We start from the raw sequence: 112,809 nt of genomic DNA on the forward strand, positions 1-112,809 counted from the left end.
GCAGAACATCGCCAATGTTGCAGAACCTGGTTCCTAAACCCACCTCTCTCCGTCATCCTCGGGCTTGACCCGAGGACCCATAGTTCAAAAGCGCGGAACATCCGGAATCATCTAATCTCCTTAGCCATGGGTCCTCGGGTCAAGCCCGAGGATGACGGAGAGAGGTGGGTGGGCTGTAGGCAGTCAGGTTCTGCAACATTGGCGATGTTCTGCAATCTCTGCGATTAGCGTTGCATCACCTCTCTCCCTCATGGTTGTTATGTCGAACCACGAACCACGCAACTACAGGAAATAAGTAGAATATGTCAGCTCTTGGCTGGAGCCGGAACATCCGAAGACTGTTTGCAGCCTTTTAGCCAGACATCATACACAGGGTGCTCAACGGCGTTGAGACCGGGGCTATCGGCAAACATCCAGCCGGAGAAAATCTTGCGGATCTTGCGATCAAGCGTGATTTCATCCACTTCAACAAACGTATCCGTCTTCGGCGTTTCCGTATCCGGACGCGTGTAGCAGACGCGTGGGGTCAGTTGCAGCGCACCGAACTGAACCGTTTCATCGATATAAACGTCAAACGATGTGATTCGACCGGTGATCTTGTCGAGCCCGGAGAAAACGGCGATGGGATTGGAAATCTTGTCGTCGGCGGCAAAGGCCGGAACACACAGGCTTGCGGCAAGCACACCCGTCGCCAAAAGGCGTAATTTGCTGCGGAATGGAAAGGACAAGTGGGAACGGATCATTTCAATTCCGGCTGTGTTCAGGCTGACGGGACGGTCTCATACCAACCCGTCGATAATCACCAATTGTGGCAGAAGAAAATCCGCTCAGGATCCCGGTGTCCACGCGTCGTAGTCACCCGTAACTGTCGGGCGGTTATCACCATGGGCAATGGAGCCCTTCGGACGATAGGCGGCGGCAGAACCGGTCAGATTGGGCTGATGCGCCTTTTCCCACGCATGCGGCTTGTAATCTTCACGCGATGGCGCTGTTTCAGCGCGATGATGAATCCAGCCGTGCCAGCCAGCGGGAATGGCCGAGGCTTCCGCATAACCCTTGTAGATCACCCAGCGGCGCGTGCGGCCTTCGGAGTCCTGCGTGCCTTCATAATAGACATTGCCGAACTCGTCCTCACCGACTTTCGTACCCTTGCGCCATGTAAAGACGCGCGTACCGATCGTCTGACTGTTCCACCAGGTGAAAAACTGTAAAAGGAAGGTCTTCATAGCAATCCTGCTTCGAACTCTCTCGTTCAACTCTTCGGGTTATGGCCGTATCGTCAGGCGATAGCAAGGGTCAAGTTGCCGCTGGCCCTGCATCAACAACCATTTTGAAACCGGCATGGCTCTTCTTGAAGCCAAGCCTTTCATAGAAGCGGTGCGCGTCAACGCGCTTTGCATTTGACATCAGCTGGATCAGCCCCACGCCCTGTTCCTTGCCCAGCGCAATACAATGGTTGATCAGCTTGCCACCCACGCCCTGCCCGCGCATATCGCTGCGGGTCTGCACTGCACCAATGGTCATGTTGGTCGTGCCAATGCTCGGCAAGGTTGTGGTGAATGTCACCTGCGCTGTGGCAACCACTTCACCATCCAGAACACCAACAATCAGCTGATCGCAGTTGCTGGCCTCGATCTGGTCGAAGGCACGTTCATAGCGCGGGAAAGCTTCAGGATCGGTCGTATCGCCATGGCCGCCAAGCAAATCTTCAGCAAAGATCGCAATCAAAGCGGATAAATCCGCACGCTCGGCGCGGCGAAAAACCAATGTCACGGTGCAAGCTCATATCCGGACAGGGATTTTTCCATGACCAGCACGGAAATACCGGAATTGGCCTCGCCCCAATTGTCTGTCCGTGCGCCGGTCAAATCGAATCCACGGCTTTCATAAAAGCGCCGAGCCTTTTGATTTGATTCGATAACTTCAAGCTGCAACATGAACACGCCGGGGAAAGCGCTTTCGGTTTCCGCAAGAAGCAGCGACCCAACGCCGTTGCTCTGCTTTTCCGGATGCACATAGAGCTGGTTGAGCAGCGCCAGCTTGTGATCCTTTTGCGAGGCATAGGCCATGCCAAAAAGATCAGCCCCGTCATCGGCAAGAATGAACTCCGAATAGGGTTTCGCCAGCTGCTTTTTCAATGCATCCAGCGAGTGGTAGCGATTGGTAACCGCATTGACCTTTTCGACGCCATAAACATCGTCGTAAGTCGCATGCCAGGTCTCTACGAGCAAATCACGGACTGCTGCCAGATCGTCCTTCGTCGCGCTTCGAATCCACATATTTTAATCGACAATCCCGAGTTTTGCCTTGACCAGATCGCTGACAGCCTGCGGATTTGCCTTGCCACCAGTAGACTTCATCACCTGCCCGACAAACCAGCCAGCCATGGTTGGTTTTGCCTTTGCCTGCTCGACCTTATCAGGATTCGCGGCAATGACATCATCCACGGCTTTTTCAATGGCGCCGGTGTCAGTCACCTGCTTCATGCCGCGCTCTTCAACCAGTTTGCGCGGATCGCCGCCTTCGTTCCAGACAAGCTCGAACAGGTCCTTGGCGATCTTGCCTGAGATCGTGCCTTCCTTGATCAGGTCGATAATGCCGCCGAGCTGATCCGCCGATACGGGAGATTCTTCAATCCCCTTGCCCGCCTTGTTCAGCGCGCCGAGCAGATCGTTGATCACCCAGTTTGCCGCAAGCTTGCCATCGCGCCCTGCAGCCACCGTTTCGAAATAATCGGCAATCGCCTTTTCCGTCACAAGAATAGACGCGTCATAGACCGAAAGGCCAAGCATTGACACAAGGCGCGCTTTCTTGTCATCGGGCAGCTCAGGCAAATCGGCGCGCAGTTCGTCCACATAGGACTGCTCGAATTCCAGCGGCAGGAGGTCTGGATCGGGGAAATAGCGATAGTCATGCGCCTCTTCCTTGGTGCGCATGGAGCGTGTTTCACCCTTTACGGGGTCAAACAGCCGTGTTTCCTGATCGATTGATCCACCATCTTCCAGAATGGCAATCTGGCGGCGCGCTTCGTAGTCAATGGCCTGACCGGCAAAGCGGATGGAGTTGACGTTTTTGATTTCGCAGCGTGTGCCGAATTCGCCGCCCGGCTTGCGCACGGAGACGTTGACGTCAGCGCGCATCGAGCCTTCATCCATGTTGCCATCACAGGTGCCGAGATAACGCACGATGGTGCGCATCTTGGTCAGGTACGCCTTGGCTTCATCGGCCGAACGCATATCCGGCTTCGAGACGATTTCCATCAGCGCCACGCCTGAGCGATTGAGGTCCACATAGGACATGGTCGGATTCTGGTCGTGCAGCGACTTGCCGGCATCCTGTTCCAGATGCAGGCGCTCAATACCGATCTCTACATCTTCGAACTGGCCCTTATTGTCAGGACCAACGGAAATCAGCATGGTGCCTTCGCCAACAATCGGCTGTTTGAACTGGGAAATCTGATAGCCCTGCGGCAGGTCAGGATAAAAATAGTTCTTCCGGTCGAACACGGATTTCAGGTTGATCTGTGCCTTCAAACCAAGACCGGTCCGAATCGCCTGACGCACGCACCATTCATTGATGACAGGCAACATGCCCGGCATGGCCGCATCAACAAGCGAGACGTTCTCATTGGGCTCAGCACCAAAGGTCGTCGAAGCACCGGAGAAGAGTTTCGAATTGGACGTGATCTGCGCATGGACTTCCATGCCGATGACGATTTCCCAGTCGCCTGTGGCACCGGAAACAAAACGCTTGGGTTCGGGTGTGCGGGTATCAACGAGAGTCATGCTGGACTGCAATTCCTGGCTAAATTTATCTGTCTATTGGCTAATCGAAACAGCCCCGTGAGGCAAGTGTTTCTGGACCAGCAAGCATCACGTTTGAGGAAATGCCGCGCTTCGACCTGTTTTTCCGGGCCTATGGTGATACCGTTGATTCCCGGGAGCGGTGATCGGGAGAGGATCGCCTGACATATATTCGGAGGACATCCATGCAAAATATCTACGGTCTCGCCATCCCTGAAACCCTTGCTGAAACCGTAAGCCCCGAAACAACGGCGCTTGTTGTCTACGATATGCAGGTGGGAATATTGCACCAGATGAAGGATGGCGCTGCCATACTGGACAAGGTGCTGCAAACGCTCGAAATCGCCCGCTCCGCTGGCATCCGTATCTTCTTCATGCGCCATATGTCCCTGCCGAAGAAAATGGCCGGTGTGTTTCAATACAAGCAAATGATGGCCTGGCAGCGCAAAGTTTCAGCCGAAGAGGTCGAACCATGGTTCCTGCGTGACAGCCCCGGCTTTGCGCTTGCCCCGGAACTGGCGGTGCGCGAGGATGAGGCCATTCTCGACAAGATCACCTTCTCAGCCTTTGAAGGCACACCGCTCGCCATTGCCCTGCGCGATTGCGGCCTCAAAAGCTTTATCATCTGCGGTATCGCCACGGAAATCGGCATCGACCCGACGGTGCGCCATGGCGCTGATCTCGGCTTTATTCCGGTTATTCTCACAGATGCCTGTGGCGGCGGTCATGCGGATGCGGCGGATCGGTCGATGGCCAACATGGCCTATATGGGCGACTCCATCCTGTGCACCGTCGATGAACTGGCAGCCGCGCTTAATCCACGTTAGTTCGTCGCCCGCCCCGACTGGAAAAACGATGCAACCGCAAAGCGCGTTCGCATCGGACGCAAACAGGCCAATCAAAGGCGGTGCGAACTTAACGGTCCCAATGCCGGGCTGTTAGCTTGATGCAGGAAAGCACTGTCGCAACGGAGGCACTGAAATGGCACACCGCAGATGGCTCGTTCCAGCACTGGCAATTCTGGGCCTCTTAACATTGCCCGAAGCAGCAAGTGCCGCCTGTTCCAGCATTGACACCGGCAAATGCACGATCGAACTGAAGACGGGCATTCGGATGGCCTATGTTGAGACCGGTCCTTCAGATGGAAAAGCCGTCATCCTGCTGCACGGGCTGACCGACACAGCGCGCTCCTGGTCTGCCACTATGGCAAGCCTTCACAAGCTTGATCCCTCCCTGCGCATTCTTGCGGTTGATCAACGCGGCCACGGCTCAACCTCGATGCCAGCAGGCGCAGAATGCCCCAAAGACCCGAAATCCTGTTTTGCGCCTAAACTCTTCGCCGAGGATCTCGCGGCCTTCATGGAAAGCCTGAAGATTCCAAAAGCAACGATAGCTGGTCATTCCATGGGATCAATCGTATCGCAGGAAATGGCACTTGATTATCCTGACAAGGTTGAGCGTGTGATCCTCGTTGCCACCAGCAACAAGACCAAAGACAATTCCGTTGTCCGGGATTATGTGCTCAATGAACCGGTGCTTGGCAGTTGGAAAAAAGCACTCGATGCCAAGGGGATTACCAGCCCCGAAGCGATCTGGAATGCAACGCCGCGCGATGCGGACCCCAAGGCGGAGGAATGGATTGCCAAAAACTGGGATGTTGATCCAGTGGCGGACCCATCACTGGTCAAGGCAATTGTCCCGGAAACGTCCCATGTAAAAATGGGAACGTGGATTGGCGCGACGAGCGCTCTGCTTGACTTTGACAACACCGCACGCCTCGCCAACCTCAAGACACCTATTCTTGTTTTGTGGGGATCGCAGGACAGTATTTTTTATCACGAACCCGACCAGATCGGCATCATCGACGCATTACGCAAGGCAGCATCCGCAAACGGTATCGTGGCAGTCTGGAAGCAATATGGTGTCGACCCCCTGCCAGCATCCGGTGCGCAGGAAACCGATATCGGCCATAATGTGCAATGGGATGCACCCGATCAGATCGCCACCGATATTCTGAGCTTCATCAAAACGGGCAAACCAACACCGGACCTCACGCGTGCCGTCATCACTTCGGCAGGCACGACAATCAAGACCGAACCCGGCAAAGCGACCATCATAACTTTGCCTTAAGCTGTCAACATCTCCCGCAGCACCATGCGCTTGAAACCGTCGACCAGTGCAGCGCCTTCCGTAGGGTCAACGGAAATTGCGAGATGCATCGTCGCTTGGCCCAAATGCATGATCAGGAAGCTTGAGTTTTCCAGAAAAGCCCTGTCCGCAACCGGATTGACGCGGGCGCGCGCGTCGGCCAGCACAGCACCGTTCAGGCGGCTATCAAGCAGATCGATATCGCGCAGCGCCTTATCCGCCTGTGTGCCCGACCAGATGTCGCGCATGACGGGTTCGGCAAGAAACAGCGCATAATAAATATCAATCAACTCCGCAAAAGACGCCTGTAAGCCATTCATATCATGAACATTTTTCAGCGTATCAGCAATGCATTCGCGCCCTAGTGCATTGTACCGATCGGCAAGGGTGCGGATGATTGATCCCTTGTCCGGAAAATACTGATAGAGCGACCCGATCGATATCCCCGCTTTCTCAGCCACGTCGCTCATGCGCATGGCATCGCTGCCATTGTCGGCGATCAGCGTCGAGGCGCAGGACAGAATGCGCTCCACCCGCTCCTTGCTGCGGCGCTGGGTCGGTTCCTTGCGCATGGCGGCATCTCTGTCGCCGCTCTCAGGCACGATGGGTGCAATCTCATTCATTTGCAGGTCTCCGCGCAGTAACAAATTCAGCTTGACTCGCAGAATATGAGGATTTATCACTTATTGCAAATGTGAGGATTCCTCATATTAATTGAAGGGAGATGAAAATGACCAACAGCAGCACTTCTTCAACAAAACCAATCCTGATCATCGGTGGAACCGGAAAAACTGGCCGCCGCGTTGCCGAACGCCTGACGGCACAGGGCGTGCCTGTCCGCATCGGTTCACGCAGCGGCACCCCGTCCTTTGACTGGGAAGACCGCAACACCTGGCTTCCGGCGCTTGATGGCGTGAGAGCCGCCTACATCACCTATTACCCCGATATTGCCATTCCCGGCGCGACGGAAACAGTTGAAGCACTCACCCGTCTTGCTGTTGAGAATGGCGTCAAGCGGCTGGTGCTGCTGTCAGGTCGCGGCGAACATGAAGCCCAGCGTGCCGAAAAGGCTTTTCAGGCATCAGGCGCCGACTGGACTATCGTTAGAGCCAGCTGGTTTGCCCAAAATTTCAGCGAGAACGTCATGCTGGCCTCCATTCTTGCCGGCGAACTTGCCCTGCCTGTCGGCGCCGTAGGAGAACCTTTTATCGACGCCAATGATATCGCCGATGTTGTCGTGGCTGCGCTCACCGATGACAGGCATATCGGCCAACTCTATGAAGTGACCGGCCCGCGTCTCTTGACTTTTGCCGACGCGGTGGCCGAAATCGCCAGCGCCACCAAACGCGATATTCGCTATGTGACGATAACGCCGGAACAGTTCTCGCAAGGGTTGGCGCAGGAACAGCTTCCGCCTGAAATCGTCGGGCTGTTGAACGACCTCTTCACGCAGGTGCTCGATGGCCGCAATGAATATCTGTCCGACGGTGTGCAGCGAGCATTGGGCCGCGCTCCGCGCGACTTCTCAGACTACGTTCAGGAAACAGCAGCAACCGGCGTCTGGTCCGGTATAGTGGAGGGACAGTAACATGTGGCTACCTATTCTCACCCTTTTGGCCGCCTTGGGAAGCGGCCTGATGGCAGGTTTGTTCTTCGCCTTTTCAAGCTTCATCATGACGGCATTCGCCAAGCTTCCGCCCGAACAGGGCATCGCCGCCATGAATTCGATCAATGTGACGATCCTCAACTTCTCGTTCACGCTGGCTTTCTTCGGCACAGCAGCGATCTGCGTGGTGCTTGGTGTTGTCAGCGTTCTACGCTGGAGCGACGCCGGGTCTCTGGCTCTGCTTGCAGGCAGCGTGCTCTTTCTCGTCGGCACGATCATCGTTACAATGGTTTTCAACGTACCGCTCAATGACGCATTGGCGGCGGTTGCTCCCACAAGTACCGAGGGCGCAAGCGTCTGGGCAAATTATCTGAAGGATTGGCTTCCCTGGAATCATGTGCGGACGGTTGCAAACTTCGCCGCCCTCGCCGCCTTCATCTTCGCCTTCGCCCAGCAGTCGCAGGCGTAAAACTACCCGATGACACGAAGCGCGCGTGCAGCGCGCTTCAAAGCCTGCGGCGGCTGACCATAAAGCCTTAAAAACGCGCGCCGCATGCGTTCGGGATCAACGAACCCCACGGACACCGCAATGCTCTCAATGGGTTCACTACTCGATTCAATCCGCCCTCGTGCCGCTTCCGCCCGCAAACGCTCCACCGCCTTTGCCGGAGTCTCTCCCGTTTCAGCCCGAAATGCCCGGCCAAACTGACGCGGACTGAGACAGGCAGCCTCTGCCAGCCGTTCCACCGGCAATGCCTCATGCAAATGCTCACGGGCAAAGCTCAAAGCGCGCCGCACCCGGTCGCTATCGGGCGCCAGTTCCAGCATGGCGGAAAATTGCGACTGGCCACCCGGACGGCGATGATAGACCACCAGCTCCTGCGCCACCGCCCGCGCTGCATCACCACCAAGATCATCCTCAATCAGCGCCAGTGCCAGATCAATTCCTGCGGTGATACCAGCCGATGTCCAGACCGAACCATCCTTCACGTAGATTTTGTCGCCATCAACCGCGATATCGGGAAAGCGCTTTTGCAGATCCGCCGCGCGCCGCCAATGGGTTGTTGCCCGCCTGCCGTCAAGCAGACCCGCAGCCGCAAGCAGAAAGGCACCGGTGCACACACTGGCAACCCGCCGCGAACGCAGCGCCATATCCCGTACCAATGCGGGAAGTGTTTCCGTTTGTGATCCCGTGCGCGCGCCTCTACCGCCTGCAATCATCAGTGTATCGAAAGTCTGATCCCCGGCCCGCTTGGTCATGACTTCAAGTGCTGCGGTGCTCGCTACAAGCCCGCCATCCGCCGAGATCACGTGCAACCGATATTCCGGCCCTGCAATCTGAAAAGCCGACAATGGCCCCGTCAGGTCGAGAATCTGAAACTCGGGGAAAATGAAAAATCCGATATTGCGGGTCATGGCTGAAAATGAGGGTTCTATGTCATTTAAGACTCGATCATGCCGCTCTATTCTGATGCTGTCAACTCATGCAGAGGAACAGCCATGGCCCATCCGATCACCATCGTCATCCCCATCTACAACGGCGTCACGCATCTTGATTTCACTGGACCGCACCAGTTTCTCTCCCGTCTGCCGGAGGCAAAGGTCATTGTTGCTTCGATGGGTGGCAAGGATGTCGGTGCGGACGGCCTTGTCTTTTCCGGTCTCGCTGATCTTTCGACAATCGAACGGTGCGACGTGCTTTGCGTGCCGGGTGGCTCCGGTTGCACACGCGCCCTGCAGGATGAAGCGTTTGTCCTTGCAATTCGCCACCTTGGCCTCTCAGCACAATACATCACCTCGGTCTGTACCGGATCGCTGATCCTTGGCGCTGCCGGTCTTCTCAAGGGCAAACGGGTGGCCTGTCATTGGGCATGGCGGGACATGCTGCTGCCATTCGGTGCTATTCCCAACACTGATCGCGTGGTGCGCGACGGCAATATCCTGACTGGCGGCGGCGTCACCGCCGGTATCGATTTTGTGCTCACGCTGATTGCCGAATTGCAGGGGGATGAGGTTGCCCAGCGCATTCAACTCATGCTCGAGTATGCGCCTGCCCCGCCTTTCAACTCCGGCCGCCCCGAAACAGCATCGCAAAAGACTGTCGACGCAGTGCGCAGTTGGATGCAGCCATTTGTGCAACAGCGGCATGACGAGATCGCGCTGGCTGCTGCACGGCTTGCGGAATAATCCTGCTCCAATCAACCAGACCCGGCCAGCCATGTGGCCGGGTTTTATTTTCTTATAATCGCGCTTGCAACTCACATAAGTCTGTGCTTATGTATTGATATGTCTGAGGTCGATATATTCAAGGCACTTGCCGATCCCACCCGCCGCGCCGTGTTTGAACGGCTGGCCGATGGTGAGAAGAACGCGACGGAACTGCGCGAGGGATTTTCCCTGTCACAGCCCGCCATGTCGCAGCATCTTGCGGTGTTGCGCTCCGCCGGGCTTGTTGCCGAACAAAAGACCGGTCGCCATGTTCATTACCGGGTCAACCCGGATGGACTGGCGCAAATCCACCAATGGCTTAACCGCTACCGCGCCTTCTGGCCGCAGCGCGTCGATGAACTGAAGCAGCTTTTGAAGGAGATGGATCAATGACCAGCGACACGGCAGAAGCCGACACAGCCCTGCGTTACGAATATGATCTGGATGCCGCACCCTCAAAAGTCTGGCGCGCGCTGACCGTGCCGGAATTCGTTGCCCGCTGGCTGCTGCCCGACCCGCAGGCGCCACAGGAGCCATCGCGCATTTCGCTTGAAGTCATCGAGGCCGATACGGAGCGCTTCGTTCGCTATTCCATGCGCGAAGACGATGACGCGGTGCCTGATAGCATCGTCACCTTCCGGATCGATCCCAATGGCTCGGGCGGCACCACGTTCAGCATTGTGCATGAGCCTGTAGCCTTGGCAAAGCCGATCAGCCGCACCGCTGCCAACGGCAACGCGCCGCCGATGACCATGCGCCTCGCCGCTTAAACCACACAAAATCTCAATATCGAAGGAGTGTTCGCCATGCGCGACATGATGCAGCTCGTCCCTATGGTCGTGGAACAATCCAGCCGTGGTGAACGATCATTTGATATCTATTCGCGCCTGTTGCGCGAGCGAATTGTCTTTCTGAATGGTCAGGTGGAAGATGGAATGGCGACGCTGATCTGCGCGCAACTGCTGTTCCTTGAATCGGAAAACCCGAAAAAACCCATCTCCATGTATATCAACTCGCCCGGCGGCGTGATTACCAGTGGTCTTGCCATCTATGACACGATGCAGTTCATCACCTGCCCTGTTGCCACGCTGTGCATGGGCACGGCGCGCTCCATGGGATCATTCCTGCTGATGGCGGGTGAACCCGGCCATCGCGCCGCCCTGCCCAATGCCAGCCTGCATGTACACCAGCCACTTGGCGGTTTTCAGGGTCAGGCCTCGGATATTTTCATTCAGGCGCAGGAAATGGCCGTCGTTAAACGGCGCATGACAACGCTCTATGCCCATCATTGCGGGCGCACGGTGGAAGAGGTCGAGAAAACGCTCGACCGCGACCATTTCATGACCGCACAGGAAGGGCTCGACTGGGGGCTTGTGGATACGATCATCACCAAGCGCGACAGCGAACCCTTGCAGATTACGAAGGAGTGAGTGCCAGCCTCACCCCTTCCAGTGCGAACAGCGGATCACATCGCAGAAATTGCCGCGATGGAAATGCGGGTCCTTATCCGCAAGCACGTCAGCCTTGACGTTACCAAAAGTGGTGTCAGGCTTGTGCTTGATGCCGTCATAGAAGGCCTGAATGATATCTTCCTTGAAGTGGTCACTGCGTGGAAACGCCTTGACCACCGCCTCACGCTCCGCATCGCTATATTGCTTGTAGGTCAGCCCCAGCACATCCATCTCCACCCCGGCAGTCACCAGTGCCACAACAGGGTGCATATGTTTGGGGATTCCGGGCGTTGTATGCAGGGCAATCGCCGTCCACACCGTATCGATATCCGCCTGCGCGATGCCATGGCCGCGTAGAAAATCCAGTGCCGCATTGGCACCATCCACTTCGAAGCGCTCATCGGCGCTGCTGTGCTGATGGGTCAGGCCCATATCATGGAACATTGCGCCGGTGTAAAGCAGCTCAGGGTCGAACTTCAGCCCCTTCTGCTGTCCGGCAATCGCACCGAAATAATAAACGCGGCTTGAGTGGTTGAAGAGCAGTTCCGAAGCCGTGTCGCGCACCAGCTCGGTGACGCCTCGCGCAAGCTTCGTATCAGGAATGCAGATACCGCCAATGGATATGGACATTTTGATTTCTCCTTTGTCTTGGATACCGACCCTATCGCTCGCGCCATTTGGCAGCAATTGACTGAGTACGTCTAATTCTGCCAATATGCGATCCATAACGCCACGGAGCGAAAATGCGGACCATCAGTCTATTGGCCATGCCCGGCGTCCAGCTTCTCGATGTATCGGGACCCATGGACGTGTTTGCCGAAGCCAATGTGCAATTGGGGCGAAAGGAATATGAATTGCAGGTGATTGGCATTGAAGCCGGGCCAATCCGCAGTTCATCAGGTGTGCGGCTTTTGCCTGACCGGATCATAACGGATGAGGCAGATAGCATCGATACAATGCTGGTTGCCGGATGCCCGCATGCGCCTGATATCCGGCTAACCCCGGAGCAACATCAGTGGCTGCGCACCTCCTGCCTGCGGGCGCACCGCTTTGGTTCCGTTTGCAGTGGTGCTTTCATTCTTGCAGCGGCAGGACTGCTTGATGGCAGGCGCGTTACCACCCACTGGGCCGTCGCGGACACCCTGACTGCAACTTACCCCACCATTTACGTCGATGCGGATGCATTGCATGTGCGCGATGGTCCTGTGCGGACTGCTGCGGGCGTGACGGCCGGGCTCGACATGGCGCTTGCTCTGGTTGAGGAAGATCTTGGCCGCGACATTGCGCTCAAAGTGGCGGGTCAACTGGTGATGTTCTTCAAGCGCCCCGGCGGACAGATGCAATTCAGCCGTCATGGCGAGGCGGAACCGGGCGGGCGGTCCGCCCTGCAGGAGGTCCAGCGCTGGGTTGCCGCCAATCCCGGCGAAGACCATTCCGTCGCCAGTCTCGCCCGGCGCACCGGACTTAGCCCCCGCCATTTTGCCCGTATTTTTCAGCAGGAAGTCGGTATTACACCGGCTATATGGGTGGAGACAGCGCGGATCACCGCTGCGCGCAATCTTCTGGAAAATGGCCGCCGGCTACCAAAACAGGTCGCAGTCGAATGCGGCTTTGCCGATGCGGACACGCTGCGCCGCGCCTTTGTGCGCCATGTCGGCGTGACACCGGCGGAGTACAGACGGCGCTATTTGTGAGGGTGGACAGGGCGGCAATCTTGTCTTATACGGCTCGTCCACACCGATGGAGTATTTATGTCTAATCAGTCTGAGTCCCGCTAGAGCCCCGGCTTCTTTGAAGGTTGGGGCGTGAAAATAGGAGCACCGCGCCAAACGCTTTTGGCAGCGGATAGGTTCTTATGGGCTTTTGCCCGTTTTCCCAGGACTTGGATCAATGGACATTTCGCGCGACGAACAGCGCATACTTCACCTGCTCGCCCAGGGCGGCAAAATTTTACTCGAAAAAGATGAGCGCAAGGCCATCACGGACATCATCTGCCTCACCCGCGATGGTTCCCGCTATACGGCTTGCAATTTGCGGCTCTTCCGCAAGCTTAAGCAGAAGGGCGCCATCGCTTCATCCGGCGGCGGCCCCTACCGCGTAACCCGTCGCGGCCTGCAACTGGTAAGGTCGGAGCTGGATAATCGGTAATGGGTGACCGGCGGTGCTGAATGGTGCCGCCGGTTGCTTTACCAAGGTTCCGGCATTGATATTGAGGCCTGCACCCCCCTCTGTCCTGTCGGACATCTCCCCCACAAGGGGGGAGATCAGCTGTCACTACTGCCTTTGCACAATCTGCAACATTTCCAGTTGTGCAAAGGCGTTCATGTCAATGTGATCTCCCCCCTTGTGGGGGAGATGTCCGACAGGACAGAGGGGGGTGAGCGCTTGGCAGAGCCATTGTGCGTGGTTCGTGGTTCGTGGTTCGACAAGCTCACCATGAGGGAGAGTGGAGCACTGCAACGCTAATCACCAACTTTGCCGAACTTGGCTCCCTGCAGCCTATGCTCTCCCTCATGGTGAGCCTGTCGAACCACGCAGAATAGGCCTGCAATCATCGATGCAAGCTAACCACAAACCCTCAAAAATCCTCCGGCTCGGGTATCCGGCCAAAAGCAATTTTTGAGCCGATATAATTCCCCGGACCGGTGGTCAGCCCGAGATTGAGTGCCTTGGAACCGTGGCGCACGCGCACCTTGTCGAGCATATCTGACACGCGCTCCCACTGTCCGCGCTGTTCGGTGAGGGCGTGCGTATCAAACAGATCCTGACTTTCCTCCGTCTCGCTGGACAGATCATGCAGCACAACAGTCACGGTGCTGACGTTTCTCATTTCACCTGCCTTGACCATTTTGTCATGCAAACCATTGAGGCAATTGAGAAAACTGTGATCATCACGCGCCGGGCGAAACTGACCTTCCATGGTCACGCGGTTGTCCCGGTGGGCACCAACCGTATAGCTGAGCGCTCCTGCGCGGTAATGCGAACGGCGCAGACGTCGGGCCGCGCTGAGGCAGAGCAGCCGCGCGCATTGCAGCACCTTGTCGGGTGCCCGCCAGTCCGGCGGCAGGTTGCGGCCGTGGCCAAACATGCGTTTGACCGTCTCGGGCTTTTCCACCGCATAGCCATGCAGCGCCGTGACAAACCGCTCGCCCTCCACGCTGTTCCAGATTGCCCGGGCATGTTTGGGTGCGAGCGCCCAAAGGCCCGGCACGTCATTCACCCCGGCCTGTCCCAGCCGCTGCTCCATACCCTTGGAAATACCGGGCAGATCTTTGAGCCGCAGATCGAACAGCCGTCCCGGCAGATCCTCATGATCAAGCACGACGCAACCATCGGGCTTGTCCATTTCCGCCGCGATCTTGGCGAGGAGTTCATTCAGGGAAATGCCGATGGAACAGGTCAGCACCGCGCCCATTTCATCGTGTAGAGCCCGCTTGATGCGTGCGGCAAGCCCATGCGGGTCCTTGGCTTCCGATGCCAATAGCGTACACGCGACCTCATCAATGGAACGCACCGCAGCAATGGGCACGCACGTCTCAATGGTTGTCAGAATCTGGTTATGCAACTTCACATAGACGTCAGGCCGGGCTTCCAGAAAAACGATATCAGGACAGAGTTCTCGCGCTTCGCGTACGGACGTGCCTGTTTTGATGCCAAACGGCTTTGCCTCGCGGCTCGCGGCAATCACACTCGTATGGGGAGAATCCAGCGGCACTACCGCAATCGGACGGTTGCGCAGTGCCGGGTTCAGCTGCTGCTCGGCGCTGGCGAAGAAACTGTCAAAGTCGAGATACAGTTTTTCCAGATGGGTYGGTTTGCGCATGGATCACGGGTTCTATCATTGCCGATATGAGAACAAAAATAGAACATATGCGCGGAGAGTGCAAACTTATTCCGAAATTGCCGCGGTTTCTGCTGACAGCCGTCGTCAGGCTTTTGCCGCGTCCATGATACGAAACTGGGTGGTTGTCGACCCGTTCCAGTGGTTGAGCGCAAGATTACCCGCCACATGCATGGATTGGCCGAGATTGCCGAACAGGAAATCACCAAGCGGCGCACCCGTGGCACGAAAGGCAATGGCGTTGATGCGCTTGCCATCGGCGCCGGCTAGCGTTGCCTTGACGTGGTTGGTGCCAACAGTGCGGGCATCAACCAGCCTGTGGTGTGGCAGCACCAGCACGGGCTGCGGGTGCCCCGAACCGAAAGGCCCGGCCCTTTCCATTGTCTCATAGAGTGGCACTGTCGCACCCGAGGCGCTGAGCGCACCATCGATGGCCAAAGACTCGTTTTCGCGCAACTGGCCAACCATTTCAGCCGCGTGCTCTTCAAAAAATGCCCGCAGAGCGCCCATTTTGCCACGTTCAAGTGTGATACCCGCCGCCATCGCATGGCCGCCGCCCTTGACCAGAAGCCCGGCATCAACGGCACTGCGCACCAGTTTGCCGAGATCAAATCCGCTGATCGAGCGTCCGGAACCACTTCCCGTGCCGTTGACATTGAACGCAATGGCAAAAACCGGACGGCGGGTCCGCTCCTTCAAGCGCGCGGCAATCAGCCCGACAATTCCGGGGTGCCAGTCATCGCTTGCCGTCACCAGAACGGCGGGACCGCCGCCACTCGACATCTCAAACATGGCCTCGGCTTCCGCCTGCTCCAGCATGACGGTTTCCATGGCTTGCCGTTCCGTATTGAGCCGATCAAGCTCGGTGGCAATGCGCGCTGCTTCGTTGGGATCATCCAGTGTCAACAGGCGCGAGCCGAGCCCGGCATCGCCAATACGCCCACCGGCATTGATGCGCGGTCCGATCAGATAACCGAAATGGAAGGCGCTCAGCGGCTCGCCGATGCGTGATACCCGCGCCAGAGCAGCAAGCCCGGCATTTTGCTGCGCCCGCGCCACCAGCAGACCTTTGACCACAAAGGCGCGGTTCAGTTCTTTGAGCGGCACCACATCGMAAACGGTGGCCAGCGCCACCAGATCAAGCATCGACAACAGATCAGGCGCAAGTGTTCCCGTCGCGATGCGCTGTTCGCGCAGCGTCCGCAAAACCTGCACCAGCGTGAGGAAAACCACACCCGCCGCGCAAAGATAGCCCTGCCCTGACAAATCATCTTCGCGGTTGGGATTGACCACGGCGACGGCAGCGGCTGGCAAATCACCGCCGACCTGATGGTGATCAAGCACAACCACATCGGCGCCTGCCTCACGGGCCGCCTCAATGGCCAAAGCGCTGTTGGTGCCGCAATCCACGGTGACGATCAGCGAAGCGCCGTTTTGCGCCAGTTCGCGCATGGCCTGCGGATTTGGCCCGTAACCTTCGAAAATCCGATCCGGGATATAGATGTGGTTGGCAATGCCGTAATGGGTGAGAAATCGCGACAGAATGGCCGATGAACAGGCACCGTCCACATCGTAATCGCCGAAAATCGCCACCTTTTCGTGTTTGCCGATGGCCTGCGCAATGCGGAGAGCGGCCTTCTCCATATCGGTGAGCGAGGCTGGATCAGGCATTAGCCCCTTGATTGTCGGATCCATGAAGGCCGGCGCATCATCGACACCAACGCCGCGCCCGGCAAGAACACGGGTGACAAGATCGGGAAAACCATGGTTCTGCGCCATGGCAAGGGCAATGTTGGCCTCGCGCGGTCCCAGCCGGTCAATCCATTTGAGACCGGTTGCCGAGTTTTCAACGCCGAGGAAGAGCCGTTCTGGTGCCATGCAACGCTTCAATCATCCGGCGCACCTGAATGCAATGCTTCGAATGATGTATCCGGTGAACAAACCGGCAATTACTGGGCGGGCGCTGGCGTAACGGCCCCATTTGCAGGCGCGACCGCACCATCTGCCGGTGGTGGTGGCGGTGCACCGATGTCATGCATTGTTGTGGCAAGCGAGGTGGCAAAGTCGGAAAGGGTGCGTTCCGCCGCTTCCTTGCTGCCCTTGGCATAGTTGGCGGCGGGCTGGATCAGCAGATAGCGGCTATGCATGCCGACAACACAGACGAGAAAGGCGTGCTTTTCCTGTGCCGCGTCGGCGCTGACACAGGGCATTGCCAGCCCTGCACTGTATGGCAGTGTACTCTGCACGGCTATTTCGCCAGGTTGCGTTGAATGATACTGGGTCGCCTTCTCAAACAGATCGCGAACAACTGGATCATCCGCCCCGTCCTTGATGGGATAGGCGGCTGCCTTGTTGTTGGCCTTGACGCCCGCCATTATCACCGTTGCCTTGGCATCCACGGCTTCGTATTCCGCCGTTACACCGAAATCCTGCGGATTGACGCTGTGCTTGACCAGGGTGAATGGCCCGACAGTCTGCGGAAAGCGATCGGCGATCGAATTGGATCGATACCCTTGAATAAGATCAAGGTAGGGGTCCTGCGCAAACGCAGTGTTACCCGGCCCTGCAACTACCAGCGCCGAAACAATGCAAGCGGTTATTTTCGTTCGGATATTCATGGCTTTAACACTCATATGAACTCCCGATATGAAAATAGCTCAAAAAGCATGGCCCCAATAGGGCAATTCCTACTGAGCCACGAATGCAGTTAACAAAATGCCCTGCCACTCGGGTGAGCAGCAGGGCAAAAAGTGTTTCAATTGCCAGATCTTACTGGAATTTGCTCATATCCTGATGCTTTGCCTTGATCTCGCGCACGGTCTGCGAATGCGAGCGCATGACGATGGTATGGGTCTGGATATAGTCACGGGCGAACTTGACGCCTGACAGCATATTGCCGTCGGTAACGCCAGTTGCGGCGAAAAGAACGTCACCCTTGGCCATTTCTTCCATGGTGTAGATCTTCTTGGGATCACTGATGCCCATCTTGGCCGCACGAGCGATCTTGTCGTCGCTGTTGAGCTGCAACCGGCCCTGCATTTGCCCCCCGATGCAACGCAGCGCTGCGGCAGCCAGAACACCCTCAGGCGCGCCGCCAATACCGATATAAATGTCGATGCCCGTTTCATCCGGGTCTGTCGTATGGATCACACCGGCCACGTCGCCATCACCGATGAGGCGGATCGAAGCGCCGGTTGCACGCACTTCCTCGATCAGACGCGCATGGCGCGGGCGATCCATGATGCAGGCGGTAATCTCGTTGATTGGAACGCCTTTAGCTTTTGCAACGGCAGCAATATTCTCGGCAGCGGATGCATCAAGCTGGATGATACCGGCGGGATAGCCCGGTCCAACGGCAATCTTTTCCATGTAAACATCAGGCGCGTAAAGCAGATTGCCTTTTTCGGCGATCGCGATCACGGCGAGCGAATTGGGCAGGTTCTTGGCGCAGATGGTCGTGCCTTCGAGCGGATCAAGCGCAATATCGACTTCCGGGCCGGTGCGTGTACCGACTTCTTCACCGATATAGAGCATCGGCGCTTCATCGCGCTCACCCTCGCCGATCACCACGGTACCGCTGATTGGCAGACGATTGAGTTCCTGACGCATGGCATCCACAGCGGCCTGATCGGCAGCCATTTCGTCGCCGCGTCCGCGCAGACGCGCTGCCGCCACGGCGGCACGTTCGGTCACGCGGACAAGCTCAAGGGTCAAAATACGGTCGAGGCCCATTGAAGTCTGGTCGGAAGTTTTCGGCATAAATCTATCCTGCGTTCGTGTGGAGATACCCAGTTGCGGATCAACAGGGCTCTTCCTAGCATTGCTGTGCAAACCTTTTGTCAAAGTCATGCCGCAGCGGCAAGACCCCGCCAGCAGGAAAGTGCCCTCACCGAAAAAGCTAATCGATTAAACGGGCTAGCAGCCGTTCACGAAGCAATACAGTGCTTTTACAAAGGGTCATGTGGTTGGCTTTTGTGTGAGGGGGTGTGGTTCGTGGTTCGTGGTTCGACAAGCTCACCATGAGGGGCTTGGGTGGATGCAACGATAATCGCCAACGTTGCAGACTACCGACATTGCAGAACCTGACTCCCTGCAACCCACCCCTCTCCCTCATGGTGAGCTTGTCGAACCACGAACCACGCATCACGCACTGTGGTGATGCAAAGCAAATCTCCTTACAAAGAAACCACTGTCGTCCATTCCGAAAGCTGCATTGTTCCGGCACGCATGGGCGCTTCGATTTCGATCAGCAATGGAGCATGGGCAGCATGGATATTGAGCGTTGGAAACCACAATCGGTTTTTGTCGACGACAATCAGCAATCCATTCGTATCGCCGACCGGAGAAAATGTATCGGTCTGGGGCGGAAACGGCGGCACACCGAACCCGGCCCTCAACAGATCAACGGATGTTTTGACGTTCTCAACAGCAAAACCAATCTCGGCAATGGAAAATGGCTGCGGGCCAACAAAGGGCAGACCGCTATATTCATCATGGGCAATATATTCCAGAATAATCCCTTCGGGGCCGATGAAGTAAAGTGAACGCGAATGCCAGCCCTGCGGACCGGTAACAACATCGCTGTCACCGACGGAAATCAGTCCAATGCGCCTACCCAACCAGTCTCTGATCCGCTCGAACTTTGTCGGTGCAATGCCGAACGCCAGATGATGCACACCGCTGAATGCTGTGCCCTGCTCCATCACAAGGCGGCTGTAACCCACAGTTACAACGGCATGGCTGATATGCTCTTCAACCGGCAACTGGAGTATATCCCGATAGAAGGAAACAGCCGCGCTTAAATCCTGCACAGTGATGCGCGCAGAGAAAATCTTCATTTCACATATCCCTGAAAATCATTCGATTTGCCCAACGTAATTCCTCAAGCAAGGTTGAGGTCAATAGCCGTAAACATCTGTTTTAGATATATTTTGGTGCATAATAACAAAACGCCACCCCTTGGAATACAAAGGATGGCGTCTGAACCGGGTAAATAATCTGGCCTGTTAGCCAGCGCGCTCGATGCGGATCATTTGCGGCTTGTCGGTGGCATGTCCATCCTTGACGATGCCTTCCAGCGCCTTTTTGACGGCGGCCTCGGTCGTCTCATGCGTGACGAGAATGACAGTCTTGGTCGCATCTGGATGGCTTTCCGGCGTCTGACGTTGGACGATCGATTCCAGTGAAATGTCATTATCGGCCATACGCTTGGCAATGGCGGCAAAAACACCGGCGCGGTCATGCACCGTCAGGCGAATGAAATAGCCGCCCTCATGCGAGCGCATCTTGGCGCGTTTATAGGGTGCGAGGGCTTTTGCCGGTGTGCCAAATACCGGTCCATGCTGGAAACCTGGACGGCTTTTGGCGATATCGGCAAGATCACCAATGACCGCCGATGCCGTCGCCGCGCCGCCTGCGCCCGGTCCTGACAATAGCAATTCGCCAAGCAGATCGGTTTCAATGGCCACCGCATTGGTCACGCCATGCACCTGCGCAATCACCGATTCGACCGGAACCATGGTTGGATGCACACGCTGCTCGATACCGCTATCGGTTTTGAGGGCAACGCCAAGCAGCTTGATGCGATAGCCGAGTTCATCGGCGGCTTTGATATCGGCCAGCGAAATATTGCTGATGCCTTCAAGGTAAATATCATCGGCGGCAATCTGCGTGCCAAAGGCGAGACTGGTCAGGATCGCCAGCTTGTGCGCCGTGTCGTTACCTTCAATATCGAAAGTCGGATCGGCTTCCGCATAGCCAAGACGCTGCGCGTCGGCGAGACAATCCTCAAACGAAATGCCCTCATCCCACATCCGCGTCAGGATGTAGTTGCACGTACCATTCATGATGCCATAGACGCGCGACACGGTGTTGCCGGTGAGCGATTCACGCAAGGCCTTGATAACCGGGATACCGCCAGCAACCGCCGCTTCGAAGTTGAGCAGAACGCCCTTTTCCTCGGCAATCTTGGCAAGAGACACGCCGTGCTTGGCCAGAAGCGCCTTATTGGCGGTGACCACATGACGGCCGGACTTGAGCGCAGCTTCAACCGCAGCGCGGGCTGGCCCTTCATCGCCGCCGATCAGTTCAATAAAGACGTCGATATTATCAGACTTCGCCAAGGCAACGGGATCATCGAACCAGGTGGCAGATGAGAAATCCACGCCGCGATCCCGCTTGGCGTCACGGGCCGAAACAGCGGTGACGATGATTTGCTTGCCGCACTGACGGGTGAGCATATCGCCCTTGTCCCGCAAAATTTTCAGGACCGCAGCACCAACAGTGCCCAGTCCGGCGATTCCCACGCGCAGCGCATCACTCATCGTTCATTTCCCTGAAATATCTAGCCTGAAACGGCGCCCGAAGGCGCCGCGAGTTCCGGTTTCGGCTTACCGCTTAGCGGCGCGCGTTCAACGGAATGACGTTGTGCAGCTTTTCATCCGCCGTTGCAAGAAACCGCTTGAGGTTACGGGCTGCCTGACGAATGCGATGCTCGTTCTCGACCAGCGCAATACGGATATAGTCATCACCATGTTCGCCGAAGCCAATACCGGGCGCAACGGCCACATCCGCATGTTCGATCAGAAGCTTGGAGAATTCCAGCGAGCCGAGGCTGCGGAATTTTTCCGGGATCGGTGCCCAGGCGAACATGGTTGCCGCCGGTGATGGAATATCCCATCCGGCGCGGCCAAAACTGTCGACCAGAACATCACGGCGATGCTTGTAGATCGAACGGACCTCCGCAATGTCGGAACCATCACCGTTCAATGCAGCAGCGGCAGCAACCTGAATGGGCGTGAATGCACCATAGTCGAGATAGGATTTAACCCGGGTGAGCGCCGAAATCAGGCGTTCATTGCCAACGGCAAAGCCCATGCGCCAGCCGGGCATGGAGAACGTCTTTGACATGGAGGTGAATTCCACGGCCACATCAATAGCGCCCGGCACCTGCAAAACAGATGGAGGCGGCGCATCATCGAAGTAAATCTCCGAATAGGCCAGATCCGACAGAATGATGATTTCATTCTTGCGGGCAAAGGCAACCACATCCTTATAGAAATCCAGCGATGCCACATGGGCTGTTGGATTGGATGGGTAATTGAGGATCAGTGCCAGCGGCTTGGGGATCGAATGACGAATGCCACGCTCCAGCGCCGGAATGAACTGGTCATCGGGCATGGCCGGGATCGAACGGATCACGCCGCCGGACATGATGAAACCGAAAGCGTGGATCGGATAGGTCGGATCGGGGCAAAGCACCACATCACCGGGCGCGGTGATCGCCTGCGCCATATTGGCAAAGCCTTCTTTCGAGCCAAGCGTTGCCACAACCTGCGTGTCCGGATTGAGCTTGACGCCGAAACGGCGCTCGTAATAGGCGGCCTGAGCACGCCGGAGACCCGGAATACCCTTGGATGAAGAATAACGATGGGTGCGCGGGTCCTGAACAGCCTCGCACAGCTTGTCGACAATACCCTGCGGCGTCGGCAAATCGGGATTGCCCATACCCAGATCGATAATGTCCGCACCCGCCGCTCGCGCGCTCGCCTTCAGGCGATTGACCTGTTCAAATACGTAAGGTGGCAGGCGGCGAACTTTATGAAATTCTTCCATAGGTTTGGGTCCGGTAAAATGGGTTTAATGTGCGGGTGCGCTATACACCCAAACTGCAAAGCGGTCGAGCAATGATTGACCTTTTGTGTCTTGCACTTAAGTCAATTGCTGCGATGCCATCCAGCTTGGGATTTCTTAGGAAGACACTGTGAATGCGGTGTCTTCGTGACTATGCAAGGCAGCGTGTTATTGCGTGCCTTCGATGGCCTTCAGATCATCCTGCTGTTGCTGGACCAGCTTCTTCATTTCCGCCTGTCGCCGCGCAACGGCGGCGGGATCGGCGGTGGCATTGCCCTGCCCGCTTTTGGCAGCAACAAGCTTCTTATGCACTGCGTCCTTCTCTTGCGGCGTAAACTGCGCGGTCTCGCCCTTCGGATCGGGTGTGAACACCGGATAGGTGCCGGTATTGACCGGACCGGTCAGCGGCGAGTTGGACATTGGCTCCGGCGGCATGTTCGCACAGGCGCTCAGACCAGCAATCAGAACGGCGCCAACCGAGAAGCGGATAATGGTTTTGACCGAGATATTCATTGTTTGTCCTGACTGCCGGAATCGATATTCATCATGGTGATAAGAATTGCAGGTTAGAGGGATAGCATTAGAGCCCCGTACATTCAAATAGGTTCAATTCTGTTTCTCCAAGGGAAATACAATCTGCGGGCAAGGTGACAACACCATCATCTTTCCTGCAGAATGGCTTCAATTGAATGTCCGTTGCTCTGACTTGTGGTATCATGTCTATTATGCTGATCGGGAGGATCGGCGGGAGGAAGTGAATATATGGATAATCACGGCGACAAGACCGGAAAAACGCCGAACCTCGATCATTATGTCATCAAGGACCCTGAAGCCTTCGCGCGTAATGTCGCCCATATGATTGAGCAGGCCGGCAAGGCCGCTTCCGCCTGGGTCGAGCCGCGTGAAAAAGGTCTGAAGCGCGACACGATTGCCGATCCCGTCACCGATGTGGTGAAAACCCTCTCACGCGTTTCCGAGTACTGGTTATCGGAGCCGGGCCGTGCGCTTGAAGCCCAAACCAAGCTTTTCGCCAGCTACATGACCATCTGGTCCAACTCCATCCGCCGCATGAGTGGTGAAGAGGTTGAAGATATCGTCAAGCCCGACAAAGGCGACAAGCGCTTTTCCGATGAGGACTGGGGCAAGAATGCCTTCTTTGACTTCCTCAAACAGGCTTATCTCGTCACCGCAAACTGGGCTGGCGAGTTGGTCACCCATGCGGAAGGCCTTGACGACCACACGCGCCACAAGGCCGCGTTCTATGTCAAGCAACTGACCTCAGCCATATCGCCAAGCAATTTCCTTTTGACCAATCCCGAGCTTTACAAGGAAACGGTCGCCAGCAATGGCGAAAATCTGGTCAAAGGCATGAAGATGCTGGCGGAGGATATTGTCGCCGGTGGTGGTGATTTACGCCTGCGTCAGTCAGACCTGACGAAATTCACCCTTGGCGAGAACGTCGCGACCACGCCCGGCAAGGTCATTGCCCGCAGCGACGTCGCCGAAATCATTCAGTATGAAGCATCCACAAAGGACGTGTTGAAGCGTCCGCTGCTGATCTGCCCGCCATGGATCAACAAATTCTACATTCTTGATCTCAATGCCGAAAAATCCTTCATCAAATGGGCCATCGATCAGGGTCACACCGTTTTTGTGATTTCATGGGTCAATCCCGATCATCGTCACGCGCTGAAGGACTGGACCGCCTATATCAATGAAGGCCTCCGCTTTGGCCTCGATACAGTCGAGAAAGCCACAGGCGAAAAGGAGGTCAATGCGATTGGCTATTGCGTTGGTGGCACCCTGCTCAGCGCCGCCCTTGCCCTTTTCGCGGCAGAAGGCGAAAACCGGATCAAAAGCGCCACACTTTTCACCACCCAGGTCGATTTTACTTACGCTGGTGATCTCAAGGTCTTTGTCGACGAGGATCAGATTCGCGCGCTGGAAGCCGCGATGTCCGCCGAGGGCTATCTCGATGGCACACGTATGGCGACAGCCTTCAATATGTTGCGCTCAGGCGATCTGATCTGGCCCTATGTCGTCAACAACTACATGCGCGGCCGCGATCCGGTGCCGTTTGATCTTCTCTATTGGAATGCCGACGCGACACGGATGAGCGCCGCCAACCACTCCTATTATCTGCGCAATTGCTATCTCGATAATAATCTGGTGCGCGGGATGATGAAACTGGCAGGCGAGAACCTGTCATTGGGCAACGTCAAAATCCCCATCTACAATCTCGCAGCCAAGGAAGACCATATTGCCCCGGCTTTGTCAGTCTTCACTGGCTGCAAATATTTTGGCGGCGATGTCACCTATGTGCTTGCTGGCTCGGGTCATATCGCTGGCGTCGTCAACCCGCCTGCCAAGAACAAATACCAGTACTGGACCGGCGATTCACCCGTTGGGGCATTTGACGAATGGCTCACCAAGACCACAGAACATCCCGGCTCCTGGTGGAATCATTGGCACAAATGGATCGAATCGCAGGACGAAAACCGCGTCCCAGCCCGCATACCCGGTGAAAATGGTTCGGAAATCCTCGCCGAGGCCCCCGGAACCTATGTCCGCATCCGCGTCTGAAAACCCGCTATTTTGCTGGCTTTTAAGTTTATCGAAGCGTTGAGAACCGTGGCAGGAAAGTGGCTAATCACTTTTCTGCCTCATTCTCACTATAGCCAAACGCTTGTAGAGACGTTTAAAAACCGTTAACTTTACCAACTCTCTGCCGGTGTTTTTTGCACTTCAACGAAACTTCGCGAGCGTCCTGCTCATAAGAAAAGCGGATTGGACTGAACCTTTGCAAGCGCCGGAAAAGACGAGACGGGGGAATCGTTGAACAAACTGTCAGCCTCAGTAGCGGCCTTCCGGGCAAGCACCGTCATATGCGTTGTCACGCTTTTTGCGATGGCAACGGTGTCGTGCACGTCTACGGGCTCGTCGCCGACAGCAGGTTCAGTCCTCAGTGTCGCCCCAACAACGACCACGACATCCACGGCTACCGCCAATGCAATGCCTGTGACTGGCTCGGAAAGTGTCTCTCCGGAAGCATTGGCACTTGCTGGCGGTTCAGAAACCAATGCGCTGAAGGCTGTCAATGAGGCCGCCGCGCAGCCGGGGCAGGATAAGCTTGCCGCCGCCAACGCCACGCCGTTGCAGGCAGGGAAAGAGGCGGCTGCCACGGCTACACCGGGCAAGATACCCGGCAAAACCGCGCTTTTCGGATCAAGCACACCGACACCACAACCGGAAGCCCAGCAGCAGATTGCAGCGCTGGCACCAGCAGCGGCAAAGCCACCGGTAAAAACTTCCTTGTTTGGCAGTTCCACCAAAGCTGCGGAACCGGCAGCGGCAGAGCAACCGCAGCAGGTTGAAACGCCTGAGGCCAGCAGCAAGGGCGCAAAAGCGGCTCAAGCCGCGGAAGCACAGGCAGCCGCAGCCCAAACAAGGCCGGGCGCAGGCAAGGACAACGGGCGGCTGGTGCGGCTCTTTTCCAATAACAATGCTGCCCCGCCGTCAAAACGTCTCGTAGCCGTCATTCAACCCAAGGCACAGGCTCAGCTCAAGGCACTCAGCAGCGATAGTCAGGTGCAAATGGCCGGACTACCCTCTCCTTCTGATTACAAGCCGACCGAGCATCTTGCCTCGCTACCCGGCGTGCGCCCCAATGGCGGCATTGTCATCATGCAGCGCGACAGCCTTTATCAGGATGATGATGAGGGGTCCGCAGCGCCGGTGATTCTCGCTTCAGCGGCCGGACTCGCCCGTCTTGCTCCCAATGGCCTCAGGGTTCAGCGCGAAAGCGTCGACGTAGCCTGCCTGAAACCGCAACTGGTTGGCATACTGAAAACAATCGAACGCCGTTATGGCAAATCGGTTATCGTCACCTCCGGCTATCGCAGCCCGCCCTACAACCGGCTGGTGAACGGTGCAAAGGCCTCTTTGCACATGTCCTGTGCCGCCGCCGACATTCAGGTTCCCGGTGTTTCCAAATGGGAATTGGCAAATTTTGCCCGGTCAATGCCGGGGCGTGGCGGCGTTGGCACCTACTGCTATACCGAATCAGTACATGTCGACATCGGCCCGACTCGCGACTGGAACTGGCGTTGCGGTCGTCGTCGCAGCTAGTATAAATCGATAGTAGCGGCAATCCTTCTGCCCGGCACGCAGTATATTTGCCCACAGGCACCGCAACAATTTTCACTTTTCCCAAAAAAGAATGAAATATGGGGTTGCAGTCGAAAAACTGTTTCACTATAAGCCGCTTACCTGCAGGCGCCCATCGTCTAGCGGTTAGGACGGCGCCCTTTCACGGCGCAAACAGGGGTTCGATTCCCCTTGGGCGTACCAGGTTTTCTCCCCGGAAAATCAATGATTTATAACAGCTGGCTAACAAGCCTGCGGGTCGTATGGTCATATGAAACGGCCAGCCCTTGAAGGAGCCGGCCGTTCTGTCCTTGGTCAGTATTATCAGTTTGCAGGCGCCGGTTTTGCTGGATCCGGTGCGGGAGTTGCCGGAGCTGCATTGGGTTTTGCAGGTTCCGACGTGGTCGCAGGTGGCGTCGTACCACCCCCTGATTGCTTGTTGTCACAAGCTGCCAACGTGAACGCAGCGATCGCTAGAATCGGTACAAGAAACTTATAGTTCATCGTGTCTCCTCCTATGCGTTTCACCCGCCTTAGGCAGGCAAGACACAGGATGTGACACTCAAAGCGATGAGAACAGCCCGCGGCGTTCAAGCTTTGTCACTGACTGTTAAAGAAAGTTATGAGGTTGTATTCCTGACCTGACCTATCATGAATCACTGCTGAGATTCCGATCTTTAGCAGTAGGGTTCGGTTTAACCTCCAAACGAACCCGAATTCTCCCACCCCAGAGCAAATTTGCCTGCCCCTTAAAAGGCAGGCTTTTTTTCGCCTTTTGTTTTTACACAGTGCGGATGCAATGCCTGCGAATGAGCATAACTGAGCCACAATCCCGGCACGTTTTTTCTGTCTCTTCGGCTCATGCAGGAAAACATAATCATGAGCAAACAAACGAAAACAACGCTGACATTCTTTCTGGCTGGCCTTGCTGCTATCGCCGCAGTGCTGACCGCGGATATGTCCCTCGCAGATGTGATCCGCACAGTCCAAAATCTGTCCTGACGGCTGAAAGCCTGTCCTGACGGCTCAAAGCCTGTCCTGACGGCCCTAACGCCTGTCCTGATTACAGATTGTTCCGGGCCGCCGGTTCGGATAGATCTCGGACATGATTTTCTCCACGCCCCTCGCCACCGGCAAACTGGTCCAGCGCTATAAACGATTCCTCGCCGATATCATTCTGGACGACGGCATTCCGATTACCAGTTCCGTTCCCAATACAGGTTCCATGCTCGGGCTCACTGATCCGGGCATTCGTGTCTGGTTATCCCAGTCCGACGATACGAAACGCAAATATGCGCACACGCTGCAAATCGTCGAAGCACAGGGCACATTGGTTGGCATCAACACCGGCCTGCCCAACCGCATTGCCGAGGAAGCTATTGTGGCAGGTCTATTGCCAAGTCTCGCCGGATATCGCGAACTCAGGCGAGAGCAGAAATACGGCTTGAACTCGCGCATTGACATTCTGCTGGCCGATCCGGAACGGCCCACTGCCTACGTGGAAGTGAAGAATGTCCACTTCTCCCGAACGGCGGGGCTGGCAGAATTTCCCGATTCTCCGACCGCCCGTGGCGCAAAACATCTGGACGAGCTAGGCAACATGGTTGAGAATGGTCACCGTGGTGTCATGCTCTATGTGATCCAGCGCGATGATTGCGACCGCTTGAGAATCTGCGGCGATCTTGATCCGGTTTATGCAAGGGCATTCGAGCGGGCAATGGGTCGTGGGGTTGAAGCTTACGCAATAAAATGCCACATCACACCTTCGGGTATCGCAGCAACAGGCGCGATACCCATTATTGATTGACGCCAAGCGGAAAGCACCATGGTTACCTATCTTGATGCGCAGACTGCGCCCCTGAAGAACACCGGACAGATCAGGCTGCACGGCCCTGACGGTTTTGCGGCCATGCGCAAAGCTTGCCAACTGACCGCACGCTGCCTCGATGAGCTTGCGAGCATTGTTGCACCCGGCGTCACCACCAATACCATCGATCGCTTCGTCTTCGAATTTGGTGCCGATCATGGCGCCCTGCCCGCAACGCTGAACTATCGCGGCTACACAAAATCGTCCTGCACCTCGATCAATCATGTGGTCTGCCATGGCATTCCCGATGACAAGCCAATGCGTGAAGGCGATATCGTCAATATTGACGTCACCTATATTCTCGACGGCTGGCACGGCGACTCCAGCCGCATGTATCCGGTTGGCGAAATCAAGCGCGCTGCGGAACGGCTAATGGAAGTAACGCATGAAAGCCTGATGCGCGGCATTGCAGCCGTCCGTCCCGGCGCGCGCACCGGCGCTATCGGCGCAGCGATCCAGAATTATGCGGAAGCGGAGCGCTGCTCGGTTGTACGTGATTTCTGCGGCCACGGCGTTGGCCAGCTGTTTCATGATGCACCGAACATCCTGCACTACGGCACACCCAATGAGGGCGTCGAATTGCGGGAGGGCATGATTTTCACCATCGAGCCGATGATCAATCTTGGCCGTCCGCACGTCAAAGTGCTCGCCGATGGCTGGACCGCAGTTACGCGTGACCGCTCGCTGACGGCACAGTACGAACATACAGTCGGCGTTACCAAAGATGGCTGCGAAGTCTTCACGGTATCACCGGCAGGCCTGTTCGCCCCGGGACTGAAACTCGAATAGAATGCAGAGGCCCATGAGCGAAGACGAGCCACAAAAGACTTTCTTCCTCAATGAGCCTTCCCCAAACACCCTTCAGAAACAACCTGGTGTTGAAAAAAGCGCTGGCACGTCGAATCTTGCCAGCAAACCGGATGAGCCAGTCGAGCCTCATTACACCGGTCACCGCGAGCGCATGAAGGAGCGTTTTCTGAAAGTGGGCCATCAGGGCTTGGCTGACTATGAAATGCTGGAAGTGCTGCTTTACCGCTCGATACGGCAAGGTGACACCAAGCCGCTCGCCAAGGCGTTTTTGGCGCGCTTCGGCAGTCTTGCGGAGGTATTGGGTGCACCAGAGCATCTGCTGCTGGAGGTGAAGGGCTGTGGGCCCGTTGTGGCCTTTGATCTTAAACTCATCGCCGCCTTCACGCACCGCATCATACGCAGCGATATGAATCAGCGCACTGTGCTCGGCTCATGGGGCAAACTGATCGACTATTGCACTGCCGCCATGGCGCACGAACAGCGGGAGCAGTTGCGTATTCTATTTCTCGACAAAAGAAACACCCTGATTGCCGACGAGGTGCAACAGGTTGGAACAATCGACCATACGCCCGTTTACCCGCGTGAAGTCATCGCCCGGGCACTGCAATTGTCAGCCAGCGCCATTATCCTTGTCCACAATCATCCCTCCGGCGATCCGACACCATCGAAAGCCGATATCGAAATGACCAAGACCATCGCCAATATCGGCTCGCAAATGGGCATCGTGGTCCATGATCACCTCATTATCGGCAGGAACGGCCATGCCAGCCTCAAGGGCATGAAACTTTTTTAGCCCTGTCAAAATTGCATTCGAACCGCAATCGCGATCAAATGCCCTCTCCCGGCGGCGTGTAGTTGAATGCCGTGCATATGTGGAGAGTTTCATGAATTCGGTTGAGAAAGCGATCTGGTACGTTGAAGGGCATTTTGCCGAGGACATAACGCTCGACGATATTGCCGGCGTTGCAGGTCTTTCGCGGTTCTATATGTCGCGTGCATTCGGCATTTTTGCCGGGCGCTCGGTCAGCAGCCATATACGTGGCCGCAGATTAACGGAAGCAGCGAAATCCCTGTGCGAAGGCGCCCCGGATATTCTCAGTGTCGCGCTCGATGCCGGTTATAGCTCCCACGAGGCATTCACGCGGGCGTTCCGCGATCAGTTCGGGCTTACCCCCGAACAGGTTCGCGCACAGCGCCATGTCAGAAACATCCCATTGGTGGAGCCGATGAAAATGGATCAGCAATTTATTATCAATCTCGAAGAACCGCGCATCGAAAATGGCAGGCCGATGCTCATCGCAGGCATAGGTGAACGCTATAGCTGCGAAACAAGTTCAGCCATCCCGGCACAATGGCAACGCTTCGGCCCCTATTTCGGCCATATCAACGGCCAGATCGGTGATGTCGCCTATGGTGTCTGCTGCAACGGCGATGATGCCAGTAATTTCGACTATATTGCTGGTGCTGAAGTGAAAGATTTCTCGGATATTCCGGCGGAGTTCGCGCGGGTTCGCATACCCGCCCAGACCTATCTGGTATTCTCGCACCGGGATCATATCTCAACCATACGAAGCACAATCATGACGATCTGGGGCAAATGGATACCCGAATCCGGTCATGTGCTGGCTGATGCGCCCAATTTTGAGCGCTATGGACCGGAGTTTGATGCGCGAACTGGCAATGGCGGGATGGAAATCTGGATTCCCATCAATAGCTGAACATATCCTGACACAGTGCTGTCAGCAGCAAATCCGCTATGATGAACACATGAGAGCGGAGAAACCAGCATGTTACAGGCCTGTCTCAACGGAGGACGGACGCGGGAATTTCACCCTGCTGTTCCGTTTACAGCATCGGAAATAGCCGGGGATGCGGCGCTTGTCGTGGCAGCCGGGGCGCGTGAACTACACATCCATCCACGCGGCCCGGACGGATTGGAAACACTCGATCCGGATCATGTCGCCGAGGCGTTGCAGGCTGTTCGTGCCGCCGTGCCTCATATTCCTATCGGTCTTTCTACCCATTGGCGCATAGCACCGGGCGGAATTGCCCGACAGGAACCCATCAACCGCTGGAAGACACTCCCTGACTATGTCTCGATTAATCTGATCGAAGACGATGCAGAGGATTTGATCGCCCTTGTTCTTGGAAAAGGTATCGGCGTCGAAGCCGGCCTCTGGTCTATCGACGATGCAGAACGATTTGTCAGGCTGAGCAACGCCGGAAAATGCCTGCGTGTCCTGATTGAGATCAACGAACAGGATGTTGAGGAAGGCTTGCGCGTTGCAGACGGCATACAGGCGGTCCTGAACGCGGCGGGCAGCAAACTTCCCATCCTCATGCATGGCGATGAAGTCAGCGTCTGGCCGCTCTACAGGGCGGCTGTGGAGAGAGGTTTTGACGGCCGCATCGGTCTGGAAGACGGCAATCTCCTGCCTTCAGGGCAAATGGCAAAGGATAATGCCGATCTGCTGCGCGCTGCTTTCAGCATGCTTGCTCGCTAGATATTTTTATATCTCATCGAGAAACTCATCCAGAAACCGACGTAGCCGCTCTTGCCGCGCCTGCGCTATCTGCGCGCCTTTTGCAGTATTGAATCCAGCAGTCAGTTTGAAAAGCTTCGTCTCGAAGTGATCAATGGCGAAGTTCCTATCGTCAAACTCGCGGTTGATTGCGGTCGGATCAGCGGGATCATAGAGCCCACTTCCCATTCTACCGGCAATGTAGAAACACCGTGCCGCACCAACCATACCAATGGCATCCAACCGGTCGGCATCCTGAAGGATTTGGGCTTCCAATGTACGTGGTGGAATGTTTGCAGAAAAACTATGCGCCTCAATAGCATGTGCCGCTGCTGCGATCTTGTGAGTTTGCCAGCCGATATCTGTAAGAAGGTCAGATGCCTTTTTTGCAGCCAGTTGCGAGGCTTGCGCCCGGAGCGGCGAGTTCTTTTCCACCGCTACGCAATCGTGCAGGATTGTCGACGCAACTAGTATCTCCTTGTCGCCGCCCTCCGCCGCATGGATTGCCGATGCGTTTTTCCAGACCCGCAAGAGATGCGACACGTCGTGGGAGCCATCCGTTGAACCCTCGGTCGCATAAGGCAGCAATTTTTCGGCAAGCGCCCCGAACGGCGTAAAAGCAGCAAAGGACATTGCACGGCATCTCTTTGGAATCAGTCGGAGTGCCAGCATACCCTGTTGGAAGGCGACCGCGTACACATAACAAAAAGGCCGCTCAAAAGCGGCCTTTTCATTCAATAAATCAGAAGCTTATGCTTCGTCTTCGGTCTTCTTCTTGGCGGCCTTTTTCGGCGCTGCTTTCTTGGCAGGCTTCTTGGCTTCACCAGACTTTTCGTCCGACTCGTCTTCAGCCATCAGCTCTTCCTTCGTCACCTTCTTGTCGGTGACATTGATGGAAGTGAGAAGGTGATCGACAACCTTTTCTTCAAAAATCGGAGCGCGGAGATTGTTGATTGCTTCCGGGGTCTTGCGGAAGAATTCATAAATCTGCTGTTCCTGACCTGGGTACTGACGAACCTGATCGTAAACAGCGCGCTGCAATTCTTCTTCTGTCACTTCGATACCGGCCTTGTTGCCGATTTCGGAGAGAACGAGACCAAGACGAACGCGGCGCTCAGCCAGCTTGCGATATTCTTCGCGCGCTGCTTCTTCCGTTGTGTCTTCGTCTTCAAAGGTCTTGCCAGCCTGCTGCAGGTCCTGACCGATCTGTGCCCAGATATTGTTGAACTCGGCATTGATCAGACGTTCTGGCGATTCGAACTGGTACTCACCATCGAGCGCATCGAGAATCTGACGCTTGACCTTCTGGCGGGTGAACGAGCCGTACTGGCTTTCGATCTGTTCGCGGATAACCTGACGCAGACGGTCGGCGCTTTCGATACCGAGCTTCTTGGCGGTTTCGTCGTTGATTTCGAGTTCGCCGGGCTTGCCGATTTCCTTGACGGTGATGTCGAAGGTTGCGTCCTTGCCTGCGAGGTGCGCCGCACCATATTCAGCCGGGAACGTCACCTTGATCTGCTTTTCGTCACCAGCCTTGGTGCCAACGAGCTGATCTTCAAAGCCGGGGATGAACTGGCCCGAGCCGAGGATCAACGTTGCATCGGTATCAGCGCCGCCATCGAATGGCTCGCCGTCGATCTTGCCGAGATAATCCATGGTAACGCGGTCGCCGGTTTCGGCCTTACCCTTCTTGGGCTCAAAAGTCTGGGCAGAGCTTGCAACGCGCTTGACCTGCTCTTCAACTTCCGCATCCGTAACATCCACGACTTCGCGCGTGATGGAGATCTTGGAAGCGTCCTTGAGTTCGATCGCTGGCAGAACTTCGTAGTTCAGCGTGAATTCGAAATCGGCTTCGCCGTTCAGAACCTTGTCTGCTTCCTTCTCGTCTTCAGTCATGGCGACTTCTGGCTGGGTAGCGGACTTTTCGTTGCGGTCTGCAAGGATCGTGCGCGAGGAATCGCTGAGGATCTCGTTGACGACTTCAGCCATGAAGGACTTGCCGTACATCTTGCGCAGGTGATTGAGCGGCACTTTGCCGGGGCGGAAGCCATTGATGCGCGCTTTCGCGCTGGCACCTTGGAGGCGTTCGGAAAGCTTTGCTTCCAGATCCTTGGCCGGAACGACGACCTTGATCTCGCGCTTCAGCCCTTCATTGAGCGTTTCAGTAACCTGCATGTCCAAACCTTCACTTTTTTAACATTTGTCCCGCCGTCGCCGGCCTATTAGCCAGATTGCGGGAGAAAAACTGTCTGCCATCGTGGCTTCTGGTGCAGATGGGGCGAGCCATGCCCTGACCATCTACGTTGATTTTATTGCTTTATTTCTTTTTCGGCCTGTTATTTGTGTCAGAATTCTTATCACAGAACGTGCCACAAAGCCGCGGAAGAAATTGCACCCTTACCGATTGGTGGCTCCATTTACTTGCACTGCGTACAAAAATCAATGGCACAGCCCTATGCGATTTGAAAATCCGCGCCGGTGCGCCTGAACTCCTGCACACAAGTCCGGCGCTTTCATGATCACAAAAAGAAGTGAAATATTTGTCTGATGACAACCATGTGCAACTGTGCAAATCTTGATGTGTGGGGACCATCGATAGCCATACTGGAAATGCACCATACGGAATTTTGGAACTGCCCTTGCGCTGGTCCCTATCGAGACTAAGTATTAAATCGATACAATCTGAGAAATTGACTTGTTTATCTGCGGCACCAGCGTTCCAGCTGTTCTGGTCAGTGCTCATCTGACTCGTAGCCATAAGATGAATCACCGGCGCGGACGGAGAGGCAATCGCATCTCAACAGGCACCGAAGTCTGATCGTCATGGAGGCCTGCCCTTGTCACGGAACTCTCTTTCTACACTTACCCTCGGCTTTGCACTTGCGCTCACGACCGCCTTGCCGGTGCTGGCGCAAAATGCGCCCCCGCCTCCGACAGTCACCGTAGCAAAACCTGTCGTGCGCGACGTCATCGACAGCGATGAATTCATCGGCCGCTTTGAAGCCGTCGATCAGGTTTCTGTCCGATCGCGTGTTGATGGCTATCTCGATACTGTCCACTTCAAGGACGGTGCTCTGGTCAAAAAGGGTGATCCGCTTTTCACCATCGACCAGCGGCCATACATATCGGCGCTGGCTCAGGCACAATCCGCATTGGAAGTTGCCAAGACCACGGAAACCTATGCGGAAGCACAGTTCAAGCGGACACAATCGCTGACCGGAAGTGGCACATTGTCCGTATCGACGCTGGATGATCAGCGGCGGGCGTTTCTCGCCGGTCAGGCGAGTGTGGTTGGTGCTCAGGCCGCCGTGGATGCAGCCCAGCTCAACCTCAACTATACGCAGATCACTGCCCCGCAAGATGGCCGTATTGACCGCCGGCTTATTTCGGTCGGCAATCTGGTCAATGCCAACAATACAATCCTGACATCTATCGTTTCGCTTGATCCGATTGATTTCTATTTCGACGTGGATGAGCGCAACCTGTTGTCCTATTCGAAGACGGCCCGTGAAAACGGCGCCAATCTGCAGGAAGGCGGCGGCGGTCTTGAAGTCACCGTCAGGCTGACCGATTCGAACGAGCAGCCATTCAAAGGCAAACTCGATTTCGCCGAGAACCGCCTTGACGATGCAACCGGCACAATGCGCGTGCGTGCGCGCTTCGACAATCCCAAGTTCATTCTTCAACCCGGCCTTTTTGGCCGTGTCGAAGTGGCTGCTTCGAACACATATAAGGGCACGCTCGTGCCTGATGAAGCGGTTGGCTCCGATCAGAATGAACGCGTTGTCTATGTCGTCAATGCTGACGAAACAGTCACCACCAAGCCAGTTCGTCTCGGACCGAAGCTTTACGGCTACCGGGTTATCCGCAGTGGCCTGAAGGGCGACGAAACCATCGTGGTCAACGGCCTGATGCGCATACGCCCCGGCATCAAGGTCAAGCCTGAAATCATCCAGCTTCCGCCGGAGGTTAAGGGTGCGGAGGCAGGGCAATGAGGTTTGCGCATTTTTTCATCGACAGACCGATCTTTGCGTCGGTTCTGTCCATTGTGCTGCTGATTGTCGGCGGTATCGCCTATACTCAGCTTCCCGTTGCCCAATATCCTGAAATCGCACCACCAACCATCGTTGTCCGCACCGCCTATCCCGGTGCTGATGCCGAAACTATTGCCAATACGGTCGCCACGCCCATCGAACAGCAGATCAATGGCGTCGAGGACATGCTCTATATGTCTTCCTACTCGACAGCTGACGGCTCAATGGCGCTGACGATCACCTTCAAGCTTGGCACGGATCTCGATAAGGCGCAGGTTCTGGTGCAGAACCGCGTTGCCATCGCCGTACCGCAATTGCCGCAAGACGTGCAGCGCAACGGTATCACCACGACGAAAAGCTCGCCCGATCTGATGATGGTCGTACACGTGCTTTCGCCCGATAACCGTTATGACCAGCTCTATGCGTCCAACTATGCCAACACCCGTATCCGCGACGTTCTGTTGCGGCTCGATGGTGTCGGTGAAGTTACTATCTTTGGTGAACGCCAGTATTCGATGCGTATCTGGCTCGATCCGCAAAAACTGGCCGCCTACAGCATGACATCCGCTGATGTGGTTCAGGCGCTGCGTGACCAGAACGTGCAGGTCAATGGCGGTGCCATTGGCGGGCCGCCCACATCGGGCACGAATGCATTCCAGTACACAGTGACCATGCAGGGCCGTTTCAGCGATGCCCGGCAGTTCCGCTACGTTATCGTCAAGACAAGCGGCGATGGCCGTCTTGTACAGTTGCAGGACGTCGCCCGCATCGAGCTTGGTGCGAAAGACTATGTAACGAACAGCTATCTCGATGGCAGCCCTGCCGTTGCGCTGGGTATTTTCAGCCGCCCCGGCACCAATGCGCTCGCTGCCGCCGAAACAATCCGGTCTACAATGACGGAACTCTCCAAGGATTTCCCTCCGGGCCTGAAATACGACATCGTCTATGATCCAACGGAATTCATCTCTGAATCGATTTCCGACGTTTACAAGACGATCTTCGAAGCCGTCATCCTTGTGGCACTGGTTGTGCTTGTCTTCCTGCAATCCTGGCGGACGGCAATCATCCCCATCGTTGCAATTCCAGTCTCGTTGATCGGCACCTTTGCCATACTCTCGGCATTCGGCTTCTCGCTGAATATGCTGACCTTGTTTGGTCTGGTGCTCGCCATCGGCATTGTGGTTGATGACGCCATTGTGGTGGTCGAAAATGTCGAACGAAACCTCGCGGCGGGCATGAGTCCGAAAGAAGCCTCGCACATAACCATGGATGAGGTCGGAACTGCGGTTATCGCCATTTCGCTGGTGCTGATTGCGGTTTTTGCGCCAACGGCCTTCATCCCCGGTATCTCTGGCCAGTTCTACATCCAGTTTGCCGTGACCATCTCGGCAGCGACGGCCATTTCGGCGCTTAACTCGCTGACACTTTCGCCTGCCCTGGCAGCGATCGTGCTGCGGCGGCATGACCATGCGCTGTCCAACAATCCCGCAGCACGTTTTGGACGAATGCTCGCCAATGGTTTCAATACGGGCTTCGACAAGATGGCGAACGGCTATTCATGGATCGTTCGGCGCCTTGTCGGATCGTGGGTTGGCATAGGCGCGTCGCTGCTGGTCTTTGTTGGCTTGCTCGGCGCCACATGGTTTATGGCCAATACGATCCCGCGCGGCTTCGTGCCGCCGATGGATCAGGGTTATGCCATTGTGGTCGTCCAGCTTCCTGACGGTGCATCCCTCGCCCGCACGGATGCGGTTATTGAAAAAGCGTCGAAGATCATCCGGGGTATTCCGGGTGTCCGCAACGCGGTGGCCTTTGCCGGCTTCAACGGTGCGACGTTCACCAATGCATCAAACTCCGGTGTGGTCTTTGCTCCGTTCCAGCCCTTTGCTGACCGGATCAAGAATGGCCAGACCGGCGATTCGATCATCAAGCAGATCTATGGAAGCCTGCAAAGCATTCAGGAAGCCTTCATCATCGCCGTACCGCCGCCACCAATTCGCGGCGTCGGTAATGCCGGTGGCTTCAAGATGCAGATTCTCGACCGCGACAGCTCCGATATGCGCCGCGTTCTCGGCCTTGCCTACCAGATGATGGGGGAAGCCAACCAGACACCGGGACTAACAGGCGTCTACACCACTTTCTCCGCCAATAGCCCGCAATACTTCCTCGAGATCGACAGAGACAAGGCGCAGGCGCTCAACGTGCCTATACCAAACATCTTTGAAACGCTCTCGACCAATCTTGGCACGTCCTATGTCAATGATTTCAATGCTTTCGGCCGTGTTTATCAGGTGCGGGCGCAGGCCGACCAGCAATACCGGCTGGATCGGACTGATATCCTTGCGCTGAAAGTACGCTCGGCCACGGGCGCACTGGTGCCGCTTGGCACCCTGATTGAAATCAAGGATACAAATGGCCCCTCACTCGTGCAGCGATACAATATGTATGTATCGGTGCCGCTACAGGGTAACGCTGCACCCGGTGTTTCCTCCGGTTCAGCGCTTGACAAGATGGAGGCATTGGCAGCCAAGACCCTGCCCGCCGGAACAACCTTCCAGTGGACAGAGCTTTCGCTGCAGGAAAGACAAACGGGCAACACGGCTATCCTGATCTTCGGACTTTCCGTGGTGTTCGTCTTCCTTGCCCTCGCCGCCCAGTATGAAAGCTGGGTCCTGCCACTGGCGATCATCCTGATTGTCCCATTGGCAGTGCTGGCCGCGCTGATAGGCGTCTATTTGCGAGGTATGGATAACAACATCCTGACCCAGATCGGTCTTGTGGTTCTGATTGGTCTGGCGGCGAAAAACGCGATCCTGATCGTGGAATTCGCCCGCCAGCATCAGGCAGAAGGCTCCAGTCCGGTTGAAGCGGCCATTGAAGCCAGCCGTCAGCGTCTGCGCCCGATCCTGATGACGGCTTTCGCCTTCATCTTCGGTGTCGTGCCGCTGATGATCGCCCAAGGCCCCGGCGCAGAAATGCGTCAATCACTGGGTACGGCTGTGTTCTCCGGCATGCTTGGCGTGACATTCTTCGGCCTGTTCCTGACGCCGGTGTTCTACGTCGCACTCCGCTCCATCGGGCGCAAGAAAGCGGCTGTGGAGACGCCCACGGAAGCGCCTGCCCATTAGCACTGGCACTCCCCTCTACAAATCAGATCGCGCCGGCATCCGTGCCGGCGCGATTTTTTATTGGCATCGAAATTGATCCTTTGAGGCATTGCAAAACGCCTCACTTTCACCAGACTGCTCGGCAGATTCTCAAGGAAGTGAAGCTTATGACCGTTCACGATATCCGCCCGACTGTCGACGCCCCCGATGATGATCCGCATATCTGGCTCGAGGAAATTGAAGGGACCAAGCCGCTTGAATGGGTTGCCCGGCAATCCGCAGCCACCCTGCAACGCTTTGGTGGTCAGCAATTCGAACGGGATCGCGATGTTCTGACCGCAATTCTGAACAGGCCAGACAAGATTCCGATGGTCGCACGCCGTGGCAACTATCTCTACAATGTCTGGCAGGATGAACAGAACCCGCGCGGCCTGTGGCGCCGCACCACCATGGCATCCTATAAAACGCCGGAGCCGGAATGGGAGCTTCTCCTCGACATTGATGCGCTCGCCACATCCGAGAACGATGACTGGATATGGAGCGGCGCGCATATCGAATCGAAAAAACGGCAGCGTGCCATTATCAGACTATCGCGCGGTGGCAGCGATGCGGTCGTCCATCGCGAGTTCGATATGGACAGCTTCCGTTTCATCGAGGATGGGTTCAATCTGCCCGAAGCGAAAGGCGATCTTGACTGGCTGGACATTGATACCGTCCTGATCTCGAGCGCGCTTGGCGAAGGCATGGTCACACAATCAGGTTATGCCCGCACCGTCCGTTTATGGAAGCGTGGCAGTGATCCGCTGTCTGCGCCTGTCATCTTTGAATGCCCGCCGGAATCCATGGCTGTGGGTGCAGATATTGACCGCAGCAGCGGCAGCGAGCGCATCTGGTTTGTCGAGCAGCGCTCCTTCTTTGAAACGACGGGCTGGTTGGGCGACCGTGAAGGCGCCAAACAGCGTCTGGATGTACCGGCGACGGCCTGGTGGAACTCCTACAATAAATGGCTGACCGTAAAGCCGAGGGAGGACTGGACCGTATCCGGCATCACCTACCCTGCCGACACGCTGCTGGGCATGTCGCTCCAGGCCTTTCTAACGGGCGAGCGCAATTTCCAGATTCTGTTCGAAGCGGCGCCGCGCCGCGCCCTGCAGGGCTTTTTCTGGAACGACAAAAAGCTTGTTGTCTCGTTTCTCGATAATCTTGCGCCGCGCTTCGAGATTTTCGAACCCGGCGAAGGCAAATGGACAAAGACATCCGTCAGCGCCCTTCCCGCCGAAGGTATTGTTCATCTCTGGTCGCTGGATGTCGAACATGACGACACCACGGGCGAATTGCTGGTTGCAGCACAGGACCCGATAACGCCAGCACAGGTGCTGTTGCTCGATATTGCCAAGCCAGAGGCCATCGCCGCACCGACGCTGCTCAAACAAAGCCCTGCGGTCTTTGATGCCACCGGCCTTGTTGTCACGCGGCATGAAGCTATCTCGACAGATGGCGAAGCGATCCCTTACACGCAGATCGGGCCAAAGGGTGAGACGGGTGATGCACCTGTCCACATGACTGGCTATGGCGGCTTTGGTCTGTCGATGGAGCCTTATTACAGCGCATCCATCGGCAAGTTGTGGCTGGAACGCGGCGGCACCAGCGTGGTTGCCAATCTGCGCGGCGGAGGTGAATTCGGCAGCGCGTGGCACGAGGCGGGGCGCCGGGCAGGCAAAAAGCTCTCCCACGACGATTTTGCCGCCATTGCCGCAGATCTGGTTCGTCGCGGCGTTACGCGGCCCGAACGTATAGCGGCGGAAGGCGGCTCCAATGGCGGTCTGTTGATCTCCAATATGCTGACGCGTTACCCCGAGCGTTTCGGGGCGCTGTTCTGCACCATTCCACTGATCGACATGCGCCGCTACAACAAGCTTCTCGCCGGAGCGAGCTGGGTCGACGAATATGGTGATCCTGACAAGCCTGAGGACTGGGACTTCCTGAAAGAGCTGTCAGCCTATCACAATGCTGTACCTGGTCGTCCCTATCCGCCCACCCTCATTGCAACAACACGCCGGGATGATCGCGTTCACCCCGGGCACGCACGCAAGATGGCGGCAAAGCTGCAGGCTCTTGGCTATAATACCTATTTCTACGAGCCTGAAGCTGGCGGGCATGGCTATGGCAAGGACAATAAAGAACGGGCGAGCTTCATTGCGCTTGGCTACACTTTCCTGCGCGATGCAATCGGCTGGAAGCCAGTCTCGGAGTAAACTGTTCAAACAGCAGCTTTTTCCTTTGACCCCCGGGAAGACGGTGATATAGAGACCGGCGCTTGGGGGTCGAATACGACAACCATCTGCGGATATGGCGAAATTGGTAGACGCACCAGATTTAGGTTCTGGCGGGAGACCGTGGGGGTTCGAGTCCCTCTATCCGCACCACTCTTCAATAGATATTTCAGGATTTTAGATCGATCTGTCAAAGCCGCTTTAGTTGCGGCTTGTCAATATGCCGGCTCTTGATAAAGCAGACGTCCATTATACTTGAGCGCACTGATCTGTGCGTCGCCTGCCTTGGACACCGCGATCACAGCATCAACCGCGTGTTCGCCTTGCATCTTCTCAACAGTTTGCCCCCATCCCTCGGGAAGGTAATAGCGCTCAACGCCGTACTGAACCGCATACACGTCGTTTGTGACCGCGTAGGAATGATTGAGCGTCCGTCCGTGCAATTGAACGTCACCGGCCGCAATGTCCGTACGCTTCTGCCAGGAAGCACTGGCGAAATTCCAGCGCCCGTCCGCACCTTCCTTGACCGTAACATAGATATCGATGAGCCCTGTTGTCTCGGGCTTATTGCCCGTCACTTTGTCTGTCCCAACAGATGAAATGCCATAGCCCAGCCGCACATATTCGCCGCGCAGAAGGTCACGCGGATCAACCGGTTCCGTTGCCAAGGTGATCCTTGTACCATGGCGAAGAACCATCGCATGCTTTTCCACCATGGCGTAAAGTACACCCGATTGCAGCAGTGCAACGACAACCCCCGCCAGCAAAAAGCGATTTATTTTCATGGCGCTACACTCTTCAACAGACTCTTTTTCTGAAGGCGCCGCTCCATGCGGATGACAAAGACCGCAAGCAACAGAACCAGCACACCGACGGTGAGGAAAAAGCCGGCTGTTCCAATCATCGTGCCGATTGTTTCGAAGGCAAGATAAAGAACCTCAACACAGAAAATCGCATAGGCGCTCCACCTGATGGCAAAATTGCGGTGCCCCGACAGGGCCAAACCGGCAATCGCAAGCGCCAGAATGGCAAAGCCCGTTGTCACCTCGCGCGTCCGGCCAAACCCATGATCATCAAACTGGAAAATCATCAGCACCATGTGGGCAGCCAGAAAGCCATAGGCACCAAGACCTATACCCCATCCAGTCAGATCATCCAGAACCGGTGATCGCAATGCATCAAGCAGAAACAAGCCAAGTCCAGCGGCAAGTGACAGCCACAGGATGACACTGACATCAAGATCGAAATGAACCACACAGACAAAGACCAACAGTAAGACTGCCAGGAAATGCCGCGCCGCGTCAGCTTTCACGTACCAGATAAGGCCTGCCGCCATGACAGAAAAGACTGGTACGAGCCAGACATAGGTCAAACGTGATGCATTATCCGGCTCCACGCTTGCCGCAAGATAGATACCGGCAATGACAATGCTGGTTGAGACAAGCGTCGGTGATCGCAACAACAGGGCAGCAATAACCGTTCCGCCAGTCCACCACAGGGCAGCAGAGGCCATATCACCCGATAGATGATACATTTGACCGACAAACGCGATACCGGCGCCGAAACCTATGGCGGCGATCAGATAGAGCGCTTCGCTGAAAATCTTGTCACCCCGGCTCGCCCGCCATGCGCCGCCAAGATAACCGCACCAGAGAACAGCAAAGATCAGCCCAACGCGAACAAGCCTTGGCATGGCTTCCCAATTCGCAGCGATCAGGGACAGGAGCGCGGCGCCTAGCAGAATAGCGCCGAGGATGGCCAGAACATTGCCAAGGCCAAAGCTGACGCCCTGCCCGGCAATATCTTTGCGCAAGCGTTCTGCCGTGGCGTCATCAATCAGCCCGTCACGCTGCCACCGCGCAATATGCTTGCGCAGGGTGAAGCCGATTATCATGCCTTCTGCTCCCGATTCGAGATGTTTGACTAATAACGATAGCCGTAATGAAAACGCAATTGCAGCCGGATTCGGGCAACAAACCATGAAGATGACAATTGTGCGGCGCAGCAATTAAAATCGATTAATGATGCAATGCAGCATATGCATAGCTGGCGTGCAAACTTGGCTCTGCACATTCGGCAAGGCATCCACTATCTTCAGCTCAACGATCAAGACTGATCAACGAAACAATTTGAACCGAATGGTGAATGAAATGAACCTTATCCGCTCTTACAGCAACTGGCGCCGTTATCGTGACACGGTTTCCGAGCTGAACCGTCTGTCGACCCGCGAACTGAACGATCTGGGCATCTCCCGCTCGGACATCCCGTTCGTAGCCAAGAAGTCCGCAGTACGCTAATCGCATAACAGAATATCGCCGAGGCTCATCCTCCTCCCAGAGCCTCCGCGATCAAAGGCCGGCACTCCTCCTCCCAGTCGGTCTTTACAAAACGGCACCCACCGCACCTCCTCCCGCGGTGGGTGTTGTTGTTTCAGGCCTACCTCTGGCTGTTGAAACCCCTCTCCTCCCAATCAGCCAAACGCATAACGTCAGGTTTTCCGCCCGCTGGCTCATACCAGGAGTCGACGGCCCAGAGCGTTCCGGATTTGTCGCGCAGCACCGCTGCGAAATGCGGATAGCGGCCATCGACGAAGCTTCCGCGCGATTCCCGGCGGCTGACACTGTGATGTCGCAACAAGCCAGCATTTTGCAAATAGCGCAGGAAATGATCCGTATTGGTGGATTCATCCACGCAATCCATCTGACCCTTCTGCCGTGCTTCGCCAAATTCCATCTTTGGCCGGTCCGCCACGCCAATCACCTGTGTCGAGCGAAGCTCAAACACCTGCACGGCGCGCCGTATGGCAGCGCGCTCCGCATCGGCCGATTTGCGTCCACTTGCCATAATGGCGGCAATCCGAGTGCGATCGCCTGATGTCAACGTCACCGGTGTTTGGAAGTAACAACCATAACCATGGCAGACACGGAAGCTTTGCGCATCGGCGGAACCTGGCCAAAGTGACAGCGCCGTCAAAAGAACCAGCGACAGATAAAACCCTAAGCCTGATGTTTTCATGCGCCATTGTATCAACGGCCATAGTCAAAACCTATCACAACAGCTTGATTTGGTTACCGGCGCCATCTCTGCGGGGTAGAAACGTGCGGTGAACCTGCGTACATTCGCAGTCCCCAACCATCCTCCCCGGAGATTAAATCATGCAAAAACGCCCCCTTGGTCGCACCGGCCTTTCCATCGCGCCGCTGGTTTTTGGCGGCAATGTTTTCGGCTGGACCGCCGACAAAAAGACTTCCTTCGATCTGCTGGACCGCTTCGTCGATGCGGGCCTCAATGCAGTCGATACAGCTGATGTTTATTCACGGTGGGTTCCGGGAAACAGCGGCGGTGAATCAGAAACGATCATTGGTGAGTGGATCAAGTCCCGCAACGCACGCGATAAGGTGATCATCATCACCAAGGTCGGCGGTGATATGGGTCAGGGCAAGAAGGATCTTTCCCCTGCCTATATCGCCAAGGCAGTTGAAGCATCACTGAAACGGCTGCAGGTGGACAGCATCGATGTATATCTCTCCCATTGGCCTGATCCGGAAACGCCTTATGAAGAAACACTGTCGGCCTATGACACGCTGCTGAAGGCAGGCAAGATCAAATCCATTGGTGGCTCCAATCTCGATGCGGACCAACTGCGTGCGGCGCTTGATGTTGCCAAGGCAAACGGCCTTCCCCGTTATGACGTGCTGCAGCCGGAATATAATCTCTATGGCCGCGCCAGCTTTGACGGCAAGCTGCGCGACCTGTGCATCGCCGAAGAGATCGGCGTCATCAGCTATTTTGCACTCGCACGCGGCTTTCTCTCCGGCAAATACCGCAGCGAAGCTGATCTGGCACAGAGTCAGCGTGGCAGCGGCGTCAAGGATTATCTCAACCCGCGCGGGTATCGCATTCTTGATGCACTGGATGCGGTTGCCGCCAGGCACGGCGCCAAGCAGGCCGAGGTGGCCATCGCGTGGATCATAGCGCGCGAAGGTGTCACGGCACCCATATCGAGCGCTACATCGCTTGGCCAACTGGAAAGCCTGATCAAGGCGGCCTCGCTGAAACTTGACGCAAGCGATATTGCCGAACTTGATAACGCCAGCGCCTGACCCTTTAAAAGCCGCCACGGACAAGCTGTGGCGGCTTTTGTACCATTGAAGCGTAACGCCAAACCGTTTATTGGGGTGCTATGTCAAACACACCCGTACATATCATTGGCGGCGGTCTCGCCGGTTCCGAAGCTGCATGGCAACTGGCCGAAGCAGGTATTCCCGTCATCATCCACGAAATGCGCCCCGTTCGCGGCACAGATGCGCACAAGACGCAGGATCTGGCTGAACTTGTCTGTTCCAACTCGTTCCGCTCCGATGATGCCGAAACCAACGCCGTTGGCGTCCTGCACGCGGAAATGCGCCTTGCCAATTCACTGATCATGGCCTCGGCGGATTCCCATCAGGTTCCGGCTGGCGGCGCGCTTGCCGTTGATCGCGATGGCTTCGCTCAGGCCGTAACGGCCAAGCTTGAAGCACACCCGTTGATCACCATCGAGCGTGAAGAGATCACCGGCCTCCCGCCCGCAGAATGGGACAAGGTCATCATCGCGACCGGCCCGCTCACGGCCCCTTCTCTTGCGGAAGCCATTGGCAAGCAGACCGGTGCTGACGCCCTTGCCTTTTTTGATGCCATCGCGCCGATCGTCCATTTTGACAGCATCGACATGAATACCTGCTGGTTCCAGTCGCGCTACGACAAGGTCGGTCCCGGCGGCACCGGCAAGGACTATATCAACTGCCCCATGACCAAAGAGCAGTATGAAGCCTTTGTGCAGGCGCTGATTGGCGGGGACAAGACGGAGTTCAAGCAGTGGGAAGGTACGCCCTATTTCGATGGCTGCCTGCCAATCGAGGTCATGGCGGAACGCGGCGTCGAAACTCTGCGTCACGGCCCCATGAAGCCGATGGGCCTGACCAATGAGCATAACCCCACTGTCAAGGCCTATGCCGTCGTGCAGCTCCGGCAGGACAATGCACTTGGTACGCTCTACAATATGGTCGGCTTCCAGACGAAGCTGAAATATGGTGCACAGACTGAGATATTCCGGATGATCCCCGGCCTTGAGAATGCAGAGTTTGCGCGTTTGGGTGGTCTGCATCGCAATACCTATCTGAACTCGCCCATCCTGCTTGATCCGACATTGCAGCTGAAATCACGTCCGGGCCTGCGCTTTGCCGGTCAGATCACCGGTTGCGAAGGTTATGTCGAGTCTGCAGCCATCGGCCTGCTTGCCGGGCGTTTTGCTGCCGCCGAGCGGCTGGGGCAGAGTTTGACGCCACCGCCTGTTACAACTGCCTTCGGTGCTCTGCTTGGCCACATCACCGGTGGCCATATCGTCAGCGATGAGGAACCCGGCAAGCGCTCGTTCCAGCCGATGAACGTCAATTTCGGCCTGTTTCCACCGATTGAAGCGCCAAAGTCCGAGGGCAAGCGCCTGCGTGGCAAGGAAAAGACCAATGCCAAGAAACGCGCCATGAGCGCGCGTGCCCTTGCAGATTGCCGGGCTTGGCTGGGTTTGCCAGTGATAGCTGAGGCTGCTGAGTAACCAAAGTGTTGCAGAGCCTATGGTTCGTGGTTCGTGGTTCGTGGTTCGACAAGCTCACCATGAGGAGAGTGTGGATGAAAGGGAGTCAGGTTCTGCATTCCTTATGATCTGCAAAGTTGACGGTTATCGTTGCATCACCCCTCTCCCTCATGGTGAGCTTGTCGAACCACGAACCACGCATCACGCGCGATATCTCGCAGAACAGTACGCGATTCAAGCAAAGCGCATTGAAGCCCGGAGCATAACCCACTGGCGGCGTAGCGGCGAAACAACCGGCGTCTCATTCGCCACATCAAACCCACTCGCCTTGAGTTTCTTCAAATACATTCCTGTGAGACCAACGGGCAGATAGGCAGGGCGCAACGTTGCTGGCAGTGATTTCGCCGCGGCTTCATACTTGCCAAGGTGATCCTCAGCCAGTGCAATCATCGCATCTATCGCGCGTTTGATTGCAGCCTTATCCGTACCTTCGAGCAGCATCTCTGCGCTGCAACCGACGGCTGCCAATATATCTGCCGGAATGTAAGTCTGGCCGCGTCGCCGGTGCAGCGGCAATAGCCGCAACAATCCGGTTACGGCCTGCGCAACACCTGCATGTCCTGCAATATCCGCCTGAGCTGGTGCCTTTTCCGCATCGAGCACCAGAGATGCCAACTGGATCAATGCCGAGGCGGTCTCGCCGCAATAGCCTTCCAGATCGTTACGGCTGGGCATGGGGTCGTCATAAAGATCGAAAATGCGCGCTTCGCAGTAATTATCGAAAGCGGTGCGCGGCAGATTGTACACCTTGATCGCTTCCAGCAAAGCTGCTGCAACCGGATTACCGATAACCTCGCCATGTTCTGTCCCGTCGATCAGATCACGCCACCATTGCAATCGCACTTCGCCCGGCAAGGGATCATGAATTAGATCGCGGATACGCGCGATCTCCACGTTGAATGCGTAAAGCGCTGCCAAAGCGCCGCGCTTCTCCTCCGGTGCATAAAGCACGGAAAGATAGCGGTCCGGATCGGCATCCCGCAATAATTGCAGACAATGGGATTCATTTGCGTTCATGGGGCTGAGATACAGACAAGCGCCGGTTTAATCTACAGCAATCAACGCCGCAGCGACGGCGCGATCTTCCGCCAGCAGAACATTATAGGTGCGCACGGCGGCACCCGTGCTCATGGGATCAGAGGAAATGCGATGCTCGCGCAATACATCGCGCAGGGCCTGCGGCAGGCGGCGCAATTCCGTGCCCATACCGACAAGCAAAATCTCGATATCATCAGCCTGTTCAAGCACCAGAGCCAAATCCTCTGCGGTCAGGGCAGTTTCGATCTTCGGGGTCCAGCCGTGAATGCCGGATGGCAGACACAGGATTGATCCGCGATGCGACATATCGGCGAACCGGAACCCGCCATTGCCATAGGCATCTATCGGCGCACGGCCGGGGAAATGCGCATCCCGGATTTCAATGCCTTTGACCACAGTCCTATTCTCCGACATCGGCCCGGCGGCCATCCTCGACAACATCCCGCCCTTTTAGGCCAAACAGCATCAGCAATGGGCCTGCGACGAAGATAGACGAATAGGTCGCAACGACGATGCCAACAGCGATGGTAAGTGCAAAGGCGCGCACATCATCACCGCCATAAGCATAGAGTACGATCAGTGCCAGGAAGGTAGCCAGCGATGTCAGGATGGTACGCGACAAGGTTTGATTGATCGAGGCATCGAGCACCGCAGACAGGGAAACACCATTGCCATGCCGCCGCAGATTTTCCCGGACCCGGTCGTAAATGACAACCGTATCGTTGAGCGAATAGCCAACAATAGCCAGCAGAGCCGCAATACTCCAGAGATTGAACTCCATCTGGAAGATGATGAACATGCCGAGCAACAGCAAAACATCATGGATCGTCGCAATGATCGCGCCAAGCGCAAAATGCCATTCGAAGCGGAACCAGACATAGGCAAAGATTGCAGCAAGCGAAAGCGCAACGGCCAGCCCACCGGCCTTGGCCAGTTCGCCTGATACAGTCGGTCCTATCACATCGACGCGGCGGAATTCGTAATCCTGATCGAGTTCACCACGGATTTTAACGCCGACGGTCTGTTCGGCATTCTCGCCCTCGCCCTGACTGCCAACAGTAATGAGCGCGCGGTCATCCGATTTGAATGGTTCAATCTTCACGTCGCCAATGTTGAGGTCATCAAGCCGGCTGTACACATCATCCAGATCAATCGGGCCCTCACTGGACGCGATCTCAACCATCGTTCCGCCCTTGAAATCGATGCCGAAATTCATGCCGATAACAAAGAACAGGACGATGACTGCCACGCTTGATAATGCCGAGAAACCAAGCGTCAGCCCGCGCAGGCGCATGAACGGAATTTTCGTGTTGTAGGGAACAAGCTTCAATGCCGCGCGGGGTACTTCCTTCGGCTTTGACCACTGCACCCATGCCGAAACCATCCAGCGTGTGAGGGTGAAGGTTGTGAACAGCGTGGTAATGATGCCGACGGTGACAGTCACGGCAAAGCCATGCACGGGCCCAGTGCCCAGAATGAAAAGCACCAGAGCCGCGATCAAGGTGGTGACATTGGCATCGACAATCGTCGCCTGCGCCCGGGCAAACCCGGAATCAATCGCCTGAATGACCGAAAAGCCTGCACGTCGATCTTCGCGGATACGCTCATAGATGAGGACGTTTGAGTCAACCGCCATGCCGATGGTCAGAACAATACCAGCCACGCCCGCAAGGCTGAGGGGAACGCCAACAATGGTCAAAAACGCCAGGATCAGGATGATGTTGACGATCAGCGCTATGCTGGCGATCACGCCAAGCAGGCCATAGGTCAGCAGCATGAACAGGATGACAAGGCCAGCACCGATAAGTGCTGCAATCTTTCCAGCTGAAACAGCCGACGCGCCAAGATCCGTTCCGACCGACCGCTCTTCAATGACAGTAACAGGCGCAGGCAATGCTCCAGCGCGCATGACGATAGCAAGATTGCTGGCGCCGGACAGATCGAAATTACCGGCGATTTGCCCGGTGTTACCCGGAATGGCCTCGCTGATAACCGGTGCCGACAACACCTGATCATCGAGAACAATGGCGAACGAGTTTCCGATATTTTCCTTCGTTGCCTTGGAGAAGCGCTCAGCACCGGCACTATCAAGCTTGAATGTGATGACCGGCTGCTGCGTCGCGGTATCGACACCCGCCTGTGCACCAACGAAATTCGCATTGGTAACGATGGGTTCTTTCTTGACGAGATAGGCGACGGGCGGATCATCAAAGGAATAGACAACATCCGAGCCCGCAGGCGGCGTGCCATCAATGGCCTGCTGCACCGGCATTGATGTATCGATCATCCGGAAGCTCAATTGCCCTGTGAGGCTCAGAATGTCCTTGAGCAGCTGCGAGTCGTAAAGACCGGACACTTCAACGAGAACACGGCCACTTCTCTGGCTCTCCACATTGGGATTGGTATAGCCAAGTTCGCTGAGGCGGCGGTTCATCACTTCTATTGCCGCATCAGTCTGCGCCAGCTTGTCTTTGTCGACCTGCAGGCGGATACGCGAGCCGCCCTCCAAATCAAGCCCAAGCGCAAGCTGTTTCTTTGGAAGCCAATTTGGCAGGTTCGCCAGCTGGATGGGCGTAAACAGATTTGGCAGAGCCAGGATCACGCCTACAAGAACAACGGCCCAGATGAGAAGTGTCTTCCAGCGGCTAAAATAGAGCATGCAGTCGCGACCTCAAGAATCAACAGGGCGGCCTGATGCCGCCCCGTCACTATGACTTATTTCTTGTTATCGGCAACCGGTTCGCCTTTGACGCGTACGTCCGACACCAATGCGCGGATAACGCGAGCCTTGACGCCCTCGCCGATTTCAACTTCGAGTTCGCCGGTATCTTCGAACACTTTCGTCACCTTGGCAACAAAACCACCACCAGTGATGATGGTGTCACCGCGGCGGATGTTCTTCAGCTGCTCTTCGCGCTTTTTCATCGATGTACGCTGCGGACGGATGATCAGGAAGTACATGATCACGAAAATCAGGATGAATGGCAGGATGCTCATCAGCATTTCCGGCGCACCACCGATGCCCGTTGTCTGTGCATATGCGGGAGTTACGAACATAGAGACAGTCTCCAGAGTAATTCTTGTTTGAATGATACAGAACCTGCGGAATACAATGTTTGGAATGGGAAAAGCAACCGTGCAAAATCCCGCATCCCGCTTTTCGGTTTCCCATCAACATGATAGTGGCTTGAACGCAGAAAAACAAAGGCTTGAGAAGAATGTCCGAGGAATTACTCGCCGATAAACTTGACCGACTGATTGCCGTGCTGGAACGTATGGCACCGCCAAAAGCGCAACCCGCCAATCTCGACGGCGCTGATTGCTTCGTCTGGAACCCGGATCATCTTGCCTTTGACCCGGTTCTGAAGGTCAATCGTGTCGACATTTCCCTCATTCGCGGCGTCGATCGTGTGCGCGATATTCTCTTTGACAACACCAAGCGCTTTGCCGATGGCTTGCAGGCAAATAATGTATTGCTGTGGGGCGCGCGCGGCATGGGCAAATCATCGCTGGTCAAGGCGGTTCATGCTTCGGTGAACGCTGCGGCGCCCGGCAATGACAATACGCTGAAGCTGGTCGAGATACACCGCGAGGATATCGACAGCCTCCCCGCCCTGATGGCCGCAATCAAGGACACACAATATCGTTTCATCCTGTTTTGCGACGATCTGTCCTTTGATCATGACGATACTTCCTACAAGTCGCTCAAGGCAGCGCTTGAAGGCGGCGTCGAGGGCCGACCTGACAATGTCATCTTCTACGCCACATCGAACCGACGACATCTCTTGCCGCGTGACATGATCGAGAACGAGCGCTCAACCGCCATCAATCCCTCTGAAGCCGTCGAAGAAAAGGTTTCCCTGTCGGATCGCTTCGGCCTGTGGCTGGGTTTCCACAAATGCAGCCAGGATGATTATCTTTCGATGATCGACGGCTATGCCGCCCATTTCGACCTGCCGATGCAGAAGGAACAACTACACGCAGAAGCGCTCGAATGGTCGACCACGCGCGGCTCACGCTCCGGCCGCGTTGCATGGCAGTTCACGCAGGATCTCGCCGGGCGGCTCGGCAAAAAGCTCTGAAAAGCAAAAGGCCCGTGCATTGCTGCACGGGCCTTTTGAATTCAAGCACGAACCAATCAGGATTCGAGGAACTTCGAAGGATCAACCGGCGTCGAGTTCTTGCGAACCTCGAAGTGCAATTTTGGCGAGGTCGCATTGCCGGTCATGCCCGAGCGGCCAAGTTCTTCGCCGCGCTTCACCTTCTGGCCGCGCTGTACATTCAGCTTGCTCGCATTGCCGTAAACCGTGACCAGACCATTATCATGGCGAACGAGAACCGTATTGCCGAACTCCTTCAAACCATCACCGGAATAGATGACAACGCCGTTTTCAGCCGCCTTGATCGGGGTGCCCTCAGGAACCGAAATGTCGATACCGTCATTGCCCTTGCCGTAATTGGCAACGACACGGCCACGAACCGGCCAGCGCATCTGTGAGGCGCCGGTGGCTGATGGTGCGGATGCAACATCCTTCTCGGCATCATCGATAACCTTTTCGCTCGCCTGTGGCGGTGTGTAAGGCTTTGCCTGTCCGTCAGCCTGCGGTGCTGCCGGTGTCGTAGCCGTTGCGGCGCTCGGTGCCACGCTCGCGACGACCTTTGGCTGAACAACAGGCGGCGTTGCGGCAGTCTTGACCTGATCGACCGCGCCCTTTGCCTTCATGTTGTTGGCGACATTCTGCGCCATCGACGAGCTTGATGCCGGAATAACCAGAGCCTGCCCAAGACGAACATTACCGTCCTTCATGTTGTTGGCCTGCTTGATAGCCTCGACATTGGCACCCGTCTTGCGGGAGATGGCATGCAACGTATCGCCACTCTGAACAGTGTATGAACCGGCGTGGCTCGGTGACGTCGTATTATTGGCAGCTATCGCTGGAGCAGCAGCTGGCTTTGTCGGCATACGTGCCTCACGGCCATCCGGCGTTTTCAGCGAACCGGCTGATGATGCAAGCGGCGGAGCCTGCACATTACCCATCGGCTGCGCCGAAGCGACCTGCTGGCGAACAGGAGCAGCGCTCACTGCCGGGCGCATCGGCTGCGAGGAAACTGGCGGAAGCGCAGAAGCGCTTGCGGCACCTACTGGCGGTAGGCTGCTGCGCTGGACACCGCCCGCAGGTGGAACCGCATTGCGATTGACCGAAGCTGTGTAAGTTGAATCAACCGGCGGCGTATAACCCCGTGGGGGCGAATTCTGCCCCTGAATGATTGAACGCTGGTTGTCGCTGTAGCCGGAGCTGAAATCCGCGCTGGTGAAGCGCGACACCCCGGAACTGCAACCTGCAGCCAAAGCTGCAATCAAGAGAACGCTGGCATTCAGTGCCAGCCGCTGTGACGCTTTGTCTAGTACACTCAAACGCATCGCTTATCCCGCCCGTACTCAATACAAGAATATTGAGCCATTAAACCGCGTTAATGTTACCCGACCGTTAAAACGCATAAAAAATTTGTAAAAGATTCACCAAATCCATAAACGGTTGCGCCAACACTGCGGCGGGCGAGCCTGTCAGAGTGCTGTGGCGACACCATCCAGCAGCGGCAAAAAGCGTGCAGACATCATATCCTCACGTTCGAAACGGCTGCCGATTTTGGACAGGCGCGACACCACCTGCTTGCCATCGACAGGCCCGATCGGTGCAATCATCACCCCGTTGGACGAGAGAAGATCGACGAACTGGCGGGGCATGCTTTCAAAAGCGGCCCAGACGATAATGCGGTCAAACGGGCCGTCATGGGTCAGGCCCAGCTTGCCATCCGCATGCTTGATGAACAGGTTCTCGATCTTCAACGCCTGATGGCGTTGCTGGGCAAGTTCAATCAGCGTGCGATATCGCTCTATCGAAAGCACACGTCCCGCAAGCCGGGCCATGATTGCGGCGGTAAAACCCGTGCCGGTGCCGATTTCCAGAACCCGGTGCGTCGGCTCCAGATCAAGCGACTTGATCAAACGGGCCTGCAGATCCAGCCCTTCCATGAATTCACCGCACTCGATCGGCAGCATCCGGTCGCCATAAGCCACTGTTCCAAGATTGCCGGAAACAAAAGCCATGCGGGGCGTCGCTTCAAAAGCCCCCATAAGCCGCTGGTCCGACAACCCCAAGGACCGCATACGCAGGACGAAGGCGGCAAAGCCTTCCCGTTCAGAAAGCGCAGGCTTCATGCGAAGGCGTCCTCCAAAGTCTGGCGCATTTCGTGCGCCGTCAGATCGAGCTGAAGCGGTGTAATTGAAATATAGTTCTGGCGGATCGCCGCCACATCGCTGTCAGGCGCAGGCTCATCCTTGCCACGGCCATAACGCAGCCAGTAATAGGGCAATCCACGCCCATCCTGCCGTTCTTCAATGGTCAGCCCATGGGAAAGCTTGCCCTGCGCCGTCACGCGAACACCGGCCAACTCACCACCGCTGCAGCTCGGAAAATTCACATTCAGCAGCACACCCTTGGCAAGTTCGACGCCAAGCAATTTCTTCAGCAGAGCCGGAGCCCGCTGTTCAACAATTTCCCATGGCAGAATACGCGCGGCGCCATTCAGATTATATTCCTGCGACAAAGCGATGGAATTGATACCAAGCAAAGTGCCTTCGATAGCAGCGGCAATCGTACCGGAATAGGTCACATCATCGGCCGTGTTCGAACCGGAATTAACGCCTGACAGGATCAGATCCGGTGCTTCAGGCATCAAGTGCCGCACGCCCATGATCACGCAATCGGTTGGCGTACCACGCACGGCATAGTGACGATCATCAATCTTGCGCAGGCGTAGCGGCGTTGAAAGTGTCAGCGAATGCGCGAGACCGCTCTGGTCGGTTTCCGGCGCGATCACCCAAACATCGTCGGAAAGCTGGCGGGCAATGCGTTCCAGAACAGCAAGACCTTCCGCATGAATACCATCATCGTTGGTCAGCAGGATACGCATCGCCCTCTCCTATGCAGCTTTTTCGATTCGTTTCAGTCCACCCATGTAAGGCACAAGTACTTCAGGAACCGTAACGCTGCCGTCTTCATTCTGATAATTTTCGACAACAGCGATCAAGGCGCGGCCGACAGCCGTGCCGGAACCATTCAGTGTATGGACAAAGCGCGTCGACTTCTCGCCCTCAGGCCGGTAGCGCGCATTCATGCGGCGTGCCTGAAAATCACCGCAGACCGAGCAGCTGGAGATTTCGCGATAAGCCTTCTGGCCGGGAAGCCATACTTCCAGATCGTAAGTCTTCTGCGCGCCAAAGCCCATATCACCGGTGCAAAGCGTCATGGTGCGGAACGACAGATCAAGCCGCTTCAGCACTTCCTCGGCGCAAGCCGTCATCCGCTCATGTTCGGCAATGGAGCTTTCGGCATCGGTGACCGATACAAGCTCAACCTTCATGAACTGGTGCTGACGCAACATGCCGCGTGTATCACGACCAGCGGAGCCCGCTTCCGACCGGAAACAGGCGGTCAGCGCCGTCATGCGGATCGGCAGATCGCGAATATCGAGAATTTCTTCTCGTACCAGATTGGTCAGCGGCACTTCTGCCGTCGGGATCAGATAACGGCCTTCCGTTGTCTTGAAGAGGTCCTCTTCAAACTTTGGCAACTGCCCCGTACCATAAAGCACGTCAGCATTGACCAGCAGTGGCGGATTGACCTCCATATAGCCATGTTCCGTCGTGTGCAGATCAATCATGAACTGGCCAAGCGCCCGTTCCAGACGCGCCAACTGGCTCTTCAGGACGGTAAAACGGCTACCCGAAAGCTTCGCGGCGCGTTCAAAATCCATATAGCCGAGATTTTCACCGATCTCGAAATGCTCTTTCGGCTCGAAGGAAAAGTTCTTCAGGTGGCCAACACGGCGCGTTTCAACATTGCCGCCTTCGTCCTTGCCAACGGGAACAGTATCGAGCGGAACGTTTGGAAGCACGGCCAGCGCATTATTCAACGCCCGGTCAAGCTGACGCTCTTCTTCTTCGGCAGACTGCAAAAACACCTTGATTTCGGCCACTTCAGCCTTCAGGCGATCAGCCGTCGCCTGATCCTTGGCACCCATCGCCTTGCCGATCTCCTTGGAGGCGGCATTGCGGCGCTCCTGAGCGTCCTGCAATTTGGCAATGTGCTGACGGCGCTTTTCATCCAGCTCGATCAACCGGGACGACTGAGCTTCAACACCCCGTTTAGCCAGAGCTGCGTCAAGCGCTTGCGGATTCTCGCGGATCCATTTGATGTCGAGCATGGGAATAAAGCCGTCTTGGAGTAGTCGTTGGAATGAGGACGTGATTGTCCGGCGAAACCGATAGCCGCGTCAGGAAGAGATATCGCTATCACTGGACCCTGATTGTGCTTCAGCTTCAGCAGCTTCACGCTTTTTCTCGATCAGACGCGCCATCCAGATGGAAACCTCGTAGAGAAGGATCGTCGGGAGTGCAAGACCGATTTGGCTGAGGGGATCAGGCGGTGTGATAACAGCAGCAACGATAAAGGCGATAACAATCGCATATTTGCGTTTGGACCGTAGGCCCTCATAACCAACCAGCCCTACCCGAGCCAGCAATGTCGTGACAACCGGCAACTGGAATACGAGCCCAAAGGCAAAGATCAGCGTCATGATGAGGCTGAGATATTCTGAAACCTTCGGCAGCAGTGAAATCTGCACTTCGCCAGCGCCGCCTGTTTGCTGCATGGCAAGGAAAAACCACATGACCATGGGCGTAAAGAAGAAATAGACCAATGCGCCGCCCATGAGGAAAAGAACCGGCGATGCGATCAGAAATGGCAAAAACGCCATCCGTTCGTTCTTGTAGAGACCCGGCGCTACAAACTTGTAAATCTGCGAGGCAATAACCGGGAACGCCAGAACAATACCGCCAAACATGGCGATCTTGACCTGCGTGAAGAAAAACTCCTGCGGCGCCGTATAGATCAGCTGTGCCTTGGCCGGATCGAAACCAGCCCAGCCCACAGCCCACTGATAGGGAATGACCAACAGGTTGAACAATTGCTTGCCGAAATGGAAGCAGACCAGAAACGCCACAAAGAACGCCAGCAATGCCCAGATCAGGCGGCGGCGCAGTTCAATAAGGTGTTCGATCAGCGGGGCTGAGCTCTTGTCAATTTCGTCTTCGGCCTTGCTCAAGATTTTGTCCCCGTATCGCCAGCTTTGCCAGTGGCACGCGGCTTCGTCGTTCTTTTTGCCGGAGCCGCCTTAACAGGCGCTTCTGCTACTGTCTTGGCAGGAGGCGTGGCTTTGGCCACGGTTTTGACAGGTGCTGCCTTGGTCGCAACTTTTGCCGGAGCCGCCTTGGCTGGTACAGCTTTCTTGGTTGCCGTAGCCGCCGCCGGTGCTTTTTCAGCGGCAGCCTTCGGTTTGGCAGTCCGGCCCGACTTCGGTGTTGTGGCGGTCATCAATGGCGCAACAGGCTCCATAACCTGAGGCTGCACTTGCGTCGCACCCGGCGCAGAGGGGTCCGGAATAGCAAGATTGTCTTTGGCTGCCGTTCCCGCATCTTTCAGTGTCGAGCGGATATCTTCGCCGATCGTGCGGACGGGATCGAAGACCTTGCGAATATCATTGCGCGGATCGAGGCTCTTGGCATCGTTGATGATATCGCGCACGTCATCAAGTTCGGCCTCTTTGAGTGCCTCATCGAACTGACGCCGGAATTCACCGGCCGTGGCGCGAAACTTGGCCGTTGCCTTGCCAAAGGCGCGCAGCATTTTCGGCAAATCCTTTGGCCCGACCACCACGATCAGGACGATCACGATCACCAGGATTTCCGACCAACCAACTTCAAACATTCATCATGCTCCAGCCACGACGCGGCAACGAGGCCGCGCGCAGGACAACGCTACTATGTGCCACTCAGGACTTTGTTGTCTTTTCCTTGGTGGAATTCACCGGCTGGCTCGTCTGATTGTCGATCGTCTTGGAATTGTCAGCCGTATCGTCGTCGCTCATGCCGCTCTTGAAATTCTTGATACCCTTGGCAACGTCGCCCATCAATTCAGGAATCTTGCCGCGACCAAAAACCAGAAGCACGATCGCCAGAACGATCAACCAGTGCCAAATTGAAAAACTACCCATCTTACCCTCGCATTCGCTCAACAGTTTGAGCTCATCTATGCCTTTTCCCCGTGCTTTTCAAACACAAGTGCATAATGTTGTTTCACATTCATGTTTGTTCGGCGCAAGTGCGAAGTGAAATCTTCGTCACGAATTTTGCAAACAGGCATGTTCGCGCCACCATCGCGCATAAATGTGGCAAATAAAAACTCAATCGTTCTCAACGCGCGGCGTCAAAAGTCCAAGCTCTTCCAGATCGATATCCGTCAACGGATCTTCATCTTCGGTCAGCTCATCAGGGTCGTTGACCGGAACCGGAATGGCAAAATTGGCGGGCATGCGCGCCGAAAGAAGCCCGGCACCACGCAATTCGTCGATACCGGGAAGATCGCGCACTTCCTGCAGACCGAAATGATCAAGAAACGAGGATGTCGTGCCATAGGTAATGGGCCTGCCCGGTGTGCGTCTGCGGCCACGGAACTTAATCCAGCCCGTCTCCATCAGCACATCAAGCGTGCCCTTGGATGTTTCAACACCGCGAATGTCTTCAAGCTCGGCTCGCGTGACCGGCTGGTGATAGGCAATGACTGCCAGAACTTCCAGAGCAGCACGGGACAACTTCTTTTGCTGCACCGCCTCGCGGTTCATCAGGAAGGCAAGGTCAGCGGCGGTCCGGAATGCCCATGCGCCGCCAACCTGCAAAAGATTAATGCCGCGCTTGGAATAAACAGATTGCAACTCACCGAGCAGCGCCGGAACGTCGACGCCCGATGGCAGCCGCTCTTCCAGCGCCCTCACCGTCACCGGCTCGGCAGAAGCAAACAGAATGGCTTCCGCCATCCGCAAGGCCTCGGAGACTGGAATAGCCGATGTCCATTCCGCCTCGCGCAGATCGCTTTCATCATTGTCAGCTTGCATAAGCAAAGGACCATTGTCAGCCATTGGCCACATCCCTCATCGTTGTGAGCGGAGGTTGCCCCGTCTTTTCCGCTGGCCGCGGCGCTCTATCGCGCAGGAAAATCGGCTTGAACGCACCGGTCTGCTGAATTTCCATATGCCCTTCCCGCACCATCTCAAGGCTGGCAGCAAAGGAGCTGGCGAGCACTGTCGCGCGCTCACTGGGTGATGCAATGAATTCGAGCAGATACTGGTCCAGCGCCGTCCAGTCTTTCATCTCGCCAATGAGGCGCATCAGGATCGTGCGCGCGTCTTTCAGCGACCAGACACTGCGGCGCGCGATCTGCACATGGGAAATGGCCTGCTTCTGCCGCTGCGAGGCATAGGCGGTCAGAAGTTCGTAAAGCGTCGCCGAATAGATATTGGTCTGATCAACGATGACAGCCTCGGGCATGCCGCGCGCAAAAATATCGCGGCCAAGGCGGTTGCGGTTGACGAGTTTCGTCGCCGCGTCGCGCATGGCTTCGAGCCGTTTTAGCCGGAATTGCAGCGTTGCGGCCAGTTCCTCGCCACTCTCGCCTTCATCGCCCGGTGCCTTGGGGATCAGCAGTTTTGATTTGAGGTAGGTCAGCCATGCGGCCATCACCAGATAATCGGCTGCAAGTTCAAGCCGCAGAGCCTGCGCCTGACGGATGAAGATCAGATATTGCTCAACGAGGGCAAGCACCGAAATACGGGCAAGATCGACCCGCTGGTTGCGCGCCAGATGCAGAAGCAGATCGAGCGGGCCTTCAAAGCCCTTGATATCGATCAGCAGCGACGGCTCACTAAGGCCGCGATCCGATGTGCTTTCCCACAGCGCCTCCATGGGTGCTGCGGTCGTGCCATTGGTTTTCTGTTCCGTCGCCGTCAAATCTCTCTCGCTTCTATGCCACCGCTTCGAAGAAACGCTGGAATTCTTCCCGGATTTCAGCCTCATCGGAGGCATCCGGCTTTTTCGCATATTTGAGTGCCCGCTGCGCCCGCTCCAGTGCTTTACCGCCTAGTTCAGGCGTACAGGAGGCAACCGCCGTCATTTGTTCCATAATACCGTGGCAATGAAGCACGATATCGAGGCCCGCCGCAAAGATTGCTTTGGTCCGATCGAAATAATCCCCAGAAAGTGCATTCATCGACACGTCGTCGCTCATCAGAAGCCCGTCAAAGCCTATATGGCCCCGGATGATTTCTTCCACCACCTTGCCTGATGTCGTTGCCGGGTTCTTCGGATCAACAGCCGAGAAGATCACATGAGCGCTCATTGCCATTGGCAAATGCGCCAAAGCGCGGAACGGCGCAAAATCATGTTCCGCAAGCTCTTCAAGCGGTGTTGTCACTGTTGGCAGTTCATGATGCGTGTCGGCAAAGGCACGACCGTGCCCCGGAATGTGTTTCATGACCGGCAACATACCGCCAGCCACCAGCCCTTCCGCTGCCGCCCTGCCCATCGCCGTGACGATCTCAGGATGCTTGCCATAGGCGCGCGTACCGATAACGTCATTGGCGCCTTCAACGGGGACATCGAGAACCGGAAGACAATCCACATTGACGCCCAACTTCAACAGATCGAACGCATGAAGCCGCGACAGGAGCCATGCGGCGCGCAATCCCGCCTCTTCGTCCTGTTTGAACAGGGCACCCAATGCGGAACCTGCGGGATAGTTCGGCGCCAGTGGCGGGCGCAGGCGCTGCACGCGTCCGCCTTCCTGATCGATCAGCACCGGCGCTTCATCGCGCCGCACCAGATCACGCAAATGGGCGGTCAAGTCCTCGACCTGGGCCGCCTCGCTGACATTGCGGGCAAACAATATAAAGCCCCATGGACGCTCATCGCGAAAGAACGCGATTTCGTCAGGGGTCAATTTCAGACCGGACGTTCCGGCAATCCATGCTTTTGATTCGCTCATATCAGAAGTCTACTGCGTTGATGCAAAAAAGGAAAAGGCGGCCAATGGCCGCCTTTGTCCGATGAAGGTTGGTATAGCTTACTGCGTGACGAAACAGCTGCCACCCGCCGACTTGAACTTGGTGCACAGATTGACTGCCGCATCCTTGGTACCGGCAGGAATGCGGACCCGGTAGAACGTACCCTTACCGGCAATCTCGGCCTGCTTGATATCGACACCACGACCGGCAATCACACCCGGATAGCGCTGGGCCAGAGAAGCGTAGGTTTTCTGCGCGCCTTCAGCGGTTGGCTGCGAGGCAACCTGGATCAGGTAACTACCCGGAGCAACAGCCGATGCGACCTGCTGAGGCTGTGCTGCTGGCTGCGCGGTTGCCTTCTGCGGAGCAACCCGGTCGACAACATTCAGCGGCTGGTCGGCTGGACGATCAACGACAGGGGCATTCCGGGGCGAGACAGACGCAACGGTTTCGGACGTGATCTTCTTCGTCTCAACCGCTTTGGCCGGTAGCTTGCCGGAAGCCGGAGCCTGCGGTTTGGCAACAAGCGGCTCAACCGCGGGCTTGGGCGTTGCAGGATTGCTGGCCGCAGCGAGCGAGCCGATCTGATCATTGCCGTCAGGCATGGCATTAACAGGAGCCGGAGCGGCGGCAGCGACTGGACGCGCTGCAGGTGCAGCAGCCGGGCCGGAACTGACAGGATCAGCGGCCTGTGGAATAGCAGCAACCATCGTACCGTCAGGCTTCACGACCATGGTCTGAACCTTGCGTGGTGCAATCGCGTTGTTCGGCTGCGCCTGCTGGTCAGTGGAAGCAACATTGGCGGCGGCAGGATCAACCCGTTCCTCGGCTTTATTGCCTGCTGTGTCGTTCATTGCTGCATCTTCGTCTTCATCGGTAGCGGCAAGATCAACAGGTGCTTCCTGCGTAGTAACGAGCTGCTGCTGCTTTGGCGGCGAAGTGTCGGCCGTTGCACCCTTTTCATAGACAATCTTGTCCTGAGCAGGAGCAGTCGCATTGGCAGTGGTTTCAGGCTGAACCTTGATCGGCGTTTTGTCCGCCATGATCACAACAGGCGTTCCACCGGAACCACCCATCCACTTATAGGCTGCAGCACCGGAAACGGCGATGAGAACGGCCGCAGCCACTGCACCCGGAACCATGAAGCTGCGTTTGCGGCTTGCGGGCTGAGCATAGTTTGTTGCGGCCATCCCGACATCGTCACGCTTTGGATCGTAGCCAAAGTCCATATCGTCTTCGGGGCCATTGCTGTAATTGCTGGCAACCGGGCGTGCCTGATGGGCACTGGCTGCTGCCACACCGGCAGCTGCTGCCGCGACACCAGCTCCGGCAAGGGCGTAATTTGCCGGGGAGTGGCCAGTCTTTTCTGCCTCATTGCCAAACACATCGGCAAAAATATCAGCGTACTCATCCTTGGGGGCCGCTGTTGACTGCGGCTCCTCCTGCGGCGCGGCATAGGCGGCGCGGGGATCATCCGCTTCGATCGAGCCGAAAACTTCCGCGAATTCTGTTTCCAGTTCGCCCATACCATTATGCTGCGGCGCATCGTCTTCGTAATGCACTTCAGGCAGATCGAGAGATTCCGTATATTCAACCCGGCTCTCTGTGACAGCCATCGTATGAACATCCGGCGCCGATGCGATGGATGACGCTGCGCGATCCAGTTCATCCGCATAACCGCTCAAATCCTGCGGTTCCGGCAGATGATGGGCCTCAATCGCAGGTTCCGGAGCAGAAGCAACCGGCTGATGAACAGCCGCGTAGGACTGAACAGGGCTTTGATAATGCGGAAGTTCTGCGTCCTCAACCCGGGCTTCAGCCTGTGGCTCGGCTACAACTTCATCCTCGATATCAACAGGCACTTCGAAATCATCAAAGGCAGCCATCAGCTCTTCGGTATCAAAATCATCAAGCGGATCATCCTGAACCGGCGCAGATTCCTGTAGCTGAACCGGCTCATCGGCAATGGGAGCCTGATAAGCGGCTGGCTCCGGCACGTAGGCTGGCGCTGCTACGGGAGCAGGCTGGGCGACAGGCGCTGTATAGGACGTTGCCCGGCTGATGATGGGAGCAGCTTCAGTGCGGCCGACAACCGGCGCTTGCGAGCCATAACCCCATGATGCATTGCCAGAACGCTGGGTCACAGGTTTTGCAGAACCCGCAAGCAGCGTCTCCAGCTCATCCTCAAGGCTGAGCGATGGCGCGGCAACGACCGGGCGCTCTTCGGCATAAAGAGCAGCAGGCTCCACGCGCGGCGCAGGCGTTGGCTCTGGGGTGAAACTGACAGGTTCGTGCGCATCAGCACCCTCGCCTGCTTCACTGTCCACATAGGCTGCTTCCGGCTCATAATCACCGTAATCAGGTTCTTCGTAGATTGCCACCGGTTCGGAAATTACCTGACGGACAGGTTCAGCGACATGATGTGAATGGGAAGGTTCCTCATCCGACATCAATTCCCGCTCGACCGCATCCTGCAGATCGAAATTCGCAAAAGGATCCTGCGCAACCGCAGGACTGTGATCATGCACGGCTTCCGCAGGTTGGGCAGCTGCTGCCTGTGGGTGCTCGTCAAAGTCACCCATGAGCTCGCGCTCCAGATCCATAGCAAAATCCTCGCTGGAACCGGTCGCAGAGTTCTCCTCTTCCTCGGGCGTTCCCATAATGCGGGAAAGCTCCATCAGAGGATCGTCATTACCGATTCGCGAATCATCCTGCCGGTGAGAACGCTGAAGATAGTTGTCCGCCATGGCGTTAATCCTGTACTCTCAACTATGGACGTCAAAAAACGTCACGCATTGGCCATACCAGCGCAATGTGGGCAAAAGTTGACAGGATTTCTACGCCTTTCAGCGCATTTCGGTTGGGGCGTCCGCACCAATGATAGACAATCCGGACGTCAAAACCTTAGAAACAACCTGAACCAGCCCTAGCCTGGCTTGGGACAAGTTTGGATCGTTAACCTTAATAAAACGTAAGTCCGCGTTTTCGGTTCCTTTATTCCACTGCGCATGCAGCGAACTTGCGAGGTCATAAAGGTAAAAAGCCAGTCTGTGCGGCTCCTGATGGATGGCTGCCGTTTCAATCAAGCGAGGGTATTCGGCAAGCTTGCGAATGAGCGCAATTTCACTTTCGTCCGTCAAAAGACCGAAATGCTGCGCGCTTGCAGCAAGTGATTCTTCGCCCATGCCGAGCTGTTCAATCGCCTGGCGGAACACTGAATGGCACCGGGCAGAAGCATATTGAACGTAGAATACCGGGTTGTCCTTCGAATGCTCGGTAACCTTCGCGAAGTCGAAATCCAGTGGCGCGTCGTTCTTCCGGTACAACATCATGAACCGGACAGGGTCCCGACCCACCTCTTCCACCACATCGCGCAGGGTTACAAACTCGCCAGACCGTTTCGACATCCGCACAGGCTCGCCATTGCGGTAGAGCTTGACGAGCTGGCAGATCAGCACCGTCAGCTTGGCCGTACCGCCCGAAACCGCGCGGGCCAGCGATTCCAGCCGCTTGACGTAGCCGCCATGATCCGCGCCGAGCACATAGATCATTTCATCGAAATGCCGGTCGTACTTGTCCTTGAAGTAGGCAACATCAGCCGCAAAATAGGTGAACTGCCCGTCAGACTTCACCAATGGCCGGTCAATATCGTCGCCCACATCGGTTGAACGGAACAGGGTCTGTTCCCGATCTTCCCAATCTTCAGGCACTTGACCCTTGGGTGGCGGCAGCTTGCCCTTGTAGACGTGGCCCTTCAGCGTCAGATCATTGATTGCCGACCGGATCTGCTTGGCATTATCAGCGTGTAGCGTCCGTTCGGAGAAAAACACATCATGATGCACGTTGAGCGACGCAAGATCGTCCCGGATCATGGCCATCATGGCATCGATAGTCCGGTCCTTGATGATCGCTGTTGCTTCTTCTTCGGGCATGGCCAGAAGTTTCGTGCCGTAATCGGCAGCAAGTGCCTGCCCCACCGGCACAAGGTAATCGCCCGGATAGAGCCCCGATGGAATATCGCCGATATGTTCGCCGAGCGCTTCCCGGTAGCGCAGCATCACCGAATTGGCGAGCACATCGATCTGCGCGCCCGCATCATTGATGTAATATTCCTTGGCGACATCATAACCGGCAAAAGACAGAAGGTTGGCCAGCGCATCGCCCACAACCGCACCGCGGCAATGGCCCACATGCATCGGACCAGTCGGATTGGCCGAAACGAACTCGACATTAACCCGGTGACCATAACCGAGTTTCGACCGGCCATAATCGAGACCTGAATTCAGCATTCCGGCCAGTTGCCTGTGCCAATAGGTATCTTTGAGGCGCAGATTGATAAAACCGGGCCCAGCGACATCAACAGAGCCGACATCGGGGTCATTTTTCAGCGCATCGCCGATCTTGACTGCCAATTCGCGCGGATTTTGACCAACAGCCTTGGACAGAACCATGGCGGCATTTGTCGCGATATCACCGTGGCTCGGATCACGCGGCGGCTCCACACCAACGCGGGATAGATCCACATCAGCGCCATCAATAGTTTTCAATTCAAGCGCTTGCAGGGCTTTCTTAATCCGCGCGTCGAAATCGGCGAAGATGTTCATGACGTTATACTCGATCGGGTTTTTCAAATTGATACGGCCTTTTGACCGCGATTGGCCCTCCGCTTAAGCCAATTCGGGCGTGTGGTCAAACAAGCGGCGGTGCTCGCGCACAGCATAGGTGTCGGTCATGCCAGCCAGAAAATCGGCAACAAGCCGTGCGCGGGCCGCCAAACCGTCCTGTTTCTGCCCATCGCGCCAGCCTTCCGGCATGGTCTGCTCGTCGGCCATATAGGCATCAAACAAATCTCTCACAATTTTGTCAGCGGATTTTCGAATGCGCACAACACTCTCGTGAAAGTAAAGGTTCTTGTACAGGAATGCCTTGAGCAATTTTTCCTTCTCACGCATGGCGCCAGAAAACCCGATCAGCATACGCCCTGCATTGTGGATATCATCAACAGTTTGCGGCTGGAGCGCGTCAATATTGAATTGAGCGGTCCGGATAACGTCCTCGACCATAATTGTGATCTGCCGCCGCACAATCTCGTGCGCAGTCCGAACCTCATCCAAAACGGGATATTTCTCCCGCACCCCGCGCAAAATATCACCAGTCAAAGGCACATCCTCAAGGGCATCCAGTGACAACAGCCCGGAGCGCAGACCGTCGTCAATGTCATGCGCATTATAGGCAATATCATCGGCAATGGCCGCACACTGCGCTTCAAGGGAAGCATAGCGGCCAAGTTCGAGGTCATATTGGCTGTTATATTCGACAATGGCCGCAGGAACGGGATGTTTTAGCCCCTTGCCATCCGCATCAGTGAGCGGGCCATTGTGCTTCACCAGCCCCTCAAGCGTCTCCCATGTCAGATTGAGCCCATCAAATTCGGCATAACGCTTTTCCAGATTGGTGACGATGCGCAATGACTGGGCATTGTGGTCAAAGCCGCCGAAATCCATCATCCGCTCGTTCAGCGCATCTTCGCCCGTATGCCCGAATGGCGTATGACCAAAATCATGAACCAGAGCGATGGCCTCAGCCAGATCTTCGTCAAGCCGCATCGACCGTGCCAAAGCCCGGGCAATTTGGGCGACTTCAATCGTGTGGGTCAGACGGGTGCGGTAATGATCACCCTCATGGGCAATAAAAACCTGTGTCTTGTGCTTCAGCCGCCGGAAAGCCGTGGAATGGATAATGCGATCCCGGTCCCGCTGAAAGACCGTGCGCGTCGGACTTTCATTTTCCGGAAAGAGCCTGCCACGGCTTTGCTGTGGATCGCAGGCATAGGATGCCCTCTCCCTGTATCCGAAGCCAATTCCCTGCATCGACATGATTGAATTGAATGCCTTTCACTTTGCAACCGCTGTGGTCGTTGACTTCGCGGTCGCCAATTCTTAGCTATGGTGTATGATGAATGGCAAGGTGTGACATGACAATGTCAACTTAAGCCGGAGCGCGGCGAACTTGTTCGCATTTGGAGCGTGATGAAATGAGTGATGCAATGAATGTTTCCGTATCCGATGCCGCTGCAAAGCGCATTTCGGCAATTCTGAAATCCGATCCTGACAAGACAGCCCTGCGCATTTCCGTCGAAGGTGGCGGTTGCTCGGGCTTTTCCTATAAATATGATCTTGTTGATGCACAGGACGCCGATGACATCGTTATCGAAAAGCTGGGCGCCAAGGTTTTGATCGATTCGATCTCTCTGCCCTATATTGGCGGCTCCGAGATCGATTTTGTTGACGATCTGATGGGGCAGTCTTTCCAGATCCGCAATCCCAATGCGACCTCGTCCTGCGGCTGCGGAACCAGCTTTTCCGTATAAGCAGCCATTTCTGCCGTTCGATAAAAGCCGCCTTATGGGCGGCTTTTTGTTTTTGCGCTGTGTGTCAGGAATATGTGCAGCACGGCTCATACTTGCCACCTCGCCGCTTGACCCGCTGGCGGGCGGGCGCGTATCTTTCCGCTCACGATCAATATCGATCTCCATGCAATCAAAAACCCAGCAAAGTCGTTGTTTCCCATGAAAATTGTCACCTGGAACATCAATGGCGTGAAAGCGCGGATCGAAGTCCTGATTGCCTGGTTGCAGGAGTCCAATCCTGACATCGTCTGCCTGCAGGAAATCAAATCCGTCGACGAACTCTTTCCGCGTGCCGAGATCGAAGCGCTGGGCTATCACATCGAAACCCACGGACAGAAGGGCTTCAATGGCGTTGCCATCCTGTCAAAGAAGACGCCTGACGAGGTAACGCGCGGTCTGCCCGGTGATGATACCGATGAGCAGTCGCGCTTCATCGAGGCGGTATTCTCGACAGAAACCGGCGCTATCCGCGTCGTTTCACTGTATCTGCCCAACGGCAATCCCATTGATACGGAAAAATTCCCCTACAAGCTGCGCTGGATGGCGCGCCTTGAGCGTTGGGCCGAAAGCCGGCTCGCGCTGGAAGAGCCACTGGTGCTTGCGGGTGACTACAATGTCATCGCCGAACCAAAGGACGCCAAGCATCCCGAAGCATGGGTTAATGATGCCCTGTTTCAACCGGAAACGCGTCAGGCATTTCGCCGTCTGGAAAATCTCGGTTTCACGGATGCTATCCGTTCGGTCACCGATGAGGCTGGCATCTATACGTTCTGGGATTATCAGGCTGGCGCCTGGCAAAAGAACAATGGCATCCGTATCGATCATCTGATGCTATCGCCTGAGGCGGCCAACCGGCTCGAATCCGCAAGCATTGAAAAGCACGTCCGCGCCTGGGAAAAGCCTTCCGATCACGTCCCTGTTGCAATTTCCCTGATTTGATTGGGTCTGTTCTAAGCGAACAGAGGCAGCTCAGAAGTCGCCGGTTTTGATGATATCTTCGGCCAAAACGATGGCTGTGCGCCGGTCCGCTTCATCAGCGATGGAAAACGCTTGTTCCTGAATATCGCCGATCCAGACACGATCCTGTTTGGAAGCCCGCTCGAAAGCAGCGGTCATCATGGCCAGCCCGCGCACGGTCTTGCCAGCCTGAAACAGGAGGTTGCCGAGCATGGCCTGCGCGCCCGCATGGCCCTTCTGGGCGGAAAGACGGAACCAGCGCGCTGCCTGATTGGGGTTGGGTTGACCACCCTCGCCCTTCATTAGCATCTTGCCGAGTTCGAACTGGGCAGCGGGGTCGCCGAAATTCGATGCGGCCTGCAGATAGAGATCGCGCGCTGCGCCGGGATTGGAGCGAATTGGAGAGTTCGGAATGCCGCGCTTTACATAACCGGCAAGTGCAACGAGCGCATCCGCAACGTAGCTCTCATTCTCTGTGCCCTGATCGGCGCCTTCATGAATGACCTGCTCGAACATCTTGTAGGCTTCATAGTCGTCTTCCTTGACGCCATCACCTTCCGCATACATGCGGGCAAGCTTCCAGTTTGCGCCCTGATGACCCTTTTCCGCAGCAAACCGTAGTGCTTTAACAGCCTCGTCCTTGTGGCCATTCTTGTAGGCAGAAAATCCGAACTTGAAGAGATCGAAGGGGCTTGAATCCTCGTTCATCTCCTTACCTGCATCAAAGGCATGGCACGGCAGCGTCATGACACTCAATGCAAGGCCAATCCCAAACATGGGGGCTGCGAAACGATCAATGATGAACATGACAGTGCACTTCCCTTGTCCGGAACGCGTGCGTCGCAGCATCGCCGCGCTCAGCACATCTCGTCAGGACCTGATATATGGCGACGCCCGCTATCGTGCGGCTTGCCTTCCAATTTGTACCAGTCAGTGCTGTTCGCGCTGCCGGTGCTGTTATCGAGAAATATTGCACATCATTCCAGCGATCGTTTGACCGCATTCCGGCAATAGTACGGCCGGTTACATTTGAATCTGATGTGCATGAAACAATGGAATCGTACGGGGTGCGCGTCAGTTCCGACATCGCGTAACGGCTATCTGTATAAGCCAGAAGGATCGGTTTTGCGTCCATCATTGCCCCGTGCGGGATATCGGCACCATTGCACGATATATCTTCAACCACTTATCGGTCGCCACCCTATCGAGTTGCTCCGGGTTTGTGGCGCAAAATGGGCAAAATTGCCCCTTGCCTCCGCCTTGCAAATCATCGCTCAGAAGTGTTGCTGAATCGTCACAAAACGTAATGGAGAATTTCTTACTTTTAGGCCGACGCGCATCGCACTGCACAACAAACCAAGGGCCAAATACTAAAAAGCCCGGTACGAATACCGGGCTTTTCTGTTCAATCTCAGATTGATTAGAACTTCAACTTGCCCGAGAGCGAGACCGCGGTGACAAGGTCGTCGCCAAAGTCATAAGTAGCATCTGTACCGCATTTCTTTGCCGCATTCGGGCAAGCCGTTGGGCCGTAGGAACCTGATGTCAGCATGCCGATTGCACCACCCAAACGAATTTCAACGTTCTTGTTGGGCGAATAGGCGACACCACCGGAAAGCAGATAGGTATCGGTCTGGGTAGTCAGGCCTGTTGATGTGCCACGATCCCAGCTAACCTGCAGCTGGCCGCTCCACTGGTCGTTAAACTTGTGACCGACACCACCAGTAACTGTCCAGCCGTCCTGGAACATCAGATCAAGCGACGTCGCACGTGCTGGCGAAGCTGGTCCGCAGGCAATTTTTCCCTGCGTGGCAGTGGGGCAGAAAGCGATGACGTTGAGAACACTCCAGTCAACCCATTTGACCGAACCATAGGCCAGCCAGCCCGGTGCGAAACCGCTCTGCAGCTTGAATTCGACCGACTGTGGCATGGTTGCAGTGCCGTAAACATTGGTGATCCGGCCACCAATGCCGGGCGCCAGCGGCGACTGCGTCAGATCAAGCGTCCCGGTTACCGTACCCAGATCAACTTCTGAGTTGTAAATCAGGCTGGCGCGCAACGCGATCTCTGGAATTTCGTAGGCAGCGCCAATGCGCCAGCCAACACCGTTTCCTTCCAGATCAAGACGGCCTGTGCCATCGAAACGACCTGGGAAGCCGGGATGAACCTGACGTTCCTTGAAACCGGAAACTTCCTGATAGGAGACACCACCGATAATGCGGAAGTCGCCTTTTTCACCGACGTTGAATTTGTAGGAACATGTCAGACCCCAGTCTTCGCTCTTGACCTTGGTTTCGATGTTCTGATTGACGCCGGCCCAATTGTTGCCTGGGTTGGTGTGAACGCCCCATGGCTGGCTATAGGTGCCCAAGCAATCCAGATCGGGTGTAATGCCAACCTTCGCGCCAAACTTATAAACCGAATAGTCAGGCGTTTCGTTTGCGGACTTGCTTTTGTTATTGTTGTTGCCATCGCGCGGATCAGTATCCTTCGCATTCTTGATCTTGCGATCAGGCATAACGTAGATCACGCCACCTTCGGTTGCAAAACGCTCTTCACTGAAGAGGAGATCCCAGTTGTAACCACCGCGCTCAAGGCCCCCGGCCTGAGCAGCGGTAGCAACACTTGTCAAAAGAAGCGCGCCGCCGATGATTGTGGAAATAGTCTTAGTCATTAAGTCCTCCCCGAGACCTGAAAACTTCTGAACGCGCGATCACAGTTCAGCAAAATTGTTACCAATACGTAATAGGTAACAAAGCGCGCGAATCCTGCAACTTGTTTAAAACAGGAGGTTTTCGATGGTCGGAGGCATGAAATTCAAAAACGTGGAGCTTTCGTGTATTTTCACCCACGTTTTTTAGAATTTCGCAATGCACAACCCCGCATTGAAGCCAGAAACGGGCCGTTTTCAGCCAGAAAGCGTCAATGTTGCTCAAATGCAACGGCGCTCAAAAATGACCGAATTGGGGCGGATAACTGTCGAAAGTAGGATGCGCTCCCCACCTATTCAAGGGGAGCGCAGATTAATTCAATTAAATTGAGAATCAATTAGCCAGAAATGGCTGGTTTGCTCAACTTGCCTCGCTTACACGGCGAATGGCGACTTCGATCTTCTCAATCGATGCTTGCAATTCGATGAGGCGCTCGCGTTCGGCTTCGACAATCTCGGGCTTGGCATTGGCGACAAACTTCTCATTGCCAAGCTTCTTCTCGATCTTACCGATTTCCTCGTTGATTTTACCGGCTTCCTTGCCAAGGCGAGCAACCTCAGCTTTCACATCGATCAGGCTGCCCAGTGGCAGGCAGGCGGTCGCTTCGCCGATAACAAACTGAGCCGAACCCTTTGGCGCCTCATCAGCCAGATTGATCGTTTCGACGCGGGCGCGCCATTTGATCGATGCCTCATGGCGCACCAATCGCTCCTTGGTGGCATCACTGGTTCCAACGACAACGAGCGGCGCTGTTGCGGATGCCGGAACATTCATTTCCGCCCGCACCGAGCGGATGCCTGTCACAAGATCAATCAGCCAGTTGATATCGGCTGCGGCTTCGGCATCGAGGAAATCCGGCTCCGGCCAGCCCGCATGGCAAAGCAAGGTATCACGCACCTGCCCCTCGCCTGCGGTATGCGCCCACAACTCTTCCGTCATGAAAGGCATGAACGGATGCAGCAGCTTGTAGATTTCATCGAGAACATAGGCAGCGCAGGCCTGCGCTTCCGCCTTGGCTTCCGCATCTTCGCCGTTGAAGACTGGCTTCAGCAGTTCAATGTACCAGTCGCAGAACTGATTCCAGACGAAACGGTAGGCAGCGCCAGCCGCTTCGTTGAACCGATAGCTGGTAATACCATCGGTAACGTCGCGCACCGCATTGGTGAGTTCTGTCAAAATCCAGCGATTGACCGTCAGCTTGGCATTCTCAGGGCGAAATGCCGGATTGCGTGCCACGCCATTCATCTCGGCAAAGCGCGTGGAATTCCAGAGTTTCGTCCCGAAATTGCGGTATCCGGCAATACGGCTCGGGTCGAGCTTCACATCGCGCCCCTGTGCCGCCATGATCGCAAGCGTGAAACGCAGCGCATCCGCACCGTATTCCTCGATCAGTTCCAGCGGATCGATGATGTTGCCTTTCGACTTCGACATCTTCGCACCGTTCTTGTCGCGAACAAGCGCATGCATGTAGATCGTGTGGAATGGCTCTTCATCCATGAAGTGCAAGCCCATCATCATCATCCGGGCCACCCAGAAGAAGATGATATCAAAGCCTGTCACGACCACATCGGTCTTGTAGTACATGGCAAGCTCGGGCGTCTTATCAGGCCAGCCCAATGTGGAGAACGGCCACAGAGCCGACGAGAACCACGTATCGAGCACGTCCTCGTCACGAGTGAGGAGTTCGCCCGGCTTGAAGTCTTCAAGCAGGTTCTGCACATAGGCCTTCATCGGCCCTTCATGCGCAAGATAATGCTGAACAGCAGCGCTCAAGGCCTCTTCTTCGGTTTTTTCGACAAAAACCTGACCATCTGGACCATACCACGCCGGAATCTGGTGCCCCCACCAAAGCTGACGGGAAATGGTCCAGGGCTGGATATTCTCCATCCAGTCAAAATAGGTCTTTTCCCAATTTTTGGGCACAAAGTTTGTGCGCCCTTCGCGGACACTGGCGATAGCAGGCTTGGCGAGTTCACCGGCATTCACATACCACTGATCGGTCAGATAAGGCTCAATCGGCACGCCGCCGCGATCGCCATGCGGGACCATGTGCGTATGATCGTCGATCTTCTCGAGATAGCCGCCCTCTTCCATCATGCTGACGATCAACTTGCGCGCCGCAAAACGGTCCTTGCCATCAAGGGCATGGATCAGTTGATCGAGATGACTCGATTTCTCCAATCCTTCGAGGAAGTCGTTGTTATCCTTCAGGAAGATCGATGCATCCATGTTCAGGATGTTGATGACGCGCAGATCGTTACGCTTGCCAACCTCCGCATCATTGAAATCATGGGCAGGCGTGATCTTGACTGCACCTGATCCGGCTTCCGGATCGGCGTAATTATCAGCAACGATAGGAATCAGGCGGCCAACCAGCGGCAGAACAACATTATTGTCCAGAACCGCGTGATAGCGTTCGTCTTTTGGGTTAACCGCAACGCCCGTATCACCAAGCATGGTTTCCGGACGAGTCGTCGCAACCACAATATAGGTGTGCGGATTTTCCGGATCGAATGCGACATTCTCAAGCGGATAACGGAAATGCCACAGATGGCCTTTAAGCTCACGCTGCTCGACTTCGATGTCGGAGATCGTTGTCAGCAATTTCGGGTCCCAGTTGACCAGACGCTTGTCCTTGTAGATCAGCCCCTGCTTATAGAGGGTGACAAAGACTTCAAGAACGGCCTTCGAAAGCCCCTCATCCATGGTGAAACGTTCACGCGACCAGTCACAGGATGCGCCAAGGCGCTTCAGCTGATCGACGATAATGCCGCCGGATTCCGACTTCCATTCCCAGACCCGCTCGATGAATTTTTCGCGGCCCATGGCACGGCGGCCCGGCTGCTGGCGTTCCATCAACTGGCGCTCGACCACCATCTGTGTCGCGATACCTGCGTGATCCAAACCCGGCTGCCACAGCACATTCTTGCCGCGCATGCGTTCGAAGCGGACGAGAATATCCTGAATCGTATTGTTCAGCGCGTGGCCCATATGCAGCGAGCCGGTCACATTGGGCGGAGGAATAACGATCGAGAAAGGATCAGCGCCGGGCTTTGAACCAGCTCCAGCCTTGAATGCTCCAGCTTCATCCCAGCGTTCTGCGATCTTCGGCTCTATAGCCCCGGCGTCATAGGTCTTCTCAAGCATGCGAATAGTCCGTCATTTTTGCGGAAAAGGATTAGCTACGGTGTAAACCGAATGGCTGGACATAAGTCAATGATATCTGGCGAATGTCGTCGGAATGGCTTTGACTCGCGGGTAGAAGAACTGCGTGAGTATCATCGTATCGCACATTGGGCTTACATCAAGGCGAATGCCGTCTCGCAAGCTATAGCCACAAGCGGACGCGGAGTCTGCGGAGCGCGATTATATACGCTCTCGCGATTGTTCGGAGAATGTGATCCGGATCGATATCAGCGTTTGGCGCCACGCGCCACGCGCTCAATTTCCTCACGCACAAGACGCTCGACGAGATTTGGCAGATTGTTATCCAGCCAGTCCTGCAGCAAGGGCCGCATGATTTCCTGTGCGATCTCGTCAAAAGAACGCCGCTGCTCGTTCTGCACCGCAAAGGAAAGATCACCGAAAGCGGCACTGACCTGACGTTCCGTCGCTTCAGACAGGATCGGCTCCAATGCACGCTCCAGATCCAAGGACACTTCGTCGCCTATGGTTGCCTCTGATGCATCAGTGACGGCTTCAACGGGCTCCGGAGTAAATTTCTGCTCTTCCGCCTTAATCTGCTCCGGTTCAATGGCAGGCTCCTCGTAGGGCGCAGGCACGACTACAGGGGTTTCGATAATCGCTTCCGGTACTTCAAAGGTCTCTGCCTCATGCCCATGATAGTCCCTTGGCTCATGCAAAGACGTTTCGTGAATGATGGGTGACTCCAGAACTTCAGGCTGCACGACTGATTCCGTTACCGTAGCTTCGCGTTCAACGAGTTTCGACTGAAGCGGCGAGAATGGCCGGCTTAGCGGTGCCTCATAGGATTGCGGGGCCGGATGCGAAACGGCAATGCCTTCGCGTGGCGGCAATTCCACCTCTTCGTCGGCTAGATCATAGGACTGAGGCTGCACCTGCATTGCAGCGGTCTGAACAGGGACATCTGAATTAACAGGCGTAGGCACAACATCATCCGTGCGCGTCGTATCACTCTCTTCGATGATGCGACGGATCGAGGCGAGAATCTCTTCCATGGAAGGTTCGCGCGCCACGCTGGATGATTGTGCCATGATACTCTCGCCTACTACATCTTGTTTCGCTGCCAAGCAACGAATCTGCATTCAGTGTAGAGGCTTACATTGTCTTTGAGAATCCCTCGGGCGGACAATCCGGTCTAACCCACAGACTTTTCTGGCGAGCGCGAAAAACCTGATATCTCAATCCACAAACGCAAATGCCGCCGGGAGTTGACCGGCGGCATCTGAATAATCTCGAATGAATGGACCCAAAAGCCTAACGGCCGTCTGGCGTCCGCAGTCCGAACCACTTGTCCTTGACGGCTTCGTAATGCTCTTCCGGCTTGTATTGAGCCACTTGCAGTCCGATCCGTTCCGGCGAAAGCCGTCCAACGGCCAGAAGTACAGCATAACTTGTGACGACGCTGTCATGTTCAGCCTGCGCCAAATCGATCTGCGCTGCCAAGACCTGTGCCTGCTGTTGCAACACATCGAATGTCGTGCGCTGGCCGACCTTGCGTTCTTCGATCACACCATTCAAGGCAAGCTGTGCGGCGGAGATAACGGTCTTCTGCGCAATGATAGATGCCCTGGCGGCTTCAAGTTGCGACCAAGACTTGGCAATCGCCTGACGCACGGTGTCCCGCTGCACATCAACCTCGATCCGGCGCTGGGCTGCAGTTTCCTTGGCCTGACGAACCAGTGCCGGTGTACGACCACCGCTATAGATGGGAATAGTCAGTGTAATGCCTGCCGATGCCGTGGTGTAGTCGTCGTTTGAAGAACCTGATGTTGTGCTGCCTGAATAAAATTCATTGCGGTTAACACTACCGCTCAACCCAATTTGCGGTAGCAAAGCACCTTCATTGGATTTTACGTCATAACCAGCGGCATCAAGTGCATATTGAGTCGCCAAAATGGCCGGATGATCGTTCGCAGCAATGGCAAAAGCCGAATCCATGGACTTGGGCAAATTCTTCGACGCAATACTTGCCGACTTCAGACCGTTCGGTGCTGCACCAATAATCTGAATATACGTCGCTTCAGCAGTCTTGGCATTGGACCGTGCTACGTTGAGTGTGGCGATAGCCGAAGCTTTCGACGCATCAGCCTGCGCAACGTCTGTACGCGTGCCCTCACCAACATCGAACCGTGCCTTGGCAGCACGCAGCTGCTCATCAAGAAATTCGAGGTTCTTTTGGCGCAGCACGACAACCTGGCGTGCAAAATATACGTCCATATAAGCCTGCGCAGCGCTGAAAAGCAGGTTCTGCGTGTTGTTCCGCAGATTTTCACGCTGAGCCAATACTTGTGTCTTGGCAGAAGCTACATTGTTCTTCGTTTGAAACCCGTCAAACAATTTCTGGTTTACAGAGATGCCGTATACACCGCCTGTGGAGTTAGTGCGGCTGCTGCCATCGTTCCGGCGCGCAGTGGCGGATAACGTCGCTGTCGCCTCAATTGTCGGGCGATAACCGGATTTTGCTACGGCCACGCCTTCATCGGTCACGCGCACACCGGCACGATCAGCATTAAGCGTCGAATTGTTGCCATATGCCTTGGCCATGGCGCCAAGGATCGTTTCTGCCAGTGAAGGCGTAGATGTCAAGACCGTCGCCGACAGCAGCGCCGCGGTGAGTACTCGCTTACCCGCTATGAACACCATAAACCCCTTCATTCTCTAAAATCTGTAAACCCCAGACCGAACCGACTGGTTCGACCACATGTCGTTCATTAGCTTTCAATTTGCAAGATGGACCACAGACACATTTTTCGATATCCGAACAAAGTGGTCAACCGTTGCACTTTTGTCTCATGCGCGACAGTTAAAACTCGAACTCAGGCACTTTCTCAAAACCGGGAAGCAGCTTCACGGCAGAGTTGAAAGCAGGACGACCGGACACAACTCCATCATTCTTGACGTAGATCATGGCCTTGGCAGAATTGCCCGCGCCCTCAACGGCGACAAGACGTCCCCCATCCTTCAGCTGGTCGAATAATGGACCAGGAACATGATCAATACCACCCTCAAACAAAATCACGTCATAAGGTGCTTCCGAAGCGTAGCCATTTTGCAACGCCGCGCTAACCACAACCACATTGTCATAACCAAGCTCCGCCAGCGTCGTGGTGGCCTGCTGTGCAAGGCTCTGATCGTTTTCGAGCGCAATGACTGACCCGGCGATTCGCGAAAGCACACCAGCCGAGTAACCAGTTGCACAACCAATATCGAGCACGACATCGTCAGGCTGCACGTTTGCCAATTGTACAAGCTTGGCGAATGGCGAAGGTTGCATCAGATAACGTGGGCCTGATTCCGCAGTAGCCGCAGCAACAAGCACATCCTCGTCAATGTAAGCCAGAGGCACACGCGCGGCGGGTACAAATTTTTCGCGGGGGACATCAAGGAACGCCTGAAGCAGTGGTTTGTCGGTCACATCAGTCGTACGCAACTGATTGTCGACCATCTTGATGCGAAGATCTTCAAAGTTCAGCGTCATGGTCCACAAGCTTTCCTGGCAAGGCACTTGCAACACAGAGCGCTTGCAAGCGCGTAACAGGCCTCCGCCGGATGATTACAGCAGAAGCAATAATTTAGGACAGGATGTGGCAAAAAATTAAGCCATCGTCAATCAATGTCTGCCGTGACGAGATGACATAGCTGTCATTTTTTCACGAATATCAACCATTTCTCGCGAGCCGTAATCTTTGTGCAACTCTTGTCGCGTTTTTCAGGGGACGGAACGCCGGGGGTCATCGTCTTGCGATTGATTCTTTGGTGACCCGTAACAGCGATAAATTTTGAGATTCGAAACATCTGGTACCGCGTCTAACGTCATTGTGAATTGATATGAGCAGCGTAATTGCGCGACTAACTGAATGCGACACATCTTAAAGTATAACAAAAACAGGCGTCGAACTGGTTGAAAATCCGTGGTAAAGTAAAACGCACTGAAGCTGCTTTTATTTACCTTGCTATTGTTTTCCGCTCACGCATGTACTCAATTCTGTGATTGAACTGACAGCACGCACCTGCCATTGTCATACGCAGGCAAAAGGAATCGGTAAGCGGTAATAGGAATTAGGCGTAAATGATTGATTTCAAAGGACTGGGCGATTTTCCCGTCAGTCACGACGAACTCACCGGACTGGCCGACAGGGATGCGCTTGAAGAACATCTGGATAGTCTTTGCGCATCTTACGGCGAAAGTGACTTCGTTGACCGCATAGAATTTGCCGTTCTTTGTATCGATATTGACAGCTTCAAGACCATCAACGAACAGTATGGCCGCAGCGACGGTGATAATCTTCTGCGACTGGTCGCAGACCGGTTGCAGTCCTGTTTGCGCAAGAACGATGTGGTTTACCGTCTGGGCGGCGACGAGTTCGCCATTGTGCTCGTTCAGGTAACGGCAGAAGAGACCGCCCGCGTTGCCGACAGGATCATCGGATCGATCTCTCAGCCCTACGATCTGGGTGGAGACGCCCCCATCCGAATAACGGCGACAATCGGTGCCGCACTTGCCCCGCGTGACGGCCAGACACCGGAAAGCCTGCTTTGGTGCGGTGATGCCGCGCTCTACATTGCAAAAAACGCCGGCAGAGGTGTATATCGCCGCTATTCGGAACGCCGGTCCAGCTAATTCCGGGTCTGGTTCAGCACTGTAACGTCAGTGCCGTCGCCGTTAATGCTCCGATACGGTAAAAATGGCTGACTCGATGAATCCCACAGAACGACAGGCTTTCGATCAGGCAAATGAGGCAATTCGCCTCGGCGCCACCGGCAACCATTTGCTTGCGGTCAAGCATTGGGAAAAGGCTTCGCGCATTGCGGATGAACATTTACCGCAGACAGATATCAATTTCTGGATCAAGAGCGGATTTGGTGCGGCTCTCTTTGATGCAGATCGTTTTGACGAAAGCATCGCCATATCGCAGATGGCGCGTGACTGGTGTCTTGGCCATAAGCAGCCACTGGCATCGCTCTCCATTGCGCGCTCATACCTTGCCCTTGGTCAAACCACGGCCGCAACGACTTACTTGCGCGAAATTCACACCCTGATCGGTAACGATATATTCGCAGCGTTCAATGATTCCGACGAGGTTAAAATACGCGCGGCCCTCTCGGACAGTGAACAAAATTGAAATAAAACGAACAATACCAATATTTTAATCGATTTTACTGTGTGTTTTGCAGTCCAGTATTATTGACAGCGGAACACTTGTTTAAAATTGAAATTAAAATCTTTGCCGCCACAATGATTTTTGTAATAGACCGTCGCAATTGTTGATTTGAACTGCAGAACTCTTGCCTATTTTGATCGCTACCACGTCCGGCAGTTCAATTCGGAGTCACAGAATGACGATCAAGACCGTTCCACAGGAAGTCTACCAGCGCCATGAGCGCGAATGGCAGTTGCTTCGTGAAGCCTTGGCTAAAAACAAGTCCGCGAGCGACGCCCAGCCGGGTATCAATGTTGAACCGAGCATGCCTGCAGAAGCTATTCCGGGCGCATTCCCGCAGTAATCCGGCAGACATATAACCCGCGCGGTCAACATTATTGGCCGCGCGGGCTTTATTTTATCCGTATTAATATCAATTGAATTGACAAACAGCAGCTTCTAATTTCGTTTGAGCGACCAAATCCGGGATTAGAAACGGTAACACTATATGAGGAAAATCCTCATCATCGCATTGTCTGTCATTGCCGCTTCGAGTGTCGTGCTCGTCAGCAGCGCTGAAGCCGCGCGATTCGGGTTTAGTTTCGGTGGACCTCGTGGCCACGGGAGTAAGCCGAGTGGCAAGGCCAGCAGCATGAACCCCGGCAAGGGGAATAACATTGGCCCCGGCAAGGGAAGCGGTACTGGCCCTGGCAAGGGCAGCAGCACCGGCTCTGGCAGAGGCGGCCCTCAAGGCGGGCACAGGCGATAGTCTTGCCAGCTTTGAATACCGAAATATTCCTACCGCCCGCTCCTTAAGACACAACACCTATTTCGCAAGCCTGAATAATGTTCGGGCGATAGCCTTGGCAAAAATCCAGATAGGTTCTGACAATTGTCGATTGATGGCGATGCGGGGGATAGATCAGCATGATAGACCATTCGGGCAACGGATAACGTGGCAGCAATGGTATGAGACCTTAGTCAGCCATAGTCGCATCGAGCAATCCTTGGATTAGTTTCGAGTTTACTCCGTCCGGGTTGTGCAAGCCGTAATTATCGTACCAATCCTGAGGTGCTTCGGGATGAGGCCCGATCAGCGTTGCACTGCCTTTGCCAAAGGAATAGCGTGCGGCTGCCACATCCCCGTTCTGGTAGTGCGCAAGTGCCAGAAACCCTGAATTCGCATCATTTTTTGGAAGATATGGGCCATCCTGGTAGTATGTCCATAACTGAGAACCTTTCCATTTAATGGGCACCACGTAATCACCGATATCGGATACTGGAAACCCCGGTCTTCCAACCTCGGAATCGGTTTCACCTTCCACAATATGAAAACCCAGATCCGTGGCGAGATACGCACCCATGCAAATTCCCAGATACCGCCCGCCTTTGGATACAAAATCCCTGACGGACTGGATGCCAGCTTTTCCAAGGCTTTTTTTCGCCCCTTCAATATCCTGTCCACCGCCGGGTTGGACATACAATGAAGCCCCGATGAAACTGGATGGTTCCAACTTCAACTTTTCATTCGGGCCGATAAACTGAACGTCAAAATGAAAGGTACTGTTCTTTAGGGCGTCGGCGATTGCAGAAGAACAATCATCACATCCGGCAGGCCCCGCGATACACAAGAGCCAAACCGCCCTGCGATGCATTTGCAGGGCTGTTCAGCACGAGAAAACACAAGAGAAGTGCATATTTTGCTCCGCCAAACATAATCGAATTCCCAATTGATCTGATCCTGCGCGCCCTACCCTATGTCAAATTGCGGTTTAATTTTGTGAAGCAGCCAACCCATACAGAAGCTCTCCGGATGTGACGGAAGCCCCGCTTTTGTTTCACGGATGAAGTGCTAGAATGACGAACTCTGCCGTGCGGTGCCGAAATGCAATGCTTCTTACGGGAGGAATCACGATGGAAAACAACAATGACAGCCTGATACTTGATCTGGTTGAATGGGTGGCCCGGGAACCGCGACAGTATGCAGATGCGATGGACGCATGGAAAACCTCCTGCCCCCGGCTGACAATTTGGGAAGATGCGATTGATCGCGGTTTCATCGACCGCTCCCCGTCACATTCAAGGACAACGCAAATCGTAGTGACCGCATCTGGAAAACAATTTCTCGCAGCCAATCATAGGCTGCAAGCCCACTAACCCGCCCTGATACACCTGGCAGGCCATAGACCCACAGCGGACTGAAGCCATCTGCTTAGGTTGGGTTTGACTGGCAAGTGTTTTCTGGCCGTAGGTCCGCACTGGGAATTTGTACCAGTACCCCGAGCCCAGTTGCACAAACATCCGTTATGAACGTTCATGGTACTTATGTTCGTCCTTTGAATTTGCCGTACAAAACTATGCGATAACGTTGAGGGATGTCATTTCAAATGCGAGACCCCGTTGTCCGTCAGCTATTATTCTCCTCGGAGGCAACGAATCCCAGCACTTGTATAACCAGTCTTGCTGCTTCATGGCCCACTGCCCTGACATACATATTGTATAAAACAACTGCCTCACGAGGGGCGAACATTTCGCCACCAAATTCTTTGGCGAGACTTTCAAGACTGCGGTAAGCCCTCAACCTACCCGCGCCGACAGTTCGGTCGATGTAAAGTATCTCACCAAATGGGCCGCGGTATGCATAGATCGCATGCGCTCCTGCGGTTTTTCCTTCTCTGATCAGATTGACACCTATCATGACGACACTGCCGTCGCGGGGAACCAACTGCTCCAATTCCTTAACACTTGAAATGTTTTTCCAAGGGCTGACCTTGACGCCAAGTTGGGTGAGAAAGCTAACACCCACCTTCAGATCGGCGATGGCTGGCAGGTGCCCCATCTTCAATCCCAGGGCGGCAGCAATATCATCAACACTGGCAAAAAGTCGCCCCTCAAATTTATGACCTAATTGCGCGAGTGCCTTGGCGGAGGCGACCCAGAAACACCCGCCCGTCGCCGCCTGGGCCGGGATATCAGCAATGAGACGCACGCGAATGGCGCCTTTTACGGCCTGCAGAGCTTCAGCTGCTTTACCTACCGGGAAAATAGCGACAACGCGCAGTGCATCTTTGCCAACGCCGCCAAGTGTGCCTTCCTTGACACCATCACCCAATCTGAGAATGTCCACAAAGCCTTGACCAAAGGTCATCACAGCGGATGCGCCCGCACCGACAATCATCGCGCTTTGACTGTAGTGCGAGTCTTCCACCCATTTGTCGATTATTCCTTGGGATTCGTTCTTTTGGCCATCCCACCAGTCAGCGATCTCAGTGAATTTCCACATGCGCGCGCCCCCAAGCAAACTCAATTAGATGTCAACGAATATCCGTTAAAACGTCGATACTCGACGGTGACGAATTACTGCGCGGCAGTCAAACGCAATCTATTGCATTGGGGGTGCTGCTTTTGGAATGGGAGGGCTGCATGTGAAATAATGGGAATTCTGTGCGGGTAAACGACCCTCACTAAACGCAGCGACGAAAGCGTGTAATGTGGCATTTAATTGCCTCGGTATATTTAGTTCGTATAATTCTGACCTATCTTAAACGGCGCCGCCGTTGGACACCAAAACCGACGGCACCCAATGCCAGACCCAAGACAAGACCACCTGTGTGTGCCCAGTTTGCCACCGGTCCAAGAACATTTGTCCAGCACAAGATAAACCAACCAAACATGATGATAACGTTGTTATGCGTGATAAAATAAGCGCTTGATCCCTCCGCCCGGACACGAATGAATACGTAGCCAAAGAGGCCATAGACCACTCCGGACATCCCGCCAAAAGAGGGGTTCTGCAGTAAATATTGCGTAATGTTGGACACAAGCGCGAGCATCATAACTAATATGATAAACCGGATATATCCAATGCGTTGCTCAATCTGGCCGCCCAAATCATAAAGCCAGAACATATTGAAAATCAGGTGCATCGGACTGAAATGTAGAAAGATGGGTGTGAACAGACGCCACACTTCGCCATTCATAATATCATGAAACCTATAGTCAGACTGGCTGGCTATCATAAGTTCAGACGTGACTTCTGGATTGTCTCCCAAACGGGTAACGATCGCAATGACAACACAAACCAGAATGAGGATCAACGTCGGCGTGGGCGATTTAATAACAGGCAAGGTAAAATCCCAACTGTATCCGAATGGCATCCATTATCGATGAGACAGAGATACCGGTTGCTACATCCATGAAAATACAAGCAATAACAAATAGATAACTAATTGTGGAAAGAATTGGAGGCCTCGCCCGGAATCGAACCGGGGTGCAAGGATTTGCAGTCCTCTGCGTAACCACTCCGCCACGAGGCCTCATTGACTGGGGACAGGACACAAGTCCATGAATCTCCGGTGCCGTTCTCTAGGAGACCAATCTGGCGCCGTCAAGTCATTCCCGACAAAATCCTGTCGCTATGGCAAACAGAATTTTCCGAGGCAAAAAGTATGGATGCTGGGCATGACATTGCTTTTTTCGAGATTGATTGACTGCTGAATGACAGCTTGCTCGCCTATGCGGATCAATTATGATTCAAACTATGGAAGTGACCCCATCCCCACACAATGACAACGGGCCCTCGGCGTCAGCCCTGCGATTTCCGCTCAAGCGCATTGCGCGTGTCAGTCTTTTCTTTGCGGGACTTCTGATCGCATCCTATGTCGCCAGCGCCCTGTTCTATCTGTGTCTTGCCGGTTGGGATTCTTTCAGCAAACCAGAATCCATCGCCAAGCTCTCAGATGTCAGCCAATGGTCCAACATCGCACCGCTCATAGCAATCATCGCGTTCCTGCCTGCCCTGCTGGCAGTGACCATTGATCAAGCCAGGCAACGAAGCTCCGCGCTGTTCTTCATGGTCTGTGGTGCGCTCCTTGGTGTTATTCTCGCCGCTGCTATCCGAAACATCACAGCCATAGTGATGATCGGGAGTATAGGCGCCGTAGCTGCGCTCATCTTCTGGCTTATTGCTGTTCGCTCCGCCCGCAGGTTTCTCTAGACGGGTGAAATCTCATCACCCTGCCCCAGCGCTCTTTGCATCAGCACCGTATCCACCCACTGCCCAAATTTGAAACCAACAGAACGCAATGTTCCCACCGGCTCAAAGCCAAGCCGCTCGTGCAGTCTCAACGAACCTGCATTGCCGCTATTGCCGATTATGGCCACCATCTGCCGCCAATCGCCTGCCTCGCATCGCCTGATCAATTCACCCAGCAATAACGACCCTATACCGCAGCCGGACATTCCATTGGCGATGTAAACTGAATCCTCCACCGTATAACGATAGGCAGGGCGTGGCCTATAGAGTGTAGCGTAGCTATATCCGACGATATGCCCGCCCGCCTCGGCCACCAGATAGGGCAATCCGGCAGTGAGAACGCCTGCCTTGCGCGCCATCATGTCATCCAGCGATGGAACCTCGACTTCAAAAGAAGCGATACCATTGAGCACATGATAGGCATAAATGGATTGAACTGCTGCCATGTCGCGATCATCAGCGTCACGTATATGCAAGGCAGCGGAATCAAACTGCGAGGCCTTTGATTCAAACAATTGATTATTCAACAGATTATCCTTCGGGGTTCCGCGCAGGACATCGGCTGGCGTCAGGCCGATATCATCAAGCAAGTCTGGTTCGAGCCCGCGCAACGCAGCAAGTTGATGGATTCGTGATTGGGGTGCAGCTGTCAGATACCAGTTCATCTGCTGCAACAACGCGCGGATTCTGCCCACCTGTACCGCCATTTTACCGCATCCTGCCCATCCTTTTCGCCGACCATCGGTCAAAAAGCTGATGACACTGTGATCCCATTCACAATATAAAAGAAGCTTTGGTAGACTATACGGATTATAAGGAAATCTTTGTGTCGTCCCTTAGCCTTGATCAACTTGCAACCTTCGTGGAGGTTATCGAACTCGGCAGTTTTTCAGCCGCTGCTGACCGATTGAACATCAGCCAACCGGCCGTGAGCCTGCAGGTGCGCCAACTCGAAAAGCGGCTCGGCGTTCTCCTGATCGAGCGAATCGGTCGCAAAGCCACCCCAACAGCTGCCGGTACTGAACTTCTCGCCCATGCCGGGCGCATTAACCGGGAAGTCTCAGGCGCTTTGGATGCCATGGCCCGATATACGACAGACACAATCGGGCGTGTGAGGCTCGGCACTGGCGCGACCGCCTGCATCTACCTGCTGCCGCCGCTCCTGCGCAGTCTGCGCCAGGGCTTTCCCTCGCTGTATATTACCGTCAGTACTGGCAACACCATAGATTTGGTCAAGGCGGTGGAAGACAATGTGCTCGACGTAGCACTTGTGACCATGCCCGCATCGGGTCGTATGCTCGAAATTAAATCAATCCTGCGAGAGGAATTCGTCGCAATCGCACCGGCTGGTGTAGTCATGCCGCCGCAGGTTACAGCTGCGGAACTGGCCAAGAATCCGCTCATTCTCTTTGAATCTTCCGGTAACACGCGCCGGGTCATTGACCGATGGTTTGAGCAGAGTGGCGTAACCTTGCAACCTGTCATGTCACTGGGAAGCGTGGAAGCAATCAAGGAGTTGGTCCGGGCCGGACTTGGTTGGGCTATCGTTCCCGCAGTGGCTGTGCGGGAACCGGAACAAAGGCGGGCCTTTACGGTGCGCCCGCTCATCCCCAATCTGCACCGCGAGCTGGCACTCATTATCCGACAGGACAAGATCGTAACCCGCGGCCTGCGCGCATTGATCGCTGCGATCTCCGAAAGCGGCACACGCAGACAGATATGAGATTCAAAACCCGTACTGAATTACAGCCATTGCCTGCCATCGCCGCCCGCGCAGCCATAGGGTGGCAGATTATTGCCAAAATTCTTCTTCAGCTGGGCGCAACCCCACTGCCTGATCGGGACGGGCATATAATTATTGAGGCTGATTCCAACCTCATCATAGGGGCTCGTGGTGTTTGTTATGTACTGGTACCAGCGCCCGCCGATAACAACGACCAGCGCAATCACAGCGACAAGCAATATCCGCACGAATCTCATCATCCCACCCCTCCCTCAGGCAAAGAACCAATAGGAACAGGGGTAGCAGCGCAAAAGAACTGCGCCAAGATGGAACGAATCAAATTTTTGAATCAGAAATCGCGCGGCTCATGAAGACGGCCAAACAGTCTGAAATCAGGCCTTGCTGTTGCCAGCAGAGGATCGATTCCCCTTCCAGCGCCGTCCAAGCTTCACTTCGAGCTGGCGTCGCTTGCGCCGGACAATCGTGGAATCATGCGAAAGCACGACAAGACCGAGCGGAATCATCCAGAAACCGAGAATCGGCAGGAAACCGAGTATTCCGCCAACAATAAGCGTACCACCCAGTGTGCGACGCATTGCCACCGATTGCGGTATTGGCACATGACGGCCAAAGATACGCATATGGCGGCGTTTTGGCGTCGTGGAATGCTCTCCAGCACCGTTTGACGCATGATTACCGGTGTTTTCGGGGCGTTCGGTCACTCAGCAGCTCTTTCGTATTTCGTGTTCAACAGACCCCGATGTAGGGACGCCGGACGGGCATTTCATCCTTTCCTGTGAACATTATATGAAAAAAAGCGAAATGGTCCTTTGCAAAAGCGAAACCCTTTTGCTATAGGCCACTTCGCTGATGACTGAGTAGCTATTCCCCGGTAGCTCAGTGGTAGAGCAACCGGCTGTTAACCGGTTGGTCGCTGGTTCGAATCCGGCCCGGGGAGCCAGTCACCTCAAAGGCTTAGCAGCTCACGCTGCTGAGCCTTTTGCTTTTACAGATATTTTCTAACATTTACCGCGCTATAACCACTCACCAATTATACGCGAGCCCCTTACCGTTCACGGGTAATCGATGCTATAGATCGCGACAACAACACCGATCCCCCGGAGACGATATGTTCCTGCTCACTGTTGCAACAATCTGGACTATTGCAGCGCTGACACCGGGGCCGAATTTCTTCATGGTTGTACGTTGCACCCTCACCGGCTCGCGCAAGATCGCGATCTCTGCCGTCGCAGGCACCATAACGGGAACACTGTGCTGGGGGCTTGCCGGGTGGCTGGGCGTCGGTTCATTGTTCATGGCCGCGCCGATTGCCTATATGGGTTTGAAAATTGCTGGCGGTATCTATCTTCTCTGGCTTGGTCTTCGGCTGCTCTGGCAGGTACGCCAGCCAAAGGGCGACATGATTATTCCTGCAAACAAGGTCAAGCTGACACCCATGGGTGCATGGCGTCTCGGCCTTGCCACCAACCTCGCCAATCCAAAATCCGCGCTGTTCGTCGCCAGTCTGTTCGCAGCAACCATGGCACCGGGTACACCTTGGACCCACGGCGCCGCAGCGGTGGTCGTCATGGTCACCATATCAACCATCTGGTATGCCGGTCTTGTCGCCGCCCTCAGCCATCGTACGGTTGCTGACGCCTATCAGCGGGCGCGGCGCGCCATCGATGCCCTCGCTGGCACAATCTTTATTGGTTTTGGCTTGAAACTGGCATTGTCTGATCGGTAGTCAGAGCCGGGCCAAGAACTATCATAGCTCACTTTTTCAACACGAACTTTTGTACTTATGTATAATTGAAAGTGCCCAATCTCCATGTTAGCCCTAGTGCTTGGAGATGATTTGATGTCCGTTTTAGCAATTACGATTCTTTGCATTGTTGCCACATGGGTGGCCTGCTTTCTTTTTCCGCATCTTGACTGATGAGCCGGGTCTGATGGCCTGTGTTTCCCGCTCAGCGAAGCAGCGGCAATTCTGACCACATGCGCCGCGATATCAACGCACCCATGTGGTGTTCTCGACATAAATATCGGCTTCCATAGTCGCCTGAACAAAAATCGATCGTACCATGGCGGGCGAAGCATGGCCCTCCATTGCCTCGGTGCAGGCCATTTGGGCGAGAAGGTAAATCCTCCCCCGCTCACCCGGCCAATCACTCGATAAAAACTCGGCGGCCTCAGCCACGGAACCGATGTTCCGCAGCTTGAACGAATGAAGTGACTCCACGGTCACCGGTTTGAACTGAGCGTTTTTCATGGCTTAGAAACGCGGATCGTTAAAACTGGTTCCAATCTGAAAAGCGCCTGTGGCAAAATTGCGATGCTTGCGCTTATCGCAAAGCCGTTCCCATCACATGCACGTTATCAGCTAAGTCGCAGATTTGCGTATTCAGCAGAGCTGCGCATGTCTGTCGTCATGAAACACTCGAAGCAATAGCCTCTTATATCCTCTATTAAGTCCATTCTCCCAACTCGCAAAAATATCTGACAAATCGCAAAAATTATTTGCCCCGGCATTCTTCACAAATACCGGGGCATGCAGCCATTCTCACAATGGGTAGCGTCTAGAACGGTTGACGGAAATCCAGCCAGCGTCGATCACTATCCGGGAATTTCAGGCAGGAGCGCATGCTCGGGCTCAGATTGATATCGCAAAGCAGGTGGCCATTGAGGTCAGACAGACTGCCCACAGGTCCATTGCTATGCTTTGCCGCCGCAGGAATCATCCACGACAGATTCAGGCCAAAATATCGAACTTCAGTCATTTCAGACTCCTAAAGTCATCAAGCTCTTTTCTATGTCTGGAGAAATAGTTCTTTATTTCTGGGATCACCAACGTAAAATGATGCATGAGCCATCAAGCCATTTAATGGGTAAATCATGTCATCCCTGCCGCTTCCAGCCATCCGCGTGTTCGAATCCGTTGCTCGCCTGCAGAACTTCACCAAAGCGGCTGAAGAACTGAACATGACCCAATCAGCGGTAAGCTATCAGGTGAAGCTGCTGGAGGAATTTGCCGGGGCACCGTTGTTTCACCGGCTTGCCCGCGGCGTCTCCTTGACTGATAAGGGCGACCTCGTAGCGCCGGTGATCCGCCGTGCGCTGGCCGAACTCAGTGAAACCTTTCGCGCTATCCGCGAGGAGCAGAATTCGGTTCTGCTGGTTTCGGTCATACACACTTTCGCCAGCAATTGGCTGACGCCGCGCATTGTGGATTTTCAAACCCGGTTCCCGGATATATCGGTACGCTTCGATATTGCGTCGCGGATGGTGGACTTTGTGGCCGAAGGTATCGATTGCGGCGTCAGGATGGGTAAGGGAAGCTGGCCGGGACTAAAAGCGCACCGGTTGCTTTCCGGGGGCTTTACCCCCCTTGCCAGCCCCGCTTATCTCGAAAAATACGGCCGGCCACAAACACCTGTGGACCTGCTCAACTATCATCTGATCACCCCTAATGATGATTGGTGGCCCATCTGGTTTCGTCAGGCAGGCGTGGAAGGACCACTTGTTATGGCCAAGCCGGGTGTTGGCATCGACACCCAACAGATCATCGCCAACCTCGCCCTATCAGGTGGCGGCGTCGCGCTCGTTTCAGAAGGCATATTCAAAGACGAAATTGATTCCGGCAGGCTCGTTCAGCTGTTTGATGTCTGCGCCTCAACCGGCTCGGACTTTTACCTTGTTTATCCTGAAGGCAGGCAGTTGCAGCCGAAAACGCGGCTCTTCCGGGACTGGATATTGGAACAGGCGGGCGTCCTCTGATTATTTCCTGCCGTAGGCTGCCATAAACACGCTTACGCCTTGCTCGGCATGTCGGCGCAACGCGTCAAGTTTCGGAATGGCCCCATCACCCAACAGCATAACCTGATTGACGGGCTCGGCCATGACGAGCCAGTTGAAATGGGATGCGGCAATTGCCGGGTCTTCAATCTCAAGCAAGTCACGTTCGGCGAACACAGCAAAATTTGCCGCCAGAGCCATCATCGCGCGCTTCGGGCCGCGCTCATAAAGCACCTTGGCCAGTTCTGGGAAACGGCTGACCTCCCCGATCACAAGGCGGCGCAGCTGCATGAGTCTCGGCGTCAGCACGACTATCAGCTGTTGATATGCATAATTCGAAAGATACTCCGCAAGATCTTCGCTGCCTTGAAACTCCGGAATTTGACTGTGGACCCTGTCACCGGCAACGCTGACCATGCTGGTCACAATCTCAACAAACAGCGCTTCCTTGCTCTCGAAATGCTTGTAGACCGTTTGCTTCGAAACAGCCGACCGCGCAGCGATATCGTCCATATTGGTGCCAAGATAGCCGTTCTGCAGAAATACCTCTGTCGCCGCATCAAGGATCGCCTTGTGCTTGCGCTCGGAACGGTTTGGTTCCGCTGTGCCCGATGGATGAATTGAAGTCACTTTCGTCATAAAACCGCTTACCCGCAATTGCTGCACCCTAGCATGATTCCCGATGGGATCGAGTGTGTACCGTTGACACACAGTACTAGACAGTCTAGTTTGATTCAAGGAGATCAATACACATACAGGTTTGCTCAGTTCACGAAGACTGTTGGCCGGATGCGTGCCAACGGCTTATCAACAGGAGTTGCACAATGACGTTTCCTACCAAGACAGGTACATTGAAAGTGCCGGGCGCCAAAATTTACTATGAAGCCCAAGGCTCTGGGCCTCTCCTGCTGCTCATTGCCGGAGGCCCCACGGATGCAGGGGTTTTTGCCGGACTTTCACATTATCTCGCTGACCGCTACACGGTGGTGGCTTACGATCCTCGCGGGAATTCACGCAGTCCCTTCGATGGCAAGCCTGAAGCATTGCAGCTTGATGTTCACGGCGACGATGCCGCCCGGTTGATTGAAGCATTGGGCGATGGGCCTGCCTTTGTGATGGGTAATAGCGGCGGCGCGCAAATCGGGCTCAATCTGGCCGCGCGGCATCCGGAAAAGGTGCGCGCACTGGTAGCGCATGAACCGCCATGCCTGATGCTGCTTCCCGATCCCAGCGAAGCCTTGGCCGGTAACAAGGAAATTCACGACACCTATCAGCGCGAGGGCGTGGAAGCGGCGATGCAAAAGTTCATGGCCATGGCTGGATTGGACGAGCACGGTGAGGAGGAAGCGCCGCAAGCGCCTCCCCCGCCCGAAGCTCTGGAGACATTCGAGCGGATCAACGGAAACATGGAGTATTTTCTCGCCCATGGCCTCATGCCGCTTTCGCTGTACCAACCGGAGATTGATACGCTGCGTACGGGTAAACCCGGTGTAATCGTTGGCGTTGGCGAGCAAACCGTCGGAGAAATTGCCAATCGTACGGGCGTAGCACTGGCTGAAAAGCTTGGCACGCAACCCGTGCAATTTCCCGGCGATCATGGCGGCTATGGCCCTCACGCCGAAGCTTTCGCAAAAACGCTTCACTCAGCATTCGCACAAGCATGAACAGCTTAGAGCGTCGCGCCTTACCCGCGGCACGACGCTCTGACAGCCGTCAAAGACAATCTGGAGAACGAACCCATGCATATACAGTTTGCCGAGCTTCCTGTGTTCAATCAGGACCGTGCGAAGAATTTCTACATTGATCATTTCGGCTGCACAGTTGCAGCCGACGTTCCCATGGGCCCGGATGGATGGCGATGGATAGAGCTTAAATTTGCGGGTTCGGAAACAAACCTGCATTTTATCAAAAGAGCGGACGATGAAGCGGCCAGCCAACCTGTGATGGTTCTTGTGGACGACAACGTTGCCGGCACCGCTGGAACCCTCAAATCAAAGGGTGTCGAGATCATTACCGAACCGCAGGCTGCGCCCTACGATCCCGGACGCACCGTCGCTGAATTCAGGGACAGCGAAGGCAACCGCATGGTGATCAGCAGCCGCTGATTAGAAAGGAAACCGGCGCGCCAGTATATGCCCCCGCGCCCTCACCGCATCCAATCCCTGCAACGTTCCTTCGCGGGCGAATACGGATAGTCACTGCCAACTCCCGTCAGCGATAGGCTTCGGTTACGGCTTGGGCTGCGCTCGCAATGATCATTGCACGCAGGGTCGGCGTTTCGCGGGAATCAGCCACAAAAACGCTGATTGCAACTTTGCCACCATCGGGTGCGGTCAAGATACCCACATCGTTTGTCGCCACGTTGACACCCTTCCAGGTGGGGCTGGTTCCTGTCTTGTGCGCAACGCTCCAGTCCTTGCCGACGCCAGCACGCAGCCTGTCCGGAAATGTCGACGTCTCGTTCATGATGGCAAGCAGCCGATTGGTTGAACTTGTAGAGATGAGCTTGCCATTCATGAGCGCGGCGAGAAATTCTGTCATCGCGCGCGGCGTAGCCGTATCGCGCGGATCTTTCTGATAAGCGTCAAAGGCAGTATCGCGCTCTACCTCCGGTACAGCCTTGATTGCCCGTTGCAGCACCTTCGCATCCACATATTCCTGCTTCCATTGCAGCCCAACAATATCCGTTTGCAAATGCCTTTCATCACGATCAATCCGAATACCACTGATCGCTTTGCCTGCGAGAAATGAATTGATCTTCCCGGTTCCGCCCAACCGGTCAATCAGTATATCCACGGCAGCCGAATCGCTGTCGACAATGGCGCGGCGCACAAGATCACCGGCGTTGGTGCGAAAGAAACCGTTCCGTTCGACAATCTTCGCGAGAGGCTGCTTCATAACGCTGAGATTTTCAGATCTGATGATAATCGGGTCTTCGATATTCATAGCGCCATGATCGGCAGCATCGAGCGTTGCTGCACCCGCAATCAGCTTCACAACACTCTGCAACGAAAACCGCTCGTCCCCCCGCACGCAGACGGACGTTCCTGCTTGGTCCAGAGCGCAGATACCTATGCGCGCATCCTTGCCCGTAGCCAATTTTTCGAGACGTTGTTGAAGCGCTGCAGGGTCTGCGATTCCTCCTGCATAACTCACATGGGATATACCCAAAGCAGACACAGCGGCAATCGCAAGTGCAAATGGCTTCATGGCTCGGCATGCCTTTCCGGTCAGTTCAATTCCCGATCTTTTATAAAACCAAGATTACGGCAGCCTTACTGGCATCTGATCTTCGGAAGGCAGTTGCAAGGATCGCGCTTGCTCCAGACCCGGTACAGCGCGTAATCTTTGACCAGATGGCTTGGGGAAAAGCATGCGGGCAACGCTCGGATACATATTGGTGATTTTAGGCGCCTGCCTCGTCGCAGCGGCCATGTGGATATGGGTGGGCCACGATTATCTGTTGATCGATCCATTCTGGATCAGTTGGGCCATCTTCACGTTTTTCAGGCCAGCAAGCATCCCCCAGACATTCTATGACGTGCTGGTCGGCGTAACCGCTTCACTTGGAATTGCCGCATACAGCCAGGGAAAATACCTGCTTCGCCCGAAACAACCGGCAATGGGTGAGACTGGCCCCGAACAGCCATAGCGGAACCTTATATTTTCTTGAGATTCAGCGAAGATACCCGGAATCGAATCCTTACATCGCGTGGAATATGCTTGGTTGAAGAAAAACAACGGTTCCGACCATGCACGACCTTACGCTTTTACTGGCTGTTATAGCGGCTGTCCTGCTCGCCTTTCAGGCAAATCCGCGCCGCGAGCACAGTTCAACAAATACCAGCGGCACGCGCTACAACGACGCTGACATTGCAGTGTCTGTGTTTGCATTCGCTCTGGTGATGGTCATTACGATGATGGTCTGGTCTCGCTAACCTCTTGATGCCGACATGGCATTCTGTCACGCTGTGCCAGAACGGTTATCCCCGAAGGTCATCAATGAAACTCCCAAAGCTGCCATTCACCGTGACGGACTGGAACACAGTGCCGGTCACAGAATATTCGGGTGAACAGGGAAAAGCACTCTGGCGCAGCTTCACGACTGATGATTTGCGTGTACGAATTGTCGAATATACGCCGGGATATCTGGCCGATCACTGGTGTGACCGGGGACATGTTCTCTATGTTCTTGAAGGCGAGCTTGATACCGAACTGCGCGATGGGCGCACGTTCAAACTGACAACTGGAATGAGCTATCAGGTTTCAGATTTTGGCGATGAAGCACACCGGTCTTCAACGAAAACAGGTGTGAAACTCTTCATCGTTGATTAGGTCACGAAGCCGTAATCCGCTATTTGTCTGATGCTTCTTCCTCGAACATCACGGCTACATCAGCATTGGCCGACAGCCGGACCTTGTTGCCCTCGACCTCTGCGACAAGCGACGTCGAAATATAGTGATGATGGCCCTTGTGCGAGCCCTCGCCGCTATCTTTCTTGGTCAGCTTGATGCGGGCGCCTTCCACGTGATCCACCGTACCAACATGGACACCATCGGCTCCAATGACTTCCATATGTTCTTTGATCTGTGTTGCAGGCATGATTTTTCTCCAAAAAGGTTACGAAGCAGAACGCGCAAGACGCGCTTTGGATGCATTGCCCCGGCGAAATTGTTTACAGCGCCAGATGGCTTATTCCAATGGACGGCAATAGATGCTTGTATCCCGCTTGATCGCCTCCTACCATTCCTGACAACGGGCATAGTGTCAGGAAAGCATTGATTCAAAAATGGCTGACGAGATTCTCACACCAGCACAGATGGGCGAAGCCGACCGGCTAACCATCGCCGCTGGACCGATTGACGGATATGGATTGATGTTGCGGGCGGGCTATGCGGTTGCCCGCCACATCCTCACCAATTATGGCAGCGCGACCGCCTTTCACATTCTTTGCGGCCCCGGCAATAATGGCGGTGATGGCTATGTTGTTGCCAGCCTTCTTAACGAGAGCGGCGTCAAGGTGCATCTATGGAGCGATGACAAGCCGAAAGCTGGTTCCGATGCAGCCTTTGCCCGGCGCGATTGCAGTGTCAAAGCCGCGCCTCTTGCCGGCTTCAAGCCAGAACCCGGCAGCGTCGTCATCGACGCCTTGTTCGGTGCCGGTTTGAACAAGCCTCTTACAGGAAAAGCAGCCGTTGTAATCGAACGCAGCAACGAAGCCAGTGTCACCCGCATTGCCATCGATGTGCCATCCGGCCTTGATGGCACAACCGGCGTGCCGCTTGGTCCAGTGCTGAAGGCCGATTGCACCATTACCTTCTTTCGCAAGAAACCGGCACATCTGCTCTATCCCGGACGAAGTTTATGCGGCGAAGTCGTGGTTGCAGATATCGGCATCCATGAAGACGTGCTTTCCACAATCCATCCGCTGTGTTTTGAGAACCTGCCACAACATTGGCGACTGCCCGCTCCCGGCGTGGACACGCATAAGTACAAACGCGGCCATGTCGCCGTGTTTTCAGGCGGGGCGACATCGACAGGAGCGGCGCGACTTTCGGCATTGGCGGCCGCGCGCAGCGGTGCAGGTGCGGTCACCCTGCTTTCCCCGGCGGAATCTCTGGCTGTCAACGCCGCACATCTGACCTCAATCATGCTCAACCGCTGTGAAACCGACCACGAACTTCGGTCATTCCTGGACAGGCGCAAACCTTCCGCAATGGTGCTGGGTCCCGGTTTTGGTATAGGCGCGCGTACCCGCTCAATTGCGCTCGCCTTGCTCAAGGAACAGCTGCATCTGGTTTTCGATGCCGACGCGATCACCTCGTTTCAGGACCACCGCGACGAGTTGTTCAATGCCACACGCCGTGCATCCGAGGTCCGGCTGGTGCTGACGCCGCATGAGGGCGAGTTCACGCGGCTGTTCCCCGATATTGACGAAGACAATACGCCTTCAAAGCTAGAGCGCGCCCGTGCCGCAGCCCGGCAGGCCAATGCGATTATCATCTATAAAGGGCCTGACACAGTCATTGCTTCGCCCGATGGCCGCGCTGCGATCAACAGCAATGGTACCCCGCTTTTAGCCACTGCGGGCTCCGGCGACGTTCTATCGGGCATCACCGCTGGTCTGATGGCGCAGGGAATGGCACCGTTTGAAGCCGCCTGCGCAGCGGTGCACATCCATGCGCAGGCGGCGCTTGATCTTGGTTTTGGCCTGATAGCCGAAGATCTGCCCATTGCCGCGGCGAAGGTGATCGCACGGCTACATCATCGCTGAGTCACGCAAGCGCGGGAACAGCTCGCGCTCCAGCAACGATTTTCTGCCGCCAGCCTAAAAACAACCCCAGCGCTATAATGGCGACCCCGCCATGAACGTAATAGGCCAGACTATAACCACCACGCTGGACCAGCCAACCGGCGACAACATTACTGAACGAGGCACCAATACCCTGCACTGTCATCACGGCTGCAAGGCCCACATTGAACCGTCCGCTGCCCGAGAGCAGCCGTTCAGCGGCAACGGGGGTGACGATGCCAAGAAATCCAGCACCAAGGCCATCCAATATCTGGACAGGATAAACTGACCAGAAGTCTGCGACAGAGCCCGCAATCGCGCCACGCACCGGCAAGGCAATCAGTGCAATAAAAAACACGAAGGATAATCCGAAACGCCGGATCAGAAACGGAGCAATGGCGGCGGCGGCAATCATGGTGAGCTGTGATATGCCGGTAATCAGTGCAGTTGTGCGGAACGGTGTGCCAAGTTCGATGGAAAAGGCCTGAGCGATCAGGCGGCTCATCGGTGCATTGCCAAAATGGAAAACCATAAGGATAAGAGCGAGCAGGATCAGTCCCGGCGTCTCGATCAATACGGAATAACCAGATGGCCCCGGCTTGCCATCATCCTTTGCCAGCCCACGCGCCACCTTGTGGTCAATTTCAGCCGGATCAATCATCAGGGTTGCCGCAATGGCACCCGCGGCAGTGACAATCATCATGCCGATGATGCCGTACTGCCCCCACAAAACTGTCGTAATGTATACACCAACCAGTGAGGCGACATTACCCGCATGATTCCAGAATTCGTTGCCCGATACCTGATCGGAGAATTTTGCCTCGCCAACCAGACCGAGCGTGAGACCCATCAGGGCGGGCCCCACCACAGCGCCAACAATCGCCGTCATTGCCTGCCCGCCAACCACCACAGAAACGTTCGGCACATTAAGGGTTAGAAGTGCGGCAATCGTAACCAGCAATACAGGAATGACAATCAGCGCCCGTTTATACGGCGTGCCGTCGACCAATGCCCCGAATAGCGGCGTTGCGACCATTCCAAGAATACCGCCGCCTGTCGCAATGATTCCCAATGACATCGATGTCCAACCATGGGTAGCCAGATAGGCATCAAGAAAAGGTCCAAGCCCATCCCTGGCATCGGCGAGAAAGAAATTAAGTGCAGCAAGTGCAATGAGTGACGGAGTTAACCGATCGCCAAAACGCTCAGATGTTTGCACGCAGTTGTCTCCGAACAAGAGAAAGATGTGTTATCAACGGACAAAAATGGTTCAGGAGCCGCATTGTTCCCGTTCTGTTATGCCTGTTGGGATATTCGCCTCCCAACTTTTTAAAATTACCCGTTTGAATTAACTCTGTCTTTACCTTGATCGGGCACTTTCAATTCAAGCGCGATTTGTACTGCGTACGCGCTTCCTTAATTTTGTGAGCGTCATTATTCTGTCGTAATATCAGGGTATTCATTCTCACGTAGCGAACAGCTTGTTTCCATTTTTGACCACGGATGTACTGGCACTGGTGTTGAGGCAAGTTCAGGAAGGTCGGGTAGCTCCCGGCCTTTTGCTTTTTTAAGCCATCTCCTTTTCGCTACCAAGATCAATACTTTATGTTAGCATTCCTGCTGATACTGATTGCCTTGGCTGAGGGGCACTATCGGCAATGATTGCACTCAATATCCTGTTGCTTATGATCGAGGCGCTTGTCTATTTCGCCGTGATGACAGCTCTGCTGCATTGGCGAAAACGCTACGGCCTCGGGGTTTTCCTGTGCGCCCTCGGTGTGATGCACTTCCTTGAGACCTATCTGGCCGCTTTTTTCTACATTCAGTTGCCGTTTGGCATCATCTCCCCCGGCTCTACTGTCCTGTTCAGTGGCAAGCTGATGATGATCCTTCTCCTTTACATCAAGGAGGATGCGCTCACGGTCCGCCAGCCTATCTATGGCCTTCTTATCGGCAATTTTCTGCTGATCGGGCTCCTTTTCATCGCGCGCAATCACGAAACGGTTCAGCTGGTGACCAGCCGTCAGCCTGATCTCGATTTTGTCGATGAAATGGGCATGCTGATGGTTCTGGGCACCGCTCTCCTCTTTATTGACTCCATCGCCATTATCCTGTTTTACGAAAAGCTTGGCCGCTTCTTTGCGCGACATCAGGCATTACGTATTTTCATCGTTTCGGCTGTCATCCTGAGCTTCGACCAGATCGGCTTCTTCGTGGCACTGCACTATGTCGCCGGTACGCCAGTATCCGCACTATGGGGCGGCTGGGTGGCAAAGCTTGGTGCGGCGCTGGTCTATAGCCTGATGGTGACGGCCTATCTGCGCTGGTTCAAGGATGAGCCGCAAAATGAACGGCGAGCGAGCCTGCGCGGTGTATTCGAAACCCTGACTTACCGGGAAAAATACGAACGGCTTCTGGAAGAAACCGGGCGTGACAGCCTGACCGGCGCGCGCGACCGGCGCAGCCTGACGAGTGAAGGTCCACGCCTTTTTGCCGAAGCGCGTAAAGAAGGGTCGACATTCAGCCTGATCGCCATTGATCTCGACGATTTCAAAAGCATCAATGATACCTATGGCCACCAGACCGGCGACATGGTGTTGCAGCAAACGGCGCGCAAAATGCTGGCCAATACCCGCAAGACCGATCATTTCTATCGCTATGGCGGTGAGGAATTCATCGGAATCTGTCAGGGACTTTCAAGTCAGGGATCATCCGCCCTCGCCGAGCGGCTACGCACGGCAGTCGAGGCGTCACCTTATCAGAACGTGAAAAACGTCACGATCAGCATCGGCGTGGCTAATTTTCCGGGAGATGGCGAGAATTTCGATCAGCTCTTTGCCAAGGCTGATGAGCGGCTCTACCGCGCCAAGCGCACGGGCAAGAACAAGGTCATAACGCTTTAGTAGGTTACCGTGACAATGATTGTGTCATTGTAACTACCCGGCGCCGGTGTTGTCTGCGGTGGAACGCGCCCATAGACAATGATGGGTTGTGATGTGCCAGTGCCAGTGCCCGCAACAGTATTTGTTCCTATCGTATTTCCCCAAGGCAACGTGCGGTTCGTGTCCCGGTAGAGGCCATAGGTGACGACACCGCCAGTCCCGGTCATTTTACGCGCCGTCGGGCTTGTTCCGGTCCCACCGAGACTGAGCGAAACCGTATATGGCACGGTCGGTGTGCAGGTTACGTTCACCTGACCGGTCTGATCAATATTGGCATTGAGCAGCCCCCTGTTGCCGAAATCAATATTCTGCGCCGTGACAAGGCAATCATTGGCGAGCGTGATCTGTGCGGTGAACGCGGGCGGCGAACCCGTCAACCCCGAGGCGGCCGTACAGCCTGCACCATCATCATAACGGAAATGAAAAGTGGCATTGGCCCCCGTAAACGTCGAGATATAGGTCCCGGCAGGCGCGGCTTGCTGGCTGGCAAGAATTTGGCCGTAAAGAGTGATCGTGGTCGAGCCACTACCGAGCAACGGACCCAAGATTGTCGTAAATTCCACCAGAAATCCGGGGGCGCGACCGGCGTAAGGCCATGTTGCCGAACCCCACACGATGGAGCGCGCGGCATCCTGAAACAGCTGATAATTCAGCACATTGGCACCACTCAACATCTTGCGCGCGCTGGCGGTTGCTCCGCCGCTGCCTTCGTTCAAATCAGGGCAAACCAGCACTTTGCGGCCAAGACCGAGCAAACCGGAGCAATCCGCTTTCACCGTCGTCATGCTGTTGATGACATTGCCCGGAATCGTACTCCCGGAGAACACGATACCGGGAACTGTAAAGGTGCAGGATTGCGCCCAGACAACAGCGGGCAGCAGCAGGACGCCGACGAAAAAGACAAACCGGAACAGCCAGTTCCTCATGAGCACACCACATTGCTGATTTTGACCTGCGTGCCCGGCTGGGCGCGATAGGTGAACTGCGCTTTGCAACTGCTGCCATCCAGACGCTCGATGATAATTATATTCTGGGCACGCAGCTTCTCGATGAAGGCTTCACCGTCATAGCCGACGACAAATTCGTCCGTTGAACCGTCAATATGTCCGCGCAAACCAGCCTCCAGCGGTTTGCCGGCCCCATCCACCAGGCTGACAATGGCCGAGGCAGACGTCTGGCTCACATGGAAATCGACGACGACGCCGCTGCGGTCCGCCGGCACAACGATATTGCGTGTTGATCCTATGCTTGCGTCAACGGGAAGATTCTTTGGATCGATGGCCACTGTGTTTGGCTCATATGAATTCAGGTCAGGCACAAGTATTTTGCCGCTGCGGTTGGTTCTGCCAACCGGGCGATTTTCCGAGAGAACCTCAACATCAGGCGCGCCGACATCCACGACCGCAAAGGCATCATTGATGCGGTTTGTGGCAAATACACCACCGGCGGCCACCGCAAGCGCGCCATCAATCTGCGCGCTCGCGCGGGTATTCCCGTCAAACTGCTCGACATCACCCTGTACGCGCGCATAGCGCCCGCGATAACTCGCCGAGGCCAGCCGGTCTGGATTGTCACCTTCACGGGTGCGTAGACGCCAGCCATAACTGCCCTCTTCCAGACGCTCGGACTTGGCGATATCGACGACGCCGGAGGCACCGCTTGCCGTCTGTTCGTAGCCGGTTGTAACAGTGATGTTGTTGTCAAACGGAATGGTGAGGCCAGCAAAAACACCAAAGCTGTCGCTATTTTCGAGATCGGTGAAAGCAGTTGCATAGAACGAACTGTTCTTGAACACCGTCTGACTGAAGGAAGCACCGATGATACGGTTCTTCTCTCCGTTTGCCGCTTCAATCTGCGTGAAAGACAAATTGAGATTGGAGCGTTCAAATGGCCCCGGCGCGGACACGGTCACCTGTGCCAACGAGCGCGGCACGCGTGGACTGAAGATGGCAACCCCCGCTGGATCAAAGACCGAAAGCCGGCTTGTATCGGCGGAAACCGACGCAACGTCATCATAATTGCCGAATGCCTGCTGCATGCGGGCAAAGACGGTATAATTGCGATAGCTGAGCTCCACCGAACCATTGACGAGAAAACCTGTATCGCCGTCATGACTGCTTCCCGCCACCGCCAGAGAACTGACACCATAGCCGCCAATCGGAAACGCAACACCGACACCGCCATTGAGCAGATCAACGCCGCCCTCAAAGTGTCCTTCCAATGTCAGCAAATCGCTGACGCCATAGCGGACAGTGGCGATCCCCATCGCGTCACCGGCATAATCGCTCGATTCAGTACCGAAATCACGCCGGGGAAAACCAACCTCACCGGAGAAGTCCAGAAGACCTTTGCGCAGCAAAAGACTGGACGAGTAGAAAGGCAGCATGGTTTTGGTTTCGCGGCCAAGCGTATCACGCAGCACCACTTGCGCCTGCCCAGATCCGGTGAACACAGGGAAATTAGTCACCTGAAAAGGGCCGGATGGTACCGTGCCGCTATAGGTCTTGACGTTCTGCGTATAGACTTCAAGCGTCGACGGTACGGCGGCAGAGCCAGAGATAACGGGTATCGGAATGGTGACCAGATCAGAGCGCAGGTGAAAATTGCGCTGGACCTGCAGGCCGCCAAGATAAACGGGGCGGGTCCACTGCAAACCACCGGAAATGAAATCACCAGCCCGATAGGTAATCAGCCTCTCCGTGTCCGAATAGGTATACGTTGTATTGAGGCGCTTGAACCCCTGCAAATCCGTATCGCTGGCGCTTGATGTGAAAGACTGAGTGAGCGTGCCGAAGGGACTGAAGAACCGGGCATCAAAACCGCCGGATATTCCCTGAAACGGCTTGGCATTGCCCGAGAACAGGTTGTCACTGCTGGCAAAGAGCGAGTAATTCAGTACCGCACCGTAACTTGATTGCGGTTTTGGATGGTCGTCATCCGGCTTTGGATTGATATCGATCTGTTTGGCTGCCCGTGCATCGTCATTGGTGGTCACGTAAAGGCGCTGGTTTTCCATATCCACGCGGTATTGGACGTCAGGCAGGCGATCAACCCGGATCGAGCCATCCTTGTCCCGGGCGCTTGACACCGGCTTCAGTCCAACTTCCTTCAATTCCTCAGCACGTGCTGACAGCCCGCCATCCGCCAGCTGCCGAAAAGCGCCTGCCAATCCGGTCGGTTCATCATTGATGAAGACCTCTAAATAGAGGTCCTGTGCGATGCCGGGCTGCGGCACGGTCTGCTCCGCTTCTACAGCATTGGTATCTTGAGCCCGTCCAGAGGTAAGAATGCACGGGCTTATGCAGAGTGCCACAACAAGACTAGCGGCCGCTGACCGCAACGCTGACATCAAGCGGTCCAGAATCGCTCTGCGCCTTCAGGGCAATGGAACCGGCAGACACCGCTTTACCGCCACCCACTGGCCATTGCATCGAAGCGCCACCAAGGACGTAGCCGACCAACCCCTTTCGTGTACCGATTTCACGCCCGCCCTGCATCAACTGCACATCGGAAAGGCGCAGCCGTGAGTCGCCATCGTTGCGCGCAGCAAGCACAAGCCCGCCGCCAGAGCGTTTGATCGTCCAGGCTACCTTCGGTGCCGACGCATCAGCGTCCTTGAAGAACACCGGAATGGAATAACGCATGACCAGCGTGACGGTGCCGCCCTTGCGACGCGACGGATCAGGCAATTCGTCAACGATCACCCGGTAGCTTTCCTCACCCGCCACCGGCTTTTTGCTAACCCTGATCACCCGTACCAGATAATCCTTATTGCCAGTCAGAACGGTTGATGGAGGACTTGCCACCACATCACTTGTTGGTTCGAGTTGCTCGACACCATTGACCTGAGTCCAGCGGAAAACGCGCACCTGCACGTTAATTGGTCGCTTCGCCTGATTTGTCAGCGTCAGTACAGCAGCGCTTCCCGGTGCAGTCAGATCAAGGCTGGTGGGTGCTACACGCAGTGAAGCCGCATTGGCTGTGCTGCAAAACAGCATAAAGAGCCCCATCGCTCCGATGCGTTTAAGCATGGATCGCATCTCGTTCTCCTTTTTGTCTAAAACTTTAGTAGGTAACGGTCACCGTTATCGTATCGTTATAGGTGCCGATTGCCGGAGTGGTCTGAGCCGGAACAAGCCCATAAACCGTGAGTGGTTGTGCAGCACCATTGCCTGTACCGCCCACCGTGTCGGTACCCACCGTATTTCCCCAGACAGTTGCATGGGTTACTTCCGTATACAGCGAGTAATTAATGGTTGCAGAAGCCGGGCCAGTCATTTTGCGAACCGCTACCGTTGCACCCGCTCCGGTTCCGGCATTCAATCCAACATTGTAAGGCGTTGCATTGGTGCACTGGACCGACAGTGCGCTTGTGGACGGAACATCCGCTGCAATAACGCCAGTATTAGGAAAGGTCATGTCAGTCGCACTGACCAGAATACAGGACGACTGGATGGTGATGTGAACACCAAAGCTACCGGTCGCCGTGGCGGCAAGCGCCGGACTGGAAAAGCCAAAGATAGCTGCCAATCCCACTGCGGCGAATCTACGTGTTGAATATCCGAAACTCATTCATCCTCCTCAAGGTATACGTGCCAGCGGCAACTACCTCTGATTCATTACAAATGACCCAGTAGTTATTCTGTATACAATACTTATGCCTTATATCTTTAAAATAACTTATCGAACAGTCAAAAATCTTATGTAATTGAAACGATGTCGTGTCGCTATGTGTTTGTTTGTACAAATAACGTCACCTACGCACTCGTTATCATCATAAATATTGATATTCTAAAATTTTACGCACTCTTTGAATTATTTGGATATTTTCGTATATCTTGATTTATTCTACTATCAAAAAAATTCTATTGTTCTTTAAGTTGATCAAATGTTCGCATAATCATTCGTCAAAGCAACGGCAATATCATCAACGTTTTATAATTCACTATTGTATATCGGCAACTAATCCACGTGTTTATTCGCACATGGCGTAAAATCGAATCAAAAGTATTATTGAATTTACTTTTGTTGCTCTTGGAAGAACCATAAAGATGACAGCCTTCCCCTCGCGAGCCGTGGCCATCCGCCTGTCCTCTTATTGTCATCTTGTCATCGGAACAGAGCGTTGTTTCGCCAGCTAATCCAAGTGTCACGCAGCAACCCGATGAATTGCTCTTGAACATTTGCTTTTTGACGGCGAAGATTGCTTCATAAGCATGGAAGATAACGCACATGGCACAGCAACGAAAAACCAACACATCCGACGCTCTGGGGCAGCTTAAATGGCTTACGCCCGAGAATGTTGGCGCTGCGCTGAAAGGCCTGCCACTAAAGGTTCAGGCGGCACTGCGCGCTGCAGCCCACTTGCCACGCGGAACGCTGACGATCACCACGCCGGACCAGCGGATATTCAAGGTGGGGGGTAAGGCTTCGGGCCCGGATGCAGCATTGGTGCTGCACAACTGGAACCTGCCGCGCCGTGCATTTTCATCCGGCACCATTGGCGTTGCAGAATCCTATATGGATGGTGACTGGGAAAGCCCTGACGTAACAACCTTTCTGGAACTCTTTGTGGTGAACAACCAGATCGGCGAAAGCATCGCGGGCGGAACAAACTGGTTCGTCAACACCGTGCAGCGATTGCGTCACTGGCTGAACGAAAACACCCGCAGCCGTTCGCGCAAGAATATCTCGGCGCACTATGATCTGGGCAATGCGTTCTACCGCGAGTGGCTCGATCCAACCATGACCTATTCCTCGGCGCTTTTTGCGGAGGGCGCCAATGACCTTGAAACAGCGCAGACAACAAAATACCGCGCCCTCGCCCGCAATATCGGTATCACCAGAGATAGTAAGGTGCTCGAAATTGGCTGCGGCTGGGGTGGTTTTGCCGAATTTGTTGCGCGTGAAATCGGTGCCCGCGTCACCGGGCTGACCATCAGCCGCGAACAGTTCGATTTTGCCACGGAAAGAATGCGCAAGGCTGGCCTGTCGGACAAGGTCGAAATCAAGTTTCAGGACTATCGCGACGAAACAGGCAAGTATGACCATATTGCCTCCATCGAAATGTTCGAGGCCGTTGGCGAAAAATACTGGCCGGTGTTTTTTGGCAAGGTAAAGGAATGCCTTGCTCCCGGCGGAAGCGCCGGCATGCAGATCATCACCATCAACGAGAACTCGTTTGAGCGTTACCGTAAGCGCCCGGATTTCATCCAGCGTTATGTATTTCCGGGCGGCATGCTGCCAACTCCGGAAAAGTTGAAAAGTCTTGGCAGAGATTTTGGCCTTGATCTCTATCGTGAAAGCATTTTTCCGCAGGACTACGCCCGTACCCTTGCCGAATGGCGCGAACGTTTCTGGGGCTCGTGGGACAAGCTGAAACATTTGGGCTTTGACAGCAGATTCAAAAAGCTTTGGGAATTTTACCTGTATTATTGCGAAGCCGGGTTCAGGTCGGAATATATCGACGTGCGGCAGGTATTTTACAGATCATGAMCGAAGTCTCGCTTAACACGGTCTTCAAGAGGATATGGGACTTGGCGGAAGCCCTGCACCTGCCGGAACTGAACCAAAGCACGACGCACGGTACGCCATCGCTGAAACTCAAGAGCGCATTCCTCGGACGTCTCAAGGATGCCGATACATTTGCAATCCATTGTCCGCTGGAGGAAAAGCCGCTTCTGATGGAAAGTGCCCCCGATATCTATTTCGAGACGGATCACTTCAAAGGCTGGCCCTATATATTGATCCATCTCGACAGGATCACGGATGCAGAGCTTTCACACCGCATCAAACTTGCATGGCTGGCAAGAGCGCCAGCCAAATTGAAGAAACTCATCGAGCCTAAAGCGTAATGCGATAACGGGCAAAACCGTTTTCGCCGTCTCCCGCTTCCTCGATCTTCAATGTTTTCACATCAGCGATGAAATTCTTGCCCTTTGGGCCGGTATCAAACAGCACGGACGCACCTTTCACCGGCGCGAACTTCCAATTGTCATCCGCCGACGGGTTGATTGTCTTCTGGTCGATAATGTAGCGCACAATGACGTCGCGGTTGGTATCAGGCGCAACGAATATAACCTTGCTCTCGTTAATCCCCGGGAAATTGCCACCGCCTCCTGCCCGGTAATTGTTTGTCACAACAACAAATTTCTGTGCAGGATCAATCGGTTTGCCATTAAAGGTCAAGTTAACAATACGATTGCTGTCGGCGTGAGTGAGTTCCCCCTTCGAACCATATTTCGCTGGCTGCGACAGATCAATTTCATAGGAAACGCCGTCGATCACATCAAAATTATAGGACGGGAAACTGGCATCAATCAGCGGTTGGTCGGCTTTGCCTGCTTCCACAGTCTTGAAAATACCCGCGGACATTTCCAGCCACTCTTTCACATCCGTCCCGGTGATGGCCACAGCCCGCACCGTATTGGGATAGAGGTAGAGATCAGAAACATTCTTGATGGCGATGTCACCTGCCGGAACGTCCGTATAGTAATCAGCACCACCGCGACCACCGGCCTTGAAAGGCGCGGCGGCGGAAAGGACAGGCAAATCTTTCCATTGCGTGTCCTTGAGCATGTCCTTGATGTACCAGGTCTGTGCATTGGACACGATCTGCACCGATGGATCATCGGCAACCAGTGAGAAATAGGAGTAGAGCGGCGCCGACGTCTTGCCTACGGGGCGGCGGACATAGGCGAGCGTCGCCTCGTGATCGGCCTTGGCTGCTTCCAGCACATCGGCACGGCTTTCGACCAGCGGCTTTACTGTCTTTTCGACACGCTCATAGATCGGCCGCGCCTCGGTCGTGAAATCAGCGACTTTCCACTTGTCACCATCACGCTCAAGCAGAAGGTCTATCAGCCCCATATGCGAACCCCAGAAACCCGCCATGACGGCTGGCTTGCCCTGCAAAGTGCCCTTCTTGACGTCGACACCTTCAATACCGGCAAAATCTTTTGGATCAGGGAAAACCAGATGCTGATGCCCCGTGACAACGGCATCAATGCCCTCAACGCCTGCCACATAGAGCGAAGCATTTTCCATGCCGTCGGTCTGCCCAGCCGCAATGCCCGAGTGCGACAGCGCGACAATAATGTCAGCGCCCTCTTGTTTCATTTTCGGCACCCACGCCTTGGCCGCCTCAACGATATCGCGGGTAACAACCTTGCCTTTGAGATTTTGCGCATCCCAAAGCGTGATCTGCGGCGGGACGAAACCGATAAAGCCAACTTTAACAGGTAGTTTCTGTCCGGCACCGTCAGCAATCTCATATTGCTTGATCAGATAGGGCTTCATGTAAAGCGGATCATCGGTTGGTTTTGCCGCCAGTTCGCCCTTGACCAGATTGGCGCAGACATAAGGGTAGCCAGCACCGGCCAGAACCTTGTCCATATAGTCGAGGCCATAATTAAATTCATGATTGCCAAGCGTCCCAACCTCATACCCGATGGTATTCATGGCCTTGATGATCGGATGAACATTGCCATCCTTCATGCCCTTCTCATAGGCGATGTAATCGCCCATGGGATTGCCCTGCAGAAAGTCTCCATTGTCGACGACAACCGAATTGGTTGATTCAGCACGAATCTTGGCAATGATTGATGCCGTGCGCGCAAGCCCCATCGTGTCGTTCGCCTTGTCGGCGTAATAATCATAGGGATAAACGTTCACATGCAGGTCAGTCGTTGCCACAATGCGCAGATGCGCCTGCGAAGCAGCAGCCAGCGCTGAAAATGGATGCAGGATTGCCGCCGCACCGGCTGCGGCCGTGCTTGCAAGAAATGAACGGCGGGTGAGAGCAGATAAGAGTTCTTGCATGACGAGGCTCCTGCTTGAATGGAATGTAAGCGGCTTTGTTAGCCGCCATAGATCACCGAATTATGATGAGTTTGTCACGGCCTATCGCAGTCAGCAATCAGCTACCGGCAATTTCGATGAGCGCGGTTTCAACACCAAGGCCGGTACGATCCGCCACCTCACGCAAAGCGAAGGAGGAGTTGATCTTCGTCACATGCGGCATGGCGGAAAGCCAGAACTTGTGAATGCGCTCGTAATCTTCCAGGTCCTTGGCAGCGATGCGCAGGAGATAATCATATTCCCCGGACATCAGATAGCAGACGAGCACGTTGGGACAACGACGCACCGCAGTCTCGAACTCACGTAATTGTTTGTCCGCCTGCCCCGACAGGGATATATTGACGATTACCGTAACGGGATGGCCGAGCATCTTATTGGAGAGGCGCGCATGATACCCCCTGATAACGCCCGTCTTCTCCAGAATATCCAGTCGGCGTGAACAGGCGGATTGTGAAAGGCCGACCTTTTCCGCCAACGTCGCATTCGACATACGGCCATCTTTTTGCAGGCTATCGAGGATAGCGATATCAATCCTGTCTAGTGTCATTGTTCGATCTTTCTTCGACAAATAGCTATTTCGACGCAAGAATATTCGAAAAAATCCTTTCCGTCGATATTGCTTAGCAAGGACATGCGAAGCGATTCATGGTGTCATACGCACCTCAAACGGGAACTTTGAAGAACACTCAAGAGGAGGCGTAAATGCGTGTAGGCTGCCCGAAAGAAATCAAAAACCATGAATATCGCGTCGGTCTCACTCCGGGGGCCGTACGCGAATATGTTGCACATGGCCACACGGTCATTATCCAGTCCGGAGCTGGAGCTGGAATAGGCGCCGATGACGGAGCCTATCAGGCGGCTGGCGCAAAGATCGTCAAGACTGCCGAAGAAGTCTTTCTGCAATCGGATATGATTGTGAAAGTGAAGGAGCCGCAGCCATCCGAATGGGCGCAACTGCGCGAAGGTCAGCTCCTCTATACCTATCTCCACCTCGCCCCCGACCCGGAACAGACCAAAGGCTTGCTCGCATCAGGGGTAACAGCCATCGCCTATGAAACGGTCACCGATGATCGTGGTGGACTGCCACTGCTTGCCCCAATGTCAGAAGTTGCCGGACGCCTTGCCATTCAGGCCGGTGCAACGGCACTTCAGAAGGCCAATGGCGGGCGCGGCGTATTGCTGGGTGGCGTGCCCGGCGTTCTGCCCGGCAAAGTCACGATCATTGGCGGCGGCGTTGTCGGCATCAATGCGGCACAGATGGCCGCTGGCCTTGGCGCAGATGTGACCATTCTCGATCGTTCGATCCCTCGCCTGCGTCAGCTCGATGATCTGTTCCATGGCCGAATCCACACACGGTACTCGACTATTGAAGCCCTTGATGAGGAAGTATTCTCCGCCGATATCGTCGTGGGTGCCGTACTGATCCCCGGGGCAGCAGCGCCGAAGCTCGTGACCCGCGAAATGCTTTCGGGCATGAAAAAGGGTGCTGTGATTGTTGACGTGGCCATCGATCAGGGGGGGTGCTTTGAAACATCCCACGCCACAACCCATTCCGAGCCGACTTACGAAGTCGACGGTGTGATCCATTATTGCGTTGCCAATATGCCCGGTGCCGTGCCTGTCACCTCTGCCCATGCGCTGAACAATGCCACCTTGCAATATGGCCTGCAGCTGGCAGACCGCGGCGTCAAGGCTCTGGTCGACAACCCGCATTTGCGCAACGGCCTCAATGTTCACAAAGGCCGCATCACCAATCAGGCCGTCGCTGAAGCACTCGGTCTGGAAATGGTGGAAGCCAAGGCAGTTCTCGCCGCCTGACATGCCATTTAATAAAAGAAAAGCCCGGGCCATACCCGGGCTTTTGTTCTATTTCAGATAGCAAAACTAAGTTCATGCAGGTCGATCCTGCACTGGAAACAATTATTCCTGGCCGAACGCATATGCACATAAGCCACCTCGTCACGTCTCAGAAGCTCCGCTGCCCGCGCTGCAATATTGTCGGTCGCAATCACGCCGCCTGTGCCATAGACAATCCGGTCCTGACGGGAATAACCGCGCAGGATGTAGTCACTGTTCTCGCGAAACATCTCGGGCATGTCTGATATTTCATCATAGCGCCCGCATTCTTCCGCATGCAGGAAAATCGGACCAGTTTCCGCATAGGGTTGCGGTGCCGGGAACGGGCGGTGCGAAAGAACAAGATATTTATCACCAGCTTTCACATTCTGCAGGCAGTGACGGCAAGGTACGCCGTCACCATCTGAGATATGTGTTTCCGGCGTCTGGCCGTTGGCGTCGACACCACCGGCCTGATAGTGGCGGGCGAGTGTTGTTGTCATGGCAGTAAACTGGATCGTGCTCATGGGAACCTCCTTCGTTACATCGAAGAAAACACCCAAACACAGGAGCAAACCACCCGATTCCTGCTGATCTCGATAATCACCAGCTACCGTCAGGACCATCGGTGTTCAGCGACAACTGGCGCCAGAACTCAAGCTCGGCCTGCATCGTGGCAAGCTTGGTTGCAGCGTTGTTGACAGCCATGGCACCAGCAGCAAATCGCATTGGCGGCTTAGCTTCTTTGGACAGAAGTACCATGGCATCGGCAAGCTTCTCAGGATCGCCAGGCTGTCTGCCATTGCGGGCTTCAAAACTGGCGCGCATGCTTTCCCGCCTGACGTCATAATCAGCGATCGCATTCTCATCCCCGATGCGTAGCGAATCTCCAGTGAGGAAATCCGTGCGAAAAGGTCCGGGCTCGACAATTGTCACGAAAATCCCGAAGGGTGCGATCTCCAGAGCAAGCGATTCCGAAAAGCCCTCAAGCGCAAATTTGCTTGCACTGTAGAGCGAACCAAATTCGCCGCCGCGAAGCCCGGCAATCGAGGAGATGTTGAAGATGCGGCCTTTGCGGGCAACGCGCATGACCGGCAGTATTGCCCAGGTGACATTGAATACCCCATGCACATTTGTCGCGAACTGTGTGTTGACCGTTTCCGCCGTGTTTTCTTCGAAGAAGCCGAGCTGACCATAACCGGCATTGTTCACCAGCACGTCGATTGTACCAAAACGCGATACTGCCGCCTGCACGGCACTTTGTGCCTGATCTGCATTGGTGACATCCAGTTCAACCGCCAATAATTGCTCACTATCCGGTCCGAGCGCTTCGGTTACAGCGCTTTTCTTGCGACCTGTGGCAACTACGCGATCTCCGGCCCGGATCGCCGCCTTTGCGATCTCAACGCCCAGTCCACGCGAAGCACCTGTAATAAACCATGTTTTCTGCATTTTGGGTCTCCATGAATTGAACCTTATGGAACCATGCCAAACCGGAAAACGGATAGATCAAAGCGCGCGCATTCTTGCACAATCCTATCAACCCTGCGCGTATTGTGCGCTTCGTTCTTGCGCTCTTGCATTCATCTTGATTGAGTAGGCTATGGAACAGCTTGCCGAAATTCGATCCCTCATTGCGCGCCATATCGGAACTGACGGTCAGGCCACACCGCTTCCGGGAGTCAGACTACTGTGTTCAACCGTTCCGACAGAGCCGATCAACGGCTTTTACGAGCCTGCCTTCGGGCTCGTCGCTCAAGGCGCGAAACGGACATTGGTCGGCAACAGGCTGTTTGAATATGGTGTCGGTCAATATCTTATCGTCTCCCTCGACCTCCCGATTGCTGGCCACGTCATTGAGGCAAGCGCCGAGCAGCCCTATCTTGCATTCCGGTTAAGTCTCAACCCGTCGGTGATCGCATCACTTTTATTGGAGGCAACAACTGGCCATCAGAAAAACGGCGAGGCTATCGGGTTAGCAGTCAGTGTCGCTCCAACCGAGTTGCTTGACGCAGTAGCGCGGCTTTTACGATTGCTTGATAGGCCAGATGACCTCGCAGTCCTGTGGCCAATGCTGGAGAGGGAAATACATTGGCGTCTTCTCAATGGTGAACAGGCAAGTTCGGTACGCCAGATCGGCCTCGCGGACAGCCGTCTTTCGCAGATCAACCGCGCCATCCGCTGGATTCGTGCCCATTATGCGGAGATTTTCCGGATTGAAGATTTAGCGGATGTAGCAGGAATGAGCGTCTCCGCCTTTCACCGCCATTTCAAAGCAATCACAGCGATGAGCCCATTGCAGTATCAAAAGCAAATTCGATTGCAGCAGGCGCGCGCATGGCTGATAGCAGAATCCCGTGATGTTGCCTCTGTCGGCTTTGCGGTGGGCTACGACAGTCCATCGCAATTCAGTCGCGAATATCGGCGCCTCTTCGGCGTTCCACCCGGCAAAGATGTTACGCGGATAAGATCAATTCCTATCCCAGAACCGGCACTCGCCTAGTGGTTCGATTCTGCCATGCATGCCCCTTTTTTAGGGGCAACTCAGACACATGCCAGAACCAGAGACGGCGGCGCAGCCACCTCTCATGTCCCCAAAGCTATTTCGTTACAGTAATGTTAAACGAATAATACTCGTAATATTGGTCATAACCCGCAAAATTGCTGGAAAGCGTTACCGTGTCGGTGCCGACAAAGCCCGGTGCAGGCGTATATGTTGCAGCCACAGCGATAATACGCCGGGAATGACATTTATTGGGCGTTGGTCCCGGTCCCTTCGGCATGAGCCCTGAAACATTGCTGAAACGAATAGTTCCATGAGACGGTGCC

The 112,809-nt window shown here is 55.1% G+C and carries 112 protein-coding genes and 4 tRNA genes (1 of these 116 cut by a window edge); 50 read left to right on the forward strand and 66 right to left on the reverse strand.

The window, feature by feature from the left end; translation table 11 throughout:
• Window positions 1-305: 305 nt before the first annotated feature.
• From AB4Y96_RS08355 to gatB, 5 genes are all read right to left on the reverse strand, one after another.
• Complete coding sequence (locus AB4Y96_RS08355) at window positions 306-743, reverse strand: DUF2155 domain-containing protein (RefSeq protein WP_244518093.1); 438 nt, start codon at window positions 741-743, stop codon at window positions 306-308.
• Between the two features lie 84 nt (window positions 744-827).
• On the reverse strand, window positions 828-1,226 hold the full coding sequence (locus AB4Y96_RS08360) for an NADH:ubiquinone oxidoreductase subunit NDUFA12 (protein WP_091877114.1): 399 nt from the start codon (window positions 1,224-1,226) through the stop codon (window positions 828-830).
• Between the two features lie 70 nt (window positions 1,227-1,296).
• Window positions 1,297-1,773 (reverse strand): GNAT family N-acetyltransferase, encoded by a 477-nt coding sequence (locus AB4Y96_RS08365; protein ID WP_441916613.1) that lies wholly within the window; start codon window positions 1,771-1,773, stop codon window positions 1,297-1,299.
• Window positions 1,770-2,279, reverse strand: coding sequence for a GNAT family N-acetyltransferase (locus AB4Y96_RS08370; RefSeq protein WP_091877118.1), 510 nt, complete (start codon window positions 2,277-2,279; stop codon window positions 1,770-1,772). Before AB4Y96_RS08370 ends, AB4Y96_RS08365 begins: the two co-directional genes overlap by 4 nt.
• A gap of 3 nt (window positions 2,280-2,282) precedes the next feature.
• Window positions 2,283-3,785 carry an Asp-tRNA(Asn)/Glu-tRNA(Gln) amidotransferase subunit GatB gene (gatB, locus tag AB4Y96_RS08375; RefSeq protein ID WP_091877120.1) on the reverse strand — a complete coding sequence of 501 codons (1,503 nt, stop codon included), beginning with the start codon at window positions 3,783-3,785 and terminating at the stop codon, window positions 2,283-2,285.
• Window positions 3,786-3,988: 203 nt separating this feature from the next.
• On the opposite strand from gatB, the gene AB4Y96_RS08380 reads away from it, so the two are divergent.
• Window positions 3,989-4,630: a cysteine hydrolase family protein gene (locus AB4Y96_RS08380; RefSeq protein WP_441916616.1), complete on the forward strand. Its 642-nt coding sequence runs from the start codon at window positions 3,989-3,991 to the stop codon at window positions 4,628-4,630.
• Window positions 4,631-4,784: 154 nt separating this feature from the next.
• Complete coding sequence (locus AB4Y96_RS08385) at window positions 4,785-5,933, forward strand: alpha/beta fold hydrolase (RefSeq protein ID WP_441916617.1); 1,149 nt, start codon at window positions 4,785-4,787, stop codon at window positions 5,931-5,933.
• Here the strand turns inward: AB4Y96_RS08385 and AB4Y96_RS08390 are convergent.
• Window positions 5,930-6,574 (reverse strand): TetR family transcriptional regulator, encoded by a 645-nt coding sequence (locus AB4Y96_RS08390; protein WP_441916619.1) that lies wholly within the window; start codon window positions 6,572-6,574, stop codon window positions 5,930-5,932. The genes AB4Y96_RS08385 and AB4Y96_RS08390 overlap by 4 nt on opposite strands.
• Before the next feature lie 107 nt (window positions 6,575-6,681).
• Between AB4Y96_RS08390 and AB4Y96_RS08395 the strand changes: the two genes are divergently transcribed.
• Window positions 6,682-7,539, forward strand: a complete 858-nt coding sequence (locus AB4Y96_RS08395; protein WP_441916621.1) for an NAD(P)H-binding protein — start codon at window positions 6,682-6,684, stop codon at window positions 7,537-7,539.
• A gap of 1 nt (window position 7,540) precedes the next feature.
• Window positions 7,541-8,026, forward strand: a complete 486-nt coding sequence (locus tag AB4Y96_RS08400; protein ID WP_441916622.1) for an anthrone oxygenase family protein — start codon at window positions 7,541-7,543, stop codon at window positions 8,024-8,026.
• 2 nt (window positions 8,027-8,028) lie between these two features.
• Here the strand turns inward: AB4Y96_RS08400 and AB4Y96_RS08405 are convergent, their stop codons facing one another.
• Window positions 8,029-8,973, reverse strand: a complete 945-nt coding sequence (locus tag AB4Y96_RS08405; protein ID WP_441916623.1) for a GlxA family transcriptional regulator — start codon at window positions 8,971-8,973, stop codon at window positions 8,029-8,031.
• Between the two features lie 84 nt (window positions 8,974-9,057).
• Between AB4Y96_RS08405 and AB4Y96_RS08410 the strand changes: the two genes are divergently transcribed.
• The 4 genes from AB4Y96_RS08410 (at window position 9,058) to AB4Y96_RS08425 (ending at window position 11,195) form a co-directional block, all read left to right on the forward strand.
• On the forward strand, window positions 9,058-9,744 hold the full coding sequence (locus AB4Y96_RS08410) for a DJ-1/PfpI family protein (RefSeq protein ID WP_441916624.1): 687 nt from the start codon (window positions 9,058-9,060) through the stop codon (window positions 9,742-9,744).
• A 99-nt stretch (window positions 9,745-9,843) separates the two neighbouring features.
• The gene (locus AB4Y96_RS08415; protein WP_091877135.1) at window positions 9,844-10,158 is read left to right on the forward strand and encodes an ArsR/SmtB family transcription factor; all 315 of its coding nucleotides are present in this window, start codon (window positions 9,844-9,846) and stop codon (window positions 10,156-10,158) included.
• A complete protein-coding gene (locus tag AB4Y96_RS08420; protein WP_441916626.1) occupies window positions 10,155-10,535 on the forward strand; it encodes an SRPBCC family protein in 381 nt (126 codons plus the stop codon). The genes AB4Y96_RS08415 and AB4Y96_RS08420 overlap by 4 nt, the downstream gene beginning before the upstream one ends.
• 36 nt (window positions 10,536-10,571) lie before the next feature.
• Window positions 10,572-11,195, forward strand: coding sequence for an ATP-dependent Clp protease proteolytic subunit (locus tag AB4Y96_RS08425; RefSeq protein WP_441916628.1), 624 nt, complete (start codon window positions 10,572-10,574; stop codon window positions 11,193-11,195).
• A 9-nt stretch (window positions 11,196-11,204) separates the two neighbouring features.
• Here the strand turns inward: AB4Y96_RS08425 and AB4Y96_RS08430 are convergent, their stop codons facing one another.
• Complete coding sequence (locus AB4Y96_RS08430) at window positions 11,205-11,846, reverse strand: HD domain-containing protein (RefSeq protein WP_441916630.1); 642 nt, start codon at window positions 11,844-11,846, stop codon at window positions 11,205-11,207.
• A gap of 113 nt (window positions 11,847-11,959) precedes the next feature.
• On the opposite strand from AB4Y96_RS08430, the gene AB4Y96_RS08435 reads away from it, so the two are divergent.
• Both AB4Y96_RS08435 and AB4Y96_RS08440 read left to right on the forward strand, forming a co-directional pair.
• On the forward strand, window positions 11,960-12,910 hold the full coding sequence (locus tag AB4Y96_RS08435; RefSeq protein ID WP_441916631.1) for a GlxA family transcriptional regulator: 951 nt from the start codon (window positions 11,960-11,962) through the stop codon (window positions 12,908-12,910).
• Between the two features lie 196 nt (window positions 12,911-13,106).
• On the forward strand, window positions 13,107-13,364 hold the full coding sequence (locus AB4Y96_RS08440; RefSeq protein ID WP_112524884.1) for a YjhX family toxin: 258 nt from the start codon (window positions 13,107-13,109) through the stop codon (window positions 13,362-13,364).
• A 430-nt stretch (window positions 13,365-13,794) separates the two neighbouring features.
• On the opposite strand, the gene AB4Y96_RS08445 is transcribed toward AB4Y96_RS08440, so the two are convergent.
• From AB4Y96_RS08445 to AB4Y96_RS08480, 8 genes are all read right to left on the reverse strand, one after another.
• Window positions 13,795-15,039, reverse strand: a complete 1,245-nt coding sequence (locus AB4Y96_RS08445; protein ID WP_441916633.1) for a Y-family DNA polymerase — start codon at window positions 15,037-15,039, stop codon at window positions 13,795-13,797.
• A gap of 105 nt (window positions 15,040-15,144) precedes the next feature.
• Window positions 15,145-16,935 carry a single-stranded-DNA-specific exonuclease RecJ gene (gene recJ, locus AB4Y96_RS08450; protein ID WP_441916634.1) on the reverse strand — a complete coding sequence of 597 codons (1,791 nt, stop codon included), beginning with the start codon at window positions 16,933-16,935 and terminating at the stop codon, window positions 15,145-15,147.
• Window positions 16,936-17,006: 71 nt separating this feature from the next.
• Window positions 17,007-17,690: a hypothetical protein gene (locus AB4Y96_RS08455; RefSeq protein ID WP_441916636.1), complete on the reverse strand. Its 684-nt coding sequence runs from the start codon at window positions 17,688-17,690 to the stop codon at window positions 17,007-17,009.
• A gap of 136 nt (window positions 17,691-17,826) precedes the next feature.
• Window positions 17,827-18,816 carry a class II fructose-bisphosphatase gene (glpX, locus tag AB4Y96_RS08460; RefSeq protein WP_441916638.1) on the reverse strand — a complete coding sequence of 330 codons (990 nt, stop codon included), beginning with the start codon at window positions 18,814-18,816 and terminating at the stop codon, window positions 17,827-17,829.
• Between the two features lie 416 nt (window positions 18,817-19,232).
• Window positions 19,233-19,895, reverse strand: a complete 663-nt coding sequence (locus tag AB4Y96_RS08465) for a VOC family protein (RefSeq protein WP_441916640.1) — start codon at window positions 19,893-19,895, stop codon at window positions 19,233-19,235.
• Between the two features lie 168 nt (window positions 19,896-20,063).
• The gene (locus AB4Y96_RS08470; protein ID WP_441916642.1) at window positions 20,064-21,380 is read right to left on the reverse strand and encodes a homoserine dehydrogenase; all 1,317 of its coding nucleotides are present in this window, start codon (window positions 21,378-21,380) and stop codon (window positions 20,064-20,066) included.
• A 73-nt stretch (window positions 21,381-21,453) separates the two neighbouring features.
• Window positions 21,454-22,671, reverse strand: coding sequence for an LL-diaminopimelate aminotransferase (locus tag AB4Y96_RS08475; protein ID WP_091877160.1), 1,218 nt, complete (start codon window positions 22,669-22,671; stop codon window positions 21,454-21,456).
• A 186-nt stretch (window positions 22,672-22,857) separates the two neighbouring features.
• The gene (locus AB4Y96_RS08480) at window positions 22,858-23,202 is read right to left on the reverse strand and encodes a hypothetical protein (RefSeq protein WP_091877162.1); all 345 of its coding nucleotides are present in this window, start codon (window positions 23,200-23,202) and stop codon (window positions 22,858-22,860) included.
• 249 nt (window positions 23,203-23,451) lie between these two features.
• Here AB4Y96_RS08480 and phaC point away from each other — a divergent pair, with 249 nt between their 5' ends.
• From phaC to AB4Y96_RS08525, 9 genes are all read left to right on the forward strand, one after another.
• Entirely contained in the window at window positions 23,452-25,272 is a 1,821-nt protein-coding gene (gene phaC / locus AB4Y96_RS08485) for a class I poly(R)-hydroxyalkanoic acid synthase (RefSeq protein WP_091877164.1), read from the forward strand.
• Between the two features lie 252 nt (window positions 25,273-25,524).
• On the forward strand, window positions 25,525-26,817 hold the full coding sequence (locus AB4Y96_RS08490; protein ID WP_441916645.1) for a YcbK family protein: 1,293 nt from the start codon (window positions 25,525-25,527) through the stop codon (window positions 26,815-26,817).
• 147 nt (window positions 26,818-26,964) lie between these two features.
• Window positions 26,965-27,039: transfer RNA gene (locus tag AB4Y96_RS08495), tRNA-Glu, on the forward strand.
• A 675-nt stretch (window positions 27,040-27,714) separates the two neighbouring features.
• The gene (locus AB4Y96_RS08500) at window positions 27,715-27,837 is read left to right on the forward strand and encodes a hypothetical protein (RefSeq protein WP_280139023.1); all 123 of its coding nucleotides are present in this window, start codon (window positions 27,715-27,717) and stop codon (window positions 27,835-27,837) included.
• Between the two features lie 103 nt (window positions 27,838-27,940).
• On the forward strand, window positions 27,941-28,642 hold the full coding sequence (sfsA, locus tag AB4Y96_RS08505; RefSeq protein WP_441916647.1) for a DNA/RNA nuclease SfsA: 702 nt from the start codon (window positions 27,941-27,943) through the stop codon (window positions 28,640-28,642).
• Window positions 28,643-28,660: 18 nt separating this feature from the next.
• A complete protein-coding gene (gene map, locus AB4Y96_RS08510; RefSeq protein ID WP_091877168.1) occupies window positions 28,661-29,491 on the forward strand; it encodes a type I methionyl aminopeptidase in 831 nt (276 codons plus the stop codon).
• 13 nt (window positions 29,492-29,504) lie between these two features.
• Entirely contained in the window at window positions 29,505-30,305 is an 801-nt protein-coding gene (radC, locus tag AB4Y96_RS08515) for a RadC family protein (protein ID WP_441916649.1), read from the forward strand.
• Window positions 30,306-30,396: 91 nt separating this feature from the next.
• On the forward strand, window positions 30,397-31,230 hold the full coding sequence (locus AB4Y96_RS08520) for an AraC family transcriptional regulator (RefSeq protein WP_441916651.1): 834 nt from the start codon (window positions 30,397-30,399) through the stop codon (window positions 31,228-31,230).
• Window positions 31,231-31,299: 69 nt separating this feature from the next.
• Window positions 31,300-32,016 (forward strand): 3-keto-5-aminohexanoate cleavage protein, encoded by a 717-nt coding sequence (locus AB4Y96_RS08525; RefSeq protein ID WP_441916653.1) that lies wholly within the window; start codon window positions 31,300-31,302, stop codon window positions 32,014-32,016.
• A gap of 6 nt (window positions 32,017-32,022) precedes the next feature.
• Here the strand turns inward: AB4Y96_RS08525 and AB4Y96_RS08530 are convergent, their stop codons facing one another.
• Window positions 32,023-32,667 carry an HD domain-containing protein gene (locus AB4Y96_RS08530; protein WP_441916655.1) on the reverse strand — a complete coding sequence of 215 codons (645 nt, stop codon included), beginning with the start codon at window positions 32,665-32,667 and terminating at the stop codon, window positions 32,023-32,025.
• 117 nt (window positions 32,668-32,784) lie between these two features.
• A complete protein-coding gene (gene tig / locus AB4Y96_RS08535; protein WP_441916657.1) occupies window positions 32,785-34,209 on the reverse strand; it encodes a trigger factor in 1,425 nt (474 codons plus the stop codon).
• Window positions 34,210-34,865: 656 nt separating this feature from the next.
• Here tig and AB4Y96_RS08540 point away from each other — a divergent pair.
• From AB4Y96_RS08540 to AB4Y96_RS08555, 4 genes are all read left to right on the forward strand, one after another.
• A complete protein-coding gene (locus AB4Y96_RS08540; protein WP_441916745.1) occupies window positions 34,866-36,029 on the forward strand; it encodes an efflux RND transporter periplasmic adaptor subunit in 1,164 nt (387 codons plus the stop codon).
• Complete coding sequence (locus AB4Y96_RS08545; RefSeq protein ID WP_441916658.1) at window positions 36,026-39,196, forward strand: efflux RND transporter permease subunit; 3,171 nt, start codon at window positions 36,026-36,028, stop codon at window positions 39,194-39,196. The genes AB4Y96_RS08540 and AB4Y96_RS08545 overlap by 4 nt, the downstream gene beginning before the upstream one ends.
• A 146-nt stretch (window positions 39,197-39,342) precedes the next feature.
• Window positions 39,343-41,430: a prolyl oligopeptidase family serine peptidase gene (locus tag AB4Y96_RS08550; RefSeq protein ID WP_441916660.1), complete on the forward strand. Its 2,088-nt coding sequence runs from the start codon at window positions 39,343-39,345 to the stop codon at window positions 41,428-41,430.
• Window positions 41,431-41,518: 88 nt separating this feature from the next.
• Window positions 41,519-41,601, forward strand: a tRNA-Leu gene (locus AB4Y96_RS08555).
• A gap of 62 nt (window positions 41,602-41,663) precedes the next feature.
• Here AB4Y96_RS08555 and AB4Y96_RS08560 read toward each other — a convergent pair.
• Both AB4Y96_RS08560 and AB4Y96_RS08565 read right to left on the reverse strand, forming a co-directional pair.
• Window positions 41,664-42,233 (reverse strand): GDYXXLXY domain-containing protein, encoded by a 570-nt coding sequence (locus tag AB4Y96_RS08560; protein ID WP_441916662.1) that lies wholly within the window; start codon window positions 42,231-42,233, stop codon window positions 41,664-41,666.
• Window positions 42,230-43,342, reverse strand: coding sequence for a DUF2157 domain-containing protein (locus tag AB4Y96_RS08565; protein WP_441916664.1), 1,113 nt, complete (start codon window positions 43,340-43,342; stop codon window positions 42,230-42,232). Before AB4Y96_RS08565 ends, AB4Y96_RS08560 begins: the two co-directional genes overlap by 4 nt.
• 256 nt (window positions 43,343-43,598) lie before the next feature.
• Here AB4Y96_RS08565 and AB4Y96_RS08570 point away from each other — a divergent pair, with 256 nt between their 5' ends.
• Window positions 43,599-43,745, forward strand: coding sequence for a DUF1127 domain-containing protein (locus tag AB4Y96_RS08570; RefSeq protein ID WP_091878374.1), 147 nt, complete (start codon window positions 43,599-43,601; stop codon window positions 43,743-43,745).
• 139 nt (window positions 43,746-43,884) lie between these two features.
• On the opposite strand, the gene AB4Y96_RS08575 is transcribed toward AB4Y96_RS08570, so the two are convergent.
• On the reverse strand, window positions 43,885-44,463 hold the full coding sequence (locus AB4Y96_RS08575) for a hypothetical protein (protein ID WP_441916666.1): 579 nt from the start codon (window positions 44,461-44,463) through the stop codon (window positions 43,885-43,887).
• Window positions 44,464-44,603: 140 nt separating this feature from the next.
• Here AB4Y96_RS08575 and AB4Y96_RS08580 point away from each other — a divergent pair, with 140 nt between their 5' ends.
• Both AB4Y96_RS08580 and trmFO read left to right on the forward strand, forming a co-directional pair.
• Window positions 44,604-45,551 (forward strand): aldo/keto reductase, encoded by a 948-nt coding sequence (locus AB4Y96_RS08580; protein ID WP_441916667.1) that lies wholly within the window; start codon window positions 44,604-44,606, stop codon window positions 45,549-45,551.
• An 80-nt stretch (window positions 45,552-45,631) separates the two neighbouring features.
• Window positions 45,632-47,041 carry a methylenetetrahydrofolate--tRNA-(uracil(54)-C(5))-methyltransferase (FADH(2)-oxidizing) TrmFO gene (gene trmFO / locus AB4Y96_RS08585; RefSeq protein ID WP_091877194.1) on the forward strand — a complete coding sequence of 470 codons (1,410 nt, stop codon included), beginning with the start codon at window positions 45,632-45,634 and terminating at the stop codon, window positions 47,039-47,041.
• Window positions 47,042-47,254: 213 nt separating this feature from the next.
• Here trmFO and AB4Y96_RS08590 read toward each other — a convergent pair whose 3' ends face one another.
• From AB4Y96_RS08590 to yajC, 4 genes are read right to left on the reverse strand one after another with little or no spacing between them, the layout of a single operon-like run.
• Window positions 47,255-48,097: a phytoene/squalene synthase family protein gene (locus tag AB4Y96_RS08590; RefSeq protein ID WP_441916669.1), complete on the reverse strand. Its 843-nt coding sequence runs from the start codon at window positions 48,095-48,097 to the stop codon at window positions 47,255-47,257.
• A 27-nt stretch (window positions 48,098-48,124) separates the two neighbouring features.
• Entirely contained in the window at window positions 48,125-48,514 is a 390-nt protein-coding gene (locus tag AB4Y96_RS08595; RefSeq protein ID WP_441916747.1) for an Mth938-like domain-containing protein, read from the reverse strand.
• Between the two features lie 4 nt (window positions 48,515-48,518).
• Complete coding sequence (gene secD / locus AB4Y96_RS08600; RefSeq protein WP_091877198.1) at window positions 48,519-50,777, reverse strand: protein translocase subunit SecD; 2,259 nt, start codon at window positions 50,775-50,777, stop codon at window positions 48,519-48,521.
• A gap of 56 nt (window positions 50,778-50,833) precedes the next feature.
• On the reverse strand, window positions 50,834-51,175 hold the full coding sequence (yajC, locus tag AB4Y96_RS08605) for a preprotein translocase subunit YajC (RefSeq protein WP_091877200.1): 342 nt from the start codon (window positions 51,173-51,175) through the stop codon (window positions 50,834-50,836).
• A 161-nt stretch (window positions 51,176-51,336) separates the two neighbouring features.
• Here yajC and AB4Y96_RS08610 point away from each other — a divergent pair, with 161 nt between their 5' ends.
• Complete coding sequence (locus tag AB4Y96_RS08610; RefSeq protein ID WP_441916671.1) at window positions 51,337-52,200, forward strand: ATP-binding protein; 864 nt, start codon at window positions 51,337-51,339, stop codon at window positions 52,198-52,200.
• A 56-nt stretch (window positions 52,201-52,256) separates the two neighbouring features.
• Here the strand turns inward: AB4Y96_RS08610 and AB4Y96_RS08615 are convergent, their stop codons facing one another.
• The 13 genes from AB4Y96_RS08615 to AB4Y96_RS08675 form a co-directional block, all read right to left on the reverse strand.
• Window positions 52,257-53,540 (reverse strand): peptidoglycan DD-metalloendopeptidase family protein, encoded by a 1,284-nt coding sequence (locus tag AB4Y96_RS08615; protein WP_441916673.1) that lies wholly within the window; start codon window positions 53,538-53,540, stop codon window positions 52,257-52,259.
• A gap of 144 nt (window positions 53,541-53,684) precedes the next feature.
• The gene (locus AB4Y96_RS08620; RefSeq protein ID WP_441916675.1) at window positions 53,685-54,338 is read right to left on the reverse strand and encodes a protein-L-isoaspartate(D-aspartate) O-methyltransferase; all 654 of its coding nucleotides are present in this window, start codon (window positions 54,336-54,338) and stop codon (window positions 53,685-53,687) included.
• On the reverse strand, window positions 54,335-55,093 hold the full coding sequence (gene surE / locus AB4Y96_RS08625) for a 5'/3'-nucleotidase SurE (protein WP_441916676.1): 759 nt from the start codon (window positions 55,091-55,093) through the stop codon (window positions 54,335-54,337). Before surE ends, AB4Y96_RS08620 begins: the two co-directional genes overlap by 4 nt.
• A gap of 9 nt (window positions 55,094-55,102) precedes the next feature.
• Complete coding sequence (serS, locus tag AB4Y96_RS08630) at window positions 55,103-56,386, reverse strand: serine--tRNA ligase (RefSeq protein WP_441916678.1); 1,284 nt, start codon at window positions 56,384-56,386, stop codon at window positions 55,103-55,105.
• A gap of 69 nt (window positions 56,387-56,455) precedes the next feature.
• Window positions 56,456-57,286, reverse strand: coding sequence for a twin-arginine translocase subunit TatC (gene tatC, locus AB4Y96_RS08635; protein ID WP_091877214.1), 831 nt, complete (start codon window positions 57,284-57,286; stop codon window positions 56,456-56,458).
• Complete coding sequence (gene tatB / locus AB4Y96_RS08640) at window positions 57,283-57,948, reverse strand: Sec-independent protein translocase protein TatB (protein WP_441916680.1); 666 nt, start codon at window positions 57,946-57,948, stop codon at window positions 57,283-57,285. The genes tatC and tatB overlap by 4 nt, the downstream gene beginning before the upstream one ends.
• Window positions 57,949-58,012: 64 nt before the next feature.
• The gene (locus tag AB4Y96_RS08645) at window positions 58,013-58,234 is read right to left on the reverse strand and encodes a twin-arginine translocase TatA/TatE family subunit (protein WP_091877218.1); all 222 of its coding nucleotides are present in this window, start codon (window positions 58,232-58,234) and stop codon (window positions 58,013-58,015) included.
• Between the two features lie 189 nt (window positions 58,235-58,423).
• A complete protein-coding gene (gene scpB, locus AB4Y96_RS08650) occupies window positions 58,424-59,131 on the reverse strand; it encodes an SMC-Scp complex subunit ScpB (protein ID WP_227988139.1) in 708 nt (235 codons plus the stop codon).
• Window positions 59,132-59,147: 16 nt separating this feature from the next.
• The gene (locus tag AB4Y96_RS08655; protein ID WP_091878380.1) at window positions 59,148-59,978 is read right to left on the reverse strand and encodes a segregation and condensation protein A; all 831 of its coding nucleotides are present in this window, start codon (window positions 59,976-59,978) and stop codon (window positions 59,148-59,150) included.
• 58 nt (window positions 59,979-60,036) lie between these two features.
• Entirely contained in the window at window positions 60,037-61,056 is a 1,020-nt protein-coding gene (gene nagZ / locus AB4Y96_RS08660) for a beta-N-acetylhexosaminidase (RefSeq protein ID WP_441916681.1), read from the reverse strand.
• A 78-nt stretch (window positions 61,057-61,134) separates the two neighbouring features.
• The gene (locus tag AB4Y96_RS08665; RefSeq protein ID WP_441916683.1) at window positions 61,135-63,822 is read right to left on the reverse strand and encodes an SPOR domain-containing protein; all 2,688 of its coding nucleotides are present in this window, start codon (window positions 63,820-63,822) and stop codon (window positions 61,135-61,137) included.
• A gap of 99 nt (window positions 63,823-63,921) precedes the next feature.
• The gene (argS, locus tag AB4Y96_RS08670) at window positions 63,922-65,679 is read right to left on the reverse strand and encodes an arginine--tRNA ligase (protein WP_441916685.1); all 1,758 of its coding nucleotides are present in this window, start codon (window positions 65,677-65,679) and stop codon (window positions 63,922-63,924) included.
• 63 nt (window positions 65,680-65,742) lie between these two features.
• Window positions 65,743-66,951: a deoxyguanosinetriphosphate triphosphohydrolase gene (locus AB4Y96_RS08675; RefSeq protein WP_441916686.1), complete on the reverse strand. Its 1,209-nt coding sequence runs from the start codon at window positions 66,949-66,951 to the stop codon at window positions 65,743-65,745.
• A 158-nt stretch (window positions 66,952-67,109) separates the two neighbouring features.
• Between AB4Y96_RS08675 and erpA the strand changes: the two genes are divergently transcribed.
• Entirely contained in the window at window positions 67,110-67,445 is a 336-nt protein-coding gene (erpA, locus tag AB4Y96_RS08680) for an iron-sulfur cluster insertion protein ErpA (protein ID WP_162700314.1), read from the forward strand.
• A 198-nt stretch (window positions 67,446-67,643) separates the two neighbouring features.
• Entirely contained in the window at window positions 67,644-68,423 is a 780-nt protein-coding gene (gene xth / locus AB4Y96_RS08685; RefSeq protein WP_091877228.1) for an exodeoxyribonuclease III, read from the forward strand.
• A 30-nt stretch (window positions 68,424-68,453) separates the two neighbouring features.
• Here the strand turns inward: xth and AB4Y96_RS08690 are convergent, their stop codons facing one another.
• Window positions 68,454-69,248, reverse strand: a complete 795-nt coding sequence (locus AB4Y96_RS08690) for a tetratricopeptide repeat protein (RefSeq protein ID WP_091877230.1) — start codon at window positions 69,246-69,248, stop codon at window positions 68,454-68,456.
• A 77-nt stretch (window positions 69,249-69,325) separates the two neighbouring features.
• Between AB4Y96_RS08690 and AB4Y96_RS08695 the strand changes: the two genes are divergently transcribed.
• A complete protein-coding gene (locus AB4Y96_RS08695; RefSeq protein ID WP_441916689.1) occupies window positions 69,326-69,535 on the forward strand; it encodes a hypothetical protein in 210 nt (69 codons plus the stop codon).
• Between the two features lie 326 nt (window positions 69,536-69,861).
• Here the strand turns inward: AB4Y96_RS08695 and AB4Y96_RS08700 are convergent, their stop codons facing one another.
• The 5 genes from AB4Y96_RS08700 to AB4Y96_RS08720 form a co-directional block, all read right to left on the reverse strand.
• On the reverse strand, window positions 69,862-71,115 hold the full coding sequence (locus AB4Y96_RS08700) for an OmpP1/FadL family transporter (protein ID WP_091877234.1): 1,254 nt from the start codon (window positions 71,113-71,115) through the stop codon (window positions 69,862-69,864).
• A 397-nt stretch (window positions 71,116-71,512) separates the two neighbouring features.
• A complete protein-coding gene (locus tag AB4Y96_RS08705; RefSeq protein ID WP_441916691.1) occupies window positions 71,513-74,299 on the reverse strand; it encodes a valine--tRNA ligase in 2,787 nt (928 codons plus the stop codon).
• Window positions 74,300-74,565: 266 nt separating this feature from the next.
• A complete protein-coding gene (locus tag AB4Y96_RS08710; protein ID WP_441916692.1) occupies window positions 74,566-75,387 on the reverse strand; it encodes a DUF2497 domain-containing protein in 822 nt (273 codons plus the stop codon).
• 223 nt (window positions 75,388-75,610) lie between these two features.
• Complete coding sequence (locus AB4Y96_RS08715) at window positions 75,611-77,011, reverse strand: TolC family outer membrane protein (RefSeq protein ID WP_441916694.1); 1,401 nt, start codon at window positions 77,009-77,011, stop codon at window positions 75,611-75,613.
• Between the two features lie 148 nt (window positions 77,012-77,159).
• Window positions 77,160-77,834, reverse strand: a complete 675-nt coding sequence (locus AB4Y96_RS08720) for a protein-L-isoaspartate O-methyltransferase family protein (protein ID WP_441916696.1) — start codon at window positions 77,832-77,834, stop codon at window positions 77,160-77,162.
• A 591-nt stretch (window positions 77,835-78,425) separates the two neighbouring features.
• Between AB4Y96_RS08720 and AB4Y96_RS08725 the strand changes: the two genes are divergently transcribed.
• The 3 genes from AB4Y96_RS08725 to AB4Y96_RS08735 all read left to right on the forward strand — a co-directional run bounded on the left by AB4Y96_RS08725 (window position 78,426) and on the right by AB4Y96_RS08735 (window position 79,861).
• Window positions 78,426-78,977, forward strand: coding sequence for a GGDEF domain-containing protein (locus AB4Y96_RS08725; RefSeq protein WP_091877245.1), 552 nt, complete (start codon window positions 78,426-78,428; stop codon window positions 78,975-78,977).
• A gap of 64 nt (window positions 78,978-79,041) precedes the next feature.
• Window positions 79,042-79,479, forward strand: coding sequence for a hypothetical protein (locus tag AB4Y96_RS08730; RefSeq protein ID WP_091877247.1), 438 nt, complete (start codon window positions 79,042-79,044; stop codon window positions 79,477-79,479).
• 214 nt (window positions 79,480-79,693) lie between these two features.
• The gene (locus tag AB4Y96_RS08735) at window positions 79,694-79,861 is read left to right on the forward strand and encodes a hypothetical protein (protein WP_175540496.1); all 168 of its coding nucleotides are present in this window, start codon (window positions 79,694-79,696) and stop codon (window positions 79,859-79,861) included.
• 613 nt (window positions 79,862-80,474) lie between these two features.
• Here the strand turns inward: AB4Y96_RS08735 and AB4Y96_RS08740 are convergent.
• Window positions 80,475-81,152, reverse strand: coding sequence for a BPL-N domain-containing protein (locus AB4Y96_RS08740; protein ID WP_441916698.1), 678 nt, complete (start codon window positions 81,150-81,152; stop codon window positions 80,475-80,477).
• A gap of 259 nt (window positions 81,153-81,411) precedes the next feature.
• Here AB4Y96_RS08740 and AB4Y96_RS08745 point away from each other — a divergent pair, with 259 nt between their 5' ends.
• On the forward strand, window positions 81,412-81,654 hold the full coding sequence (locus AB4Y96_RS08745; protein ID WP_441916699.1) for a hypothetical protein: 243 nt from the start codon (window positions 81,412-81,414) through the stop codon (window positions 81,652-81,654).
• 250 nt (window positions 81,655-81,904) lie between these two features.
• On the opposite strand, the gene AB4Y96_RS08750 is transcribed toward AB4Y96_RS08745, so the two are convergent.
• The 3 genes from AB4Y96_RS08750 to AB4Y96_RS08760 all read right to left on the reverse strand — a co-directional run bounded on the left by AB4Y96_RS08750 (window position 81,905) and on the right by AB4Y96_RS08760 (window position 83,813).
• A complete protein-coding gene (locus AB4Y96_RS08750) occupies window positions 81,905-82,780 on the reverse strand; it encodes a hypothetical protein (RefSeq protein WP_091877256.1) in 876 nt (291 codons plus the stop codon).
• A 253-nt stretch (window positions 82,781-83,033) separates the two neighbouring features.
• A complete protein-coding gene (locus AB4Y96_RS08755) occupies window positions 83,034-83,624 on the reverse strand; it encodes a rhomboid family intramembrane serine protease (RefSeq protein WP_175540497.1) in 591 nt (196 codons plus the stop codon).
• Window positions 83,625-83,739: 115 nt separating this feature from the next.
• Window positions 83,740-83,813: transfer RNA gene (locus tag AB4Y96_RS08760), tRNA-Cys, on the reverse strand.
• Window positions 83,814-84,025: 212 nt separating this feature from the next.
• On the opposite strand from AB4Y96_RS08760, the gene AB4Y96_RS08765 reads away from it, so the two are divergent.
• Window positions 84,026-84,493: a hypothetical protein gene (locus AB4Y96_RS08765; protein WP_441916701.1), complete on the forward strand. Its 468-nt coding sequence runs from the start codon at window positions 84,026-84,028 to the stop codon at window positions 84,491-84,493.
• Here AB4Y96_RS08765 and AB4Y96_RS08770 read toward each other — a convergent pair.
• Window positions 84,490-85,239 carry a GNAT family N-acetyltransferase gene (locus AB4Y96_RS08770; protein ID WP_348271750.1) on the reverse strand — a complete coding sequence of 250 codons (750 nt, stop codon included), beginning with the start codon at window positions 85,237-85,239 and terminating at the stop codon, window positions 84,490-84,492. The two genes, AB4Y96_RS08765 and AB4Y96_RS08770, sit on opposite strands and share 4 nt — an antisense overlap.
• Window positions 85,240-85,358: 119 nt before the next feature.
• Between AB4Y96_RS08770 and AB4Y96_RS08775 the strand changes: the two genes are divergently transcribed.
• Window positions 85,359-86,255, forward strand: coding sequence for a LysR family transcriptional regulator (locus AB4Y96_RS08775; RefSeq protein ID WP_441916703.1), 897 nt, complete (start codon window positions 85,359-85,361; stop codon window positions 86,253-86,255).
• A gap of 20 nt (window positions 86,256-86,275) precedes the next feature.
• Here the strand turns inward: AB4Y96_RS08775 and AB4Y96_RS08780 are convergent, their stop codons facing one another.
• Window positions 86,276-86,515, reverse strand: a complete 240-nt coding sequence (locus AB4Y96_RS08780; protein ID WP_112524740.1) for a hypothetical protein — start codon at window positions 86,513-86,515, stop codon at window positions 86,276-86,278.
• A gap of 132 nt (window positions 86,516-86,647) precedes the next feature.
• Window positions 86,648-86,896 carry a hypothetical protein gene (locus AB4Y96_RS08785; protein WP_441916750.1) on the reverse strand — a complete coding sequence of 83 codons (249 nt, stop codon included), beginning with the start codon at window positions 86,894-86,896 and terminating at the stop codon, window positions 86,648-86,650.
• A gap of 245 nt (window positions 86,897-87,141) precedes the next feature.
• Here AB4Y96_RS08785 and AB4Y96_RS08790 point away from each other — a divergent pair.
• A tRNA-Asn gene (locus tag AB4Y96_RS08790) sits at window positions 87,142-87,216 on the forward strand.
• Between the two features lie 168 nt (window positions 87,217-87,384).
• Complete coding sequence (locus tag AB4Y96_RS08795; RefSeq protein WP_441916706.1) at window positions 87,385-88,002, forward strand: LysE family transporter; 618 nt, start codon at window positions 87,385-87,387, stop codon at window positions 88,000-88,002.
• Between the two features lie 264 nt (window positions 88,003-88,266).
• Here AB4Y96_RS08795 and AB4Y96_RS08800 read toward each other — a convergent pair whose 3' ends face one another.
• Both AB4Y96_RS08800 and AB4Y96_RS08805 read right to left on the reverse strand, forming a co-directional pair.
• The gene (locus AB4Y96_RS08800; RefSeq protein WP_091877268.1) at window positions 88,267-88,527 is read right to left on the reverse strand and encodes a DUF982 domain-containing protein; all 261 of its coding nucleotides are present in this window, start codon (window positions 88,525-88,527) and stop codon (window positions 88,267-88,269) included.
• A 307-nt stretch (window positions 88,528-88,834) separates the two neighbouring features.
• Window positions 88,835-89,035, reverse strand: a complete 201-nt coding sequence (locus AB4Y96_RS08805; protein WP_441916708.1) for a hypothetical protein — start codon at window positions 89,033-89,035, stop codon at window positions 88,835-88,837.
• Window positions 89,036-89,150: 115 nt separating this feature from the next.
• Here AB4Y96_RS08805 and AB4Y96_RS08810 point away from each other — a divergent pair, with 115 nt between their 5' ends.
• Window positions 89,151-90,032 (forward strand): LysR substrate-binding domain-containing protein, encoded by an 882-nt coding sequence (locus AB4Y96_RS08810; RefSeq protein ID WP_091877272.1) that lies wholly within the window; start codon window positions 89,151-89,153, stop codon window positions 90,030-90,032.
• Here AB4Y96_RS08810 and AB4Y96_RS08815 read toward each other — a convergent pair whose 3' ends face one another.
• Window positions 90,033-90,689, reverse strand: coding sequence for a TetR/AcrR family transcriptional regulator (locus AB4Y96_RS08815; protein WP_441916710.1), 657 nt, complete (start codon window positions 90,687-90,689; stop codon window positions 90,033-90,035).
• Between the two features lie 185 nt (window positions 90,690-90,874).
• On the opposite strand from AB4Y96_RS08815, the gene AB4Y96_RS08820 reads away from it, so the two are divergent.
• Together AB4Y96_RS08820 and AB4Y96_RS08825 are read left to right on the forward strand one after the other, a co-directional pair.
• Complete coding sequence (locus AB4Y96_RS08820) at window positions 90,875-91,714, forward strand: alpha/beta fold hydrolase (protein WP_441916711.1); 840 nt, start codon at window positions 90,875-90,877, stop codon at window positions 91,712-91,714.
• Between the two features lie 75 nt (window positions 91,715-91,789).
• Window positions 91,790-92,155 (forward strand): VOC family protein, encoded by a 366-nt coding sequence (locus tag AB4Y96_RS08825; RefSeq protein ID WP_091877278.1) that lies wholly within the window; start codon window positions 91,790-91,792, stop codon window positions 92,153-92,155.
• A gap of 106 nt (window positions 92,156-92,261) precedes the next feature.
• Here the strand turns inward: AB4Y96_RS08825 and bla are convergent, their stop codons facing one another.
• Window positions 92,262-93,260: a class A beta-lactamase gene (gene bla / locus AB4Y96_RS08830; RefSeq protein ID WP_441916713.1), complete on the reverse strand. Its 999-nt coding sequence runs from the start codon at window positions 93,258-93,260 to the stop codon at window positions 92,262-92,264.
• 163 nt (window positions 93,261-93,423) lie between these two features.
• On the opposite strand from bla, the gene AB4Y96_RS08835 reads away from it, so the two are divergent.
• The 3 genes from AB4Y96_RS08835 (at window position 93,424) to AB4Y96_RS08845 (ending at window position 94,385) form a co-directional block, all read left to right on the forward strand.
• A complete protein-coding gene (locus tag AB4Y96_RS08835) occupies window positions 93,424-93,702 on the forward strand; it encodes a hypothetical protein (RefSeq protein WP_441916715.1) in 279 nt (92 codons plus the stop codon).
• Between the two features lie 100 nt (window positions 93,703-93,802).
• Window positions 93,803-93,988 (forward strand): hypothetical protein, encoded by a 186-nt coding sequence (locus tag AB4Y96_RS08840; RefSeq protein WP_441916717.1) that lies wholly within the window; start codon window positions 93,803-93,805, stop codon window positions 93,986-93,988.
• 64 nt (window positions 93,989-94,052) lie between these two features.
• Window positions 94,053-94,385 (forward strand): DHCW motif cupin fold protein, encoded by a 333-nt coding sequence (locus AB4Y96_RS08845; RefSeq protein ID WP_441916719.1) that lies wholly within the window; start codon window positions 94,053-94,055, stop codon window positions 94,383-94,385.
• Between the two features lie 19 nt (window positions 94,386-94,404).
• Here the strand turns inward: AB4Y96_RS08845 and AB4Y96_RS08850 are convergent, their stop codons facing one another.
• Entirely contained in the window at window positions 94,405-94,653 is a 249-nt protein-coding gene (locus AB4Y96_RS08850) for a DUF2171 domain-containing protein (RefSeq protein WP_175540498.1), read from the reverse strand.
• Between the two features lie 187 nt (window positions 94,654-94,840).
• Between AB4Y96_RS08850 and AB4Y96_RS08855 the strand changes: the two genes are divergently transcribed.
• The gene (locus tag AB4Y96_RS08855; RefSeq protein ID WP_441916720.1) at window positions 94,841-96,325 is read left to right on the forward strand and encodes an NAD(P)H-hydrate dehydratase; all 1,485 of its coding nucleotides are present in this window, start codon (window positions 94,841-94,843) and stop codon (window positions 96,323-96,325) included.
• Window position 96,326: 1 nt separating this feature from the next.
• Here the strand turns inward: AB4Y96_RS08855 and AB4Y96_RS08860 are convergent, their stop codons facing one another.
• Complete coding sequence (locus AB4Y96_RS08860) at window positions 96,327-97,562, reverse strand: MFS transporter (RefSeq protein WP_441916722.1); 1,236 nt, start codon at window positions 97,560-97,562, stop codon at window positions 96,327-96,329.
• Between the two features lie 439 nt (window positions 97,563-98,001).
• On the opposite strand from AB4Y96_RS08860, the gene AB4Y96_RS08865 reads away from it, so the two are divergent.
• Window positions 98,002-99,246, forward strand: coding sequence for a diguanylate cyclase (locus tag AB4Y96_RS08865; RefSeq protein WP_441916724.1), 1,245 nt, complete (start codon window positions 98,002-98,004; stop codon window positions 99,244-99,246).
• Here the strand turns inward: AB4Y96_RS08865 and AB4Y96_RS08870 are convergent.
• The 4 genes from AB4Y96_RS08870 to AB4Y96_RS08885 all read right to left on the reverse strand — a co-directional run bounded on the left by AB4Y96_RS08870 (window position 99,243) and on the right by AB4Y96_RS08885 (window position 103,857).
• Entirely contained in the window at window positions 99,243-100,211 is a 969-nt protein-coding gene (locus AB4Y96_RS08870) for a Csu type fimbrial protein (protein ID WP_441916725.1), read from the reverse strand. The two genes, AB4Y96_RS08865 and AB4Y96_RS08870, sit on opposite strands and share 4 nt — an antisense overlap.
• Entirely contained in the window at window positions 100,208-102,520 is a 2,313-nt protein-coding gene (locus AB4Y96_RS08875; protein ID WP_441916726.1) for a fimbria/pilus outer membrane usher protein, read from the reverse strand. Before AB4Y96_RS08875 ends, AB4Y96_RS08870 begins: the two co-directional genes overlap by 4 nt.
• 85 nt (window positions 102,521-102,605) lie before the next feature.
• The gene (locus AB4Y96_RS08880; RefSeq protein WP_091877293.1) at window positions 102,606-103,325 is read right to left on the reverse strand and encodes a fimbrial biogenesis chaperone; all 720 of its coding nucleotides are present in this window, start codon (window positions 103,323-103,325) and stop codon (window positions 102,606-102,608) included.
• A 25-nt stretch (window positions 103,326-103,350) separates the two neighbouring features.
• On the reverse strand, window positions 103,351-103,857 hold the full coding sequence (locus tag AB4Y96_RS08885; protein WP_091877295.1) for a Csu type fimbrial protein: 507 nt from the start codon (window positions 103,855-103,857) through the stop codon (window positions 103,351-103,353).
• A gap of 660 nt (window positions 103,858-104,517) precedes the next feature.
• Here AB4Y96_RS08885 and AB4Y96_RS08890 point away from each other — a divergent pair.
• Together AB4Y96_RS08890 and AB4Y96_RS08895 are read left to right on the forward strand one after the other, a co-directional pair.
• Window positions 104,518-105,780 carry an SAM-dependent methyltransferase gene (locus AB4Y96_RS08890; RefSeq protein WP_091877297.1) on the forward strand — a complete coding sequence of 421 codons (1,263 nt, stop codon included), beginning with the start codon at window positions 104,518-104,520 and terminating at the stop codon, window positions 105,778-105,780.
• A gap of 41 nt (window positions 105,781-105,821) precedes the next feature.
• Window positions 105,822-106,139, forward strand: a complete 318-nt coding sequence (locus tag AB4Y96_RS08895; protein ID WP_441916728.1) for an MmcQ/YjbR family DNA-binding protein — start codon at window positions 105,822-105,824, stop codon at window positions 106,137-106,139.
• Here the strand turns inward: AB4Y96_RS08895 and AB4Y96_RS08900 are convergent.
• Both AB4Y96_RS08900 and AB4Y96_RS08905 read right to left on the reverse strand, forming a co-directional pair.
• The gene (locus tag AB4Y96_RS08900; protein ID WP_441916729.1) at window positions 106,129-108,105 is read right to left on the reverse strand and encodes a bifunctional 2',3'-cyclic-nucleotide 2'-phosphodiesterase/3'-nucleotidase; all 1,977 of its coding nucleotides are present in this window, start codon (window positions 108,103-108,105) and stop codon (window positions 106,129-106,131) included. The two genes, AB4Y96_RS08895 and AB4Y96_RS08900, sit on opposite strands and share 11 nt — an antisense overlap.
• 97 nt (window positions 108,106-108,202) lie before the next feature.
• Window positions 108,203-108,691, reverse strand: coding sequence for an Lrp/AsnC family transcriptional regulator (locus AB4Y96_RS08905; protein ID WP_091877301.1), 489 nt, complete (start codon window positions 108,689-108,691; stop codon window positions 108,203-108,205).
• Window positions 108,692-108,846: 155 nt separating this feature from the next.
• Here AB4Y96_RS08905 and ald point away from each other — a divergent pair, with 155 nt between their 5' ends.
• Window positions 108,847-109,962 (forward strand): alanine dehydrogenase, encoded by a 1,116-nt coding sequence (gene ald, locus AB4Y96_RS08910; protein WP_091877302.1) that lies wholly within the window; start codon window positions 108,847-108,849, stop codon window positions 109,960-109,962.
• 53 nt (window positions 109,963-110,015) lie between these two features.
• Here the strand turns inward: ald and AB4Y96_RS08915 are convergent, their stop codons facing one another.
• Window positions 110,016-110,507: a DUF1203 domain-containing protein gene (locus AB4Y96_RS08915; protein WP_441916732.1), complete on the reverse strand. Its 492-nt coding sequence runs from the start codon at window positions 110,505-110,507 to the stop codon at window positions 110,016-110,018.
• Window positions 110,508-110,583: 76 nt separating this feature from the next.
• The gene (locus AB4Y96_RS08920) at window positions 110,584-111,432 is read right to left on the reverse strand and encodes an SDR family NAD(P)-dependent oxidoreductase (protein ID WP_441916734.1); all 849 of its coding nucleotides are present in this window, start codon (window positions 111,430-111,432) and stop codon (window positions 110,584-110,586) included.
• A gap of 151 nt (window positions 111,433-111,583) precedes the next feature.
• On the opposite strand from AB4Y96_RS08920, the gene AB4Y96_RS08925 reads away from it, so the two are divergent.
• Window positions 111,584-112,483, forward strand: coding sequence for an AraC family transcriptional regulator (locus tag AB4Y96_RS08925; protein ID WP_441916736.1), 900 nt, complete (start codon window positions 111,584-111,586; stop codon window positions 112,481-112,483).
• 97 nt (window positions 112,484-112,580) lie between these two features.
• Here the strand turns inward: AB4Y96_RS08925 and AB4Y96_RS08930 are convergent, their stop codons facing one another.
• Window positions 112,581-112,809 carry the 3' portion of a hypothetical protein gene (locus AB4Y96_RS08930; RefSeq protein WP_441916738.1) on the reverse strand. It continues 215 nt past the right edge of the window, so the window shows 229 of its 444 coding nt (coding positions 216-444); its start codon lies off the right edge, out of view — the gene reads right to left on this strand; it ends in the stop codon at window positions 112,581-112,583.

Source organism: Phyllobacterium sp. TAF24, from assembly GCF_052113785.1.
Classification (GTDB): Bacteria; Pseudomonadota; Alphaproteobacteria; order Rhizobiales; family Rhizobiaceae; genus Phyllobacterium.

What these genes read in the sequence shown, in the direction of transcription:
- AB4Y96_RS08665 (WP_441916683.1), bottom strand. Translation starts at nt 63,822, where the DNA reads ATGGCGGACAACTATCTTCAGCGTTCTCACCGGCAGGATGATTCGCGA.
- AB4Y96_RS08655 (WP_091878380.1), bottom strand. Translation starts at nt 59,978, where the DNA reads ATGGAGGCGCTGTGGGAAAGCACATCGGATCGCGGCCTTAGTGAGCCG.
- AB4Y96_RS08400 (WP_441916622.1), top strand. Translation starts at nt 7,541, where the DNA reads ATGTGGCTACCTATTCTCACCCTTTTGGCCGCCTTGGGAAGCGGCCTG.
- AB4Y96_RS08580 (WP_441916667.1), top strand. Translation starts at nt 44,604, where the DNA reads ATGCAAAAACGCCCCCTTGGTCGCACCGGCCTTTCCATCGCGCCGCTG.
- tig (WP_441916657.1), bottom strand. Translation starts at nt 34,209, where the DNA reads ATGCAGGTTACTGAAACGCTCAATGAAGGGCTGAAGCGCGAGATCAAG.
- AB4Y96_RS08415 (WP_091877135.1), top strand. Translation starts at nt 9,844, where the DNA reads ATGTCTGAGGTCGATATATTCAAGGCACTTGCCGATCCCACCCGCCGC.
- trmFO (WP_091877194.1), top strand. Translation starts at nt 45,632, where the DNA reads ATGTCAAACACACCCGTACATATCATTGGCGGCGGTCTCGCCGGTTCC.
- AB4Y96_RS08715 (WP_441916694.1), bottom strand. Translation starts at nt 77,011, where the DNA reads ATGAAGGGGTTTATGGTGTTCATAGCGGGTAAGCGAGTACTCACCGCG.
- AB4Y96_RS08430 (WP_441916630.1), bottom strand. Translation starts at nt 11,846, where the DNA reads ATGTCCATATCCATTGGCGGTATCTGCATTCCTGATACGAAGCTTGCG.
- AB4Y96_RS08520 (WP_441916651.1), top strand. Translation starts at nt 30,397, where the DNA reads ATGAATTCGGTTGAGAAAGCGATCTGGTACGTTGAAGGGCATTTTGCC.
- AB4Y96_RS08405 (WP_441916623.1), bottom strand. Translation starts at nt 8,973, where the DNA reads ATGACCCGCAATATCGGATTTTTCATTTTCCCCGAGTTTCAGATTCTC.
- surE (WP_441916676.1), bottom strand. Translation starts at nt 55,093, where the DNA reads ATGCGTATCCTGCTGACCAACGATGATGGTATTCATGCGGAAGGTCTT.
- AB4Y96_RS08825 (WP_091877278.1), top strand. Translation starts at nt 91,790, where the DNA reads ATGCATATACAGTTTGCCGAGCTTCCTGTGTTCAATCAGGACCGTGCG.
- AB4Y96_RS08525 (WP_441916653.1), top strand. Translation starts at nt 31,300, where the DNA reads ATGTTACAGGCCTGTCTCAACGGAGGACGGACGCGGGAATTTCACCCT.
- AB4Y96_RS08810 (WP_091877272.1), top strand. Translation starts at nt 89,151, where the DNA reads ATGTCATCCCTGCCGCTTCCAGCCATCCGCGTGTTCGAATCCGTTGCT.
- xth (WP_091877228.1), top strand. Translation starts at nt 67,644, where the DNA reads ATGAAAATTGTCACCTGGAACATCAATGGCGTGAAAGCGCGGATCGAA.
- AB4Y96_RS08795 (WP_441916706.1), top strand. Translation starts at nt 87,385, where the DNA reads ATGTTCCTGCTCACTGTTGCAACAATCTGGACTATTGCAGCGCTGACA.
- AB4Y96_RS08815 (WP_441916710.1), bottom strand. Translation starts at nt 90,689, where the DNA reads ATGACGAAAGTGACTTCAATTCATCCATCGGGCACAGCGGAACCAAAC.
- tatB (WP_441916680.1), bottom strand. Translation starts at nt 57,948, where the DNA reads ATGTTTGAAGTTGGTTGGTCGGAAATCCTGGTGATCGTGATCGTCCTG.
- sfsA (WP_441916647.1), top strand. Translation starts at nt 27,941, where the DNA reads ATGATTTTCTCCACGCCCCTCGCCACCGGCAAACTGGTCCAGCGCTAT.
- AB4Y96_RS08455 (WP_441916636.1), bottom strand. Translation starts at nt 17,690, where the DNA reads ATGAGTGTTAAAGCCATGAATATCCGAACGAAAATAACCGCTTGCATT.
- AB4Y96_RS08780 (WP_112524740.1), bottom strand. Translation starts at nt 86,515, where the DNA reads ATGATGAGATTCGTGCGGATATTGCTTGTCGCTGTGATTGCGCTGGTC.
- AB4Y96_RS08545 (WP_441916658.1), top strand. Translation starts at nt 36,026, where the DNA reads ATGAGGTTTGCGCATTTTTTCATCGACAGACCGATCTTTGCGTCGGTT.
- AB4Y96_RS08870 (WP_441916725.1), bottom strand. Translation starts at nt 100,211, where the DNA reads ATGAGGAACTGGCTGTTCCGGTTTGTCTTTTTCGTCGGCGTCCTGCTG.
- AB4Y96_RS08845 (WP_441916719.1), top strand. Translation starts at nt 94,053, where the DNA reads ATGAAACTCCCAAAGCTGCCATTCACCGTGACGGACTGGAACACAGTG.
- AB4Y96_RS08385 (WP_441916617.1), top strand. Translation starts at nt 4,785, where the DNA reads ATGGCACACCGCAGATGGCTCGTTCCAGCACTGGCAATTCTGGGCCTC.
- erpA (WP_162700314.1), top strand. Translation starts at nt 67,110, where the DNA reads ATGAGTGATGCAATGAATGTTTCCGTATCCGATGCCGCTGCAAAGCGC.
- radC (WP_441916649.1), top strand. Translation starts at nt 29,505, where the DNA reads ATGAGCGAAGACGAGCCACAAAAGACTTTCTTCCTCAATGAGCCTTCC.
- AB4Y96_RS08470 (WP_441916642.1), bottom strand. Translation starts at nt 21,380, where the DNA reads ATGAGTGATGCGCTGCGCGTGGGAATCGCCGGACTGGGCACTGTTGGT.
- gatB (WP_091877120.1), bottom strand. Translation starts at nt 3,785, where the DNA reads ATGACTCTCGTTGATACCCGCACACCCGAACCCAAGCGTTTTGTTTCC.
- scpB (WP_227988139.1), bottom strand. Translation starts at nt 59,131, where the DNA reads ATGCAAGCTGACAATGATGAAAGCGATCTGCGCGAGGCGGAATGGACA.
- yajC (WP_091877200.1), bottom strand. Translation starts at nt 51,175, where the DNA reads ATGTTCGTAACTCCCGCATATGCACAGACAACGGGCATCGGTGGTGCG.
- AB4Y96_RS08675 (WP_441916686.1), bottom strand. Translation starts at nt 66,951, where the DNA reads ATGTCGATGCAGGGAATTGGCTTCGGATACAGGGAGAGGGCATCCTAT.
- nagZ (WP_441916681.1), bottom strand. Translation starts at nt 61,056, where the DNA reads ATGAGCGAATCAAAAGCATGGATTGCCGGAACGTCCGGTCTGAAATTG.
- AB4Y96_RS08355 (WP_244518093.1), bottom strand. Translation starts at nt 743, where the DNA reads ATGATCCGTTCCCACTTGTCCTTTCCATTCCGCAGCAAATTACGCCTT.
- AB4Y96_RS08865 (WP_441916724.1), top strand. Translation starts at nt 98,002, where the DNA reads ATGATTGCACTCAATATCCTGTTGCTTATGATCGAGGCGCTTGTCTAT.
- AB4Y96_RS08745 (WP_441916699.1), top strand. Translation starts at nt 81,412, where the DNA reads ATGGAAAACAACAATGACAGCCTGATACTTGATCTGGTTGAATGGGTG.
- AB4Y96_RS08420 (WP_441916626.1), top strand. Translation starts at nt 10,155, where the DNA reads ATGACCAGCGACACGGCAGAAGCCGACACAGCCCTGCGTTACGAATAT.
- AB4Y96_RS08380 (WP_441916616.1), top strand. Translation starts at nt 3,989, where the DNA reads ATGCAAAATATCTACGGTCTCGCCATCCCTGAAACCCTTGCTGAAACC.
- AB4Y96_RS08565 (WP_441916664.1), bottom strand. Translation starts at nt 43,342, where the DNA reads ATGATAATCGGCTTCACCCTGCGCAAGCATATTGCGCGGTGGCAGCGT.
- AB4Y96_RS08590 (WP_441916669.1), bottom strand. Translation starts at nt 48,097, where the DNA reads ATGAACGCAAATGAATCCCATTGTCTGCAATTATTGCGGGATGCCGAT.
- AB4Y96_RS08855 (WP_441916720.1), top strand. Translation starts at nt 94,841, where the DNA reads ATGGCTGACGAGATTCTCACACCAGCACAGATGGGCGAAGCCGACCGG.
- map (WP_091877168.1), top strand. Translation starts at nt 28,661, where the DNA reads ATGGTTACCTATCTTGATGCGCAGACTGCGCCCCTGAAGAACACCGGA.
- AB4Y96_RS08880 (WP_091877293.1), bottom strand. Translation starts at nt 103,325, where the DNA reads ATGCGATCCATGCTTAAACGCATCGGAGCGATGGGGCTCTTTATGCTG.
- AB4Y96_RS08370 (WP_091877118.1), bottom strand. Translation starts at nt 2,279, where the DNA reads ATGTGGATTCGAAGCGCGACGAAGGACGATCTGGCAGCAGTCCGTGAT.
- AB4Y96_RS08735 (WP_175540496.1), top strand. Translation starts at nt 79,694, where the DNA reads ATGACGATCAAGACCGTTCCACAGGAAGTCTACCAGCGCCATGAGCGC.
- AB4Y96_RS08750 (WP_091877256.1), bottom strand. Translation starts at nt 82,780, where the DNA reads ATGTGGAAATTCACTGAGATCGCTGACTGGTGGGATGGCCAAAAGAAC.
- AB4Y96_RS08500 (WP_280139023.1), top strand. Translation starts at nt 27,715, where the DNA reads ATGAGCAAACAAACGAAAACAACGCTGACATTCTTTCTGGCTGGCCTT.
- AB4Y96_RS08905 (WP_091877301.1), bottom strand. Translation starts at nt 108,691, where the DNA reads ATGACACTAGACAGGATTGATATCGCTATCCTCGATAGCCTGCAAAAA.
- AB4Y96_RS08785 (WP_441916750.1), bottom strand. Translation starts at nt 86,896, where the DNA reads ATGCGTATCTTTGGCCGTCATGTGCCAATACCGCAATCGGTGGCAATG.
- secD (WP_091877198.1), bottom strand. Translation starts at nt 50,777, where the DNA reads ATGCTCTATTTTAGCCGCTGGAAGACACTTCTCATCTGGGCCGTTGTT.
- AB4Y96_RS08710 (WP_441916692.1), bottom strand. Translation starts at nt 75,387, where the DNA reads ATGGCACAATCATCCAGCGTGGCGCGCGAACCTTCCATGGAAGAGATT.
- AB4Y96_RS08805 (WP_441916708.1), bottom strand. Translation starts at nt 89,035, where the DNA reads ATGACTGAAGTTCGATATTTTGGCCTGAATCTGTCGTGGATGATTCCT.
- AB4Y96_RS08700 (WP_091877234.1), bottom strand. Translation starts at nt 71,115, where the DNA reads ATGACTAAGACTATTTCCACAATCATCGGCGGCGCGCTTCTTTTGACA.
- AB4Y96_RS08395 (WP_441916621.1), top strand. Translation starts at nt 6,682, where the DNA reads ATGACCAACAGCAGCACTTCTTCAACAAAACCAATCCTGATCATCGGT.
- AB4Y96_RS08730 (WP_091877247.1), top strand. Translation starts at nt 79,042, where the DNA reads ATGGCTGACTCGATGAATCCCACAGAACGACAGGCTTTCGATCAGGCA.
- AB4Y96_RS08840 (WP_441916717.1), top strand. Translation starts at nt 93,803, where the DNA reads ATGCACGACCTTACGCTTTTACTGGCTGTTATAGCGGCTGTCCTGCTC.
- phaC (WP_091877164.1), top strand. Translation starts at nt 23,452, where the DNA reads ATGGATAATCACGGCGACAAGACCGGAAAAACGCCGAACCTCGATCAT.
- AB4Y96_RS08575 (WP_441916666.1), bottom strand. Translation starts at nt 44,463, where the DNA reads ATGAAAACATCAGGCTTAGGGTTTTATCTGTCGCTGGTTCTTTTGACG.
- AB4Y96_RS08770 (WP_348271750.1), bottom strand. Translation starts at nt 85,239, where the DNA reads ATGGCGGTACAGGTGGGCAGAATCCGCGCGTTGTTGCAGCAGATGAAC.
- AB4Y96_RS08410 (WP_441916624.1), top strand. Translation starts at nt 9,058, where the DNA reads ATGGCCCATCCGATCACCATCGTCATCCCCATCTACAACGGCGTCACG.
- AB4Y96_RS08915 (WP_441916732.1), bottom strand. Translation starts at nt 110,507, where the DNA reads ATGAGCACGATCCAGTTTACTGCCATGACAACAACACTCGCCCGCCAC.
- AB4Y96_RS08690 (WP_091877230.1), bottom strand. Translation starts at nt 69,248, where the DNA reads ATGTTCATCATTGATCGTTTCGCAGCCCCCATGTTTGGGATTGGCCTT.
- AB4Y96_RS08695 (WP_441916689.1), top strand. Translation starts at nt 69,326, where the DNA reads ATGGCGACGCCCGCTATCGTGCGGCTTGCCTTCCAATTTGTACCAGTC.
- AB4Y96_RS08550 (WP_441916660.1), top strand. Translation starts at nt 39,343, where the DNA reads ATGACCGTTCACGATATCCGCCCGACTGTCGACGCCCCCGATGATGAT.
- AB4Y96_RS08925 (WP_441916736.1), top strand. Translation starts at nt 111,584, where the DNA reads ATGGAACAGCTTGCCGAAATTCGATCCCTCATTGCGCGCCATATCGGA.
- AB4Y96_RS08480 (WP_091877162.1), bottom strand. Translation starts at nt 23,202, where the DNA reads ATGAATATCTCGGTCAAAACCATTATCCGCTTCTCGGTTGGCGCCGTT.
- AB4Y96_RS08465 (WP_441916640.1), bottom strand. Translation starts at nt 19,895, where the DNA reads ATGAAGATTTTCTCTGCGCGCATCACTGTGCAGGATTTAAGCGCGGCT.
- AB4Y96_RS08720 (WP_441916696.1), bottom strand. Translation starts at nt 77,834, where the DNA reads ATGACGCTGAACTTTGAAGATCTTCGCATCAAGATGGTCGACAATCAG.
- serS (WP_441916678.1), bottom strand. Translation starts at nt 56,386, where the DNA reads ATGCTCGACATCAAATGGATCCGCGAGAATCCGCAAGCGCTTGACGCA.
- AB4Y96_RS08435 (WP_441916631.1), top strand. Translation starts at nt 11,960, where the DNA reads ATGCGGACCATCAGTCTATTGGCCATGCCCGGCGTCCAGCTTCTCGAT.
- AB4Y96_RS08920 (WP_441916734.1), bottom strand. Translation starts at nt 111,432, where the DNA reads ATGCAGAAAACATGGTTTATTACAGGTGCTTCGCGTGGACTGGGCGTT.
- AB4Y96_RS08850 (WP_175540498.1), bottom strand. Translation starts at nt 94,653, where the DNA reads ATGCCTGCAACACAGATCAAAGAACATATGGAAGTCATTGGAGCCGAT.
- AB4Y96_RS08740 (WP_441916698.1), bottom strand. Translation starts at nt 81,152, where the DNA reads ATGCATCGCAGGGCGGTTTGGCTCTTGTGTATCGCGGGGCCTGCCGGA.
- AB4Y96_RS08570 (WP_091878374.1), top strand. Translation starts at nt 43,599, where the DNA reads ATGAACCTTATCCGCTCTTACAGCAACTGGCGCCGTTATCGTGACACG.
- bla (WP_441916713.1), bottom strand. Translation starts at nt 93,260, where the DNA reads ATGAAGCCATTTGCACTTGCGATTGCCGCTGTGTCTGCTTTGGGTATA.
- AB4Y96_RS08900 (WP_441916729.1), bottom strand. Translation starts at nt 108,105, where the DNA reads ATGCAAGAACTCTTATCTGCTCTCACCCGCCGTTCATTTCTTGCAAGC.
- AB4Y96_RS08475 (WP_091877160.1), bottom strand. Translation starts at nt 22,671, where the DNA reads ATGGAAGAATTTCATAAAGTTCGCCGCCTGCCACCTTACGTATTTGAA.
- AB4Y96_RS08360 (WP_091877114.1), bottom strand. Translation starts at nt 1,226, where the DNA reads ATGAAGACCTTCCTTTTACAGTTTTTCACCTGGTGGAACAGTCAGACG.
- AB4Y96_RS08765 (WP_441916701.1), top strand. Translation starts at nt 84,026, where the DNA reads ATGATTCAAACTATGGAAGTGACCCCATCCCCACACAATGACAACGGG.
- argS (WP_441916685.1), bottom strand. Translation starts at nt 65,679, where the DNA reads ATGAACATCTTCGCCGATTTCGACGCGCGGATTAAGAAAGCCCTGCAA.
- AB4Y96_RS08615 (WP_441916673.1), bottom strand. Translation starts at nt 53,540, where the DNA reads ATGCGTTTGAGTGTACTAGACAAAGCGTCACAGCGGCTGGCACTGAAT.
- AB4Y96_RS08440 (WP_112524884.1), top strand. Translation starts at nt 13,107, where the DNA reads ATGGACATTTCGCGCGACGAACAGCGCATACTTCACCTGCTCGCCCAG.
- AB4Y96_RS08560 (WP_441916662.1), bottom strand. Translation starts at nt 42,233, where the DNA reads ATGAAAATAAATCGCTTTTTGCTGGCGGGGGTTGTCGTTGCACTGCTG.
- AB4Y96_RS08890 (WP_091877297.1), top strand. Translation starts at nt 104,518, where the DNA reads ATGGCACAGCAACGAAAAACCAACACATCCGACGCTCTGGGGCAGCTT.
- ald (WP_091877302.1), top strand. Translation starts at nt 108,847, where the DNA reads ATGCGTGTAGGCTGCCCGAAAGAAATCAAAAACCATGAATATCGCGTC.
- AB4Y96_RS08390 (WP_441916619.1), bottom strand. Translation starts at nt 6,574, where the DNA reads ATGAATGAGATTGCACCCATCGTGCCTGAGAGCGGCGACAGAGATGCC.
- AB4Y96_RS08725 (WP_091877245.1), top strand. Translation starts at nt 78,426, where the DNA reads ATGATTGATTTCAAAGGACTGGGCGATTTTCCCGTCAGTCACGACGAA.
- AB4Y96_RS08530 (WP_441916655.1), bottom strand. Translation starts at nt 32,667, where the DNA reads ATGTCCTTTGCTGCTTTTACGCCGTTCGGGGCGCTTGCCGAAAAATTG.
- AB4Y96_RS08620 (WP_441916675.1), bottom strand. Translation starts at nt 54,338, where the DNA reads ATGAAGCCTGCGCTTTCTGAACGGGAAGGCTTTGCCGCCTTCGTCCTG.
- AB4Y96_RS08800 (WP_091877268.1), bottom strand. Translation starts at nt 88,527, where the DNA reads ATGAAAAACGCTCAGTTCAAACCGGTGACCGTGGAGTCACTTCATTCG.
- AB4Y96_RS08835 (WP_441916715.1), top strand. Translation starts at nt 93,424, where the DNA reads ATGCGGGCAACGCTCGGATACATATTGGTGATTTTAGGCGCCTGCCTC.
- AB4Y96_RS08885 (WP_091877295.1), bottom strand. Translation starts at nt 103,857, where the DNA reads ATGAGTTTCGGATATTCAACACGTAGATTCGCCGCAGTGGGATTGGCA.
- AB4Y96_RS08425 (WP_441916628.1), top strand. Translation starts at nt 10,572, where the DNA reads ATGCGCGACATGATGCAGCTCGTCCCTATGGTCGTGGAACAATCCAGC.
- AB4Y96_RS08610 (WP_441916671.1), top strand. Translation starts at nt 51,337, where the DNA reads ATGTCCGAGGAATTACTCGCCGATAAACTTGACCGACTGATTGCCGTG.
- glpX (WP_441916638.1), bottom strand. Translation starts at nt 18,816, where the DNA reads ATGCCGAAAACTTCCGACCAGACTTCAATGGGCCTCGACCGTATTTTG.
- AB4Y96_RS08645 (WP_091877218.1), bottom strand. Translation starts at nt 58,234, where the DNA reads ATGGGTAGTTTTTCAATTTGGCACTGGTTGATCGTTCTGGCGATCGTG.
- AB4Y96_RS08820 (WP_441916711.1), top strand. Translation starts at nt 90,875, where the DNA reads ATGACGTTTCCTACCAAGACAGGTACATTGAAAGTGCCGGGCGCCAAA.
- AB4Y96_RS08705 (WP_441916691.1), bottom strand. Translation starts at nt 74,299, where the DNA reads ATGCTTGAGAAGACCTATGACGCCGGGGCTATAGAGCCGAAGATCGCA.